The 113,060-nt window shown below is 72.2% G+C and carries 102 protein-coding genes and 1 tRNA gene (2 of these 103 running past the window's edge); 59 read left to right on the plus strand and 44 right to left on the minus strand.

The genetic code is table 11. From position 1 onward, the window contains the following. Positions 1-171: the 3' portion of a DNA mismatch repair protein Vsr gene (locus ACQ1X7_RS02990; RefSeq protein ID WP_432476661.1), read on the plus strand. It extends 99 nt beyond the left edge of the window; only the last 171 of its 270 coding nucleotides appear in the window; the start codon falls outside the window, past its left edge; its stop codon occupies positions 169-171. An 89-nt stretch (positions 172-260) separates the two neighbouring features. On the opposite strand, the gene ACQ1X7_RS02995 is transcribed toward ACQ1X7_RS02990, so the two are convergent. Together ACQ1X7_RS02995 and ACQ1X7_RS03000 are read right to left on the minus strand one after the other, a co-directional pair. Then, entirely contained in the window at positions 261-1,010 is a 750-nt protein-coding gene (locus ACQ1X7_RS02995; RefSeq protein WP_432476662.1) for an AlbA family DNA-binding domain-containing protein, read from the minus strand. Beyond that, positions 1,010-2,926: a GmrSD restriction endonuclease domain-containing protein gene (locus tag ACQ1X7_RS03000; protein ID WP_432476663.1), complete on the minus strand. Its 1,917-nt coding sequence runs from the start codon at positions 2,924-2,926 to the stop codon at positions 1,010-1,012. The genes ACQ1X7_RS02995 and ACQ1X7_RS03000 overlap by 1 nt, the downstream gene beginning before the upstream one ends. A 478-nt stretch (positions 2,927-3,404) precedes the next feature. Between ACQ1X7_RS03000 and ACQ1X7_RS03005 the strand changes: the two genes are divergently transcribed. Beyond that, positions 3,405-3,641, plus strand: coding sequence for a hypothetical protein (locus tag ACQ1X7_RS03005; protein ID WP_432476664.1), 237 nt, complete (start codon positions 3,405-3,407; stop codon positions 3,639-3,641). Positions 3,642-3,766: 125 nt separating this feature from the next. Beyond that, complete coding sequence (locus ACQ1X7_RS03010; protein WP_432476665.1) at positions 3,767-4,552, plus strand: thermonuclease family protein; 786 nt, start codon at positions 3,767-3,769, stop codon at positions 4,550-4,552. A gap of 125 nt (positions 4,553-4,677) precedes the next feature. Here the strand turns inward: ACQ1X7_RS03010 and ACQ1X7_RS03015 are convergent, their stop codons facing one another. After that, positions 4,678-5,310, minus strand: coding sequence for a fasciclin domain-containing protein (locus tag ACQ1X7_RS03015; protein ID WP_432476666.1), 633 nt, complete (start codon positions 5,308-5,310; stop codon positions 4,678-4,680). 135 nt (positions 5,311-5,445) lie between these two features. Between ACQ1X7_RS03015 and ACQ1X7_RS03020 the strand changes: the two genes are divergently transcribed. Together ACQ1X7_RS03020 and ACQ1X7_RS03025 are read left to right on the plus strand one after the other, a co-directional pair. After that, positions 5,446-6,315 (plus strand): DICT sensory domain-containing protein, encoded by an 870-nt coding sequence (locus tag ACQ1X7_RS03020; protein WP_432476667.1) that lies wholly within the window; start codon positions 5,446-5,448, stop codon positions 6,313-6,315. Positions 6,316-6,421: 106 nt separating this feature from the next. Then, complete coding sequence (locus ACQ1X7_RS03025) at positions 6,422-7,063, plus strand: methyltransferase domain-containing protein (protein ID WP_432476668.1); 642 nt, start codon at positions 6,422-6,424, stop codon at positions 7,061-7,063. A 4-nt stretch (positions 7,064-7,067) separates the two neighbouring features. Here ACQ1X7_RS03025 and ACQ1X7_RS03030 read toward each other — a convergent pair whose 3' ends face one another. Then, the gene (locus tag ACQ1X7_RS03030; RefSeq protein WP_432476669.1) at positions 7,068-7,490 is read right to left on the minus strand and encodes a hypothetical protein; all 423 of its coding nucleotides are present in this window, start codon (positions 7,488-7,490) and stop codon (positions 7,068-7,070) included. 180 nt (positions 7,491-7,670) lie between these two features. Here ACQ1X7_RS03030 and ACQ1X7_RS03035 point away from each other — a divergent pair, with 180 nt between their 5' ends. Continuing rightward, the gene (locus ACQ1X7_RS03035) at positions 7,671-8,948 is read left to right on the plus strand and encodes a DUF222 domain-containing protein (protein ID WP_432476670.1); all 1,278 of its coding nucleotides are present in this window, start codon (positions 7,671-7,673) and stop codon (positions 8,946-8,948) included. A gap of 20 nt (positions 8,949-8,968) precedes the next feature. Here the strand turns inward: ACQ1X7_RS03035 and ACQ1X7_RS03040 are convergent, their stop codons facing one another. Continuing rightward, positions 8,969-9,436, minus strand: coding sequence for a MarR family winged helix-turn-helix transcriptional regulator (locus ACQ1X7_RS03040; RefSeq protein ID WP_432476671.1), 468 nt, complete (start codon positions 9,434-9,436; stop codon positions 8,969-8,971). Between the two features lie 75 nt (positions 9,437-9,511). On the opposite strand from ACQ1X7_RS03040, the gene ACQ1X7_RS03045 reads away from it, so the two are divergent. Then, positions 9,512-9,904 (plus strand): DoxX family protein, encoded by a 393-nt coding sequence (locus ACQ1X7_RS03045; protein WP_432476672.1) that lies wholly within the window; start codon positions 9,512-9,514, stop codon positions 9,902-9,904. Between the two features lie 99 nt (positions 9,905-10,003). Beyond that, positions 10,004-11,662, plus strand: coding sequence for an alkaline phosphatase family protein (locus ACQ1X7_RS03050; protein WP_432476673.1), 1,659 nt, complete (start codon positions 10,004-10,006; stop codon positions 11,660-11,662). On the opposite strand, the gene ACQ1X7_RS03055 is transcribed toward ACQ1X7_RS03050, so the two are convergent. Then, positions 11,641-12,222, minus strand: coding sequence for a hypothetical protein (locus tag ACQ1X7_RS03055; RefSeq protein WP_432476674.1), 582 nt, complete (start codon positions 12,220-12,222; stop codon positions 11,641-11,643). The genes ACQ1X7_RS03050 and ACQ1X7_RS03055 overlap by 22 nt on opposite strands. Positions 12,223-12,274: 52 nt before the next feature. On the opposite strand from ACQ1X7_RS03055, the gene ACQ1X7_RS03060 reads away from it, so the two are divergent. Next, positions 12,275-13,138: a hypothetical protein gene (locus ACQ1X7_RS03060; protein WP_432476675.1), complete on the plus strand. Its 864-nt coding sequence runs from the start codon at positions 12,275-12,277 to the stop codon at positions 13,136-13,138. A 9-nt stretch (positions 13,139-13,147) separates the two neighbouring features. Here ACQ1X7_RS03060 and ACQ1X7_RS03065 read toward each other — a convergent pair whose 3' ends face one another. The 3 genes from ACQ1X7_RS03065 to ACQ1X7_RS03075 form a co-directional block, all read right to left on the minus strand. Next, complete coding sequence (locus ACQ1X7_RS03065; RefSeq protein WP_432476676.1) at positions 13,148-13,699, minus strand: Uma2 family endonuclease; 552 nt, start codon at positions 13,697-13,699, stop codon at positions 13,148-13,150. Positions 13,700-13,778: 79 nt separating this feature from the next. After that, on the minus strand, positions 13,779-14,705 hold the full coding sequence (gene murQ / locus ACQ1X7_RS03070; RefSeq protein WP_432476677.1) for an N-acetylmuramic acid 6-phosphate etherase: 927 nt from the start codon (positions 14,703-14,705) through the stop codon (positions 13,779-13,781). Then, entirely contained in the window at positions 14,702-15,586 is an 885-nt protein-coding gene (locus ACQ1X7_RS03075) for a MurR/RpiR family transcriptional regulator (protein ID WP_432476678.1), read from the minus strand. Before ACQ1X7_RS03075 ends, murQ begins: the two co-directional genes overlap by 4 nt. Positions 15,587-15,656: 70 nt before the next feature. On the opposite strand from ACQ1X7_RS03075, the gene ACQ1X7_RS03080 reads away from it, so the two are divergent. Then, positions 15,657-16,592: an N-acetylglucosamine kinase gene (locus ACQ1X7_RS03080; RefSeq protein ID WP_432476679.1), complete on the plus strand. Its 936-nt coding sequence runs from the start codon at positions 15,657-15,659 to the stop codon at positions 16,590-16,592. Between the two features lie 89 nt (positions 16,593-16,681). On the opposite strand, the gene ACQ1X7_RS03085 is transcribed toward ACQ1X7_RS03080, so the two are convergent. From ACQ1X7_RS03085 to ACQ1X7_RS03095, 3 genes are read right to left on the minus strand one after another with little or no spacing between them, the layout of a single operon-like run. Next, the gene (locus ACQ1X7_RS03085) at positions 16,682-18,418 is read right to left on the minus strand and encodes a serine hydrolase (protein ID WP_432476680.1); all 1,737 of its coding nucleotides are present in this window, start codon (positions 18,416-18,418) and stop codon (positions 16,682-16,684) included. Next, positions 18,415-19,719, minus strand: a complete 1,305-nt coding sequence (locus ACQ1X7_RS03090; protein WP_432476681.1) for an exo-beta-N-acetylmuramidase NamZ family protein — start codon at positions 19,717-19,719, stop codon at positions 18,415-18,417. Before ACQ1X7_RS03090 ends, ACQ1X7_RS03085 begins: the two co-directional genes overlap by 4 nt. Before the next feature lies 1 nt (position 19,720). Next, positions 19,721-21,529: a glycoside hydrolase family 3 protein gene (locus ACQ1X7_RS03095; RefSeq protein WP_432476682.1), complete on the minus strand. Its 1,809-nt coding sequence runs from the start codon at positions 21,527-21,529 to the stop codon at positions 19,721-19,723. 169 nt (positions 21,530-21,698) lie between these two features. Here ACQ1X7_RS03095 and ACQ1X7_RS03100 point away from each other — a divergent pair, with 169 nt between their 5' ends. The 7 genes from ACQ1X7_RS03100 to ACQ1X7_RS03130 all read left to right on the plus strand — a co-directional run bounded on the left by ACQ1X7_RS03100 (position 21,699) and on the right by ACQ1X7_RS03130 (position 26,730). Continuing rightward, complete coding sequence (locus ACQ1X7_RS03100) at positions 21,699-21,881, plus strand: DUF1918 domain-containing protein (protein WP_432476683.1); 183 nt, start codon at positions 21,699-21,701, stop codon at positions 21,879-21,881. A gap of 34 nt (positions 21,882-21,915) precedes the next feature. Further along, positions 21,916-22,608: an NERD domain-containing protein gene (locus ACQ1X7_RS03105; RefSeq protein WP_432476684.1), complete on the plus strand. Its 693-nt coding sequence runs from the start codon at positions 21,916-21,918 to the stop codon at positions 22,606-22,608. Positions 22,609-22,727: 119 nt separating this feature from the next. Then, on the plus strand, positions 22,728-23,849 hold the full coding sequence (locus tag ACQ1X7_RS03110; protein ID WP_432476685.1) for a DUF222 domain-containing protein: 1,122 nt from the start codon (positions 22,728-22,730) through the stop codon (positions 23,847-23,849). A gap of 50 nt (positions 23,850-23,899) precedes the next feature. Continuing rightward, positions 23,900-24,184, plus strand: coding sequence for a transposase (locus tag ACQ1X7_RS03115; protein WP_432476686.1), 285 nt, complete (start codon positions 23,900-23,902; stop codon positions 24,182-24,184). 258 nt (positions 24,185-24,442) lie between these two features. Then, complete coding sequence (locus ACQ1X7_RS03120) at positions 24,443-25,066, plus strand: IS3 family transposase (RefSeq protein ID WP_432476687.1); 624 nt, start codon at positions 24,443-24,445, stop codon at positions 25,064-25,066. A gap of 238 nt (positions 25,067-25,304) precedes the next feature. After that, positions 25,305-25,799 carry a DUF6318 family protein gene (locus ACQ1X7_RS03125; protein ID WP_432476688.1) on the plus strand — a complete coding sequence of 165 codons (495 nt, stop codon included), beginning with the start codon at positions 25,305-25,307 and terminating at the stop codon, positions 25,797-25,799. Positions 25,800-25,905: 106 nt separating this feature from the next. Next, positions 25,906-26,730 carry a hypothetical protein gene (locus ACQ1X7_RS03130; protein WP_432476689.1) on the plus strand — a complete coding sequence of 275 codons (825 nt, stop codon included), beginning with the start codon at positions 25,906-25,908 and terminating at the stop codon, positions 26,728-26,730. On the opposite strand, the gene ACQ1X7_RS03135 is transcribed toward ACQ1X7_RS03130, so the two are convergent. Together ACQ1X7_RS03135 and ACQ1X7_RS03140 are read right to left on the minus strand one after the other, a co-directional pair. Next, on the minus strand, positions 26,700-27,506 hold the full coding sequence (locus tag ACQ1X7_RS03135) for a response regulator transcription factor (protein ID WP_432476690.1): 807 nt from the start codon (positions 27,504-27,506) through the stop codon (positions 26,700-26,702). The genes ACQ1X7_RS03130 and ACQ1X7_RS03135 overlap by 31 nt on opposite strands. A 114-nt stretch (positions 27,507-27,620) precedes the next feature. Beyond that, on the minus strand, positions 27,621-28,733 hold the full coding sequence (locus ACQ1X7_RS03140; protein ID WP_432476691.1) for a glycoside hydrolase family 15 protein: 1,113 nt from the start codon (positions 28,731-28,733) through the stop codon (positions 27,621-27,623). Between the two features lie 77 nt (positions 28,734-28,810). Between ACQ1X7_RS03140 and ACQ1X7_RS03145 the strand changes: the two genes are divergently transcribed. From ACQ1X7_RS03145 to ACQ1X7_RS03170, 6 genes are read left to right on the plus strand one after another with little or no spacing between them, the layout of a single operon-like run. Next, a complete protein-coding gene (locus tag ACQ1X7_RS03145) occupies positions 28,811-29,821 on the plus strand; it encodes a LacI family DNA-binding transcriptional regulator (RefSeq protein ID WP_432476692.1) in 1,011 nt (336 codons plus the stop codon). Further along, positions 29,818-31,095, plus strand: a complete 1,278-nt coding sequence (locus tag ACQ1X7_RS03150) for a sugar ABC transporter substrate-binding protein (protein WP_432476693.1) — start codon at positions 29,818-29,820, stop codon at positions 31,093-31,095. Before ACQ1X7_RS03145 ends, ACQ1X7_RS03150 begins: the two co-directional genes overlap by 4 nt. 1 nt (position 31,096) lies before the next feature. Beyond that, the gene (locus ACQ1X7_RS03155; RefSeq protein ID WP_432476694.1) at positions 31,097-32,053 is read left to right on the plus strand and encodes a carbohydrate ABC transporter permease; all 957 of its coding nucleotides are present in this window, start codon (positions 31,097-31,099) and stop codon (positions 32,051-32,053) included. 3 nt (positions 32,054-32,056) lie between these two features. After that, positions 32,057-32,956 (plus strand): carbohydrate ABC transporter permease, encoded by a 900-nt coding sequence (locus ACQ1X7_RS03160; protein ID WP_432476695.1) that lies wholly within the window; start codon positions 32,057-32,059, stop codon positions 32,954-32,956. A 34-nt stretch (positions 32,957-32,990) separates the two neighbouring features. Next, positions 32,991-34,580 carry a glucoamylase family protein gene (locus ACQ1X7_RS03165; RefSeq protein WP_432476696.1) on the plus strand — a complete coding sequence of 530 codons (1,590 nt, stop codon included), beginning with the start codon at positions 32,991-32,993 and terminating at the stop codon, positions 34,578-34,580. Positions 34,581-34,623: 43 nt separating this feature from the next. Next, positions 34,624-36,486, plus strand: a complete 1,863-nt coding sequence (locus tag ACQ1X7_RS03170) for a GH39 family glycosyl hydrolase (RefSeq protein WP_432476697.1) — start codon at positions 34,624-34,626, stop codon at positions 36,484-36,486. Between the two features lie 104 nt (positions 36,487-36,590). On the opposite strand, the gene ACQ1X7_RS03175 is transcribed toward ACQ1X7_RS03170, so the two are convergent. Continuing rightward, a complete protein-coding gene (locus ACQ1X7_RS03175; RefSeq protein ID WP_432476698.1) occupies positions 36,591-37,286 on the minus strand; it encodes a TIGR02206 family membrane protein in 696 nt (231 codons plus the stop codon). A gap of 79 nt (positions 37,287-37,365) precedes the next feature. Here ACQ1X7_RS03175 and ACQ1X7_RS03180 point away from each other — a divergent pair, with 79 nt between their 5' ends. Continuing rightward, positions 37,366-38,607: an FAD-dependent oxidoreductase gene (locus tag ACQ1X7_RS03180; protein ID WP_432476699.1), complete on the plus strand. Its 1,242-nt coding sequence runs from the start codon at positions 37,366-37,368 to the stop codon at positions 38,605-38,607. A gap of 3 nt (positions 38,608-38,610) precedes the next feature. On the opposite strand, the gene ACQ1X7_RS03185 is transcribed toward ACQ1X7_RS03180, so the two are convergent. Further along, a complete protein-coding gene (locus ACQ1X7_RS03185) occupies positions 38,611-38,988 on the minus strand; it encodes an SRPBCC family protein (RefSeq protein WP_432476700.1) in 378 nt (125 codons plus the stop codon). Positions 38,989-39,029: 41 nt separating this feature from the next. Here ACQ1X7_RS03185 and ACQ1X7_RS03190 point away from each other — a divergent pair, with 41 nt between their 5' ends. The 3 genes from ACQ1X7_RS03190 to ACQ1X7_RS03200 are packed head-to-tail and all read left to right on the plus strand — an operon-like array spanning position 39,030 to position 41,518. Further along, positions 39,030-39,530, plus strand: coding sequence for a mycothiol transferase (locus tag ACQ1X7_RS03190; protein ID WP_432476701.1), 501 nt, complete (start codon positions 39,030-39,032; stop codon positions 39,528-39,530). A 54-nt stretch (positions 39,531-39,584) separates the two neighbouring features. Continuing rightward, positions 39,585-40,013 (plus strand): SRPBCC family protein, encoded by a 429-nt coding sequence (locus ACQ1X7_RS03195; protein WP_432476702.1) that lies wholly within the window; start codon positions 39,585-39,587, stop codon positions 40,011-40,013. Between the two features lie 2 nt (positions 40,014-40,015). Then, positions 40,016-41,518, plus strand: a complete 1,503-nt coding sequence (locus tag ACQ1X7_RS03200) for a cryptochrome/photolyase family protein (RefSeq protein WP_432476703.1) — start codon at positions 40,016-40,018, stop codon at positions 41,516-41,518. Between the two features lies 1 nt (position 41,519). Here the strand turns inward: ACQ1X7_RS03200 and ACQ1X7_RS03205 are convergent, their stop codons facing one another. Beyond that, on the minus strand, positions 41,520-42,290 hold the full coding sequence (locus ACQ1X7_RS03205; protein ID WP_432476704.1) for a matrixin family metalloprotease: 771 nt from the start codon (positions 42,288-42,290) through the stop codon (positions 41,520-41,522). 132 nt (positions 42,291-42,422) lie between these two features. Here ACQ1X7_RS03205 and ACQ1X7_RS03210 point away from each other — a divergent pair, with 132 nt between their 5' ends. Next, positions 42,423-42,881, plus strand: a complete 459-nt coding sequence (locus tag ACQ1X7_RS03210; protein WP_432476705.1) for a hypothetical protein — start codon at positions 42,423-42,425, stop codon at positions 42,879-42,881. Between the two features lie 6 nt (positions 42,882-42,887). On the opposite strand, the gene ACQ1X7_RS03215 is transcribed toward ACQ1X7_RS03210, so the two are convergent. Further along, complete coding sequence (locus tag ACQ1X7_RS03215) at positions 42,888-43,301, minus strand: DUF2237 family protein (RefSeq protein WP_432476706.1); 414 nt, start codon at positions 43,299-43,301, stop codon at positions 42,888-42,890. Next, positions 43,298-44,488, minus strand: coding sequence for a glycogen synthase (gene glgA, locus ACQ1X7_RS03220; protein ID WP_432476707.1), 1,191 nt, complete (start codon positions 44,486-44,488; stop codon positions 43,298-43,300). Before glgA ends, ACQ1X7_RS03215 begins: the two co-directional genes overlap by 4 nt. Between glgA and ACQ1X7_RS03225 the strand changes: the two genes are divergently transcribed. Together ACQ1X7_RS03225 and glgC are read left to right on the plus strand one after the other, a co-directional pair. Next, complete coding sequence (locus ACQ1X7_RS03225; protein WP_432476708.1) at positions 44,487-45,140, plus strand: hypothetical protein; 654 nt, start codon at positions 44,487-44,489, stop codon at positions 45,138-45,140. The genes glgA and ACQ1X7_RS03225 overlap by 2 nt on opposite strands. A gap of 9 nt (positions 45,141-45,149) precedes the next feature. Then, positions 45,150-46,397: a glucose-1-phosphate adenylyltransferase gene (glgC, locus tag ACQ1X7_RS03230; RefSeq protein ID WP_432476709.1), complete on the plus strand. Its 1,248-nt coding sequence runs from the start codon at positions 45,150-45,152 to the stop codon at positions 46,395-46,397. A 220-nt stretch (positions 46,398-46,617) separates the two neighbouring features. Here glgC and ACQ1X7_RS03235 read toward each other — a convergent pair whose 3' ends face one another. Together ACQ1X7_RS03235 and ACQ1X7_RS03240 are read right to left on the minus strand one after the other, a co-directional pair. Continuing rightward, positions 46,618-47,184 (minus strand): mismatch-specific DNA-glycosylase, encoded by a 567-nt coding sequence (locus ACQ1X7_RS03235; RefSeq protein WP_432476710.1) that lies wholly within the window; start codon positions 47,182-47,184, stop codon positions 46,618-46,620. A gap of 8 nt (positions 47,185-47,192) precedes the next feature. Further along, positions 47,193-48,425 (minus strand): phosphodiester glycosidase family protein, encoded by a 1,233-nt coding sequence (locus ACQ1X7_RS03240; RefSeq protein WP_432476711.1) that lies wholly within the window; start codon positions 48,423-48,425, stop codon positions 47,193-47,195. 69 nt (positions 48,426-48,494) lie between these two features. On the opposite strand from ACQ1X7_RS03240, the gene ACQ1X7_RS03245 reads away from it, so the two are divergent. Beyond that, a complete protein-coding gene (locus tag ACQ1X7_RS03245; RefSeq protein WP_432476712.1) occupies positions 48,495-49,658 on the plus strand; it encodes a site-specific DNA-methyltransferase in 1,164 nt (387 codons plus the stop codon). A gap of 137 nt (positions 49,659-49,795) precedes the next feature. Here the strand turns inward: ACQ1X7_RS03245 and ACQ1X7_RS03250 are convergent, their stop codons facing one another. Next, positions 49,796-51,202 carry a WS/DGAT/MGAT family O-acyltransferase gene (locus ACQ1X7_RS03250; RefSeq protein WP_432476713.1) on the minus strand — a complete coding sequence of 469 codons (1,407 nt, stop codon included), beginning with the start codon at positions 51,200-51,202 and terminating at the stop codon, positions 49,796-49,798. A gap of 153 nt (positions 51,203-51,355) precedes the next feature. On the opposite strand from ACQ1X7_RS03250, the gene ACQ1X7_RS03255 reads away from it, so the two are divergent. From ACQ1X7_RS03255 to ACQ1X7_RS03270, 4 genes are all read left to right on the plus strand, one after another. After that, positions 51,356-52,000: an HNH endonuclease family protein gene (locus ACQ1X7_RS03255; protein WP_432476714.1), complete on the plus strand. Its 645-nt coding sequence runs from the start codon at positions 51,356-51,358 to the stop codon at positions 51,998-52,000. A gap of 142 nt (positions 52,001-52,142) precedes the next feature. After that, positions 52,143-52,463 carry a hypothetical protein gene (locus tag ACQ1X7_RS03260; protein WP_432476715.1) on the plus strand — a complete coding sequence of 107 codons (321 nt, stop codon included), beginning with the start codon at positions 52,143-52,145 and terminating at the stop codon, positions 52,461-52,463. Between the two features lie 47 nt (positions 52,464-52,510). Further along, entirely contained in the window at positions 52,511-53,611 is a 1,101-nt protein-coding gene (locus ACQ1X7_RS03265; protein WP_432476716.1) for an FUSC family protein, read from the plus strand. Beyond that, positions 53,608-54,687 carry a DNA polymerase IV gene (locus ACQ1X7_RS03270; protein WP_432476717.1) on the plus strand — a complete coding sequence of 360 codons (1,080 nt, stop codon included), beginning with the start codon at positions 53,608-53,610 and terminating at the stop codon, positions 54,685-54,687. Before ACQ1X7_RS03265 ends, ACQ1X7_RS03270 begins: the two co-directional genes overlap by 4 nt. On the opposite strand, the gene ACQ1X7_RS03275 is transcribed toward ACQ1X7_RS03270, so the two are convergent. Genes ACQ1X7_RS03275 through ACQ1X7_RS03285 form a run of 3 tightly spaced genes read right to left on the minus strand, consistent with a single transcriptional unit; the run spans position 54,681 to position 57,575 of the window. Then, a complete protein-coding gene (locus ACQ1X7_RS03275) occupies positions 54,681-55,181 on the minus strand; it encodes a DUF402 domain-containing protein (RefSeq protein ID WP_432476718.1) in 501 nt (166 codons plus the stop codon). The genes ACQ1X7_RS03270 and ACQ1X7_RS03275 overlap by 7 nt on opposite strands. Positions 55,182-55,240: 59 nt before the next feature. Next, on the minus strand, positions 55,241-56,077 hold the full coding sequence (locus ACQ1X7_RS03280; protein ID WP_432476719.1) for an SDR family NAD(P)-dependent oxidoreductase: 837 nt from the start codon (positions 56,075-56,077) through the stop codon (positions 55,241-55,243). A 4-nt stretch (positions 56,078-56,081) separates the two neighbouring features. Next, positions 56,082-57,575: a flavin-containing monooxygenase gene (locus ACQ1X7_RS03285; protein ID WP_432476720.1), complete on the minus strand. Its 1,494-nt coding sequence runs from the start codon at positions 57,573-57,575 to the stop codon at positions 56,082-56,084. Positions 57,576-57,624: 49 nt separating this feature from the next. Here ACQ1X7_RS03285 and ACQ1X7_RS03290 point away from each other — a divergent pair, with 49 nt between their 5' ends. The 4 genes from ACQ1X7_RS03290 (at position 57,625) to ACQ1X7_RS03305 (ending at position 64,612) form a co-directional block, all read left to right on the plus strand. Beyond that, positions 57,625-58,236: a TetR/AcrR family transcriptional regulator gene (locus ACQ1X7_RS03290; RefSeq protein WP_432476721.1), complete on the plus strand. Its 612-nt coding sequence runs from the start codon at positions 57,625-57,627 to the stop codon at positions 58,234-58,236. A gap of 168 nt (positions 58,237-58,404) precedes the next feature. Then, complete coding sequence (gene hrpA / locus ACQ1X7_RS03295) at positions 58,405-62,229, plus strand: ATP-dependent RNA helicase HrpA (protein WP_432477017.1); 3,825 nt, start codon at positions 58,405-58,407, stop codon at positions 62,227-62,229. 18 nt (positions 62,230-62,247) lie between these two features. Further along, positions 62,248-62,844 (plus strand): hypothetical protein, encoded by a 597-nt coding sequence (locus ACQ1X7_RS03300; RefSeq protein WP_432476722.1) that lies wholly within the window; start codon positions 62,248-62,250, stop codon positions 62,842-62,844. Between the two features lie 442 nt (positions 62,845-63,286). Continuing rightward, positions 63,287-64,612, plus strand: coding sequence for an ABC transporter substrate-binding protein (locus tag ACQ1X7_RS03305; protein ID WP_432476723.1), 1,326 nt, complete (start codon positions 63,287-63,289; stop codon positions 64,610-64,612). Between the two features lie 6 nt (positions 64,613-64,618). Here the strand turns inward: ACQ1X7_RS03305 and ACQ1X7_RS03310 are convergent, their stop codons facing one another. After that, complete coding sequence (locus ACQ1X7_RS03310) at positions 64,619-65,905, minus strand: HRDC domain-containing protein (protein ID WP_432476724.1); 1,287 nt, start codon at positions 65,903-65,905, stop codon at positions 64,619-64,621. A 5-nt stretch (positions 65,906-65,910) separates the two neighbouring features. Then, positions 65,911-66,525, minus strand: a complete 615-nt coding sequence (locus tag ACQ1X7_RS03315; RefSeq protein WP_432476725.1) for a DUF3000 domain-containing protein — start codon at positions 66,523-66,525, stop codon at positions 65,911-65,913. A 71-nt stretch (positions 66,526-66,596) separates the two neighbouring features. Between ACQ1X7_RS03315 and hemE the strand changes: the two genes are divergently transcribed. Next, complete coding sequence (gene hemE, locus ACQ1X7_RS03320) at positions 66,597-67,631, plus strand: uroporphyrinogen decarboxylase (RefSeq protein WP_432476726.1); 1,035 nt, start codon at positions 66,597-66,599, stop codon at positions 67,629-67,631. A 1-nt stretch (position 67,632) separates the two neighbouring features. Here hemE and ACQ1X7_RS03325 read toward each other — a convergent pair whose 3' ends face one another. From ACQ1X7_RS03325 to ACQ1X7_RS03335, 3 genes are read right to left on the minus strand one after another with little or no spacing between them, the layout of a single operon-like run. Beyond that, complete coding sequence (locus ACQ1X7_RS03325) at positions 67,633-68,838, minus strand: NAD(P)/FAD-dependent oxidoreductase (RefSeq protein ID WP_432476727.1); 1,206 nt, start codon at positions 68,836-68,838, stop codon at positions 67,633-67,635. Next, positions 68,835-70,103 (minus strand): flavin-containing monooxygenase, encoded by a 1,269-nt coding sequence (locus ACQ1X7_RS03330; RefSeq protein ID WP_432476728.1) that lies wholly within the window; start codon positions 70,101-70,103, stop codon positions 68,835-68,837. The genes ACQ1X7_RS03325 and ACQ1X7_RS03330 overlap by 4 nt, the downstream gene beginning before the upstream one ends. Positions 70,104-70,162: 59 nt before the next feature. Then, the gene (locus tag ACQ1X7_RS03335; RefSeq protein ID WP_432476729.1) at positions 70,163-70,735 is read right to left on the minus strand and encodes an OsmC family protein; all 573 of its coding nucleotides are present in this window, start codon (positions 70,733-70,735) and stop codon (positions 70,163-70,165) included. 195 nt (positions 70,736-70,930) lie between these two features. Between ACQ1X7_RS03335 and ACQ1X7_RS03340 the strand changes: the two genes are divergently transcribed. Both ACQ1X7_RS03340 and ACQ1X7_RS03345 read left to right on the plus strand, forming a co-directional pair. Beyond that, entirely contained in the window at positions 70,931-73,822 is a 2,892-nt protein-coding gene (locus ACQ1X7_RS03340) for an ATP-binding protein (RefSeq protein ID WP_432476730.1), read from the plus strand. A 19-nt stretch (positions 73,823-73,841) separates the two neighbouring features. Next, positions 73,842-74,255, plus strand: a complete 414-nt coding sequence (locus ACQ1X7_RS03345; RefSeq protein ID WP_432476731.1) for a MaoC family dehydratase — start codon at positions 73,842-73,844, stop codon at positions 74,253-74,255. Position 74,256: 1 nt separating this feature from the next. Here ACQ1X7_RS03345 and ACQ1X7_RS03350 read toward each other — a convergent pair whose 3' ends face one another. Both ACQ1X7_RS03350 and ACQ1X7_RS03355 read right to left on the minus strand, forming a co-directional pair. Next, the gene (locus ACQ1X7_RS03350; RefSeq protein WP_432476732.1) at positions 74,257-75,027 is read right to left on the minus strand and encodes an NYN domain-containing protein; all 771 of its coding nucleotides are present in this window, start codon (positions 75,025-75,027) and stop codon (positions 74,257-74,259) included. Between the two features lie 23 nt (positions 75,028-75,050). Then, positions 75,051-76,022, minus strand: coding sequence for a DUF4349 domain-containing protein (locus ACQ1X7_RS03355; protein WP_432476733.1), 972 nt, complete (start codon positions 76,020-76,022; stop codon positions 75,051-75,053). Positions 76,023-76,069: 47 nt separating this feature from the next. On the opposite strand from ACQ1X7_RS03355, the gene hemG reads away from it, so the two are divergent. Together hemG and hemQ are read left to right on the plus strand one after the other, a co-directional pair. Continuing rightward, the gene (gene hemG / locus ACQ1X7_RS03360; RefSeq protein ID WP_432476734.1) at positions 76,070-77,425 is read left to right on the plus strand and encodes a protoporphyrinogen oxidase; all 1,356 of its coding nucleotides are present in this window, start codon (positions 76,070-76,072) and stop codon (positions 77,423-77,425) included. Further along, positions 77,422-78,150 (plus strand): hydrogen peroxide-dependent heme synthase, encoded by a 729-nt coding sequence (gene hemQ, locus ACQ1X7_RS03365; RefSeq protein WP_432476735.1) that lies wholly within the window; start codon positions 77,422-77,424, stop codon positions 78,148-78,150. Before hemG ends, hemQ begins: the two co-directional genes overlap by 4 nt. A 162-nt stretch (positions 78,151-78,312) precedes the next feature. On the opposite strand, the gene msrB is transcribed toward hemQ, so the two are convergent. Then, entirely contained in the window at positions 78,313-78,714 is a 402-nt protein-coding gene (gene msrB, locus ACQ1X7_RS03370; protein WP_432476736.1) for a peptide-methionine (R)-S-oxide reductase MsrB, read from the minus strand. A 19-nt stretch (positions 78,715-78,733) separates the two neighbouring features. Here msrB and ACQ1X7_RS03375 point away from each other — a divergent pair, with 19 nt between their 5' ends. Beyond that, entirely contained in the window at positions 78,734-79,816 is a 1,083-nt protein-coding gene (locus ACQ1X7_RS03375) for a DNA polymerase domain-containing protein (RefSeq protein WP_432476737.1), read from the plus strand. Positions 79,817-80,369: 553 nt separating this feature from the next. Here ACQ1X7_RS03375 and ACQ1X7_RS03380 read toward each other — a convergent pair. Together ACQ1X7_RS03380 and ACQ1X7_RS03385 are read right to left on the minus strand one after the other, a co-directional pair. Next, complete coding sequence (locus ACQ1X7_RS03380) at positions 80,370-80,906, minus strand: hypothetical protein (RefSeq protein WP_432476738.1); 537 nt, start codon at positions 80,904-80,906, stop codon at positions 80,370-80,372. Next, complete coding sequence (locus ACQ1X7_RS03385; RefSeq protein WP_432476739.1) at positions 80,903-81,985, minus strand: ATP-dependent DNA ligase; 1,083 nt, start codon at positions 81,983-81,985, stop codon at positions 80,903-80,905. The genes ACQ1X7_RS03380 and ACQ1X7_RS03385 overlap by 4 nt, the downstream gene beginning before the upstream one ends. A gap of 544 nt (positions 81,986-82,529) precedes the next feature. Here ACQ1X7_RS03385 and ACQ1X7_RS03390 point away from each other — a divergent pair. Then, positions 82,530-82,608 (plus strand) — tRNA-Gln (locus tag ACQ1X7_RS03390). Positions 82,609-82,625: 17 nt separating this feature from the next. Here ACQ1X7_RS03390 and ACQ1X7_RS03395 read toward each other — a convergent pair. Then, positions 82,626-83,375, minus strand: a complete 750-nt coding sequence (locus ACQ1X7_RS03395; RefSeq protein ID WP_432476740.1) for an FkbM family methyltransferase — start codon at positions 83,373-83,375, stop codon at positions 82,626-82,628. Between the two features lie 132 nt (positions 83,376-83,507). On the opposite strand from ACQ1X7_RS03395, the gene glmU reads away from it, so the two are divergent. Together glmU and ACQ1X7_RS03405 are read left to right on the plus strand one after the other, a co-directional pair. Next, positions 83,508-84,992, plus strand: coding sequence for a bifunctional UDP-N-acetylglucosamine diphosphorylase/glucosamine-1-phosphate N-acetyltransferase GlmU (glmU, locus tag ACQ1X7_RS03400; protein ID WP_432476741.1), 1,485 nt, complete (start codon positions 83,508-83,510; stop codon positions 84,990-84,992). Between the two features lie 42 nt (positions 84,993-85,034). After that, positions 85,035-86,006 carry a ribose-phosphate diphosphokinase gene (locus tag ACQ1X7_RS03405; protein ID WP_432476742.1) on the plus strand — a complete coding sequence of 324 codons (972 nt, stop codon included), beginning with the start codon at positions 85,035-85,037 and terminating at the stop codon, positions 86,004-86,006. Between the two features lie 172 nt (positions 86,007-86,178). Here the strand turns inward: ACQ1X7_RS03405 and pepN are convergent, their stop codons facing one another. Then, positions 86,179-88,587: an aminopeptidase N gene (gene pepN, locus ACQ1X7_RS03410; protein WP_432476743.1), complete on the minus strand. Its 2,409-nt coding sequence runs from the start codon at positions 88,585-88,587 to the stop codon at positions 86,179-86,181. A 219-nt stretch (positions 88,588-88,806) separates the two neighbouring features. Here pepN and ACQ1X7_RS03415 point away from each other — a divergent pair, with 219 nt between their 5' ends. The 6 genes from ACQ1X7_RS03415 to ACQ1X7_RS03440 all read left to right on the plus strand — a co-directional run bounded on the left by ACQ1X7_RS03415 (position 88,807) and on the right by ACQ1X7_RS03440 (position 99,324). Continuing rightward, a complete protein-coding gene (locus ACQ1X7_RS03415; RefSeq protein WP_432476744.1) occupies positions 88,807-89,508 on the plus strand; it encodes a 50S ribosomal protein L25/general stress protein Ctc in 702 nt (233 codons plus the stop codon). 266 nt (positions 89,509-89,774) lie between these two features. Then, positions 89,775-92,237 carry a malectin domain-containing carbohydrate-binding protein gene (locus ACQ1X7_RS03420; RefSeq protein ID WP_432476745.1) on the plus strand — a complete coding sequence of 821 codons (2,463 nt, stop codon included), beginning with the start codon at positions 89,775-89,777 and terminating at the stop codon, positions 92,235-92,237. 293 nt (positions 92,238-92,530) lie between these two features. After that, complete coding sequence (locus ACQ1X7_RS03425) at positions 92,531-94,501, plus strand: hypothetical protein (RefSeq protein ID WP_432476746.1); 1,971 nt, start codon at positions 92,531-92,533, stop codon at positions 94,499-94,501. A gap of 194 nt (positions 94,502-94,695) precedes the next feature. Further along, positions 94,696-97,191, plus strand: a complete 2,496-nt coding sequence (locus ACQ1X7_RS03430; RefSeq protein WP_432476747.1) for a malectin domain-containing carbohydrate-binding protein — start codon at positions 94,696-94,698, stop codon at positions 97,189-97,191. A gap of 96 nt (positions 97,192-97,287) precedes the next feature. Continuing rightward, positions 97,288-98,208: a sulfotransferase domain-containing protein gene (locus ACQ1X7_RS03435; RefSeq protein WP_432476748.1), complete on the plus strand. Its 921-nt coding sequence runs from the start codon at positions 97,288-97,290 to the stop codon at positions 98,206-98,208. 24 nt (positions 98,209-98,232) lie between these two features. Beyond that, complete coding sequence (locus ACQ1X7_RS03440) at positions 98,233-99,324, plus strand: glycosyltransferase (RefSeq protein WP_432476749.1); 1,092 nt, start codon at positions 98,233-98,235, stop codon at positions 99,322-99,324. 38 nt (positions 99,325-99,362) lie between these two features. Here ACQ1X7_RS03440 and ACQ1X7_RS03445 read toward each other — a convergent pair whose 3' ends face one another. The 3 genes from ACQ1X7_RS03445 to ACQ1X7_RS03455 form a co-directional block, all read right to left on the minus strand. Then, positions 99,363-100,514, minus strand: a complete 1,152-nt coding sequence (locus tag ACQ1X7_RS03445) for a glycosyltransferase family 4 protein (protein ID WP_432476750.1) — start codon at positions 100,512-100,514, stop codon at positions 99,363-99,365. A gap of 17 nt (positions 100,515-100,531) precedes the next feature. After that, positions 100,532-101,473 carry a sulfotransferase family protein gene (locus tag ACQ1X7_RS03450; RefSeq protein ID WP_432476751.1) on the minus strand — a complete coding sequence of 314 codons (942 nt, stop codon included), beginning with the start codon at positions 101,471-101,473 and terminating at the stop codon, positions 100,532-100,534. Positions 101,474-101,593: 120 nt separating this feature from the next. Then, on the minus strand, positions 101,594-102,844 hold the full coding sequence (locus ACQ1X7_RS03455; RefSeq protein WP_432476752.1) for a hypothetical protein: 1,251 nt from the start codon (positions 102,842-102,844) through the stop codon (positions 101,594-101,596). Positions 102,845-103,188: 344 nt separating this feature from the next. Here ACQ1X7_RS03455 and ACQ1X7_RS03460 point away from each other — a divergent pair, with 344 nt between their 5' ends. After that, on the plus strand, positions 103,189-103,902 hold the full coding sequence (locus ACQ1X7_RS03460; protein WP_432476753.1) for a hypothetical protein: 714 nt from the start codon (positions 103,189-103,191) through the stop codon (positions 103,900-103,902). Between the two features lies 1 nt (position 103,903). Further along, positions 103,904-104,512 (plus strand): hypothetical protein, encoded by a 609-nt coding sequence (locus ACQ1X7_RS03465; protein WP_432476754.1) that lies wholly within the window; start codon positions 103,904-103,906, stop codon positions 104,510-104,512. Here the strand turns inward: ACQ1X7_RS03465 and ACQ1X7_RS03470 are convergent. Further along, positions 104,492-106,126, minus strand: coding sequence for a polysaccharide biosynthesis tyrosine autokinase (locus tag ACQ1X7_RS03470; RefSeq protein ID WP_432476755.1), 1,635 nt, complete (start codon positions 106,124-106,126; stop codon positions 104,492-104,494). The two genes, ACQ1X7_RS03465 and ACQ1X7_RS03470, sit on opposite strands and share 21 nt — an antisense overlap. Positions 106,127-106,212: 86 nt before the next feature. Between ACQ1X7_RS03470 and ACQ1X7_RS03475 the strand changes: the two genes are divergently transcribed. After that, the gene (locus ACQ1X7_RS03475; protein ID WP_432476756.1) at positions 106,213-107,526 is read left to right on the plus strand and encodes a lipopolysaccharide biosynthesis protein; all 1,314 of its coding nucleotides are present in this window, start codon (positions 106,213-106,215) and stop codon (positions 107,524-107,526) included. A gap of 7 nt (positions 107,527-107,533) precedes the next feature. Next, a complete protein-coding gene (locus ACQ1X7_RS03480) occupies positions 107,534-108,910 on the plus strand; it encodes a hypothetical protein (protein ID WP_432476757.1) in 1,377 nt (458 codons plus the stop codon). 23 nt (positions 108,911-108,933) lie between these two features. Here the strand turns inward: ACQ1X7_RS03480 and ACQ1X7_RS03485 are convergent, their stop codons facing one another. The 3 genes from ACQ1X7_RS03485 to ACQ1X7_RS03495 form a co-directional block, all read right to left on the minus strand. Then, on the minus strand, positions 108,934-110,238 hold the full coding sequence (locus ACQ1X7_RS03485; RefSeq protein ID WP_432476758.1) for an exopolysaccharide biosynthesis polyprenyl glycosylphosphotransferase: 1,305 nt from the start codon (positions 110,236-110,238) through the stop codon (positions 108,934-108,936). Between the two features lie 273 nt (positions 110,239-110,511). Then, positions 110,512-111,198 carry a LuxR C-terminal-related transcriptional regulator gene (locus ACQ1X7_RS03490; protein ID WP_432476759.1) on the minus strand — a complete coding sequence of 229 codons (687 nt, stop codon included), beginning with the start codon at positions 111,196-111,198 and terminating at the stop codon, positions 110,512-110,514. Further along, positions 111,170-112,570 (minus strand): ATP-binding protein, encoded by a 1,401-nt coding sequence (locus ACQ1X7_RS03495; protein ID WP_432476760.1) that lies wholly within the window; start codon positions 112,568-112,570, stop codon positions 111,170-111,172. Before ACQ1X7_RS03495 ends, ACQ1X7_RS03490 begins: the two co-directional genes overlap by 29 nt. A gap of 398 nt (positions 112,571-112,968) precedes the next feature. Here ACQ1X7_RS03495 and ACQ1X7_RS03500 point away from each other — a divergent pair, with 398 nt between their 5' ends. Further along, positions 112,969-113,060, plus strand: the beginning of a protein-coding gene (locus ACQ1X7_RS03500) for a hypothetical protein (protein WP_432476761.1). 334 nt of this gene lie beyond the right edge of the window; 92 of the gene's 426 nt are visible here — the first part of the coding sequence; its start codon is at positions 112,969-112,971; its stop codon lies beyond the right edge, outside the window.

Here is a 113,060-nt window from a genome sequence, read left to right on the forward strand (position 1 = left end):
TCTACCAAGATTCAGGGAAACATCGCGAGGGACCGGGACACGGACGCGAAGTTGGAGGCGGGAGGCTGGACGGTTATCCGAGCCTGGGAGCACGAGAGGCCGGAGCTGGTCGCAGACTGGGTAGCATGCGTTGTCAGATCTACGAGTCAAGGCCCTTCGCGAGGAAAGTGACGACGGGTCGCGGGGACTAGGGCTACGTCAACTGGTTGCGTGCACGCGGGTCGTCACCGTGACGGATAGTCGAGAACGCGGGCGCCGTCTCAGCCAACCGAGTTGGATACACCATAATGTTCAGCGAACTCTGTCAGGGACAAGCTCACGGAGCTTGGACCGCGCCGGACAAAGAACTCGAAACTTGTATCCTTGCGGCGCTTCACGAAGGTCGGCCGTGGAGTCGCTCGAACGGAAACGTGGAAGATTGGTTTGCCCGAAATCGACAACATGTCGTACTCAAGGAACCGCCTTACTCCGCCTGGAGTCAGGAACCTGTTGTCCACGAGCATCTCCCACTGGAGTTGCCACTTGTCGGCATCCCACGACTTAGCTTGGAAGTCTCGTTCAATCCCGTCGCTGATTCCGTGTTTGTCGGAGACCCCAATTAGCAGTTCCCCGCCCTTACCGTTCATAAATGCCGCTATGGTCTTCAGGGATTCCCCCGGAAGATCCGCGTTCTCTGCCAGAACGCCTGTCTTGCGCAAGCGTCGCATGTCTGCGTAAAGGCTCTCCTTGAACTCAACGCCCTGAGACTCGCCTGCCTCAAGCGCGACCTGGGCCCTGGTTCTGCGCTCCTCGGCTGAAGTCGGGCGACGAAGGACCCGAGGGGTGGACAATTCGCCCGTGCCGGGCTCAGGGACCAACTCGAGCCCCAATGACGAGAAGTAGTCGACAACTTCGCCAATTCCTGAGAGCAGCCTGTTCGGGGGAATACCCCGCAATTCCACTAATTCTGCAAGGGTGGTCTCCGCCCCTCCAGCGGCGGCGCGAAAAGCGAGGGAATCCAGAAGGTCCATCAATAGCTAACTACGCAGCGTTGTGTGAGGTCCTCAGCGATTAGTTGAGCGCGGCGATTCCAGAAGGCCCCGGGGTTAGGCGACAGCCCAGTCAAGGCGTCAAACGCGACTTTGTCGATAAAATGCGAGAGGAGGCGCTCGCGTGCATTGTCGAACGTGATTCCCGCTGTAACCAGTGCCTGGCCAGGGGTCTTCGCTCTCCATTCGGAGTTGCTCTTCGACGTTAAAGGTGTCATGTTTGCAATCGATCGTACGTAATCGTAGCCAGCCGTGCTCGGCTCCAGTACGTCGCTCAGCGATCCGTGCTTATTGTTCGCGCACCAGGCGCGGGGATATACATGGTGCAACTCAACTTTGGCCTGCGAGGGATACGTGATGGAGTCGCCTGGATTCAGAAGGTCAACCGTTGGTCGCGTCAGGACAGGTAGTGCTAGAGCCTTGCCCATCGCTCCGGGTGCGCGCGAGTGCATCAGGCGCTCCTTGACATCTTCGGATGTGGGTGCCCCCTGGATATGCAGATTCAGTTGCTGCGTAGCCCAGGTAGCCCACTCGTTGGCATTCCTGCCCTTGCGCTCGAACAGTATGTCTTTTAGCCAGCGCAGGTCGGCCGCGCTCTGTGTAAGGAAGCCTTGGTCATATCGGCTCGTGAGTGCGGTCCGCCAGAAGAAGGCACGGAAGAGCGCGTCGAGGTCATCTATTGTCCACTGGCCAGAGTGACGTGGATCGATGTCCATGTACCACCGCAGCGAAGCATAAATGGCCATTGTAACGGGGTATGGACAGTCTTGGAGATCGAAGCGGCCGCCGCACACGGCGTCTTGGTATCCGCCAATGTATGAGGCCAGAGCATCCCTTCGAGCGATTGCTTCTTTCCAGAATGCGGTTGGAGTCGCAAGGAGGTCGCCGGCCTTCACGGAGGTGATTACCGGAGCCTTGGCTCGGCGCCCGACTTTGCGAGGCTCCGGCTTAGCGGAGTCCAACCCCAAGTAGCAAGCCGTAACTGTCTGAGCAATGAGCTCTGGCCGCTTGTTGCGCGATGCCCAGCCAGCCGCGCCGTCTAGACTACCCAGATCATCGATCCAATCACGTAGTTGAACTGGATCCAGGTCATCTACTGTGTCGGCGTATAACCAACTGTGGAGCAAATCAACCGTCGAGACTCTGGTGCCGGTGGTGTTAAGTGTCTCGAATATCTCGCAGATTTCGCCAAGCGAATAGTCCGCCGGGACGATGTAAACAGCCAAGACGGTAGAATTGATGCCCGTAAATGCAGACTGTAGAACGTCGTTACGACGGGCCAGTTCATCTGTGGAGGGGAGTTCGCCGCCAGGGTAATTGGTGGGATCGGTCAGAGCCTGGAGGTAGTTCATCCACTGAGCCAACAGTCCATCTTTATGGGTGGTAGCCAACGGAAACAGTCCCGCAGCCACACAAGATGCCGTCGACGTCAGGCCCTTGCTCGTGATGTCCTTGTTGCTGAAATACGCAACTCGAGCTGTGATGTCCACATCTTTGACATCCAGGAACCAACCGCCGTTGAAGCGCCGCAGCCCGCTACTTGCGCGCAGCCCTCCGAAAACCATCGCGAGTGCGGTGCATCGTTGACGTCCGTCGAGAACGCCATAGAACTTGCTCGGGCGGTCCGACTCATCTGAGTTGAGCGAAACCTTGACCTGGTCGCCGGCCTTGGTGTCGGGAATGGACACGGGCTCGAGTTCCAGGTCACTGTCGTCGGGCTGCTCCCAGAGTGTGGCCATCCCGATAGGCCTTGCCTCAATCACAGAGAGAGCGAGCGCCGTGACGTCTGCCTCTGACCACACGAAATCACGTTGGAAGGTAGGGACCAGCCAGGCGTTCGACCTGATGCGATCCAACACGCCGGCGATCCCGACAGACTCAACGGTGAGAGAAGGCACGGCTGTCTACCCTTCGCTTGAGGTGATGGACGCAGGCGCGTGAACCGAGACGTTATAGGAAAGGGAAAGTGATCGGAAGCAGGCTCCGGTAGTGGGTGGCAGCCCCTTGCATGGCACGGGCCCAGAGATATGTGTGGGCCCGAGCGTAGGAATCCTGAGCCGGTTCGCGCGAGTTAGGTGGCGTTGACAGCATTCAGTTGAAGCCCTGATTAGGTGCGTATGCACCACTGCCATCCGGGTGTCGAGCCCACGCGGACCGCCTGCGCCAGCGACGTCTCAGCCTGCCTGTCGTGCGGATTGAGCACGGGGGGACCGCGTGCCCCTGAAGGTGTCGCGGCACGCGATTGGTGACCCGACCGAGGTCGGGCCGCGATAGGGGCGTCGGAACCCGGCGCCGACGCCCGAGCCACGACCACACCGACTGGGTCGACGAGCCTCGGACCTACACGACTAGGCCGGGACGGTCGAGGACGGCAGCGTGCTGCGGGTGCGCGACGGCCAGGAGGTGGTGTGGGTGGTGCTCGCCGCCGCCGATCCGGTCGCGGTCTATCCCGAGGTCACCACCGCGGTGTCCGACCTGGTGGCGCGGGCGGACCTCTCGAAGCGGGTGACGCCCGAGCAGCACGACGCAGCCACGGCGCGCAGACGTGCTCGCCGTGCGGCCGGCAGGGTTGCTGCGCGCGTGCGCCGTCGGCGCGGCGGAGCCCCCGACTGACCTGACGCGAGGGGAGGAGTCGAGCGGGCCCGAGTTCGGCCATTCTCGAGTCAGGCGGCCGTCGCCGACCTACGGTTCCCTCAACGTCGGGGCGGTCCGCCCCGGCCCGGACTGCGGGGAGCGACGTGCGCAAGCTCGTGTGGGCGGCGATCGCCGTGGTGGCCGTGCTCTGGATGCTCGGCAACGCCGGCGAGGAGCCCTCGTCGGAGGCGGCCGACTCGCAGACCGGTCAGCGCGCGGACCGCGGCGCCGACTCGACGCCCGAACAGTCGCGCGACAGGGACGTGCCGGGGCAGGGCAAGGCGCGGGCCAAGAAGGCGCGTGCACAGCAGTCCGACCCGAAGCCCGAGCCGTCGAGCGCGGCGCGCACCTGGCTGGTCACCCGCGTCATCGACGGGGACACCATCGAGCTCGGCAACGGCGCCGACGTACGCCTCGTCGGGATCGACACCCCCGAGCGGGGCGAGTGCGGCTACGACGCGGCCACCGCCGGCATGACACGCCTGGTGCTCGGCAGGCAGGTGCGGCTGACGAGGTCGGACGAGGACACGGATGCCTACGGCCGCTGGCTGCGGTACGTCGACGTCGGCCCGGTCGACGCCGGGCTGCGGCAGATCAAGAACGGACTGGCCATCGCGCGCTACGACTCACGCGACGGCTACGGCTACCACCGCCGCGAGCCCGTCTACATCCGTGCCGACCGGGGCCACCGGAACCTGTCCTGCCCGACGCCCGCTCCCGTGGCCCGCCCGACGAAGCCCGCCGGCGGCGCGTGCGCACCCGGCTACTCACCCTGCGTGCCGCCGTACCCGCCTGACGTCGACTGCGCCGACGTGGGCGGTCCGGTCCGGGTGACCGGCACCGACCCCCACGGACTCGACGCCGACGGCGACGGCGTGGCCTGCGAGTAGGGGCCGTGGGAGGTTGCTCGCGGCCGTCAGCTCCGTGGCAGTGGAGAGACCGTCACGGGCCGGCCGCCGGGTGACGCGGCGACGAGCCACGACACCCGGCGGCGGGATGGCGCCGGGGGGCCGGGTCAGAGGTCGACGGGACGCAGCACGGCCGAGACGCCGTGGGCGATCTGCCGGTTGCCCTTGTTGATGTTCTTGGCGGGGCGGAGGACGAAGGCGTTCTTGTCGTTGCGGTCCTTGTCGACCAGGTAGACCAGACCCTTCTTCTTGCGGTAGTCGACCTCGAGCCGCTTGCCGTTCGCGGTCTCCAGCTTGGCCCCGCCGGCCTTCGTGGCCGACCGGTAGTCGATGGGCGCACCCGGGACGACGTGGTAGAGCAGGATGCTCTCGATCGTGTCCACGCCCACGGTGGACAGGGTGTCGTACGCCGAGGCCTCGTCGTCCGGCTTGCTGCCGGTGATGTCCTCGACCAGCCGACGGAAGGCGCGGTCGGTGGGAGCGAAGGCGGTCAGCCTGACCGAGCCGTCGGCGAGGACCGCCACCGCGCTGTTGGGCTTGGCGGCGATCACGTCGTTGACGGCCTGGTCGAGGATGTCGAAGTCCGTCCAGGTCTCGTCGAACTCCAGGCCGTCGGCGGCCAGGACCTCGGCGAGGCTGGTCTGGCCCAGGCCGTCGGCCTGGGCGGGGGCGGCGGTCAGCGACGCCGCGGCGACAACAGCGACGGCCAGCGAGGAGGCGGTGGCGGTGAGCTTGCGCATGGTGTGTCTCCTGGTGGGTGAGAGGTGAGGCCATGGACAGTACCTAAACAAGAATCTAAACACAATATTGAGGTATGCTCTTCTCTCGTGACGCCCTTCGCGGAGAACCGAGGCGGACTGGCAGCATCTGATGACGTGGCCACGCCCCCGGACGACACCCTGCTGACCATCGGTGAGCTGGCCGAGCACACCGGGCTCTCGACCCAGCTGCTGCGGACCTGGGAGACCCGGTTCGGGTTCCCCGAGCCGACCCGTCTTCCCAGCGGTCACCGCCGCTACACCGGGGCGGACGTCCGCGCCGTACGCCGGGTGCTCGAGGAGCGCGACCGCGGCACGCGGCTCGAGCAGGCCATCGGGGTCGCGCGGCGCGCCGAGGATGCCACCCACACGGGTTCGGTCTACGCGTCGCTGAGCCTGCGGCACCCCGAGCTGACGTCGTACGTGGTCAGGAAGGACACCCTGCTCGCCCTGTCCTGGGCGATCGAGGACGAGGCGACGGCCCAGGCGGCCCGTGGGGTGCTGGTCGGGACCTTCCAGCGCGGTCGCTACTTCGGGCAGTCCGCCGCGCGCTGGCGTGACCTGGCGCGCACCGCTCGCGGCGCCCTGGTGATGGCGGACTTCCCGGAGCACGACGACGACGCGCGCCCGGCCCAGGTCGCGCTGGGCGTGGACTCGCCACTGCTGCGGGAGTGGATCGTGGTCCACGACGCTCCCACCTTCGCCGCCGCCCTGGTGGCGTGGGAGCTGCCAGGGCAGGGCGACGTCCGCGAGGCCGACCGGCAGTTCGAGGCGCTGTGGACCGTCGAGGGCCGGATCGTCCGGGATGTCGCCGTCATCTGCGCCGAGGCGGCCGTCGCGGAGGGCTCGGGGGCCGCCCGGGACCTCCTGCGACTGCTCGAGGAGTCCGCGACCCCGCCCGCCACGTCGCAGCGGAGCGCCACCGCCGTGTTCAACCGGATGGTGGCCTACACCGACGGAACGACGCTGCGGACGCGCACTCGTTGAGTGCGACGGTCGCGACGGCATGCACCCTTCCTCGGTGCGCGGTCGTGTCACGGACGTGAGGTGGTCGGGGATCGACCACGCGCGGTCGAGGGCTCAGACTGTCCACATGGCCGGCTGCTGCGACCCGCGGGGGTACGACGAGGTGTTCGGCGACGGCTTTGCCCGTCACGTGGCGAGCAGGTACCGCCGTCGTGGTCTCGACCGGACGGCGAGGCGGCTGGTCGACTTCCTGGCGGAGGACGACCTGTCCGGAGCCAGCGTGCTGGAGATCGGCGGCGGCGTCGGCGAGATCGGGGTGGAGCTGCTGCGCCGGGGAGCGGCCAGGGCCACCACCCTCGAGCTGTCGCAGGCGTACGACGACCCGGCGCGACGGCTGGCGGAGGAGGCGGGCGTCGCCGACCGGGTCCACCGTGCGGTCGTCGACATCGCGACGTCGCCGGACGACGTCGAGCCGGCCGACCTGGTGGTGCTGCACCGGGTCGTGTGCTGCTACCCCGACCACGAGCGGCTGTTGGGGGCGGCCGCCGACCACTGTCGCCGCCGCCTGGCGTTCAGCCACCCGCCCCGCAACCCGGTCAGTCGCGGCGTGTTCGCGATGGAGAACGCACTGTTCCGCCTGCGGGGCAGGGAGTTCCGCGCGTACGTGCACCGGCCGCAGGCCATGGCGGAGGTGGTGACCCGGCGGGGGATGCGGCGCGAGCTGGCGCACGCGGGGACGATCTGGCAGGTCCAGGGACTGACCCGCTGACCGCTCACGCAGCGCTGTCGGGGAGGGCCTCGTCCATCGGTACGGGCACCAGATCGGTGTTGCAGGCGCGGTGGACGACGTCGACAGGGACGTCGCCGAGCCGGCCGACGTCGTAGAGGGCGCGGGCCCAGGCGCGGTCACGGGTGGTGAGCCCGCCGGGGCCGGGTCGGCTGCGGAGGAAGGCGACGCGGCCGCCGGGCGCGAACTCCGAGCACAGCTCGCCGACGAGGGCGGTGAAGCCGGCCAGCTCGTCGCCGGACGGCGGGGTGGTGGCGTCGTCGATCTGGGTGAGCTGCGGGAACGGCTGGTCGTCGCGGTCGATCAGCATCAGCCAGATCGTCTCGCGGGAGAAGCCGAGCGGGCCCATCAGGTGACGCCAGGTGTCCTCGAGGTCCTGCTGGGTGCGGATGGTGGGTCGGAAGGTCATGGGTCGACCCTGACCCGGATCGTCGCGCGGCGCGAACGGTTCTCCACAGGGGTGGGGAGAGAGCGGCCGATCGGGCTGGCGTGGCGCCACGTTCCGTCCACAGCCGGGCTTCGCGCCGGCCTCTCCACAGGCATCGAACGTACGCTCGAACCGGGCGTCGATCCTTCTACCGTGTGGGGCATGAGCCAGGAGCCGGTCCCGCTGCTGCATCCGTTCGAGCGGTGCGCGTCGCGGATCGGTGCTGCGCTCGACGAGGTCGCGGGTAGCTCGCCGGTCTACCTGTCGACGGAGGCCAAGCGGGAGGTGCTGGTCGGGCTCTCGCGTGACATCGCGCGTCTGGAGGCCCTGCGGCTGGCGGTGGTGGCCGCCTCGGGAGATGTCGCCGAGCAGGACGCGGCGCGCTCGGCGGGCGCCTGGGTGGCCGCGCAGGCCCGACTGGAGCGTCCCGAGGGAGTGCGTCTGCAACGGCTGGCCGAGGCCCTCGACGGGCGCTACACCGTCGTGGCGATGGCGTTCTCGGACGGCGAGCTGTCGCGCCCGCAGACCGAGGCGATCACGGCGGCGCTGGACGCCCTGCCCGTCGACGTCGAGCGCGAGCTCCGGCTCGAGGCCGAACGGCACCTGGTCGCCCGCGCGGCCGAGTTCGGCCCGCGCGAGCTGCGGGTGCTGGGGGGCCGGATCCTCGACGTCGTCGCACCGGAGGTGGCCGAGGAGCACGAACGCCGGGCGCTCGTGCGGGAGGAGCAGCGGGCGCGTCGGCGGATGCGGGTCACCACCCGGGAGCTCGGCGACGGGCTCACCCGGATCACCGCGGACCTGCCCACCCTGCACGCCGACCTGCTGACGACCCAGCTGCACGCCTTCGCCTCGCCTCGACGTGACCACCTCGTCGACGACCGGGACGACGTGGTGGCGCGGCGCGATCCCGAGTCCGGGGAACGAATCCCTTACAGCCGGCTGCTGGCCCAGGCCTTCTGCAGCCTGCTCGAGCGACTGCCGCGGAACGTCGTCCCCGACCACGGTGGCGACGGGGCGACGCTGGTGGTCACCATCGACGAGCGCAAGCTGGCCGACGACCTCGGCGTGGCCCGGCTCTCCACGGGGCACGGGATCAGCGTGGGCGAGGCCCGGCGGCTCGCCTGCACGGCCGGGATCGTGCCGATGGTGCTCAGCGGGGGGTCGCAGCCCCTCGACGTCGGCCGCAAGAAACGCTTCCACACCCCCGCGATGCGCAAGGCGCTCGCCGTCCGTGACCGGGAGTGCCGGGCGAGCGGGTGTGAGGCGCCCGCAGCCTGGTGCGAGGCACACCACGTGATCCCGTGGGCGGAGTCGCGGGGGCCGACCAGCGTCGAGGACGGCCTCCTCCTGTGCGGATTCCACCACCACCGAGCCCACGACCACCGCTACCACGTCAGTCGGGCGGCGGGCGGTGACGTGCGCTTCCATCGCCGGACGTGAGCGGCGCGCCGCTGCCGTGGTCAGCAGGAGTCGGGATCGATCGCCCGGTTGATGCGGTCGCAGATGCGGTTGAGCTGGGCCACCTGGGCGGCGGTGAGGGGGTCGAGGACGAGGCGGCGTACCTCCTCGACGTGGGAGGGCGCGGTGGCGACGACCTTCTCCCAGCCGGCGTCGGTGAGGTGGGCGATCGTGGAGCGCCCGTCGGCGGGGTCGGGGCAGCGCTCGACCCAACCACGGGCCTCGAGCCGGCCGACGACCTGGGAGAGGCGGGAGAGCGAGCCGTCCGCGAACGACGCGAGCGTGCCCATCCGGAGCCGGCGGTCGTCCTGCTCGGAGAGTGCGGCGAGGACGCCGTACTCGAAGTGGGTGAGGCCGGCGTCGCGGCGGAGCTGGCTGTCGAGGGCGGCGGGCAGGCGGACGAGCAGCCGGGCCAGCTGGATCCACGACTCCTGCTCGTCGGCGTCGAGCCAGCGGGTCGTGTCGTCCATGGGCGCATCGTAGCCGGGGAATTACTTCACGCATGAAGTGGTTGCGGCACACATCAACACTTCACGCTTGAAGCAATGTGGGAGGTCGTCATGAACGTGTTCCTGTGGATCGTCGCCTCGGTGCTGGCGCTGGCGTTCCTGTTCGCCGGGATCACCAAGCTGGTCCGGCCGAAGGAGCAGCTCGCCGCGCAAATGGGGTGGGTGGAGGACTTCAGCCAGGGGACGATCCGGCTGATCGGGGCGCTCGAGGTGCTGGCCGCGGTCGGCCTCGTCGTCGCGCCGCTGCTCGGGATCGCGCCGGTGCTCGCGCCGCTCGCTGCGCTCGGTCTGGTGCTGCTGATGGTCGGGGCGATCATCACTCACGCCCGGCGCCACGAGGTGCCGATGGTCGTGGTCAACCTGGTGCTGCTGGGGCTGGCCGTGGTGGTGGCCGTCGGGCGGTTCGGGCCGGAGCAGTTCGCCGCCTGACGAGGGTCGCACCACGGGTGCGGCCGATCGGACCTTCCCCTCCGACGGCGCGCGGGTCTAGGTTCCGTCGGAAGAGCAACACCGGGGGAGGGACCCACCGTGAACCGTCGCGCCCGTTCCGTCCTGGCTGCGCTGGCCGCAGCCGCCACCACCGTCGCGGGAGTCCAGGCCGCGCTGACCGCACCAGCCGAGGCCGGCGGCAAGGGTGATGCGGACGGGCCGGACAAGGTGGTCATCATCATGGTCGACTCGCTGTCCAAGGAGATCGTCCGGAAGTACGACATGGACCACGTCCAGGCCATGATGCGGCAGGGCGTCGACGCGCGCCGCTCGTACCTCGGCCACCTCGGCTCGGTCACCGTGGTCACGCACAACGTGGTGACCACCGGCGTGCTGCCGAAGCACATGGGGTGGACCGACGAGGGCTACCGCGACGTCGACGGCGTGCTCTCCGGCCTCGGCCTCGGCGACGACGAGAGCGACCTGTGGATCACCAGCAACTGGGGCAGCCAGGAGATGTTCGCGGTGCAGGAGCACGCCGGACACCCCAAGCTCGCCGACTACCTGCACGCCGCCGACCCGGACTCGAAGGTGTTCACGATCAGCCCCAAGACGTACGCCGCATGGGGGCTCGGCGGCTCGGGGTCGGACTCGATCATCACCTTCGGCAGCAGCACCACCTGCCCCGGCCTGCCGGGGTCGTGGCGCGAGCCAGGCGGCATCAACCCACCGTCGTACATCACCGAGACCTGCGGCCGGTACTACGTGCCGACCGGCTCGGCGCTGCGCTACGACACGATGGAGCCGCCGGCCAGCCTGTACCCGCTGGACGGCGACCGCTACACGACCGGCAAGGACCCCGACCACCAGGGCGGGGACGTCTGGGCGGCGGACGCCGCGATCGACGTGATGCAGAACGAGCCCGACTGGAGCGGGATCTTCGTGACCCTGCCGGGCGTCGACAAGGCCGCGCACATGTGGGGCGGCGTCGACGACGACGGCGGCACCGACCCGATGACGCACATGGACTTCGCCACTGAGGTCGCCGACGAGCAGGTCGGCAAGATCCTCGAGGAGCTGGAGACCAGCGGCGAGCTCGACGACACGCTGGTCGTGCTCACCTCCGATCACGGGTCGGTGGCCGGCCGGAACTTCTACGGCGAATACGAGCCGGAGGCCAACTACGGCTTCTACAACTGGTACTACGGCGACGTCGAGAACGACGTCTACCTCGACCCGCAGGAGGCGCTGCAGCCGCTCGTCGACACCGGGAATGTCGGCCTCAGCTACAGCGACTCGATGTTGCGGGCATGGCTCACCGAGCAGACGCCGGCGAAGGTGGCCGAGGCCGCGACGGTGATGGCCGGGCTGCCTGCGGTCACGGCGGTGTTCACCCGCGACGGCGACCACTACGACCGGGTGACGCCGGTGCGCTGGGACCGGATGACCGAGCCGGGGGAGCGTGCCTGGTTCCGCCGGCACGCGCAGGAGCTGGTCGACACCGAGGCGGCCGAGTACGGGCCGGACGTGATCGCGACGCTGCCCGACCACACGACGTACTCCGTCGCGGGTGACCACGGCGGCATCCAGAAGGCGACCCAGCAGGTGCCGATCGTCTTCGCGGGCGCCGGGCTGTCCCGGCGCGACCTGCGGGCGCCGGTGCGGTCGGTCGACATCATGCCGACGGTGCTGCGCCACCTGGGCATCCCGGCGACCAGTCCGATGGACGGGATCGACTACCGGCTGCCGACCCGCTGACCGCGAGCCGCGCCGGTGAGGAGCGCGGCACCCATGCCGGCCAGGGCGAGGTCGCGTACGCCGGCCGCCACCACGCCTGCCCACCCGGGCAGGCCGAAGGTCACCGCGGCGACGCCGAGCACGAACGCCCAGCCGGTCCACGGCGGCAGCACGCCGGCGCGGGCGACCCGGTAGCCGAAGGCCAGGCCACCGAGGAGCATCAGTGCGCCGTGCACGGTCATCCAGAGGCCGAGGGCGTCGCCGAGCTGGTCGAAGTCGGCGGTGTCCCGGACCAGCGCGTAGACGACGGTGCCGGTGAAGTACGCGAACGCGTACGCGTACACGAGGGCGCCGGCGAGGCCGAGGGGGCCGAGCGGCGGCCACTGCACCACGGCCAGGCCCACGACGACGACCGGGACGGCCGCCTCGGCGACCAGGGTCAGCCACAGCTGCCCGCTCGAGAAGCCACCCTGGGCGACCTCGATGACGTCGGAGACCAGGTAGAGGACCGAGGAGACGACGGCGGTCCACCCCAGCAGACGTATGAGGGTGGGGTGAGGCGACGAGGCGGCCTCGGTCACGTCGTGATGCTACTGCGGGTCGTTCCGTGGTGGCCGGTGCGAGGATGGGCGGGTGGAGGACCCGCACGCACTGCTGCGTCGCCTCAAGCTCGGGCGCGAAGAGTACTGCCAGCGTCTGCTGACGATGCTGATCCTCGACGCGGACTACCCGCGGTGGAACGCGCGGAGCACGCCGTCGCCCGCCGGCCTGCAGTTCCTCCGGGCGCTCGACGAGCTGTCGTTCGGTGCGGCCGACGTACCGGACGACGTCGAGTTCGTCGACGAGCTGGACCTGCCGCGCCGCCACGACGACGAACCGGGCTGTGCGCCGGACTACGGCGTGCTGATGCCGGGCCGGCTGTGGGTCATCGAGCTGAAGACCGAGCGGGGGAGCCACCGGTACGGGCAGGTGGAGAGCTATTTCGAGCTCGCTCACCACCACTTCCCGGACAAGCAGATCGACCTCACCTACGTGATCCCGGGGATGTCGGCGGTGGCGGCGGGCGCGCCGGAGGGGAGCCGGCTGGCCCAGGTGACGTGGGAGCAGGTGATGCCGCTGGTCGACGGCGTGTGGCGGGAGGCCACCGGCTCGACCCGCGACCTGTACGACGCCCTCGCCGAGGCCGTGGCGAGCATCGGGACATCGTGGACGATGTGGCGCGAGCGGACCCTCAACGACCTGACGGCGAAGGCCGCGCGGCTGGCCCGGCTCACCGCACGTGACGGCCAGCAGCGCGCACTCGACCACGCGGCCGGTTCACTGGGCGAGCTGCAGGAGCTGCGGCTCGCGGTGCGGGACGAGTTCCAGCGCCCCGGCAGTCCGCTCCGCTCGGTCACGCCGTGGCTGTGGGACGCGTCGACGTCCGGCGGCCAGCCGCTGACCGCCGCGGGTCGCTCCCACGGCTACGAGCTGAGGTTCTCCCGGGAGGGCCGGTAGTCGACGGCCTCACCTCGCCAGCTGCGACGGGACCACGTCGACGTCGAACGGCTGGGCGGCCGTGAAGGCCCCGTCGCCCGCCACGTGCGCCACCTCGGCGTACCTGCCCTCGCGCAGCTCCCAGGCGGTGATCTCGAGGTCGTCGGGGTCGACGACCCAGTAGGCCGGGCAGCCGGCCGCCTCGTAGCGGGCCCGCTTGAGCGAGAGGTCGACGTGCCGGGTGCTGGACGAGAGGATCTCGACGGCGAGCAGCAGCGTGGGCAGGGACTGGGTCCCCGCGTCGAAGACGTCGCGTCGCACGACGAGCAGGTCGGGCTGCAGCACCGTGTCGTCGGCGAGGCGGACGTCGGTGGGGGCCGCCAGGACCAGCAGCTCGTCCGGGCAGTGCCGGGCGAGCAGGACGTGGAGCCGGCCGGAGACCAGCTGGTGCCGCAGGCTCGGGCTCGGCGTCACGACGAGCGAGCCGTCGATGAGCTCGTAGCGGTGCCCGTCATCGGGCACCGCGGCCAGGTCGTCGGCCGTCAGCGGTCGGCCGCGCGGCAGCGTCGTCACGGATCCCATGGTGCCTCCTGTCGTCCACGAGGGTCCACGGAAGCGCGTGGTGGTCGACCGGGCAACCGGTTCTCCACAGGCAGCGGAGCTAGCCGTGCGGGGAACCGTCGAGGTGCAGCAGCGCCGTACGGACGACGCCGCCGGAGGCGTCGAGGGCGGAGCGGGCGGCGGCCGCGTCGACGTCGCCGAGCAGCCGGACGAGCGCGAGCTTGAGGTCGCCGTCGGAGTCGGCGAGCACGCCGGCGCAGGTGTCGACGTCGTGGCCGCTGGCCTCGGCCAGGATGCCGACCATCCGGCCGTGCAGCTTGGCGTTGCGGGCGGTGACGCCGGCCATCAGGTTGGAGTAGGTGTAGCCGAGCCGGACCATCACGGCGGTCGAGAACGCGTTGAGCACCAGCTTCTGGGCGGTCCCCGCCTTCATCCGCGTCGATCCGGCGAGCACCTCGGGGCCGGTGTCGACGCACACGTGGACGTCGGCGACCGCAGCGATCTCGGCGGCCGGGTTGGAGCTGACCAGCACCGTGGGCGCGCCGATCCGGCGGGCCTCGCCCAGCGCACCGGCGACGTACGGCGTCCGGCCGCTCGCCGCGAGACCGATCACGACGTCGCCCGAGGTGAGCACGGACGCCTCGGCGGCCCCGGACTCGGCGTCGTCCTCGACGTCCTCCACGGCGGCGTCGAGCGCCGCGGCGCCGCCGGCGTGGTGGGCGACCACCAGGTCGGGGGAGAGCCCGAAGGTGGGCGGCAGCTCCGCGGCGTCCATGGCCGCGATCCGCCCCGACGTCCCGGCGCCGAAGTAGTGGACCGACCCGCCCGCGCGCATCGCGTCGACGGCCAGGTCGACCGCCGCGCCGAGCTGGGGCAGTGCCGCCGCGACGGCGGGGGCGACCCGGGCGTCCTCGTCGTTGATCAGCCGCAGCAGGTCGAGGGTGGGGAGCAGGTCGAGGTCGCGGGAGCCGGGGTGCCGCTGCTCGGTCGGCGCCTGGACCGGCACCGGCCTGCGCGCCGGGATCACCGGCCCGCCTTGCGGCCCACGCGCCGGTCGGCGACGGCGTCGTGGGTGAGCTCGAGGGCGCGCTGGCTGGACTCGTAGGTGCGTTGCGCGAGGCCCACGAACACGCAGTCGACGACGGTGAGCTGGGCCAGCCGGCTGGCGGTGGCGCCCGACCGGAACGTCGTCTCGCGGGCGGCGGTCGTCAGCACGTGGTCGCCGAGCGCGGCCAGCGGGGAGCGCGGGAAGTTGGTGACCGCGACGGTGGTGGCGCCGGTTCCGCGGGCGAGCTGCAGCGCGTCGATGGTGTCCTGGGTCGCGCCGGAGTGGGAGATCGCGACGGCGACGTCGCCGGGCGTGAGCAGCGCGGCACTCGTCAGGGCGATGTGGGGGTCGGTCCACGCGAACGCGACGCGGCCGATCCGGTGCAGCTTCTGCTGGAAGTCCAGCGCGACGAAGCCGCTGGCGCCGACGCCGTACACGTCGACCCGGGGAGCCGTGACCAGCGCCTCGATCACCGCGTGGAGGGCGTCGAGGTCGAGCTGTTCGGCGGTCTCCTCGACCGCCCGGGCGTCGGCGAAGGCGATCTTGCCGACCACCTTGTCGAGATCGTCGTCGGCGACGATGTCGCCGGCGAGGTCGCGGGCGTCGCCGGCGCCGCTGCGCCCCTGCTCGGCGGCCAGCGCCAGCCGCAGGCCGGGGTAGCCGGTGAACCCGACCGCCCGGCAGAACCGGATCACCGTGGTCTCCGACGTCGCGCACTCGTGGGCGAGCGAGGTGATCGTGGACGCCGCGGCGGCGGCCGGGTCGGCCAGTACCCGCTCCGCGACCCGGCGCTCGGCGGGCGCCAGCGACGGCAGCAGCGCCCGGATCCGGACGGTGGTGCGGAGCTCGGTGTCAGCCATGTTGAAAAGTTACCTTCGATCGTGCGTGGATGTCAGCATCCCACGACGGAGGGGTCGTTACGGTGACGTCGTGGAGCTGGTGATCGGGGTCGACGCAGGCGGTACGTCGACCCGCTGCCTGGTCGCGGACACCGACGGCACCCCGCTCGGCACCGGTGCGGCAGCCGGCCTCAACCAGCACTCCAGCGGCGGTGATCCGGTCGCCCAGCTCGCACACGCCGTCGCCGGAGCGCTCGACGGGCACGACCCCGCTGACGTCGTGGCCGGTGCCCTCGGCGTGGCCGGCGCCGGGGCGGCCGGCGTCGACGTGGTCCGGGCGCACGCGGCCGACGCGTGGCGCCGGGTCGGGATCGCCGGTGAGCCACAGGTCGTGACCGACCTGCTGACGGCGTTCGCGGCGGGCTCGCCTGCGGCGACAGGGACCGTGCTGGTCGCCGGCACCGGAGCCGGCGCGGCGGCGATCGTCGACCGACACGTGGCGCGGCAGGCGGACGGCGCCGGCTGGCTGCTCGGTGACGTCGGCTCTGCGGTGTGGCTGGCCCGCGAGGCACTGGTCGCCGTCGTGGCCGCCCTCGACGGTCGCGGACCCACCACGGCCCTCACCGAGCCGCTGCTCGGACGACTGCTCGGCCGCCCCGCGCCGTACGACGTCCAGGACGTCATCGCGCGTGCGTACGCCGTCCCACCCGCCGCGCTCGGCACGCTCGCGCCGGTGGTGACCGACCTCGCGGCCGCCGACCCGGTGGCGGGCGAGATCGTTGCGCGCGGCGTGGCCGGGCTGCTGGCCTCGCTCGACGCGGTGCGTGCTGACGGACCGGTCGTGCTCGCCGGCGCCCTGCTCACCCACGACGGACCGGTGCGCGACGGCGTGGTCGCCGGGCTCGCCGAACGGGTGCTGGGCGCCCCGAGCAGTGCCCAGCACCCGGCGGCGGGCGCGGCCTGGCTGGCCCTGGTCTCGCGCGGCGTGACCGACGAGAGGGTGCATACGACTCTCTGCGCTCACTGACTCAGGTCTCGACACGCCGGTCGCGACCTCGTTCCTCGGTCGCGCGGCTCGCTCGACCACCATCAGCGGATTCGCTGGCGCGCATCCGCTCAACTCCTCGACGGGGTGAAGCCGTCGCCGGTGAGCTCGTCGTCGCGCACCAGGCGGCGGTCGACCCGGACCGCGTCGACGTACACCCCGCGGCCCTGGATGGCCGCGTCGCTGGTGTAGCGCCACCGCACCCGGACCGAGTCCGCGGCCGGCAGGGTGGCGAACGCGGGGCGCCACTCCCGTCCGCCGGAGCCGGACAGGGTGCCGTCGGTGGTGACCGCCTCGTCGCGGTCGCGGATCGTGAACGGCAGCGGCGACCACGAGGAGCCGCCGTCGGTCGACGCCTCCAGGGTGAGCACGTCGTACTCGGCCTCGGTGTCGTACCAGAGCCCGAACGACAGCACCTGGCCTGCGACCTCGTCGGTGGTGAGCGAGACGGTGCGCGCGTCACCGACGCCGGAGAACCACGACGTCCGGCCCTGGAGCGGCCGGACCGCGATCGCCCGGGCCAGGTCGCGCGCCACCGCGCGGCGGGCCGGGTTGTTGCTGCCCCAGTCGCGCGACGGGTGGACCCGGTTGGTCAGCAGCACCACGAACGAGTCGGACAGCGGGTCCATCACGACCGACGTCCCGGTGAAGCCGGTGTGGCCGAAGGTGACCGGTGACGACAGGCCGTCCATGTACCAGCGCTGGTCGAGCTCGAAGCCGAGGCCGTGGGAGTCGCCGGGGAACTCGGTGTTCTCGTTCACCAGCATCGCCCGCACCGTGTCGGGCTCGAGGATCTGCGCCCGGCCGTAGCGGCCGCCGTTGAGCAGCGTGCGCGCGAGCACCGCGAGGTCGCGGGCGGTGGAGAACAGCCCGGCATGACCGGCGACGCCGCCGAGCGACCAGGCGTTCTCGTCGTGCACCTCGCCGCGGATCATCGGCCGCCCCGCCCACGGCTGCGCCTCCGTCGCCGCGATCCGGTGGACCAGCCGCGCCGGCGGGTTGTACATCGTGTCCTTCATGTGCAGCGGCCGGGTGATGCCGTCGGAGATCACCTCGTCGAGCGGCTCGCCGGTCACCTCCTCGACGAGGAGGCCGAGGGTGATCAGGCCGAGGTCGGAGTAGACGTACTCCTCCCCGGGAGGGGCGGTCGGCTCGACGGCCAGCACCGCCGCGAACCGTTCCTCCGGCGTGTCGTAGCGGCTGTAGAGCGGCAGCCAGGCCGGCAGCCCGCCGGTGTGGGTGAGCAGGTCGCGGACCGTCACCTCGCCCTTGCCGTTCTCGGCGAACGCCGGGAGGTACGTCGCCACCGGCTCGTCGAGGTCGACCCGGCCGGCCTCGACCTGCTGCATCACCGCGATCGTGGTGAACGTCTTGGTGACCGAGGCCAGGTCGAAGATCGTGTCGCGCCGCATCGGCACCTGCTGGTCGGCGGGCAGCTCGGTCTCCGCGTCGGCGTACCGCACGGCCTTGCCGGCGGCGTCGTGCACCGGGACCACGCCGTGCCGCGACGCGAGCACCACGCCGCCGGCGTACAGCGGCCGGGTCGGCGACGGCTCGAGGTAGGACCGCAGGTCGGCCGACATCTGCCGCAGCGGCTCGGCCAGCAACCGCGCCTGGGCGGGCGAGCCGGTGCGCAGCCGGTGGTGCGGGAAGCGGAGGTCGTCGGGGGAGACGTCGCTCGCCGTCGCCGAGACCCGGACCCGCTTGGTCTCGTCGGGTTGGGCGACGCGGCTGCCCGCGGCCGTCCCGACGGGGGCGGTGCCCACCGCCAGCGCGATCGCGACCATCCCGACCGCCGCCGCCCTCACGACCTGCCCTGCCGGTAGAGCAGGTGGCGGGCCCGGAGCCGGCGGAAGTCGGCCAGGTCGGCCTGCCAGACCGCCACCACCTCGTCGACGTCCGCGCCGGCGTCGATCGCCAGCCGCACGTCCTCGTTGCCGGAGAGCCGGTCGATCCAGTACGGCGCCGCCGACTCGCGCCACGCGAACTCGGGGTAGAGGTCTCGCGCCGTCACGATCATCGCGATCGCCGTCGGGATCGCCTCGAAGTCGTCGCGGTCGGTGACGTGCAGCTGGACGCCGGAGCAGGGCGTGTTGAGGTGCTTGGAGATGAACGGCGTGAAGTAGGCCTCGCGGAAGTCGACGCCGGGCAGGTCGCGCTCGTTGAGCGCGTCGGCCCACCGGTGGTCGGCGTACGGCGCCCCGATCAGCTCGAACGGCCGGGTCGTCCCGCGGCCCTCCGAGAGGTTGGTGGCCTCGAACAGGCAGGTGCCCGGGTAGACGACCGCCGTCTCGACGCGCGGCATGTTCGGCGACGGCATCACCCACGGCTGGCCGGTCTGCTCGGCGTACAGGTCGCGGCGCCAGCCCCTCATCCTCGACACGTCGAGGTCGACGGGCCCGTCGGCGTTCTCGTCGTCGGGCAGGAACTCGGCGTTGAACAGCCCGGCGAGCTCGCCCACGGTCATGCCGTGCTGCTGGCTGATCGGCTTGCGGCCGACGAAGGTCGCGTGCTCGGGGTGGAGCACCGGCCCGTACGCCGCCGTCGCGCCGATCGGGTTGGGCCGGTCGAGGACGACGAAGCGGACGCCCGCCAGCGAGGCGGCGACCATGCAGTCGTACATCGACCAGATGTAGGTGTAGAACCGCGCGCCGACGTCCTGGATGTCGAACATCACCGTCTCGACCTCGGCCTGCCGGAAGTACTCGGCGACCTCCGCCGGCGTCTTCGTGTAGGTGTCGTAGACGGGGATGCCGGTACGCGGGTCGGGCCCGCCGGGCTCGGAGCCACCGGCCTGGGCGCTGCCGCGGAAGCCGTGCTCGGGCCCGAACGCGGCCACCAGGTCGACCCGGTCGTCGCCGGCCATCACGTCGACCTCGTGGCGCAGGTCGCGTACGACGCCGGTCGGGTTGGAGATCAGTCCGACCCGCTGCCCGGACACCATCCGGTAGCCGTCGCGGGCGAGGGTGTCGAAGCCCGTGAGCACCCGGCCCCGGTGACGGCCGCCGGCCGCAGCCGACGTCGGCGCTGCGGTCGCCAGCGACCCGGCCGCCCCTGCGGTGAGGGCGGCGGTGCTCAGCAGGCTGCGGCGGGGGACGGCGTACGTCATCTCAGTACTCCAGTCCGTGGCCGTAGGGGTAGAGCGCCCGCTGCGAGTTCTTCCGGGGGATGGTCACCGGGAGCCGACCGGTGGGGTCGAGCTCGCCGACCAGCACCCGGACCAGGGAGTCCAGCGCGGCCGCGGTGTAGGAGTACGTCGCGAGGTAGGCGTCGACCTTCTTGAACTGGTTGACGTCGTAGGCGTCGCGGACCCCGACGGCCACCACCGGCGTGCGGGTCCTCTTGAGCCGGTTGACCAGGTGGGCCTGGCCCTGCTGGGTCTCCAGCCCGGCGCGGTTGGTGGTGACGACGACGAGGTCGTGCTGCTTCGCCTGCCGGGCGACGTCGCGGGTGGTGGCCTCGTCCGGGTTGGTGCCGGTCTCGACCACGGTGGTGTCGTAGCCGCGCTCGACCAGCTTGTCGGCGACGGTCTGGGTGGTGCTCACGCCCCACCCGGTGACCAGCACGTCGTCGCGGCCCGGGGACGCGGCCGGGAGCGGCAGCAGGTCGCGGTGGTTGCGGACCAGCGTGGTGGTGCGGTCGGTGATCGACTGCAGTGTGGCCAGGTGGTCGGGGGTGCCGACGTGGGCCGGGACCTGGGCCGGGTCGACGTGGGGGTCGTCGGTGATGCCGAGGTCGTGCTTGAGGGTGAGGATCCGGCGTACGGAGGTGTCGATGCGCTCCTCGGTCAGCTCGCCGGACTCGACCGCGTCGAGCACGGCGTTGTAGGCGACGTCGAACTCCGGCGGCATCAGCAGCATGTCGACGCCCGCCTTGAGGGCCAGGACCGGGACCCGGTCGTTGCCGTAGGTCGCGCTGGCGCCGGCCATGTCGAGGGCGTCGGTGATGACGACGCCGTCGTACCCGAGCTCCTCGCGGAGGATGCCGGTCATGATCGGCTCGGACAGCGTGGCCGGGTCGCCGGACGGGTCGAGCGCCGGCACCGAGATGTGGGCGCTCATGATCGCCGGTACGCCGGCGTCGATCGCGGCCTGGAACGGCGGCCGGTCGAGCTGCTCCCACTCCTCGCGGGTGTGGTCGATGACCGGCAGCCCGGTGTGGCTGTCGGTGGCCGTGTCGCCGTGGCCGGGGAAGTGCTTGGCCGCGCCGGCGACGCCGGCGGAGGTGTAGCCGCGGGTCTGTGCGGCGGTCATCGTGGCGGCGAGGCGGGGGTTCTCACTGAAGGAGCGGACGCCGATGACCGGGTTGGCCGGGTTGACGTTGACGTCGGCGACCGGCGCGAAGTTCCAGTTGATGCCCATGGCGCTGAGCTCGTCGCCGTTGATCGCGGCGGCGGTCTGGGCGTCGGAGGCGCTGCGGCCCGCGCCGAGGGCCATGTTGCCCGGCAGCTGGGTGGCCGGCGGGCCGATCCGGGCGACGATGCCGCCCTCCTGGTCGATGCCGACCAGGGACGGGACGCCGGAGGGCTGGGCCAGCGCGGCGTCCTGGATGCCGTTGGAGAGCCGCGCGATCTGGTCGGGGTTCTGGACGCTGTTGGTCCAGGCGAAGTAGATGATGCCGCCGACCTGGTACTTGTCGATCAGCTCCTGGGCGTTGTCGACGCCGTAGAGCTCCTGGTTGGCCGCCACGTCCGCCGGGTCCTGGGTGTCGGCGGTGGTGCCGTAGGCGTGGGTCATGAACAGCTGGCCCACCTTCTCCTCGAGGGTCATCGAGGCGAGCGTGGTCTCGACCCAGTCGTCCTCCGGTGCCGCTTGCGCTTCCGGCGTACTGACGGCGAACGTCGACAGGACGAGCGCGGCCACGGCGAGGATCACCCCCGCGATCGTGCGGCGCGACGAGTCCAGCATCCCGAGCTGCATGGGTTCCTCCAGCAGAGTGTGTGAGTCGCCGTAGATCAGTTACGGCGAACCTTCATGCGCCGTGAGTTTCCTACCAACCGGTCCTCAGGTCAATGCTTCTTCGCCCCTGTTCGGTCTTGCCCCGCCCCGCGTGCAGGAGCATCGTGGTCCTGACGGGAGGTGAGGACCGATGCAGGCGACAGTGGGTGACCGGCTCGTGGTGGAGAGCAACAAGGTCGGCTCGCCGCGACGCGAGGGCGAGATCATCGAGGTGAGAGGACCGGACGGCGAACCGCCGTACCTCGTGCGCTGGAGCGACGGCCACGAGGGGCTGAGCTATCCCGGCCCCGACGCGCACATCAGCCAGGGCTGACCGGTCTGGTCGTCGACGATGAGGTCGATGGCGGGTGGTCGACGGGCTGAGGACGTCCGGGTGGACGGTGCTGCACGACGTGCCGTGGCCGGGCCGGCAGCGTGCGAACATCGACCACGTGGTCGTCGGGCCCGGCGGTGTCTTCGTGGTCGACGCGAAGAACTGGTCTGGACGCATCGAGGTGCGGGACGGGCGGCTGCGCCAGAACGGCTACTCCCGCCACGAGGCGCTGGACGGCGTCGCTCGGGCCACGGTTGCCGTGATGCAGCTCCATCCGCGCGTCGCCACCCACGGCGTGCTGTGCCTCGTCGACGACGAGCCGCGTCGCGAGGACGCCCAAGGCGTCGTGGTCTGCTCGAGCGCGTCCCTGCTCGACGTCCTCTGGTCCGCGCCCGCCGTGCTGGCGCCGGATCAGGTCGCGGCCGTGTCGCTGGAGCTGACGGAGAAGCTCCGGTCGGAAGCGTCGTTCGAGGCGCTCCCTCGTCGGCGCCGCGGTTCCACCCGGCGGACGGTCCACAGTGGCTCGTCGCGGCGATCGCTGGTGGGCCTGCTCGTCGGCGTGGTGCTGATCGCCGGTGTCGCCACCGGCACGTTCTCGAAGGCGGCCGAGCTCGTCAGCGGTTTCGTCGCCAACGTGGTGGTCGATGCCGACACCCACTCGACGCCGTCGCCGAAGCAGAAGGGTGACCAGGAGCGGAAGCAGCGGGGGCAGCGCGAGCAGAAGTAGGTGCGCTGGTAGGCGTTCCGTGAGCCACTTTTCGCGCACAGGCTGGCTTCGAGCGGCAAGATCCACAGGGCTCGAACACGTGCTCGATCCTGGACCTCGGCGCGCCTAGCGTTTCCGGTGTGAGCCAGGCAGCCGTTCCCCTCGAGCACCCGCTGGAGCGGTGTGCCGCCGCGGTGGGCGCAGCCATCGATGCCGCGTCCGGGAGCCAGCCGCACTTCCTCTCCACGGCCGCCAAGCGTGACGTCCTGCTCGGCCTGTCGCGCCAGATCGCGCGACTCGAGGGGCTGCGAATGGCGGTGCTCGCCGCGGCAGGAGACGTGGCCGAGGCGGACGCGGCCCGCAGCACCGGCGCCTGGCTGGCGGTCGGGGCGGGGCTGGAGCGCCCCGAGGGGCGCCGGCTCGAGCGGCTCGCCGCGTCACTAGAGGGCCGCTACTCCGCGCTGCGCGAGGCGCTGCTCGATGGAGACGTGTCCCGCGCCCAGGCCGAGTCCATCGCCGCGGCGCTCGACGAGCTGCCCTCCGACGTCGAGTCGAGCGTGCGGGCGGAGGCGGAGCGCCACCTGGTGGCGAGGGCTGCCGAGTTCGGGCCGCGGGAGCTCAGGACCCTGGGGCGGCGGGTCCTCGACGTCGTCGCTCCCGAGGTGGCTGACGAGCACGAACGCCGGGCGCTGGAGGCTGCGGAGCGACGGGCCCACCGGCGGATGCGCGTCGTGCGCCGCGCGCTCGGTGACGGCCTGGTCCGGATCACCGCGGACCTCCCGATCCTCCACGCCGACCTGCTCTCGACGCAGCTGCACGCCTACGCCTCACCTCGCCGGGATCATCTGGAGGGCGCCGATCGTCGCGACCCCGACACCGGCGAGCGAATCCCGTATCCCCGCCTGCTGGCCCAGGCCTTCTGCAGCCTCCTCGAACGGCTGCCGACGCAGGACCTGCCGAGGCAGGGCGGATCGGCGGCGTCGCTCGTGGTCACCATCGACCACGACCGGCTCTGCGCTGACCTCGGCGCTGCTCGACTGGCGAGCGGCCACGCGCTCAGCGTGGGTGAGGCGCGGCGGCTGGCCTGCAACGCTGGCATCCTGCCGATGGTGCTCGGCGGTGCCTCGCAGCCGCTCGACGTCGGTCGCGCCAAGCGGTTCCACACGCCGGCCATGCGGACGGCGATGGCGGTGCGCGATCGCGAGTGCCGAGCCACCGGCTGCGACATCCCGGCCGCCTGGTGCGAGGTGGACTTCCCCTGATTGAGCGGACACCGTCACAGTGGCGTTGGGGCCACGGGAGAGGTGTCTCGATGGGCGAGTATTCGCAGGAGTTCAAGGACCAGATCGTCGAGCTTCATCGCCAGGGTCGGAGCTTCAGCGACTTGGCGCGGGAGTTCAATCTTGCTGCCACGTCGATCTCGAACTGGGTGAGGGCAGCAGAGCGGCGTGAGGCCGCGCGGCCTGCTCGAGGAGCGCCGGCGGAGTCCGACCAGGACAAGATCCGGCGGCTGGAGAAGGAGCTGGCGCGTACGCGCGAGGAGCTCGACATCTTGGGAAAAGCGCTGGCCTTCTTCGCACGTCGCGCGGACCAGTAGACGTCTACGCCTACATCCGTGCGGAGAAGGCTGCCGATCCCGAGGCGAAGATCAGCGTGTTGTGCCGGGTGCTGGGCGTGTCCCGGTCTGGCTACTACGCCTGGCTCCACGTGCTGGAGCATCCCTCGCCACGAACCCAGCGGGACCGGGAGTTGATCGAGGAGATCCAGCGGATCCACGCCAGCTTCAGCTACTACGGGTCACCCAGGGTCCACCAGGAACTGCTGCGGCGCGACTTCACGGTCGGCAGATCACCGGGTGGCTCGGCTGATGCGCCTGCACGGGATCGCGGCCGCCAGATGCCGGATCAAGTCACGAGCCCGGGCGGCACCACCCAGACGTCGCCCGGAAGTGGTCGACCTGGTCCGCCGTCGGTTCACCGTGCCGGTCCCCAACCGGCTGTGGTTCACCGACCTCACCCAGGTCCGGACCGGGCAAGGATGGCTCTGGGCGGCCGTGGTGATCGATGCCTACAACCGCGAGGTCATCAGCTGGGCCACCGCGGCCCGGGACACCCCAGGCACGGTCCTGATCGCGCTCAACGACGCCGTCAAGACACGGCGCCCCGCTGCGGGCTGTGTGATCCACTCCGACCGGGGCTACCAATTCACCGCCTGGGACTGGCTGAACACCGCACGATCAGCCCGACTCCAGGTATCGATCGGCGAGCGCAAGAGCTGCTACGACAACGCGGTGATCGAGTCGTGGTTCGCCTCGTTCAAGAACGAAGAGATCTACCCCAAGGGCAATCCCTTCACCCGTTCCGAAGCACGAGCACGCATGTTCAACTACATCTGGCAGTACAACAACCACCGGCTGCACTCATCCCTGGGCTATCGATCACCCAAGGACTACGCAGCACAATCAAGTACCTGTCCGTGAAACCGGGGCAAGTCCAAGGCCCACCACGTGGTGCCGTGGGCGCAGGCGAACGGTCCGACGAGCGTCGACGACGGCCTGTTGCTGTGCGGCTACCACCATCACCGGGCGCACGACCGCCGATACGACCTGACCCGGCTGGGCAACGGCGACGTGCGGTTCCACCGGCGGACGTAGGTCGACCTCGGTTGTCCACAGGTGTCCGGTCGCCTCTGGCGAGTCCGCGCGGAGTCTGTCTAGGTTGGAGCTGTTCTCGGGAGGTGTGATGCGGGGGATCCTCGCCGCTGGTGTGGTGATCGCCGTGACGGCGCTCGCCGGCTGCACCGACGACCCCGAGCCCAGGTTCGAGGAACCCTCCGAGTCGCCTTCGGCCTCCGAGTCCACCTCGGCCGCGGCCGACCCCCAGCCGTGGGAGGAGAAGTCCAAGGCTGGTGCGGTGGCATTCGCGCGGCACTGGATTGACGTCTTCAACGAGGCTCAGGCCACTGGTGAGACAAGTGCGCTAAAGGCTCTGAGCGCGGAGGCCTGCAAGAGTTGCCAGGGGTACATCGGGCAACTGGATGCGCTGTACGCCGATGGTGGTCATCTCGAGACCAGCGGCTGGAAGTCGTTGACGTGGGATCTCCACCAGGCGAGGTGGGGTCCTCCGTTGAGATACCTATGCGCGTCAATCGGACAGCGCAGAAGGTGGTTTCCGGCAACGGGAACGTCGAGCGATTTGACGGTGGCGGGGTAAGGACCTTCTCGGCTGACGTTCGGTGGACGAACGACCAATGGGTCATGCAAACGTTGGACGTCCTCTGATGATTCGTGTTCTTGCTGCATCGCTTCTCGTCGCCTTGATGTCCGCGCCCGCGTGGGCCGATCCCAGCGGCCACGCCGGAGGCAATTGGTTCGGAGTTAGCGACACCAGCTCGACGGCGGGTTCGGTCGACGAACCTGTCGTTGACCCGGCGTCGGGCCCCTCGGAGGGTGACGCGATTCAAGTCCACTACACCGAGCGACTGGCCTGCGGAGATACCGACGGCAACTTGAGGGTTGATGCCTACGGTTGCGATACCACGCTGATGCGATGCGGAGTCGGTGATCGAGGGTTCGTCTACTACACGACAGCGCACTACCCAGGGGGCAGAAGTCTCGCCGCCGGCTCTGGGTGCTATATCCCAGCGTCCGAGTCGGCCACCCTTCCAACTCGAACGACACCTCGCATCACGCCGGCGCTCGTGCTGCGCGCGTTCGAGCGCGTGCCGTTGCCGGAGTCGGAGGTCGTGGTGCAGCCGCCGGGGGGCCAGACGCTGGTGGGGCTGGAGACGATCTTCTCGACGGAGGCGGAGCGATTCACCGAGACCGTGACCCTGCTGGGGCGCAGCGTGGAGCTCGACATCAGGCCGTCGTCGTACCGGTGGACCCACGGTGACAGCACGGAGCAGACGACCGACTGGCCGGGGGCGAGGTGGACGCGCGGGGGTTCGGGGTACATCACCCACGTCTACGACGACACGGCGCGGCTGAGCACGAGCGTCGACACGACCTGGTCGGCGCGCTACCGGGTCGGGAACGGCGGCTGGCAGGACGTGCCGGGGACCGTGACGATCGAGGGAGAGGCGACACCGCTGCGAGTGCGGTCGGCGTCCCCTCACCTCGTGGGGGCCTCCGACCGCGGCTGAGGGAGGAGCTCGACGGACGGCGGGACGGAGGGGAGCAGTCCTGCCTCGTGGGCGACGCGGGACGCCATCAGCCGGTCGGCGACGCCGAGCTTGCGGTAGATGTTGCGCAGGTGCGTGTGCACCGTGCGCGGCGAGATCGAGAGCCGGTGCCCGATCGCGCTCGCCGTCAGCCCGCGGTCGAGCAGGGCGAGGATCGCCAGCTCGCGGCCGGTGAGGCCCAGGTCGCAGGTGACGGCAGCGCCGCTCAGGTGCAGCACCTCGGACTGCCGGGCGAGGAGGGCCAGCAGCGGCTGCAGTCGCCTGGCCAGCAGCAGGGCCTCGTCGGAGAAGTCGGCGCCGGTGCGTGAGATCACGAAGGCCTGCAGCCTTCCGTGCCCCGTGCCGCACGGGATCGCGAGCTGCTCGTCCCGCCCGTACGGCCGCAGGTACTCGATCACCGCCTGCCGTCCCGACCGTGTCACCATGTCGTCCGGCACCCGTGAGGTCGTCATGGCGGTCCGGGCCCCGGTCAGCAGGTGGTAGCGGAACAGCGGGTGCTCATGGGCATGACTGATCCAGTGACCGACCAGCTCGGCGTCCGGGAAACCCGGCGGAGCGTCGAGGATCTCGAGCTCGTAGCGTTCGCCCGGGCCGAACGCGTTCCAGCCCACCGACTCGTCGAACGACTCCGCGAACAGCCGCATCAGCAGGCGGTGCGGGAACTCCGGGCTCGGGCGGCGGACCAGCTCGGTCACCACGTCGAGCCACGGCGTGAAGCGACACTCCAGCGATGTCATGAACGTGACCCCCGTTCCGTCGGCGTACGCCGACCACCGGGAGAGCCCCCTGACCCGGGTTGCCGCCCGGCCCTTCGAGGTTACGCGCGGTACGCCGAGTCGACCACCCGATTGTCAGCCGACGGTGGTGCAGGCGGCGGCCAGGAACATGCCGTGCGACCACAGGAGCGGGTGGGCCGGCGGACCCCACCGCTCCAGCCACTCGTCGAGCACGTCGGGCGCGAGGAGCGGCGGCAGCTGCTCCGGCAGCAGCAGGTGGTGGTCGGCGCTCGTCGCGACCCAGTCGAGCAGCTCGGCCGCGCGCTGCGGTGCGCCCGATCGCGACCAGTGGATCGCGAGCAGCGAGGCGAGCACCGGCCATTGTCCACCGCCGTAGAAGGTGTCGGCCTCGTAGCGGTGCACCCCGCCGTCGACCAGCCGCTCCTCCACCTCGGAGACCGTCGCCGTCACCAGTGGGTCGTCGAGCGGCAGCACGTCGTACAGCGCCGCGACCGAGACGAGGGAGGCGTCGACGTCGGCGCCGTCGAGCCACTTGACCAGGTGGCCGTCGCGGGTGCCGCGGGTGCGGATCAGGTCGACGGCACGGTCCGCCACCTCGACGGCGGAGAGCGTCAGGTCGCGCGGCAGTGGTGTGAGCCGGACGGCGGCGAACAGACCGGCGGCGACGCCGGCGAGGGTCGCGACGTGGGTGTGGTCCCGGTTCTCCTCCCACCAGTCGCGGCAGGTGGCGAGGCCGGTGGCGACGAGGTAGCGCACGGCGGTCTCGATCGCCGCGGCGTACACATGGGCGCTCGCGCCGGTCCGGGCGAGGTGCCGCTCGAGCGCCCACAGCCAGGTGCCGTAGCCGTCGACCTGGAAGTTCCACCAGTCGTCGACCTGGCGGGTGCCGTCGAGCCGGTAGCGGGCGGGCAGGTAGTCGGCGTCGTCGGGACGCTCGCTGGCCTCGAGCATCGCCAGCACCCGGTCCACGGCGGGTCGTTCCCGCTCCAGGACGGCCGCGCACCACGCGTGGAAGGCGTCGGCCTCCGCCTGCAGCCCGGCCGCGGACGCGCCCTCGGCGATGAACGAGCCGTCGCGGAACCACGAGTATCCGTACGGGGCGAACGCGGGCGAGGCGGGCCAGGCGCCGCGCGCGTCCTGGTGCTCGCGGAGCAGGTCGACCGATCGCCGGGCCAGGGGCTCCCAGCGTTCCGGGAGGCGGGTGAGGGGGTTGACAGCAGTGCGCACGTCCGCCACGTTAAACCCTTGTAACCGTTTTCAGAAACCGGTTACAGGCAGTTTTCGACAGAGGGACAGGAGCCCCGGTGCCGAGCACGATCCGCGACGTCGCCCGCCACGCGGGCGTCTCCATCGCGACCGTCTCGCGCGTGATGCGCGCCTCCGGTGACGTCCGGCCCGACACCCGGGACCGCGTGATGGCTGCCGCCGCGGAGCTGCGCTACACGCCCAGCCAGCTCGGGCGCCAGCTCGCCGAGCGCCGCTACGCCGCCAACGGGATCGTGTTCCCCGACCTCTCCGGCCCCTACTACGCCGAGGTCGTCCTCGGCTACGAGGCGGTCGCCGCCGAGCTGCGCCGCTCGGTGCTGATCCTGGCGACACACGGTCGGGAGCACCCCGAGGTCGCGGTGCGCGAGATGGCCGGCCGCTGCGACGGACTGGTCGTCCTGCAGCGCACGGTGCCGGACCAGGTCGTCGAGGAGCTGGCCGCCGACGGCGCCCGCGTCGTCCTGGTCGCCCGGCCCCCGATCGACACCGACTCCGTCGGCATCGACTCGGTCAGCGCCGAGAACCGCGGGGCCGCCGTCGAGCTCGCCGAGCACCTGCTCGGGCAGGGCTGCCGCCGGATCGCCTTCGTCGGTGACCCCGACGTCTCGCCCGACGTCCAGGAGCGCTGGCGCGGCGTCCAGGACGCCGTCCGCGAGAGCAGCAGCGATGCCGAGGTGGAGCTGATCCCCGTCGACGCGCTCACCGAGGAGGTGGGCCAGCGGGTCGCCGCCGAGGCGGTCCGCAGCGGCGAGCTCCCCGACGCCTACGTCTGCGCCAACGACGAGCTCGCCCTCGGCCTGCTCGCCGAGCTCCGGCGCGCCGACGTCGACGTGCCCGGCCGGGTCTGCGTGACCGGCTGGGACGACGTCATGGCCGCGCGGTACGCCGGCCTCACCACCGTCCGCCAGCCGATGCGCGAGCTCGGTGCCACGGCGGCGCGACTGCTCGACGAGCTGATCACGGGCAGCCGCACCCACCCCCGACACGAGGTCCTCCCGACGGAGCTCGTCGTCCGCACCACCACCCACCCCCGAAAGGTTGCACCATGAGAAGGACCACCACCTCCATCGCGCTGCTGGCCGCAGCGAGCCTGGCCCTGACGGCCTGCGGCCGGGAGGAGGGCGGCGCAGGAGCCGAGGCCCAGAGCGAGGAGATCTCAGGCGGCGAGGCCACCGGCACCCTCGAGGTCTGGGCGATGGGCACCGAGGGTGAGGTGCTCCAGGACTTCAGCGCGGCCTTCGAGGAGGCCAACCCGGACGTGACGGTCAAGGTCACCGCGGTGCCGTGGGACTCCGCCCACGACAAGCTCGCCGGCGCGATCGCCAGCGGCGAGACCCCGGACGTCAGCCTGGTCGGCACCACGTGGATGGGCGAGTTCGCCGAGGCCGGCGGGCTGATGCCGACCCCGGAGGGGCTGGTCGAGGAGGGCGACTTCTTCCCCGGTGCCTGGGAGTCCACGGAGGTGGGCGGCACGTCGTACGGCGTCCCGTGGTACGTCGAGACCCGGGTGCTCTACTACCGCACCGACCTGGCCGAGAAGGCCGGCTGGGACGAGGCGCCCCAGACCTGGGACGAGCTGAAGACCTTTGCGCAGGACATGGAGAGCAAGGGCGACGCCGAGTACGGCCTCAGCCTGCAGCCCGGCCAGACCGGCTCCTGGCAGACGATGATGCCGTTCGCCTGGTCCAACGACGCGAGCCTCACCAACGAGGACGGCACCGAGTACACGATCGACAGCCCCGAGATGGCCGAGGCCCTCGAGTACTACACGTCGTACTTCAAGGAGGAGCTGAGCCCCAGCCGGCTGCTCGACCCGGGTGAGCTCGAGACCGGCTTCGCCAAGGGCACCTACGGATCGTTCGTCTCCGGCCCGTGGCACACCGGGCTGGTGGAGGACCAGGGCGTCACGCCCGACCAGTACGCCGTTGCTCCCATGCCCGGCCCCGACGGTGCTCCCGGCAGCTCCTTCGTCGGCGGCGGCGACCTCGTGGTGTTCAAGGACTCCGACAACGCCGACAGCGCGTGGAAGTACGTGCAGTGGCTGAGCGAGCCCGAGACCCAGCAGGCGTTCTACGACGAGGTGGGCGACCTCCCGGCCGTGCAGTCCGCCTGGGAGACCGGCGAGCTCGCCGAGGACGAGCAGCTCCAGGTCTTCGGCACCCAGCTCGAGACCGCTGTGTCGCCGCCGGCCGTCCCGACCTGGGAGCAGGTCGCGGCCGCAATCGACACCATCACCGAGCAGGCCTCGAAGGGCGACCTCCCCGCGGACGAGGCCGTGAAGCAGATGCAGTCGGAGGCCTCGTCGATCGGCACCGGACTCTGAGATGAGCACCCGCACCACCCCTGTCCCGGCGACGGTCCCGAAGCCGTCGCCGGGACGGGGGACACCATCGCGGCACGTCAACCCGGCTCGACGCCAGCAGGCGATCGCGGCGTGGGTCCTGGCGCTGCCGTTCGTCGCCCTGTTCCTGGTGTTCACCGCCGGGCCGGTGCTCGCCAGCCTCGGCATGAGCTTCACCGACATGCGCAGCACCGACATCCGCTCGCCGCTCGCCGTGGAGTTCGTCGGCCTCCAGAACTACGCGGACCTGCTCGCCGACCCGATCTTCCGCAAGGTCACCGTCAACACCCTCCTCTACCTCCTGCTGGGGGTGCCGCTGACCATGGCGGTGGCGCTGGCGGTCGCGGTGGGGCTGAACCACCTCACCCGCGCCAAGGGCTTCTTCCGGGTCGCCTTCTACCTCCCGGTCGTGACCAGCATCGTCGCCGTCTCGGTGGTCTGGAAGTTCCTGCTGCGTGACGACGGCGGACTGCTCAACACCGTGATCGGATGGTTCGGTGTCGACGGCCCGGGCTGGCTCGACTCGACCACCACGGCCCTGCCGACGCTGGTCGTCATGGCGGTCTGGCGCAACTTCGGCACGCTCATGGTGATCTTCCTCGCTGCCCTCCAGGGCGTTCCGCGCGAGCTGCTGGAGGCCGCCGAGAGCGACGGCGCCACGGCGTGGTCGCGGTTCCGCTACATCACGCTGCCGCAGCTGCGGCCGGTGCTGCTGTTCGGTGCCGTGATCACCAGCATCGGCTACCTCCAGTTCTTCGAGGAGGCGTTCGTGATGACTGAGGGCGGCCCGCTGGACTCCACCAAGTCGATCACCTACTACACCTACGACCAGTGGGGCTTCGGCAACTACGCCGTGGGCTCCGCGGCGGCGTACCTGCTCTTCATCGCCATCGTCGTACTGACCTGGGTGCAGTTCCGGCTGCTGCGCGAGAGGGACTGACCGATGAGCCAGACCTTGGAACCGACCCCCACCGCTGCGGCCGCCCCGAGCGGTCGGCCGCAGAAGCCGCCGAAGTCCCGCGAGGGCAACCTCCGCACGCCGCCCTGGTTGTACGCCGTGATGGCGGGTGGGCTGGTGCTGGTCGTGCTGCCCTTCGTGTGGATGGTGATCTCCTCGTTCAAGCCCGAGCGGGAGGTGATGACCGTCCCGCCGACCTGGTGGCCGGAGACGGTGACCACCGAGAACTACGAGCAGCTGTTCCAGCTGTTGGACTTCCCCACCTACTTCACCAACTCGGCGGTCGTGGCGCTGGCCGTCGCGCTGGGCAACGTGGTCTTCTGCTCGATGCTCGGCTACGCGCTGGCCAAGCTGGACTTCCCGGGCAAGAAGGTCCTGTTCGCCCTGGTGCTGGGAACGTTGATGGTGCCGGGTGTCGTCACCTTCATCCCGCTGTTCGTACTCACCACCAACATCGGGCTCGCCAACTCGCTGCCCGGCATGATCCTGCCGTTCCTGGCCGGCCCGTTCGGGGTCTTCCTGATGCGGCAGTTCATCCTCGGGCTCCCCGACGAGCTGATCCAGGCCGCCCGGGTCGACGGCGCGGGGGAGCTGCGGATCTTCTTCTCGGTGATCCTCCCGCTCTGCGGCCCGGCGATGGCGACGCTCGGGGTGCTCACCTTCCTCACCTCGTGGAACAACTTCCTCTGGCCGCTGGTGATCGCCACGTCGGAGGACAAGTACACGCTCCCGGTCGCCCTCGCGCTCCACGCGGTCGGCCAGAACGCCACCAAGTACGGCCTGCTGCTCGCCGGCTCGGTCGTCGTCGTGCTCCCGGTCCTCGTCGTCTTCCTGGTCCTGCAGCGCCGGATCATCCAGGGCGTCGCGATGACCGGCATCAAGTAACCCCCCCAACCCTCTCGGGAGAGGACACATCACCATGCGCATCCCACGCACCCTGCTGGCGGCCGTCTCGGCCGGCGCGCTCGCGCTGGCCGCCGTCCCCGCTGCTTCGAGCTCGGAGGCCGAGGTGCGAGGAGCGCCGGCGACGAGCCTCGACACCACCTCGAACCCCGGTGAGAGGCGCGTCCTCGGGAAGTACGCCCGGGACACCTGGCGCTCCTTCGAGGCGATGACCGTGCCGCGGACCGGCCTGCCGGCCGACAACATCGCCGGCAACCTCCGGGCCGGCACGCGCAGCGGATTCACCTCGCCGACCAACATCGGGGCCTACCTCTGGAGCACCGTCGCCGCCCGCGACATCGGGCTGATCGGCCCGCGCGAGGCCCGCCACCGGATGGCGCGGACCATCGCGACCGTCGGGAAGCTCGAGAAGCACGAGCCGAGCGGCCAGTTCTACAACTGGTACGACCCGCGCACCCTGGAGAAGCTGCGCACCTGGCCCGAGAACGGCAACGAGGTGCAGCCCTTCATGTCCAGCGTCGACAACGGCTGGCTCGCCACCGGGCTGCTGCTCGCGGCCCGGGCCGAGCCCCGCGTCGCCGCGGCGGCCGACGCGATCCGCGAGGACATGGACTTCGGCTGCTACTACAACGAGGCCGAGGGCCAGGGCGGTCAGATCCGCGGTGGGTTCTGGGACGAGGACTTCGGCGACCCGGTGCGCGTCAAGGGTGACTACTGCGGCATGGGCGAGGACGTCTGGTACACCGGCCACCACTACGGCGCGTTCAACACCGAGCCGCGGATGGCGTCGTACCTCGGCATCGCCGGCGGACAGATCCCGCAGAAGCACTACTTCGGCACCTTCCGCACCTTCCCGGGTGACACCTGCGACTGGTCGTGGACCGAGGCGCAGCCGACCGGTGAGTGGCGGACCTACGAGGGCGTCGAGGTCTACGAGGGCGCGCTCGACTACCGCGGGATGAAGGTCGTCCCGACCTGGGGCGGCTCGATGTTCGAGGCGCTGATGGTGCCGCTGTTCGTCCCCGAGGAGACCTGGGGCGCCCGGTCGTGGGGCGTCAACCACCCGCTCAACGTCCGGGGCCAGATCGAGCACGGCCTGCAGGAGACCGACTACGGCTACTGGGGCTTCAGCCCGTCCAACAACCCCGCGGGCGGCTACCGCGAGTACGGCGTCGACGCGCTCGGCCTCGACGGCGCCGGCTACACCTCCGACCAGGAGCGGACCGACTGGGACCAGCCCTGGGAGGAGTGCGACCGCGAGGGCGAGCCGGCCCCGACCGCCGAGGAGTACGGCGACGGCGTGGTCACCCCGCACGCCTCGTTCCTGGCGCTCCGCTACGCGCCCGGGGCCGCCCTGCGCAACCTGGAGAACATCCGCGACGACTTCCGCGCCTACGGCAAGGGCGGGTTCTACGACGCCGTCGCCGTGGAGAGCGGCCAGGTCAGCCGGCGCTACCTGTCGCTCGACCAGGGCATGGTCATGGCCGCGCTCGGCAACGCCCTCGCCGGTGACGACATGCGCGACTACGTCGTCCCCGGTGGTCTTACCGAGAAGGTCAAGCCGCTGATGGAGCAGGAGGTCTTCTCATCCGCTCCGCGAGGGTGACCGTCACCCAGCCCCACCGATCCCCCCGAACCGAGGAGACCTCGTGACCACCGACGCACGCACCGACTGGGAGAACCGGATCGGCATCCGCAGCGGCTCCACCGACGACGGGGCCTTTCGCGGCGAGGCCCCGGAGCTCCGGCCACCCGGTGGGCTCGCCGCGGTCGCGGGCGGCGCCCAGGTGACCCTCGACTGGAGCCCGGTCCCGGGAGCCATCGGCTACCAAGTGCACGCGGCGACCTCGCCCGACGGGCCGTTCGAGCCGCTCGACCACGCCGGTCGCGACGTGCTCGCCGTGCCCCACCCGCCGTACGTCGACACCACCGGCACCCCGGGCGAGGAGCGCTGGTACGCCGTCACCTCGCTGTCCGACGTCGGCGTCGAGGGGCCGTCGAGCGACCCGGTGCCGTGCACCTCCCTCGACGCCGCGACCGGACCGGTGACCGTGTCGGTCGACACCGGCTCCGACGTCGGCGAGCTCCCGCGGCCGTGGCGACCCATGATCGGCAGCGAGCACCTCAGCCACGCGCTGTCGGCGGACACCACGGCCGGTCACCCGATCGGCGAGGAGCTGTCGAGCGCACTCGCGGCCGCCCACGAGGAGCTCGGCGTGACCCACGTCCGGGCCCACGGGATCTTCTGCGACGACGTGGCGGTCTACCGCGAGCCCGACGGACCCGACGGCGCGCCGGTCCACGACTTCGCCGGCGTCGACCGGGTCTACGACCACATCCGCGCGATCGGGCTCTACCCCGTCGTCGAGATCTCCTTCATGCCGCACGACCTGGCGAGCGACCCGACCAGGACCGTCTTCGAGTACGGCGCCATCGTCTCGCCGCCCAGGGACTGGGAGCGGTGGTACGACCTGGTGCGCGACTTCACGGCCCACCTGCTCGAGCGCTACGGCGACGAGGTCGTGGAGAAGTGGTCGTTCGAGGTCTGGAACGAGGCCAACCTCGAGGTGTTCTGGTCCGGGACGCCGGAGGAGTTCCTCACCCTGTACGACGTGACCGCGCGGGCGGTGCGCGACGTCGACGACCGGCTGGTGGTCGGCGGTCCCTCGTCCGCGGCCGCGGGCTGGTGCGAGGAGCTGCTCGCCCACGCCGGCCGGTCGGGAGCCCCCGTCGACTTCCTGTCGACCCACACCTACGGCTCGCCGCCGCTGGACTTCCGGCCGATGCTGGAGCGTCACGGCCGGTCCGGCACGCCGATCTGGTGGACCGAGTGGGGCGTCACGCCGACCCACTTCAACGAGGTGTCGGACGCGGTCTTCTCGGGCACCTTCCTCGCGCGCGGCATGAAGTCGGCGATGGGCCGGATCGAGGCGCTGTCCTACTGGGTCGTGTCCGACCACTTCGAGGAGCTCGGCCGGCCGCCGTCCCTGCTGCACGGCGGGTTCGGGCTGCGCACCGTCGGCGAGCTCCGCAAGCCGCGCTGGTGGGCGCTGGCGATGCTGGAGCGGCTGGGGTCGCGACGCCTGGCGCTCACCTGCACCGGCGACGGCGGCGGCTCGCTCGTCGAGGCCGTGGCCAGCCGCGGGGACGACGGCGAGCTCGCCGTGATGGTCTGGAACCTCACCCTCGACCAGACCAGGGCGGCCGGGTCCGGGCCGCTCGCCCGGGAGGTGCACGTGGAGCTGCGCGGGCTGGCCCCCGGCACGACGTACGACCTCACGCACCTGCGGGTCGACGAGGAGCACTCGAACGTCGCGTCGACGTGGGGCCGGATCCGGCAGGAGGGCCAGGACTGGCCGAGCGACGAGCAGTGGGCCACCCTTCGCGAGGCCGACCGGCTCGAGGAGCTGGAACCTGTGGCCGCCGTGACCGCCGACGCCGACGGCGTCGTCGCGGTGACGACCACGCTCCCCATGCCGTCGATGTCGCAGCTGCTGCTCAGGGCGCGGTGAGCGCTGGGGGCTGTCGGTTTCCCCGCCTGAGCGGGGAAACCGTCACTTGGCGGAGGTAACTTCCTCCGCCAGGCGCCAGTTTCCCCGCCTGGGCGGGGAAACCGTCACCCCCGACGGCTCCTGACCCACGGCCAGGTGGCGAGCGCCCAGACACCGGCCACGATCGCGATCTCGGCGAGGACGTACCAGGGCCACGGACCGAGCAGGTCGAGGGCCGTGGCGGCCGCGGGCTTCCGGTTGAGGAACCCGTAGTTCGAGCCCAGCGCGACGTTGAGGACGAAGACGGACACCGCCCAGACGGCGGTGGTGGCCACGGCGAACCGGTAGGTCCGCCAGTCGGGCACCACCCCGCGCCCGAAGGCGAGGTAGCAGGCGGCCCACACGGTGCCGATGTGCATGCCCCAGAACAGCAGGAAGACCGGGTCGGGGAAGCCGCTGGCGAGGTCGGGGGTGGCGATCGCCTGGGTGGTCAGGAACAGGCCCCAGTAGTAGGTGAGCCCGGCCGCCCACCAGCGGTGGGTCCACAGCGCGTACGCCGACGCCAGTGACGCCAGGTCGCACAGCTGGACCGGCAGCGTCTTGTCCGGGTTCCAGAGGTCCGGGGTGAAGTAGAGGACCTGCAGCGGCAGCGTCGTCGCCAGCACCGCGACCGCGAGCACCTTGCCGAGCCGGTCGCCGGGGTCCCGGTCGCGGAGCCGACGACCGACCACGACGAGCACGACCGCGCCGACCAGCAGCACCAGCACGGCGACGCCGTGGGAGGCGCCGTACGGCGTGAACTCGGCGGTCGTCGGTCGCACGACCCCATGATGACCGCCCCCGCTGCCGCTCGCGTGCGCACGCGCACTCAGCCGTGGGCGGCTCGACTAGGTTGGCGTCATGCCGCTGCCCGGGTCCGCCGACGTCGTCGTGGTCGGTGCCGGACTGGCCGGGCTCGCTGCCGCCGTACGGCTCCAGGACGCAGGGCTGGACGCCGTCGTGGTGGAGGTGGCCGACGCCGTCGGCGGCCGGGTCCGGACCGACGTGGTCGACGGCTTCCGGCTCGACCGCGGCTTCCAGCTGCTCAACCCGGCCTACCCGGAGGCCGAGCGGCTGCTGGACCTCGACGCGCTCGACCTCCGCGCGTTCGACGCCGGGCTCGCCGTACGCCGCGACGGGCGCACCCACGTCCTGGGCGACCCGCTCCGGATGCCCTCGACCCTTCCCGTCGACCTGACCGCGCCCGTGGGGTCGGTGCGCGCCAAGGGCGCCTTCGGCACCTGGGTGGCCGGGCTCGGGATGGGGTCCCCGGACACGATCCGCGAGCGCCCCGACCGGTCGCTGATGGAGGAGCTGCGTGCCCGCGGGCTCGACGGCGCGCTCACCGACAGGGTGCTGCGGCCGTTCCTCTCCGGCGTGCTGGGCGAGGACGAGCTCGCGTCCTCGCAGCGGATGGCGTCGATGCTCCTGCGCGCGTTCGCCCGCGGGAACCCCTCGGTGCCCGCAGCCGGCATGCAGGCGATGCCCGACCAGCTCGCCGACCGGCTGGCACACGGCACGCTCCACCTCCGGGTCCGCGCCGCGGGCCCGGTGCGCGGCTCCGGCGTCGACACCGACGCCGGCCGGGTCGACGCCCGGGCGGTCGTCGTCGCGACCGACCCGGTGATGGCCTTCGAGCTCGGCGCGGTGCCGGCGACCCCGATGCGGTCGCTGACGACGTGGTGGTTCGCCGCGCCCGAGCCGCCGACCGACCGGCCGCTGCTCCACGTCGACGGCGACGGCGGCGGACCGCTGGCCAACACCGTGGTGATGACCGACGCGGCGCCGACGTACGGCCCGGGCGACGGGCAGGCCCTGGTCGCCGCCACCGCCGTGGGCAGCCACCGTGACCTGGCTGAGGTCGCCCGGGCGCACGCCGGCCGGCTGTACGGCGTCGACCCGTCCCGCTGGGAGCTGATCCGTACCGACGTGATCGACGGCGCCCTGCCCGCGCACCCGCCCGGCCAGCCGCTCGCCCGCAGGGTCGACCTCGGCGACGGGCTCTTCGTCGCCGGCGACCACCGGGACACGCCGTCGATCCAGGGAGCCCTGGTCTCGGGTCGCCGGGCCGCCGACGCCGTCGTCCGGCGGCTGCGGGGTTGACGATCAGGTGACCAGGCGGCGCAGCGCGATCCGCGCGAGCGGGGCGTAGGGCAGCGCCACCGGAGCGGGGACGTCGATGCCGACCCAGGCCCGGCTGCCGACGTCGAGCGCGTCGACACCGTGCTCCATCACGACCGACGCCGGACCGAGGCCGACCCGCCACGTCCAGCGCCGCTCGTCCGGCTGCACGTCGAGCACCGTGAACGGCACCCGCAGCAGGAACGGGCCCCGCACCCAGCCGCGGTCGCCCGCCGCCACCGGGTCGCCCGTCCCGGACGCGCCGCTGACCTGGGGCGCCCACGTCGGCCACTGCGAGGAGTGGCTGTAGCGGCGCCACACCTCCTCGGGCGCGGCGGGTCCCTCGGCGTCGACGACCAGCACGGCGCCCAGCGTGCCACGCCCGGGCGTCGTACCGTCGGGGCATGGACCTCGCCGAGCTGCTCACCGACCACTTCGACCGCATCCGCCAGCTGTACGGCGACCTCGCGAGGGATCTCGACGAGGACGCGCTCGCCCACCGACCGGAGGGCACCGGCAACTCCATCGGGTGGCTGCTGTGGCACGTCGCACGGCTGCAGGACGACCACGTCGCCCACCTCGCGGGCACGCCGCAGAAGTGGCGTGACTGGCAGGAGCGGCTGGGGCTCGCCAACGGCGAGGAGGACATGGGCTACGGCCACACCAGCGAGCAGGTCGACGCGATCCGGATCGCCGAGCCGCTGCTGCTCATCGCCTACCACGCCGACGTCCACGAGATGACCACCGCCTACCTCGCCGGGGTCGACGCCGCCGAGCTCGACCGGGTCGTCGACACCCGGTGGGACCCGCCGGTGACGGCCGGGGTGCGGCTGGTCAGCCTGATCGGCGACTGCCTCCAGCACCTCGGGCAGGTCGGCTACGTGCGGGGGCTGCTCGGGCGCTAGCCGGTCCGACCGTCGGCGGGGGCTGCTCAGGCGCCGCTGGCTAGTGTCGGGAGCATGCAGATCCAGCGCACCGTCGAGACCCCGGCCGCCGCGGACGCGGTGTTCGACTACCTCAGCGACTTCACCCGGACGACGGAGTGGGACCCGGGGACCATCTCGACCGTGCGGGTCGAGGGCGGCGGCGGGGTCGGCACCGTCTACGACAACGTCTCGGAGTTCAACGGCAACCGGACCGAGCTGCGCTACACGGTCACCGACCACGTCCCGCACAGCCTGGTCCGGCTGCGCGGCGAGAACAAGACGGTCACGGCCGTCGACACGATGGAGATCGTGGCGGTCGGTTCCGGCGCCAAGGTCACCTACACGGCCGACTTCACCTTCAAGGGCCTCGCCAGGCTGGTCACGCCGTTCCTCGGCCGGGCGTTCCGCAAGCTGGGCGACGAGGCCGAGTCCGGCCTCCGTGAGGCGCTGGCCCGCCTCTGACCGTGGCCTCCACCCTGCGCTGGCTCTTCGGCGACCAGCTCGGGCCGCACTTCACCCACGACCACCGCGGCCCGGTCCTGCTGGTGGAGTCGCGCGCCGTCCTCGCGCGACGCCGGTTCCACCGGGCGAAGGCGCACCTGGTGCTCTCGGCCATGCGACACCGCGCGGCCGAGCTGGGGGACAAGGTCACCTACGTCCGCACCGAGGGCGGGTACGGCGACGCCGTCCGGTCGCACGCCCGCGGTCGCCCCCTCGAGGTCGTCCACCCCACGTCGTACGCCGCGCTGGGGCTCGTGGAGCGACTGGCCGCCGAGCTCGACGTGACCGTCCTCGACCCGCGCGGGTTCGCGACGCCGCGCGAGGACTTCGAGAGGTGGGCCAGCGGTCGGGGCGAGCAGCGGCTGCTGATGGAGGACTTCTACCGGCGGGCCCGTCGCGCGCACGGCGTGCTGATGGACGGCTCCGGACCGGCCGGCGGTCGGTGGAACTTCGACCACGACAACCGGGAGCCGCCGCCCCGTGGGGCCGACACGCTCGGCGTCCCGGAGCCCTGGTGGCCCGAGGAGGACGAGATCGACGAGGAGGTCCGCGCCGACCTCGACCGCTGGGAGCGCGAGGGGAGCGTGTCCTTCCTCGGGACGGACGGCCCGCGCCGGTTCCCGGCGACCCGGCGCCAGGCGCTGGCGGCGCTCGACCGCTTCGTCGAGCACCGGCTGCCCCACTTCGGGGCGCACGAGGACGCGGTCCTCGAGGGGGACCCGTGGATGGCCCACTCGCTGGTGTCCGCGCCGCTCAACCTCGGTCTCCTCGACCCGCTCGAGGTGGCCCGGAGGGCCGAGGAGGCCTACCTCGCCGGTGCCGCCCCGATCGCGTCGGTCGAGGGCTTCGTGCGGCAGGTGATCGGCTGGCGCGACTACGTGTGGCACCTCTACTGGCACCTGGGTCCCGGCTACCGGCGCCGCAACGAGCTGTCCGCGACCGAACGGCTCCCGAGGTGGTTCGCCGACCTGGACGGCTCGGCCACCGGCGCCCGCTGCCTGTCGCACACGCTGGCCCAGGTGGCGACGTACGGCTGGGTGCACCACATCCCGCGCCTGATGGTGCTCGGGTCCTACGCGATGCAGCGCGGCTGGTCGCCGGCCCAGGTGACCGACTGGTTCCACCGGGCGTTCGTCGACGGCTACGACTGGGTGATGGTGCCCAACGTGGTCGGGATGTCGCAGCACGCGGACGGCGGCGTGATGGCCACCAAGCCCTACAGCTCCGGTGGCGCGTACGTCGACCGGATGTCCGACCACTGCGGGTCGTGCCGGTTCGACCCCAAGGTCCGGGTGGGGGAGGACGCCTGCCCGTTCACGGCCGGCTACTGGTGGTTCCTCGACCGGCATCGCGAGCGGCTGGCCGGCAACCACCGGATGGCGCGGGCGGTGCAGGGGCTCGACCGGCTGTCGGACCTGCCCGCGCTGGTGGCGCAGGAGGAGGCGCGCGGCAACCGCGCGCCGTGACTCAGCGGCAGGGGATGGAGCCCAGGCGGGCCATGCCCTCCAGGTCGCCGGGTCCGTACTCGGTCACGCCGACGTTCGACTCGTACATCAGCTCGGCGGGGTCCGACACGTGGTCGAGGCCGACGACGTGACCGAACTCGTGGTCGACGATCGCCTGCAGGTTCTCGCGCTCCGGGCCGTCGCTCGGGCCGTCGAACACGTCGGTGTCGAGCGCGATGGACCCGGTGACGAAGTAGTCGCGGCCGAGGGAGTCGCGCGAGGCCACGCTCCCGCCCAGCCCGGCCACGTCACCGGCGAGGCCGCCGATCTCCTCCTCGTCCGCGAACCCGACGACCACCGGCTGGGCGGTGCCTCCGAACGGCCCGGCCCGGCGCGGGTCGAACGGCCGCTCGGTGGTGTTGCCGACGTCGACGAACCTCAGCCCGGTGGCCCACTCGGTGTGGGCGACCGCGGTGTCGATGAGCTCCTCCCAGTCCGAGGGCCCGCCGCCCGGGTTGACGGCGTACTCCACGGGCCGACAGGGGTCGTAGCCGACCGGGGCGTCCGAGCCGCGCTGGGTGAGCAGGAACTCGAAGGACCCCTCGCCGGCCGTGAACTCCGGCGCGCTGCCGTAGCGGTCGGGCCCCAGCCCGAGGAGCCGCCGGACGGTGGCCATCTCGTCACCCGGACCGACCAGCACGACCCCCGACAGCAGCAGCGTGGTGATGACGATCCCGACCAGCGCGGGGGACGACGTACGCCGCGGCTCGCGGCGGGGCGGGACATCGGGCACCGACCGATTATCGGCCATCGGGGCGGGCCGCGGTGGAACGGCCGGTTTCGGCCGCGGTGCCCGACCGGTCGTGGTTGACTACGGCTCGGCCGGCGCTCGGAGCCGGATCTCGGAGAGACATGGGGGCACGTGGTGGGGAACAAGTGGTCGAGCGCGGTCGTGGCCGCGGTGATGGTGGCCGGACTCGGGGCGGCGGCGTCGCCGGCGCAGGCCGGGGACTGGACGCCGGGCCAGAAGTGCGTCGAGTACGCCAACGGCATCGAGAAGTGTGCCGGGATGATGGAGTACGAGGGACCGGTGGCCCTGGCCTGGGCCTGGGTGAAGGACACCGACGGGACCCGACTCCGGGTCCGGACGCGGGTGAACGAGATGCAGTGGCAGACCGACGACGGCTGGCGAGTCGTCGCCCGGCGCGCCATGCGCCGCGGGTTCTGGCCCGACGCCCAGGGGATCGACCGCTCGAAGGAGTGCGGCCAGATGCCCAGGGGCACCTACCGCAGCCGGGCCAAGATCGAGTGGCGGCGTCCGGGCGGCCGGGTCCACACGACGTGGATCACCAGCTACGGCGTCCGCAAGGGCGAGGTCTGCTGAGCCCGCTCAGCCGAGGCCGCTGAGGTCGTCGGGCACGTCGACCGACTGCTCGGTCAGCACCTCGATCGGGATCAGCTCGAGCGCCCGGGCGTGGGTCGAGGCCAGCACCACGGGTGCGGCGACGCCGGCCTGGTAGGACTGCCACCACCGGCCCGCCACGACGCACCAGCGGTCGCCCGGCCGCAGGCCCGGGAACTGCCACTCGGGCCGCGGCGTGGTCAGGTCGTTGCCGACCGAGGCCTGGTGGGCGAGGAACTCCTCGGTCATCACCGCACAGACCGCGTGCACGCCGGGGTCGGTCGGGCCGCAGGTGCAGCTCCCGTCCCGGTAGAAGCCGGTGACGGGTTCGGCGCTGCACGGCTCCAGCGGCTCCCCGAGGACGTTGCGCTGCGTCGCCGGGTCGGGGACTTCCGCGGTCACGACGTCACCTCGTCGTACACCCCCACGGTCCGCCCGGCGATGGCCGCCCAGCTGAAGGAGTCGCGCGCCCGTTCCCGGCCGGCCCGACCCATCGCTGCCGCCCGGTCGGGATCGGTCACCAGCGAGGTCAGCGCCTCGGCGAACGCGGCGACGTACTCCTCGGGGTGGAGCGGCGTGCCGGTGCCGTCGTCGGCCTGCTCGATGGGGACGAGCAGCCCGGTGTCGCCGTCGACGACGACCTCCGGGATGCCGCCGGTGGCGGTCGCGACGACGGCGGTCTCGCACGCCATCGCCTCGAGGTTGACGATGCCGAGCGGCTCGTAGACCGACGGGCAGGCGAAGACCGTCGCCGCCGTCAGCAGCGTCACCACGTCGCGGCGCGGCAGCATCTCGCGGATCCACACCACGCCCGAGCGGTCGCGCGCCAGCGACGCGGCGAGGCGCTCGACCTCGGCCTCGATCTCGGGGGTGTCCGGCGCCCCGGCGCACAGCACGATCTGCACCTCGGGCGGCAGCGCGGCACACGCGCGGAGGAACAGCGGCAGCCCCTTCTGGCGGGTGATCCGCCCGACGAAGACGACGCTGGGCCGGTCGGGGTCGACGCCGAGCTCGCGCACCCGGCCGGGGTCGACGACGGGTGCCCAGTCGTCGGTGTCGATCCCGTTGTGGACCACGTGGACCTTGGCGGGGTCGAGCGCGGGGTAGCAGCGCAGCACGTCGTCGCGCATCGCCGCGGACACCGCGACGACCGCGGAGGCACCGAGGTAGGCGGTCCGCTCCGCCCACGACGAGACGGCGTAGCCGCCGCCGAGCTGCTCGGCCTTCCACGGCCGCAGCGGCTCCAGCGAGTGCGCGGTCACCACGTGCGGCACGTCGTGGAGCAGCCCGGCCAGGTGGCCGGCCATGTTGGCGTACCAGGTGTGGGAGTGGACGACGTCGGCGCCGGCACAGTCGTCGGCGATGGCCAGGTCGACCCCGAGGGTGCGCAGCGCGGCGTTCGCGCCGGCCAGCTCCGCCGGCTCGGCGTACGACGTCGTGAGCGGCTCGTCGCGGGGCGCCCCGAACGCGTGCACGCGGGTCTCCAGCCCCCCGCGCGCCCGCAGGGCCCGCACCAGCTCCGCCACGTGGACCCCGGCCCCGCCGTAGACTTCCGGCGGGTACTCCTTGCTGAGGACGTCGACGCGCATGGTGGGACGCTACCGCTACCTGGCGGTCGCCACGGTCGTCCTCGTGGCCGCCCAGACCGGGTGTGAAGCCGGGGCGGGGCCGCGAGGGCCGAGCGACCAGAGACCTGCGTCCGAGACCGGTCTCGGCACTGCCCAGCCGTCGGGCGCGGTGGCGCCGCCGGACGCCGTTCCCCCGGAGCTGCAGGGGACCTGGTCGCTCGACGTCTACTGTGCCGTCCCCGGCGGCACCCGCGAGGGGCGCGGGTTCGGGAGGATCGCCGAGCGGCCCGCTCGCTCCGAGGGACGCCGGGCGGGGCCCACGACCATGACGCTGACGTTGTACCCGGAGTACTTCGAGCTGTCCTGGCCGCGACCTGACGGGACCTGGCAGGTCGGGTGGTCGGGCGCGGCGACAGTGAGGCAGAAGTCGCTCTACCTCGACTACCGGTACCCCGACGGCATCCGGGACTCCTTCGCCTGGTCGGCCCGCGGCCGCCGGCTGTCCCTCCGCTATCCCGCCGCCGGCCGGATGAACGGCCCGGCGGGTGGGCCGACCCCGGTCGCCCGCTTCTCCCTGCCCTCGACCGCCGTCGACTGTCCGCCGGACCGTCCGGGGGTCGCTGCGGTGACGCAGACGAAACGCCCACTGCACGGCCGGGGCCGCAGCGGCTAGCGTGCCGTCATGAGCCGCGACTCGAGGAAGAAGGTGCTCGCGATCGTGCTCGCGGGCGGCGAGGGCAAGCGGCTGATGCCGCTGACGGCCGACCGCGCCAAGCCAGCGGTGCCGTACGCCGGCATCTACCGGCTGATCGACTTCGCGCTGTCCAACGTCGTCAACTCGGGCTACCTGCAGGTGGTCGTGCTGACGCAGTACAAGTCGCACAGCCTGGACCGGCACATCAGCCAGACCTGGCGGATGTCGACGATGCTCGGCAACTACGTCACGCCGGTGCCGGCGCAGCAGCGGGTCGGCAAGCGGTGGTACCTCGGCAGCGCCGACGCGATCTTCCAGAGCCTCAACCTGATCCACGACGAGCGGCCCGACATCATCGTCGTGGTCGGCGCAGACCACGTCTACCGGATGGACTTCAGCCAGATGGTCGAGCAGCACGTCGACTCGGGCGCCGCCTGCACGGTGGCGGCGATCCGGCAGCCGATCGGGCTGGCCGACCAGTTCGGCGTCATCGACGTACGGCCCGACGACCCGCGGCACATCCGGGAGTTCCTGGAGAAGCCGACCGACCCGGTCGGGCTCCCCGACAGCCCGCAGGAGGTGCTGGCCTCGATGGGCAACTACGTCTTCGACGCCGACGCGCTGGTCGAGGCGGTCACCCGCGACGCCGACCTCGACGACAGCGCCCACGACATGGGGGGCGACATCGTCCCCGCCTTCGTCCGCCGCGAGCAGGCCGGCGTCTACGACTTCAAGGACAACGAGGTCGCCGGCTCGACCGAGCGCGACCGCGGCTACTGGCGCGACGTCGGGACCATGGGCTCCTACTACGCAGCCCACATGGACGTCGTCAGCCCGCTGCCGGTGTTCAACCTCTACAACTTCCGCTGGCCCATCTACACCTCCTACGGCCCGCAGCCCCCGATGAAGGTGGTGCAGGGGGAGGGTGGCCGGCCGGCCACCGTCGGCGAGTCGGTGCTCTCGCCCGGCGGGGTGATCACCGGCGGCACCGTCGACCGCTCGGTGCTCTCCCCGGAGGTGCGGGTCGAGAGCGGCGCGGAGGTGACCGACAGCGTGCTGCTCCACGGGGTCCGGGTCGGCGAGGGCGCGGTGGTGCGCAACGCGATCCTCGACAAGTACGTCGAGGTGCCGCCCGGTGCGGAGATCGGTGTCGACCCCGAGGCCGACCGGGCCCGCGGCTTCATCGTCCAGGACGGCCTCACCGTGCTCGGCAAGTACGAACGCTTCCCGGACTGAGGGGCCGACGCCCTGCATCGGTGCCGGGGTTTCGAGGCTCAGGCCTTGACGGCCTTCGCACCTCAACCTCCGAAGGGAGCGGAGTCGTGCTCCGGAGGTTGAGGTGCGAGGCGCGCCAGCGCCGAGCCTCGAAACCCCGAACGAGCCGTGTCGTGCTCCGGAGGTTGAGGTGCGAGGCGCGCCAGCGCCGAGCCTCGAAACCCCGGGAGGTGTGCGGGGCCTAGAGGACGCCGGCGGCTCGCGCGGCGTCGCCGTACGCCACGGCCAGCGAGGCGACGGTCTCGTGGGCGTTGAGCCCGCTTGGGTTGGGCACCACCCACAGTTTGCTGCCCGCCAGCAGTTCGGGCTGGCGGCCCGGCACCGCCCGCCGTACGCCGAACGCGGCCCGGTAGGCAGTGATCCCGGCGACCGCGACGACCCGCGGGCGCACCCGCGCCACCAGCTCGACGAGTGCAGCCCCGCCCTCCCGGAGCTCGGCGTCGGACAGCTCGGCGGCGCGGGCCGTCGCGCGCCGGACCAGGTTGGTGATGCCGATGCCGCGCGCGACCAGGTGGGCCCGGTCGTCGTCGGTCATCCCCGCGGCGGGGTCGATCCGCCGGTCCACGATCCCCGCCTCCGCGAGTGCCGGGTAGAACCGGTTGACCGGGTGCGCGAAGTGCGTCTGCGTCGCCGCCGTCCAGAGCCCGGGGTTGATGCCGACGAACAGCAGCCGGCACCCGGGACCGAGCAGGTCCGGGACCTCGGCGTCCCGGAACGACTCGAGCTGGGCCTTCGTGAACCTCGGCACCGGTCGGGCTACCGGGCGAGGACGGCGATGCCGTCGGGGATCGGGCGCTGCGAGCCGTCGGAGGGGGAGTTCAGGACCCGCAGCGCCTTCCGGCCGCGTCCGAGTCCCGCCACCGTGGTGGACCCGCCGCCGTCGAGGTTGAGCGCGGCCTCGGCACCGAGTCGCCGCATCAGCCGGGCCAGCTCGACGAGGGTCAGCCCGCGGCTGAAGCTCTGCCGGCCGTCGACGGCGACCAGCAGCACCCGGTCGGAGTCGCGGTCGATGCCGACGGCGGTCCGGGGGTGCAGGTAGACGTCGTCGCGGGCGGCGATCCGGCCGTGGCGCAGCAGCACGGTCTCGCCGCTGATCGCGAACGTGAAGCGATCGGGGATCGAGGCGGTCACGGTCGCCTTCGAGCCGACGCGCAGCTCGGCGAGCTGGTCGGCGCCCGGCCCCCGGCCGACCAGGACGCTCCCGGTGATCGCCTCGCCGGAGGTGAGCCGCGACGACCGCGACACGACTCGCCCGTCCTCCACGTGCACCGCCCGGACCCGACGGCGCTGGCCGTCGGTGATGGAGTAGCCCGACGTGGAGCCCCAGTCGCGGGTGTAGAGCCCGACCTTCCCCTCCCGCACCCGCGGCGAGTTCACGTTGGTGACCTCGATCTCGGGGTGCTCCTCGATGCCGGCGCGCATCGTCACCGGCCCGATCCGCAGCCCGCCGGTCCTGCTCGTGGTGAAAGCGTTCTTCCACGTGTACTTCGCCGCGTGCAGGAAGCCGCGCTGCCGGTCGCGGCCCACCCCGAGCGGCGCCCCGGTGTCGTCGATGTCGAAGAAGCCGCCGTTGACGCCGGCCACCGCGTCGTCGCGCCGCAGCAGCCGGGTCAGGCGCCCGCGTCGCGGGACCTTCGCCAGCGACGCGTAGTCGAGCCGGACCCCCCGGACGGAGGGGCGGACGGACACGACGTGGACCCGGTAGCGACCACGCCGGTCGCTCTGCTCGAAACGGCGGTAGCGGACGCCCGGCGCGATCCGCCACGACCGCGCCCGGGAGGTCTGCACCCGCGGGGAGACCCCGGGTAGCAGGTCCTCGGCGATCTCGCCGGGCAGTCCGTCCGAGGTCTGCCGGGGCTGGTCCTCCTCGCCGGCAGCGAGCTCGCCGCGGGCGTCGGGGGAGCGGGGCGCCGGGTCGTCCGGGAGCAGCCCGACGCTGGTGGCGACCAGGGCGAGCGCGACGAGGGCCAGACCGGTCCGGGTACGCACGCGCACACGATAGGTCGGTCAGGGCGCTGCGTCCGGGAGATGCGGTCCCGTGTTGGCTAGCCTGCTGGCGTGCCGCGGCCGTGGAACGTGTTCGTCGAGGGCGACAACCTCGACGTGCTGTCCCGGCTGGGGGCCGGGTCGGTCGACCTGATCACCATCGACCCGCCGTACAACACCGGCAACGGCTTCGCCTACACCGACCGATGGGGCCGCCACGAGGCCTGGCTGGCGATGATGCGGCCGCGGCTGGTCGCCGCGCGCGAGGTGCTCCGGGAGACCGGGGCGATCTTCGTCAGCATCGACGACCACGAGGTGGCCCACCTGCGGCTGCTCATGGACGAGGTGTACGGCGAGCGCAACTTCCTCGCCCAGGTGGTCGTCAACCTCAACCCCAAGGGCCGCCAGCTCGGCGGGGGGTTCGCGACCAGTCACGAGTACCTCCTCGTGTACGCCCGGGACGCCGCGCAGTGCGTGCTCGACGCGACCACGACCGAGACCGTCGACCCCGCCGACTTCCCGCTGACCGCCGACGACGGCCGCCGCTACCGGCACCTCCCGCTGCGCAACACCAACAAGAAGTTCAACCCGGCGACCGCCCGGACCCTCCACTTCGCGGTCCACGGCGACCCGGCGTCGGGCCGGGTCTCCACCGCGCCGTTCACCGGGTCGGTCGAGGTGCTCCCCGTCTTCGGTGACGGCTCCCCCGCGGTCTGGCGCTGGTCGCGGCCGCGGATCGACGAGCGGCCGGGCGACCTGGTCTGCCGGGTGGTCGCCGGACGGCTGGGCGAGCGGGTCGACGTGTTCCAGAAGGACTGGCTCTCACCCGACCGCCGCAAGAAGCTGCGCACCATCTGGCTCGCCGAGGAGATCGGCTCGACCGACACCGCCGTCGCCGAGCTCAAGGCGCTGGTGGGACAGGTCTTCGAGTCGCCGAAGCCCACCGGCCTGACCCGCCGGATCCTCCAGACGATGCCCGACGACGTGACGGTCCTCGACTTCTTCGCCGGCAGCGGAACGACCGGGCACGCGGTGGCCCTCGCCAACGCCGAGGACGGCGGGCGGCGTACCTGCCTCTCGGTCAACTCCGCCGAACCCACCCGCCCCGGCTCCCACGCCCACCGCGCCGGCCTGCTCACCGTCGCCGACATCACCCGCGCCCGGCTGCGCGCCGTCGCCGAGACGGTGGGGGGCGGGTTCCGGGAGGCCACCCGTGCCCCAGGTTGGGACGCATGACTCACCCCCTTCGAAGGGAGAGCTGCGCTCCGCTTCGCCATGCGAGGTCAACGTCTTCGGCCTCGCGCGGCTCACCCAGCAGGCCCGGCAGGTCTCGCGGATGCTGGTCCGCGCCGACGGCCGACCGGTCCGGTCGATCACACCCCTGCCGCCTTCTCGAGGTCCTTCAGCTCGTCGTCGAGGTGGGTCAGCAGCCGCTGCAGGTGGGGCACCGTCCGCCGGCAGCCGGTGAGGCCGAAGCACATCAGCCCGTCGTAGGACGAGCAGGTGATGTTGAGCGCCATCCCGTTGATCGGGATCGACAGCGGGTAGACGCCGAGGAGCCGGGCGCCGTTCCAGTAGTGGGTGGTGCGCGGCCCGGGCACGTTGCTGATGATCACGTTGTACGGCGGCCGCACGAGGCCCTGCATCCGCAGCAGCGGCGTCAGGATGGCCGGGGCCTGCCCGAGCGCGCTCATGGCGAGGACCTGGGTCGGGGTCATCGACGACAGCGCGCGCTTCCCGTCGACCATCGAGCGGTGGACGGCGTGCAGCCGGTCGCCCGGGTCGGGCCGCTCGGTCCCCATCTGGACCATGACCGCGCCCACGGCGTTCCCGCCCTCGACCGAGGCGAGGTGGGACTCCTTGGCCTTCAACCCGACCGGCACCATCGCGACCAGGCTCTGCTCGGGCAGCGCCTCCTGCTCGAGCAGGTAGGTCCGGAGCGCGCCCGAGCACATCGCGATCACGACGTCGTTGATCGTGGTGCCGGTCGCCTTGCCGATCGCCCGGAGCCGCTCGATCGGCCAGTCCTGCGCGGCGAACCGGCGCGACCCGGTGATCTTCTGGTTGAACATCGTGCGCGGCGCGTACAGGGACAGCGGCGAGGTCTCGTTGCGCACCGACTTCCCGAGCGTCCGCAGCAGTGCCCCGGGCAGCCCCGCGGCCTCGGCGGTGATCCCGAGTGCGCTCCGCAGCGCCGCGATCGGGACGTCCTCGAGCCGGCGCTCGGCGTCGTCGCGCTCCCGGGACGCCTTCGAGCGCTCGGGCAGCACGCCCCAGGGCGCCGGCATGCCGCGCTGGTCGGGGTCGGTGGAGAGCACGCTGGCGAGCAGCCGCATCGCGCTGACGCCGTCGACGAGCGCGTGGTGGGTCTTGGTGTACATCGCCACCCGGCCGTCGCGCAGCCCCTCGATGACGGTGGCCTCCCACAGCGGCCGCTCCCAGGCCAGCCGGGTGCTGTGCAGCCGTGAGCACAGTTCGAGCAGCTCGCGGACCCGCCCCGGCTTGGGGAGCGCGCTGTGGCGGACGTGGTGCTCGATGTCGAACTGGTCGTCGGGCTTCCACACCAGCTGGCCCGCGGTCCGGACCGAGCGGTGGGGGTGCTTGAGGAACAGGGGCGCGACCTCGTCGACGTCGCGCATCCCCTCAACCATCTCTCGGACGTAGTCCTTGCCGGCCCCGTCGGGCATCCGGAACAGCTGGAGGCCACCCACGTGCATCGGCATGTTGCGGTTCTCGGCGAGCAGGAACGCGGTCGACGTCGGGTCGATGGGGGTGGCCACGCTGTCCTCCTGCCGCTGCGTCGATCGGAACTCGGGCCCGATCCTCGCCGTTCACCGACCCGTCGACAAGTGATGGCGGCGGGTCCTTGCGCCCGCGCCGCGAGGGGTCGAGGCTTCGGCTCGGACCACCACCATCCTTTCTCGGGAGCCCACATGATGCGTCGTTGTCTCACCCTGCTCGCCCTCGTCCTGGCCGGGGTGCTCGGCCTGCCCGCCGCGGCGTACGCCGACAGCTACTCCGCGCCGCTGACCACCGCCATCGAGGACCTCACCGTCACCGGGGAGGTCCGGACCGGCTACTCACGCGACCTCTTCCCGCACTGGACCGACGCCGACGGCGACGGCTGCAGCACCCGCGACGAGGTGCTGATCGCCGAGGCCGACGATCCGGTGTCGGTCGGTTCTGGGTGCTCGCTGTCCGGCGGCCGCTGGTTCTCCTACTACGACCGGGTCTCGTGGACCGACCCGGCCGACGTCGACATCGACCACATGGTGCCGCTCGCGGAGGCGTGGGACTCCGGCGCCCGCACCTGGACGACCGCGACCCGGCAGGCGTTCGCCAACGACCTGGGCGACCACCGCACGCTCGTCGGCGTCACCGACAACGTCAACCAGGCCAAGGGCGACCAGGACCCCTCGACCTGGATGCCGCAGTACGACCGGTGCCGCTACCTCGGCGAGTGGGTGGCGGTGAAGCACCGCTGGCGGCTGAGCGTCGACTCGACCGAGCTGTCGGCGCTGCGCTCGTTGTCCGGGTCGTGCAGCACCACCACGATCACGGTCATGCGCGCCGACTGAGCACGCCACCTGCGGTCCCCAGCCGGTGCCTCCTGACCGTCCTCCACAGCCCGGGCCCGTGTCGCGCCGGACCGTCGGCGTGGCTCCCTAGCGTCCTCGGCGTGCCGGGACAGGCCCGGTGCACGACGAGGGGAGACACGAGATGAAGCGGATGTGGGTCGCGCTGGCCGCGGGCCTGGCGGTGCTGGGGTCGGCGGTGGGGGTGAGCGCCTCGGCCGGTGCGGCCGACCGGCCCGACCCCGAGACCATCGTCCGGGTGACCGGCGACGCCGCCACCGGCTTCGGCGTCCAGCGGCTCGACGGGTCGGCGGTCTTCCCGCCGACCGACTCCGAGGCGCGGGCCGAGTGCACCGAGTACGACCGGCGTTGGCAGCGGGCGCGGTGCTTCACCGAGGTGCGGGTCTGGTACCGGGACCTCGCCGAGCTGCGGCGCTCGCTGAGGTGGGCGCGCTCGCAGCAGTAGGCCGCGGGCCGCGGGGCCGCGGGCGCCCGCTCTGGCAGGATCGGAGCATGGAGGTCGCGCCGCTGGACCGGCTCTGGACGCGGGGACGCACCTCCACGGCCGAGCGGGTCCAGCGGCTGCGGTCGAAGTCGTGGCAGATCGCGCAGTGTGCCGTCGCGGCCGGTGTCGCGTGGTTCGTCGCCGCCGACGTGTTCGGGCACCCGACGCCGTTCTTCGCGCCGATCGCGGCCGTGGTCAGCCTCGGGACGTCGTACGGCCAGCGGCTGCGGCGGGTCGCCGAGGTGACCCTGGGCGTGGCGGTCGGGGTGCTGGTCGCCGACCTGCTCGTCATCTGGATCGGCAGCGGCGCCTGGCAGCTCACGCTGATCGTCGCGCTGGCGATGACGGCCGCGTTCCTGCTCGACGGCGGCCAGCTGCTGGTCACCCAGGCCGCGGTGCAGTCGATCGTGGTGGCGACCCTGCTGCCGCAGGCCGAGGCCGGGTTCGTGCGGTGGACCGACGCACTGATCGGTGGTGCGGTGGCCCTCGTCGCGGCCACCGTGGTGCCGGCCGCCCCGCTGCGCCGCCCCCGGGAGCAGGCGGCGGTGGTGGTCCGCAAGATCGGCCGGCTGCTGCGGGCGGCGGCCGACGTGATGGTCGACGGCCAGGTCGAGCCGGCCCTCGACCTGCTCGCCGACGCCCGGTCGACCGACTACCTCATCCGCGAGCTGCAGGTCGCCGCCGACGAGGGCCTCGCGGTCGTCGCGTCGTCGCCGTTGCGGGTGCGGCACCGGCCCGGCGTACGGCGGATGGCCGAGCTGGTCGACCCGCTCGACCGCGCCCTGCGCTCCACCAGGGTGCTGGTGCGCCACACGGCCGTCGCGGCCTACCACCGCCGACCGGTGCCCCACTCCTACGCCGTGCTGGCCCGGGAGCTGGCCGAGGCGGTCGACGAGGTGGCCGAGGAGCTGAACGCCGACCGGATGGCGGTGGCCGCACGGCCCTCCCTGCTGGCGGTCGGCTTCGCCACCGGTCAGGTGGAGCGCTCGGAGATCCTGGCCGCCGAGGTTGTGCTGGCCCAGATCCGCAGCGTGGTCGCCGACTTCCTGCTGCTCACGGGGATGGACCCCCTCGACGCCACCGAGGCCCTGCCTCCACCGCCGGCATGAGCGGCGCGGCGGGCCCGCGGTGGGTGCTGCACGTCGACCTCGACCAGTTCCTGGCCGCGGTGGAGGTGCTGCGGCACCCCGAGCTCGCGGGACACCCGGTCGTGGTCGGGGGGCGCGGGGTGGTGACCGAGCGTGCGGTGGTGTCGACCGCGTCGTACGAGGCGCGCGCGTTCGGCATCCGCTCGGGGATGCCGCTGCGCACCGCCCACAAGAAGTGCCCGGACGCGGTGTTCCTGCCGGTCGACTTCCCGGTCTACGAGGCGGCCTCGGCCGAGGTGATGGCGACGCTGCGCTCGCTGGAGTGGGGCGGTGCCCCGGTGGTGCTCGAGGTGCTGGGCTGGGACGAGGCCTTCCTCGGTGCCGGGGCGGGCCACGGCGACCTGGGGGACCCGCGCGGGTTCGCCGACGCGGTGCGCGCGAGGGTGCTCGAAGCGACCCGGCTTCACCTCTCGGTCGGCATCGGCAACAACAAGCTGCAGGCCAAGATCGCGACCGACTTCGGCAAGCCGCGCGGGGTGTTCACGATCACCGACGAGACCTGGTTCGACCAGATGGGCCACCGTCCGACCCGGGCGCTGTGGGGAGTGGGCGCCAAGATCGCCGGTCGGTTGTCGCGCCTCGGCATCGAGACCGTCCGGGAGCTCGCGGCCTCCGACCCCCACGCGCTCGTGGGCGAGTTCGGGCCGACCATGGGGCCGTGGTTCCACCGCCTCGGGCGGGGCGTCGACTCCAGCCCGGTCGACGCGACGCCCTGGGTGCCGCGCGCCCACGGCCACGAGGAGACCTTCCAGACCGACCTCGAGTGGGGCGAGGTGCCGGACGCGGTCCGCGCGCTGACCGCTCGGGCCCTGGAGTCGATCGACCGGGAGGGCCGGCCGGCGGCGCGGGTGTTCCTCAAGATCCGCTACCGGAACTTCTTCACCCTGACCCGGTCCCGCAAGCTGTCCGAGCCCACCCGCGACCTGGACGTGCTCGGCGACGTCGCGGTGGGCCTGCTCGACAAGGTCGAGCAGGACAAGCCGGTGCGGCTCCTCGGCGTCCGCCTGGAGATGGTGCCGCCCGAGGGCGGCTACTGAGCCGCGAGGCCGGGTACCAGCGCCAGCCACTCGCGGTGGCTGCCGTCGAACGGCGCCTCGCCGGCCCGGACCGCCGCCTCGACCCGCCGGCACGACACCAGCGCCTGCTCGACGACGTCGTCCGGATAGCCGAACCGGACCCGGTGGTCGGCGAACTCGTCCTCGTCGTCGATCCACACCCGCCCCGTCCGGCCCTGCACGACGTCGAGGTCCAGGTCGACCGAGTGCAGCGTCGTACCGTCCCAGACCGGCGGGGTCGCCACGTCGACGTACAGCCGGAAGTCGCTGCCGGGGCCGTGGAACGTCGCGAGCCAGCCACGCTCGGGCAGCGAGTCGGCCGGCACCAGCCCGACCTGGTGGTTGGGCATCGTGACGTCGGCGCCGGGCCGAGTGAACCGCGAGCCCGCCGGGAAGCCGATCCAGTCGCCGTGGTCGTCGCCGCCGAGGTAGTGGCCCTCGAAGACCCAGTGCGGGCGGTCCGGCCACTTGCTCATCCGGCACCGCACCCGCGTCCCCCGGTCGAACCTCACGAGGCAGGTCTACCAGCCGGGCGTCAGACGATCCCGGAAGGCTTCACCTTCCGGCTCACCCGGGCGACGAGGTCCTGGTAGCGCGAGCCGCTCAGCCGCGCGAAGTGGTGGAGGGCGTGGGCGTCGAGACCGACCAGGCAGCGGGCCCGGTCCTTCAGCACGGCGTCGACGATGATCTCGGCGGCCCGCTCAGGCGTCATCTTCGCCAGCTTCTCGTCGAAGAACCTCGCCGTGGCGTCGTGGTCCTCCTCGGGCGAGGTGCGGGCGTTGCGGGCGATGGCGGTCTTGACGCCGCCGGGATGGACCGCGGTGACCCCGACCCGGTGGCCGGCGACCAGCATCTCCTCGCGGACCGCCTCGGTCATGCCGCGCACGGCGTACTTGGTGGCGTTGTACATCGACTGGCCCGGCATCGAGATCAGCCCGAACAGCGAGGACATGTTGACCAGGTGGCCGTCGCCGGACGCGATCAGGTGGGGCAGGAACTCCTTGGTGCCGTGGAGGACTCCCCAGAAGTTCACGCCGACGATCCACTCGATGTCGTCGTAGTCCAGCGAGGTCAGGTCGCCGGCCAGCGCCACCCCGGCGTTGTTGACCACGACGTTGACCCGGCCGAAGTGGGCGGCCACCTCGGCGGCGTACGTCGCGACGCCGGTGCGGTCGGCCACGTCGAGGGTCGCGGCGTGGACCTCCCGGGCACCGGCGTCCTTCGCCAGGCCGACGGTCCCGGCCAAACCCGCCTCGTCGACGTCGGACAGCGCGAGCAGCGAGCCCCGCCGCGCGCACGCGACGGCCAGCGCCCGGCCGATCCCGGAGCCGGCGCCGGTGATCACGACCACCTTGTCGTCGAGGGTCCTCATGCGCTCACCCTCCCACCCTGGCGACCTCGCGGGCCGGGGCCACCTCGTAGGCGCCGGCGTCGAACCGCGAGAGCCGCCGCCGCATCGTGACCGTCGTCCGCGGCCAGAGCGTCGTGCTGCGGCCGTGCTCGTCGAGGTACCAGCTCGCGCAACCGCCGGTCTGCCACACGGTCCGGCCCATCCGCCGCTGCAGCGCGGCGTTCCAGGCGCGCTGCGCCTCGGCCCGCGGCTCGACCTCGGCCCACCCGTGCGCCCGCATCGTGCGCAGGGCGTCGCGGATGTAGGCGACCTGACTCTCGATGACGAACACCATCGAGGAGTGCCCGAGGCCCGTGTTGGGTCCGACGATCGAGAAGTAGTTGGGGAAGCCGTGGACCGTGGTGCCCCGGTACGCCGCCATCCCGGACCCGGCCCACGTGTCGGCAAGGGTCCTCCCGTCGCGCCCCGTGACGTGCCGGGCGATCGGCGGGTCGGTGGTGTGGAAGCCGGTCGCCACCACGATCACGTCGACCGGGCGCTCGGTCCCGTCGGCGGTCACCACGGCGTCACCGGTGACCTTGACGATCGGGTCGGTGACCAGGTCGACGTCGTCGCGGTCGAGGGCGGGGTAGTAGCTGTTGGACTGCAGGATCCGCTTGCAGCCCATCCGGAAGTCGGGCGTGACCCTGGCGCGCAGCTCGGGGTCGCGGATCTCGCGGGCGATGTGGCGGCGGGCGAGCCGCTCCACGGGCGCGAAGAGGCGCGGCTCGACCGTGAAGCCCGCGACCCAGGTCTCCCGGCCCCAGTAGATGCCGGAGCGGTAGAGCTTCTGGAGCAGCGGGAAGCGGCGGAAGAGCCGGCGCTCGACCGAGGAGTAGGCCCGCTCGTGACGGGGGAGCACCCAGGGGGCGGTGCGCTGGTAGACGTCGAGGTGCCTCGTGGCCCCCGCGAGCTCCGGGACGATCTGGATCGCGGACGCGCCGGTGCCGATGACGGCGACGCGCTTGCCCGTCAGGTCGGCGTCGTGGTCCCAGCGGGCGGAGTGGAACACCTCGCCCTGGAAGGAGCCGATGCCGTCGATGTCCGGGAGCCGTGGCTCGACCAGGGCTCCGGCCCCGCTGATCAGGGTGCGGGAGACGACGGTCCCGGTGCTGGTCCTGGTCACCCAGCGCTGCCGGTCGTCGTCCCACCGTGCGTCGAGCACGTCGGTGGCGAACCGGAAGCGGTCGAGGACCTCGGCGTCCCGGGCGACCCGTTGCAGGTAGGCGTGGATCTCGGGCTGGGGCGAGAACGAGCGGGTCCAGTCCGGGTTGCGGGCGAACGAGAAGGAGTAGAGCTGGCTCGGGACGTCGCAGGCGGCGCCGGGGTAGGTGTTGTCACGCCAGGTCCCGCCGACGTCGTGCGCGCGCTCGACGACGAGGAAGTCGCGCTCACCGGCCTCGTCGAGCTTGATGGCGGTGCACAGCCCGGCGAAGCCGGCGCCGACGACCAGGTGGTCCACGTGCTGCTCCACGCCCATGCGGCCGAACGTAGTGGCGCTATTGAACGAGTGTCAATAGAGTGGGGGCGTGACGACCGGCACAGCACCCACGGGGAGCGCCCGCACCCGGCTCAGCCCGGACCAGCGGCGCACCCAGCTGCTCGACCTCGGCGTGGCGCTGCTCGCCACCCGCAGCCTCGACGACCTGACGATCGACCTGCTGGCCGAGCAGGCCGGGATCTCGCGGGGGCTGCTCTACCACTACTTCGGCGGCAAGCGCGCCTTCCAGGAGGCCGTCGTCCGCCGCGCCGTCGACGACCTCGTCGCCCAGACCGCGCCTCCGGCCGGGGGCGAGCCGCTGGACCGGCTGCTGGCGTCGATGGGGGCGTACGTCGACTACGTCACCGACAACTACCAGGGCTACGCCTCGATCGTGCGTGCCGCCCAGAGTGGCAACGAGTCGCTGCGCCGACTGCACGAGGAGGCGCGGCAGGTGCTCACCGACCGGATCTTCACCGACGACGCCCAGGGCGAGGCCGTTCCCGACACGCCGGCCACCCGGCTCGCGGTGCGCGGCTGGTCGGCGATGACCGAGGAGCTGGTGCTCTCGTGGGCCGCCGACCCCGGCCCCGTCTCCCGTGACGACCTGCTCCGGGCGGTCACCGACTCGCTGCCCGCACTCGTCGACCTGCTGCGCTGACGTTCACGAGGGCTTCGAGTAGCCGACCCCGACCACCGTCGAGTTGGGCCTCCCTCGGTGTTGGGCCGGGCCTCCCTCGCACCACGACTCCGAGGGAAGCCCAACTCGAGCGCGAGGGAGGCCCAACTCGACAACCGGTGGGGTGGGAGGATCGGGCGCGTTGTGGAGCTGACGATCACCTACCCGCCCGAGCTGCCGGTCACCCAGCGGCGCGACGACATCGCCGCGGCCATCCGGGACCACCAGGTGGTCGTCGTGGCCGGCGAGACGGGGTCCGGCAAGACCACCCAGCTCCCCAAGATCTGCCTCGACCTCGGCCGGGGTACCGGCGGGCGGCTGATCGGCCACACCCAGCCCCGCCGGATCGCGGCCCGATCGGTCGCCGAGCGGATCGCCAGCGAGCTCGGCACCGAGCTCGCGGAGCTGGTCGGCTACCAGGTGCGCTTCACCGACAAGACGTCGCCGGCCGGCCGGGTGAAGCTGATGACCGACGGCATCCTGCTGGCCGAGCTGCAGCGCGACCGGCAGCTGCGGAAGTACGACACGATCATCCTCGACGAGGCCCACGAGCGGAGTCTCAACATCGACTTCCTGCTCGGCTACCTCAAGCGGCTGCTGCCCCGCCGGCCGGACCTCAAGCTGGTCATCACCTCGGCCACCATCGACGTCGACCGCTTCGCGCGGCACTTCGACGCCCCGATCGTCGAGGTCTCCGGCCGCACCTACCCGGTCGAGGTCCGCTACCGCCCCCTGATCGAGCTGCCCGCCCTTCGAGACGGTCGCAGCGCGACCTCCTCAGGAACCGAGATCGACGACGAGGGCGAGCCGGTCCAGCGCGACCAGACCGAGGCGATCCGGGACGCGGTCAAGGAGCTGGCCGCCGAGGGGCCGGGAGACGTGCTGGTCTTCCTGCCCGGCGAGCGGGAGATCCGCGACACCGCCGACGAGCTCGCCGACCTGCCGGGCACCGAGATCGTGCCGCTGTACTCGCGGCTCTCCGCCGCCGAGCAGCACAAGGTGTTCAGCAGCCACCCGATGTCGGTACGCCGCGTCGTGCTCGCCACCAACGTCGCCGAGACCTCGCTCACCGTCCCCGGGATCCGCTACGTCGTCGACACCGGCGTGGCCCGGATCAGCCGCTACTCCTCCCGCACCAAGGTCCAGCGGCTTCCGGTCGAGCCGATCAGCCAGGCCTCGGCCCGACAGCGCTCCGGCCGGTGCGGCCGGGTCGAGGCCGGCATCGCGATCCGGCTCTACTCCCAGGAGGACTTCGAGGGTCGGCCGGAGTTCACCGACCCCGAGATCCTCCGCACCAACCTCGCCAGCGTGATCCTGCAGATGACCTCGCTCGGCCTCGGCGACATCGCCCGGTTCCCGTTCGTCGAGCCGCCGGACCGGCGGCACGTGTCCGCCGGGGTCCAACTGCTCGAGGAGCTCGACGCGCTGCGGGAGGGTCGGCTGACCCGGGTCGGCAAGCGCCTCGCCCGGCTCCCGATCGACCCACGGCTGGGCCGGATGATCCTCGAGGCCGAACGGCTCGGCTGCGTCCGCGACGTGCTGGTCGTCGCGGCGGCCCTCTCGCTCCAGGACCCCCGCGAGCGCCCTGCCGAGCAGCGGCCGCAGGCCGACCAGCTGCACGCCCGGTTCCGGCACGAGACGTCGGACTTCCTCACCTGGCTCAACCTGTGGCAGTACCTCCGCGAGCAGCAGCGCACGCTCTCGTCGTCGGCGTTCCGCCGGATGTGTCGTCGGGAGTACCTCAACTACCTGCGGGTGCGCGAGTGGCAGGACTTCGAGTCCCAGCTGCGCACCGTGTGCCGCGAGCTGCGCGTCGACCTGGGCGGTGTCGAGGCTCGCTCCGCTCGCACCTCAACCACCGCCCCTGGCACGCAGAACGCTGACCGGGACGAGGACGGCATCCACCAAGCGCTGCTCGCCGGGCTGCTCTCCCACGTCGGGATGCTCGAGGAGCGGGACCGGCGGGACTCTGCTGGACGTCGAGGCGGCCCGCGGGAGTACCTCGGCGCTCGCGGCACGCGGTTCGCGATCTTCCCCGGCAGCGGGCTGAAGGGGAAGAACCCGCAGTTCCTCATGGCCGGCGAGCTCGTCGAGACCGGCCGCCTCTGGGCGCGCCAGAACGCCGCGATCAAGCCGGAGTGGGCCGAGCGGATCGGCGCCCACCTGGTCAAGCGCAGCTACTCCGAGCCGCACTGGTCGAAGAAGCGGGCCGCCGTCATGGCCCGCGAGCGGGTGACCCTGTACGGCGTCCCGCTAGTGGCCGACCGGGCCTTGCAGTACGGCCGGATCGACGCCGTGCTCTCCCGCGAGCTCTTCATCCGGCACGCCCTGGTCTACGGCGAGTGGCACACCAGGCAGCGCTTCCTGGCCGACAACCGACGACTGCTCGAGGAGGCCGAGCAGCTCGAGCACCGCGCCCGCCGCCGCGACCTCGTGGTCGACGAGCACACCCTCTTCGACTTCTACGACGCCCGGATCCCCGTCGGGATCGTCAGCGGGGCCCACTTCGACCAGTGGTGGAAGACCGAGCGGAGGGAGCGGCCGGACCTGCTGACCTTCGACCCGGAGATGCTCACCCACGACGCCGCCGCCGAGGTGAGCGAGGACGACTACCCCGAGCAGTGGCACTCCGCCGGCCCCGGCGGGGCGGGACTGACCTTCCCGATCAGCTACCACTTCGAGCCGGGGGCGGCCGACGACGGGATCACCATCGACGTCCCCGTCGCCACCCTCAACCAGGTCGCGGCCGACGACTTCTCCTGGAACGTCCCCGGGCTGCGCCACGAGCTGGTCACCGGCCTGCTGCGCAGCCTCCCCAAGCAGCTGCGGGTCAGCTTCGTCCCGGCGCCCAACACCGCGCGGGAGTTCCTGGCGGCCGTGCCGCCGGGGGAGGAGCCGCTGCTCGACGCACTGGAGCGCCACCTGCGGGCCACCACCGGGGTCGCGGTGCCCCGCGACGCGTGGGACTGGGCGAAGGTGCCCGAGCACCTGCGTCCCACCTACCGCGTGGTGGACGAGGGAGGTCGTGAGCAGGCCCGGGGCAAGGACCTCGAGCAGCTCAAGGAGCCGTTGCGCGGCGAGTTCGCCGACGCGATGGCCGAGGTGGCCGCCGACACCACCGCCACCGGCCAACGGGCCTGGACGTTCGGGAGCGTCCCGGTCGAGCAGACCTGGCAGCGGGCGGGCCACGACGTGCGCGGCTTCCCCGCGCTCGACGACGAGGGCACGACCGTCGGACTGCGAGTCTGCGGGTCCGCCGCGGAGGCGGCCGCCCGGCACCGCGCGGGAGTGGCCCGGCTGCTGCTGCTCGCCCTCCCGCGCCCCGACCTGCTCGCCGGGCTGGACAACAACACCTTGCTCGGCCTGGCCGGGTCGCCGTACCCCACCGTCGCCGACCTGGTCGACGACGTCCGCCGGGGCGTGGTGCTGGCGGCCGTGGACGCTGGACCGGAGGTCCGCGACGAGGCGGCGTACGACGCGCTCCTCGCGGGGCTGCGGGCGAGCCTCGAACCGCGGATGCGGGAGCTGCTGGCCCTGGTCGTCGACGTGCTCGGACGGTGGCGGGCCACCGACAAGTCGCTCGCCGGTCGCGCCGACCTGGCGGTCCTGGCCTCGCTCACCGACATGCGCGACCAGCTCGGCCGCCTGGTCCACCGTGGCTTCGTGGGGGAGGCGGGGCCCGACCGGCTGCGGCGCTACCCGGTCTACCTGGCCGCCCTCGACCAGCGCCGCGCCCGGCTCGACGACCAGCCCGCCCGCGACCGCCAGCTGCTGGCCCAGGTGGCCGACCTGCAGGCGTCGTACCTCCACCAGGTGGAGGCGCTCGCCGAGGGGCGTCCGCCGTCGGCCGCGCTGCGCGAGGTGCGGTGGTTGCTGGAGGAGTACCGGGTCTCGCTCTGGGCCCAGCAGCTCGGCACGGCGCAGAAGGTCAGCGACCAGCGCGTCCGCAAGGCGTTGGCCGCCGCGGCAGGGTGAGGAAGTTACGCTGACGCGGTGAGCGAGCGCGCACACCACCGCCCGACGGCGCCGGGCAACCACTTCTTCGAGGCGATCTCCTCCGGCGTCGACCCCGCCGAGCTGCAGGAGGCCGCCGACCGGGCCGCGACGCTGCTCGTCCGCGGGGCGCACGACAGCGGTGACGACGCCGTCGCCGAGCGCCTGCTCCACCTCGCCGACACCGAGGGCATCGAGACGATCGCCGAGGTGTGGTCGGCCTCCGCGGGCGACTCGCTGGCCGGCTGCCTGTGGCGGCTGTTCCTGCTGCGGTCCTGGGTGTACGCCGACCCCGCCGGCGTCGCCCACCAGTTCGAGGCCGGCCGGGCCGCCGCACCGGTGGCGCGCGTGGTGGCCGGTGTCGCCGACCCGCCCGGACCCGACGAGCTCAAGGCGATGATCGACCAGGTGCTGCGCGGGATCGCCCGGGGCGACTTCGCCGACGTGCTGTTCCGCGCCTCCGCCTTCGCGCGGGTCGTCGCCACCGGCCGGGCCGGGCTGCCGACCACCAGCGAGCAGGAGGTCGCCCGGATGCTGGCGCTCGCCGAGCAGCTGGAGGCGGCGGGCCACCTCGAGCTCGCCCACGGCCTGGCCTGACCGGCGCAGGACCGGTCTCCACAGGGGCGCCGCTCTTTTCGCCCCGGCCCACCCACCAACCCTTATGCTGGTCGGAGTGTGCCGGGCCGCGGCAGCCCCGGGTCCCAACTGAAGCCGCTGCGAGCGGCCACGCGCCGTGAGGCGCTCCCGGTCCGGCACACTCCGAGCCCCTGACCACAGGCGAAGCCTGTGGTCAGCGAGGGCGAGGAGGTTGCCCTTCGAGGCGCTCGCTTCGCTCGCTCCTCAGGAAACAACTCGCGTCGGCTCAGACCCGAGCGCCGCGAGGGGCTGAGCGACGCGTCTCGAAACCCCGAGAGAGACGCAGGGCGTCCCCACGGGATCCCACGGACTGGCCGCCGACGTTGCCTTACGCCTCGGTAGGCTGGGCCGACGTACTCGATCGGGGAGGTCCTGCTTGCGACGGCGCGCGGTGGTCGGAGCCATGCTCGCTGCGCTCGCACTGGCCGCCTGCGAGGCGGACGTGGGTCCCACCCCGGAGGCCGAGACCACACCACCGACGGCGACCGACCGGACCCTCGAGTTCGGGGTGTTCGGCAGCGAGGAGGAGCTCGACGCCTACGCCTCGCTCGTCGACGTCTACAACGTGCTCTACGACGGCGCCGAGATGACGATGACCGGCTACAACAGCCGCGAAGAGCTGATGGGGGAGATCCGCGAGACCGGCGAGGTGCCCGACGTCTTCCTGACCGAGCAGCGGGACCTGGCGTGGCTGCGCGAGAAGCAGCTGCTGCAGCCGGTCGACTCGATGCTGATCGAGCGGGGCGTCGACTTCGGCGACCTCTACTCGCGCGGCTCGATCCTCGCCTACAGCGCGGACTCCCGGCTGCAGTGCATGCCGGTCGGGATCTCGCCGATGGTGATCTACTACAACACCGAGCTCATCGACTTCGAGGCGATGCGGCTGCGTGGGCTCCCCGCGCCCGAGGAGGGCCTGAGCTGGAACTACGAGCAGTTCGTGGCCGCCGCGGAGTTCGCGAGCCGCCCGAAGCGGGGCACCCGTGGCATCCACGTCGACCCGAGCCTGACCGGGCTGGCCCCGTTCATCTACGCCGGCGGCGGCGAGGTGTTCGACGACGTGGAGGCACCCACCTCGCTCGCCTTCTCCGACGACTCCTCGCAGGCCGCGCTCGGCACCGTGCTGCAGGTCCTCCGTGACCCTCGCCTGACGCTGAGCCAGAAGCAGCTGTCGAAGCGTTCGGCGATGGAGTGGTTCGAGCGTGGCAAGCTCGGCATGATCCCGGGGTTCCGGGAGCAGGTGCCGATGCTGCGCCAGGTCCCGGACCTGGAGTTCGACGTCATCCCGATCCCCGCCATCGAGCGCAACGCCACGATCGGGAACTTCTCCGGCATGTGTGTCTCCGCCGACACCGGGAACCTCACGGCTGCCGCCGACTTCCTGGTCCACATGAACTCGCCCGTCTCGATCCGGCGCGTGGCCTCGACGGGGCACCTGGTGCCGGCCAACCTCGAGGTCGCGCTCTCCCAGGACTTCCTGCAGCCCGGCCGGGATCCGCTGCACGCGCAGGTCTTCACCAACAGCGTCCGCTCGATCGTGTTGCCCCCGCTCCTCGACAACTGGGCCGACCTCGAGGACGCCGTCCACAGCAGCATCATGACCCTGTTCGTGGCGCCGGTGATCACCGACCTGGAGGCGCTGACGCTGCGCATCGACGAGCAGTCGCAGACCGTGCTGGGACCCGAGGAGGAGGAGCCGTCGGAGTCGTCGCCCACGAGCGAGTCGCCGTAGGGCGGCTCAGGCCGGGTCGGAGTCGTCCGGCGGGGCCTCGTCGGCGGTGATGATCGCCTCGACCAGCAGGGGCACCGTCAGCTCCCGCTGCCAGGGCCGCGCGCCGTACCGCTCGAGCTGCCGGTCGGCCGCCGCCGCCAGCGCCTCGGGGTCGCGGGTCGCGGGCGGCGCCCAGAGCAGCCGGCGCAGGTGGTCGGGGGTGAGCAGGTTCTCGGCGGGGACGGCGAGCTCACCGGACAGCGCGGACACGGCGTCCCGGGCGAGGGTGAGCCGGCGGGCGGCCACCGGGTCCTTCTCGGCCCAGGCGCGCGGCACGGGCGGACCGTCGCCGCGGGGCGAGCGGGTCGGCAGCTCCTCCTCGGGCATCTCGGCCACCTCGCGGAGCACCTCCACCCACCGGGCGGCGTAGCGGGCCGCCCCGCGACCGTGGAAGCCCTGGGTGCGGAGCAGCGACCGGCGGTCGCCGGGCATCGCGGTGGCGGCGGCGACGATCGCGGAGTCCGGCAGGATTCGGCCGGGGGTGACGTCCCGCTCGCGGGCGATCTCGTCACGCGTCTCCCACAGGGCGCGGACGGCGCCCAGCGCGCGGCGCCCGCGGACCCGGTGCACGCCGGAGGTACGGCGCCACGGGTCGACCCGGGGGACCGGCTCGAACCCGCGCACCCACTCGAACTCCTGCCGGGCCCAGTCGTCCTTGCCGGACTCGGCCAGCTCGGAGCCCAGCAGCTCACGCAGCTCGGCCAGCACCTCGACGTCGAGCGCGGCGTACTCGAGCCACGGTCGGGGCAGCGGCCGGGTCGACCAGTCGACCGCGGAGTGCTCCTTGGCGAGCCGCTGGCCCAGCAGCGTCTCGACCAGGGTGGCCAGGCCCACCCGGGGGTACCCGAGCAACCGACCGGCGAGCTCGGTGTCGAACAGGGTGGTGGGCACCAGGCCCACCTCGGCGAGGCACGGCAGGTCCTGGGTGGCCGCGTGGACGATCCACTCGGTGCCGTCGAGGACCTCCTGGAGGGGCGCGAGCGTCGACAGTCCGATCGGGTCCACCAGGTGGGTGCCGGAGCCCTCGCGGCGAAGCTGGATCAGGTAGGCCCGCGAGGAGTAGCGGTAGCCCGAGGCGCGCTCGGCGTCGATGGCGACGGGACCGGTCCCTGCCGCCACCGCGGCACTGGTCTCCCGCAGACCCGCGTCGGTGTCGACGACGTCGGGCAGCGGCTCGCGCAGCCGCAGCATCGGTGCCGGCGCGACAGGCTCCTCGGGAGGCTCCTGCTCGCTCTTCTCGCCGGGGGGGTCCATGCTCCTCAGCGTCCCGGCCCCCGCTGACCCCGTCGGCTGGGCATGGCGGTGACCCCGTCGGGCACCGGCGGCAGGCCGGCTGCGGTGCAGAGCAGCTCGCCCCACGCCTCGACGTGGTCGCGCAGCGCTCCCGGGTCCTGCGGCGTCCACGACGCGCGGATCTCGATCTGGGCGGTGCCACCCTCGTCGGACATCCCGCCGAAGCTGTCGGTCGCGACCCGGGTCACCGTCCCGGACGCCGCGGTGTGCTCCGCGCCGTGGGCCTCGAGCGCCTCGACCAGCCAGGTCCACCCGACGCCGGGCAGCAACGGGTCGGTGATCATGTCGGTCTCGATCTCGGCGCGCGCGTAGGCCACGCACCGGAACGTGCCGTCCCACGCGTCGTTGCCGTCGGGGTCGTGGAGCAGGATGATCCGGCCGGTGCCGACGTCGGTGTCGTCGACGGTGACGTCGGCGCTGAGCGCGAACGAGTACGGGGCGATCCGCTGGGGTGCGGGCATCTCCTCGCAGAACACCTCGGGGCGCAGGGCGGCCTCGCGCATGCTCTCGACCGCCGCCCGGAACTCGGGCGGTGTCTCGCCCGCGCCCGTCCCGGGGCGCGTCTCCTGACGGACGACCACGTGCTCACAGTAGGCCGGAGGCCGTGGCCCCGATGAGGGAACACGCCGGTTGACCTGCGAGGCTTCGCCCCATGGACGCGGTCGCCGACAGCCTGCTGGTGCGGGCCGCGCGTGGCGAGGACGTGGAACGACCGCCGGTCTGGTTCATGCGGCAGGCCGGGCGTTCGCTCCCGGAGTACCTGCGGGTGCGCGAGGGCGTCACCATGCTGGACGCCTGCAGCGACCCCGCCCTGGTCACCGAGATCACCCTCCAGCCGGTCCGGCGGTACGGCGTCGACGCAGCCATCTTCTTCTCCGACATCGTGCTCCCGCTCCGGGCCGTGGGAGTCGACCTCGACATCCAGCCGGGCGTCGGGCCGGTGATCGCCTCGCCCGTGCGGACCCTCGCCGACGTCGACGCGATCCCCGACCTGGAGCCCGGACACGTCCCCTTCGTCACCGAAGCGGTCCGGGCCCTGGTCGGCGAGCTCGGTGGCACCCCGCTGATCGGGTTCGCGGGCGCTCCGTTCACGGTGGCGTCGTACCTGGTCGAGGGCGGGCCCTCGAAGGACCACGCGCGCACCAAGGCGATGATGTTCGGCGCTCCCGAGGTGTGGGACGCCCTGATGCGCAAGATCGCGGGCATCGCCGCGGCCTACCTGGAGGTGCAGGTGGCGGCCGGTGCGGCCGCGGTCCAGCTCTTCGACTCCTGGGCAGGGGCGCTGACCCCGGTCGACTACGCCACCCACGTGATGCCCCACTCCTCGGCGGTGCTCGAGCGGGCCGGTCGGCTCGGCGTCCCCCGGATCCACTTCGGCACCGGGACCTCCGACCTGCTGACCCTGATGGGGGAGGCGGGCGCCGACGTGGTCGGTGTCGACTGGCGCACCCCTCTCGGCGAGGCGATCGGCAGGGTCGGCGAGCGGGCCGTCCAGGGCAACCTCGACCCGGCGCTGGTCTTCGCACCGACCGAGGTGATGCTGGAGCGCGCTGCCGAGGTCATCGAGGCGGGTCGCTACGCGCGGGGCCACGTGTTCAACCTGGGCCACGGCGTGATCCCGTCGACGGACCCCGACCAGCTCGCCCGGCTCACCGAGTTCGTGCAGACCTGGTCGCCGCGCGACTGAGTCAGGTCGCGCCGACCGCCAGCAGCCCCGACTCGGCGGACGAGGGCAGCGCGGCGAGCAGCTCCACCTCCGCAGCCATGGCGGCGCTGAGCCGGCGGAGCAGGTGCCGGACGTCGGCGACCTCCCAGGAGTACGACGCGATCTCGTCGGTCACCTCGAACAGGTCCCGTGACACCAGGTCCCGGACCCGGTGGTACGCGGTGAGCGCAGCGGCCTCGCCCCGGTCGTCGGAGAGGGCCTCCAGCAGCGCGCCGGAGGCCAGCTCGGCGTCGCGCAGCGCGTCGGTGATGCCGTGGGTGCCGATCGGGTCCTGGTAGTGCCCGGCGTCCCCCACGAGCACCCAGCCGGGACCCCAGGGCTGCCGGGCGAAGCCGGGGGTGCCGGCCCAGCCGTGGTGGTGCCCGACCCGCGTGGCGCGGGCCACCGGCTCACGGAGGTCGGGCGCCGCCAACCCCACGAGCTGGTCGATGACCGCGTCCGAGGACCTCCCGAGGCGGAGGGTCCGCATCCGCTGCGGCGACGTGGCGACGAAGACGCAGTGGCCGTCGCCGTTGGTGGGGATCAGGCCGGCGGCGGCACCGTTCCCGTACGCCCAGTGGTAGCCGTCCAGCCCGAGGCCCCGGAGGTAGGTGTACCGGACCGCGCTGGCGTGGCGTCCCCGGTCGAGCAGCTGCGCTCCGGCGGCCGCGGCGACCGGGGACCGCACGCCGTCGGCGCCGACGACGTACCGGGCGCGCAGCGAGGTCCCGGTACCGGTGCGGTCGACCGCGCGGACCCCGGTGACGCGGCCGTCGGGGTCGTGCAGCAACCCGATGACGCGCGATCCGTGCCGGACGTCGGCGCCGGCGTCCGCGGCGGCGTCGACCAGGATCTGGTCGAGCAGGTGCCGCCGCGGGGCGTAGAGCGCGTCCACCCCGGCGCGCGAGCTGATCGACAGCCGCAACGGCTCCTGACCGGCGAAGTGGAAGGTGGTGCTCCGCACCGGTGGCGTCCCGGCCGCGACGACGCGGTCCAGCAGGCCCCAGCGCGAGAGCTGGAGCACTCCTGCGCGCATCAGGCCGTGCGTCGACAGGGTGTCGGTCCCGTGGTCGCCGCGCTCCAGCAGCTGCACCCGCGCTCCCGCCCGGGCGAGCAGCAGCGCCGTCGAGGCGCCGGCCACCCGGCCACCCACCACGATCACGTCGTGCGGTGCCTGCCGGCTGCTCATCGGAGCTCCAGGGCCCGGAGCGCGACGCAGTCGTCGGCGCAGATCGCCGCCACCACGTCGCGGGCGTCGTGGCGAGCCCCGTCGAGGGTGCCCGCGTCGCGTCGGTGCTGGAAGCGCTGGCCGACGACGTACAGCCCGGGGGCGGCGGTGGCGCCGCGGTGCTGGCGGATCACGCCGTGGTCGTCGGTGACGGGCACCTTCAGCCAGGGACGGTGGGGCACGTAGCCGGTGGCGAGCACCACGGTGCCGATGCCCGCCGCGCGCAGGTCGATCCGCTCGCGCGTCTCGGGGACGTGCACCGGGCGGGGCCGGTCGGCCGGCGCCACCTCGGCGGCCAGGTGCTGCTGCTCGACGTGCCGGTCGACGGTGTCGAGGAAGCGGCCCAGGCGTCGTTCCGACTGCTCGACGGTGGTGGCGAGATCGGCGGCGAACGTCGCCACGTGTCCGGCGAAGGACCGCAACCGTCCGGTCACCTCGACACCGACGGCCTGCAGGGTCGAGAGGTCGACCACGTCGCCCCGCGGGTCGTCCGGCTCCCGGCCGGCCAGCTGGAGCGACGGCTCACGCCGGGCTGCGGCGGGGTCGTGGACGGTGTCGATGGTGCTGGCCAGACGACCGGTGTCCTCCAGCCACCAGTGGATGTCCATGCCGCGGTAGTGGCGAGGCATCCGGGAGTGGCTCCCGACGGAGAGCACGACGCGACGTCCCGCCCTGGCCAGCTCGTCGGCGATCTGGACGCCCGACGCCGAGGCCCCCACGACCAGGACGCCGCCCGGCCGCAGCTGAGCGGGGTTCCGATAGCTCAGCGCCGTCACCAGGTCGATGTCCGGGTCGAGCTCGTGGGCCGTGGCGGGAACCCGGGGCCGACCGGTCGGACCGGTCGCGACCACGACGTTGCGGGCCAGCCAGGTCGCCGAGTCGGCCACCACCCGGAAGCCGGAGTCGGCAGGCGCGACCTCGAACACCTCCCGCCCGAGCTCGAGAGGTGCACCGGACGCGGCGGCGTACCGCTCCAGGTGGCCGACCAGCTCGCCGGTCGGCATGAAGCCCTCCTGGTCGGGGCCGGTGTAGCGCCAGCCCGGCAGCCGGGTCATCCAGCGCGGGGACAACAGCCGCAGGGAGTCCCAGCGCTCGCTGCGCCAGGCCTCGGCGACCCGGCCCCGGTCGACCACGACGTGGTCGCGGCGGGCCTGACCGAGGAGGTGGCTCACGGCCAGCCCGGCATGGCCGGCGCCGATCACCAGGGTGTCGATGGTGGTGCTCATCATGGTTCCTTCCGGGCTGCTCCGGGATCGCCGTCAGCTGCCCGATCGCGAGGTACGGGTCACCCCGTGACGACCTCGATCTGGACGGGTGTGGGGTTGGTCAGGGCGTCGTAGACCGCCGAGCGGCGGCGCGACTGCTCGACGATCGCCCGCAGGGTCTCGTCGTCGGCGTCGCCCTCGACGTGGAGGGTGACGGTGATCTGGCCGTAGCCGTTGCGGACGTGGTCGGACAGGCCGAGGATCCCGAGCAGGTCGATGTCTCCGGTCACCGTGGAGCTGACCCGGGTCAGGGTGACGCCACGCGCCGAGGCGATGTTGGCGATGCCGGCCGTGAGGCAGGCGGCGACGGCGTGCAACAGGTACTCCACGGGGGTCGGTCCGCGGTCGGTGCCGACCAGGACGGCGGGGTGGTCGCTCTCGACGACCGTGACCTGCTCGTGCGCCATCTCCTGCTTGGCGCCGAAGAAGTCGTCGTACACCGACCGGCTGTGGGTGCCGCTCTGCCACTGGTTGCGGACGCGGAACTGGAACGCCGCGATCTCCGGGTCGTTCTTCACCGCGTCGAGGGTGCCGAAGAGGGTGGGGACGTCGACGCCGTTGCGAGGCTGCGCCGCGCTGGTCGTGAGGGACATGCTGATCTCCTTCTGCGGTGACGCCGGTCTCTCCGGCGCCAGGTCGATGGGTTGGCCGCAGCCGTGCGCGCTCATGACGCCGCCTGTGCCGTGTGCATGGATCCAGCGTGGGGCGGGGCGCGCCGACGGTCATCGGGTGAACTCCCGACGAGCCCAGGAGAGGCGGTGCGCGGGAATCGGTGGGACGCTGGGCGGATGGGAGGGACCGGGGAGCTGGTGCGGCCCTCGATGCACGGGCGGGGCGGGCCGCTCGACGCCGCCGCCCGCCGGGTCGCCGCGGTCGGCGACGGCGAGGGGCAGCTGCTGCTGGTCACCGGGGAGGCGGGGATCGGCAAGACCCGGTTCCTGCAGGCCCTGCGGGACCTGGCCACCGAGCAGGGTTTCGTCACCTGGAGCGCCGCCGCGTTCCCCGAGGACGTCGAGTTCTCGGCCGGCCTGCTGCTCGATCTCGGGCACTCGCTGGCGCGTTCGGACCGGGCCGAGATCTCGGTGCTCGGGCGGGACCTGGTCGACGGGCTCGAGGCGGTTCCTCCGCCCGCCGCCGGGTCCGGGGACGCGCACCGTCGGCGCCGCCTGCTCGTGCTCGACGCCGTCGACCGGCTGACCCGCCTGACCGACGAGGGGCCGGTGCTGCTCGCCCTGGAGGACCTGCACTGGTGCGACGAGCTGAGCCTGGACGTGATCACCCACCTGGCCCGCCGGGTCCGGTCCCGGCCGCTGCTCGTGGTCGGGACGGTCCGCACCGACGAGCTGCTCCCGGACCTGCCCGTGCGCGCGTGGCGCTCCCGCCTGCTGCTGCAGCGGATGGCAGAAGAGGTGCCCCTGTCGCGGCTGAGCGGCTCCGAGACCACCCGGATGGTGGCCGAGATGCTGCCGGCCCAGGACGCGTCACCGGCGCTCGTCGAGCTGGTCCAACGGCGCTCCGGCGGCGTGCCCCTCCACGTCGAGGAGCTCGTGAAGGCCCTGGTGCACGGCCACCTGTCGGCGGATCCGTCGTACGTGCCGGAGACGCTCGCCGAGGCGGTCGACCAGAGGTTCGGGATGCTGTCGGCCCCGGCGCAGGAGGTCGGCGTCACGGCTGCGGTGGTACGTCGCAGCTTCGACCTCGACGTGATCGCCTCGCTGGCCCAGCAGCCGGAGCCGGACGTGGCACACGCCTTCGACGAGCTGGTCGAGCGCCAGTTCCTGCAGCAGGAGCCGGGCGGCTGGTACGGCTTCCGGCACGCCCTGATCCGGGACGCCGTCGAGCGGGCCGCGCCCCTGGCCACGCGCCGCACCCTGCACGCCCGGGTGGCCGAGCTCGCCCGCCGACGTCCCGAGCTCGGTGGGGACGGGTACCGGTCGGTGCACCACGAGGCCGCCGGCCAGCTGCCGGAGGCGTCGGCCGCCGCAGGGTCGGCCGCCGAACGCGCCAGCGCGCTGTCGGCCCACCACGAGGCCCTCGAGCTGCTCGACCGGGCGATCCGGTGCCTCCGCGACGACGATCCGAGCCGGTTGGTGCCCCTGCTGGAGCGTCGGGCCGCCGAGGCGGCCGCCACGGACCACAACGCCCGGGCCGCCGAGGACTACGAGAGGGCGCGGGCGGCCCACCTGGCGCAGGGTGACCGCGTCGCGGCCGCCGCGCTGCTGCCCCCGCTGGTCGCCGCCCGGCACCTGCTGGGGGACCCCCTGCCCGTGCGCGTGGCGCTGCTGGACGCCGGGATCGCCGATCTCGCCGAGCCTGTTGACGACGCCGCGGACGACGCCCGCCGGGAGCAGGTGCGGGCGGCGTTGCTGGCCGCCAAGGCGGCGGCGTACCTGGTCGACGACCGGCTGGACGAGTCCATCACCGCCGGCGAGGCGGCCCTCGCCCTGGACGGCGACCTCGAGGAACAGGTCCGGCTCAACACGGCGGCCACGCTCGGCTGCGTCCTGGTCTTCGCCGGCCGGATGGACGAGGGCTGGGACCGGCTCGAGCGTGCGGCCCGGGAGGCTCGCGAGCTGCGGCTGGAGTGGGAGACCGCCCGCGCCTACCGGATGCTCGGGTCGGCGGCCTCGACCCTGGTGGAGTACGACCGGGCGGAGTACTGGCTCGCCGAGGGCATCGACTACGCGGCCCGCACCGAGCAGGCCAACCACCGGAGCTACATGACCAGCCACCAGGCCCACGTCGCGTGGTGCCGCGGCCGGTGGGACGAGGCCGACGAGCTGGCCCGGCAGGGGCTCACCGACGAGCTGGGAGGGATCACCACCCGGATCGTCGCCCAGCACGTCACGGGCTTCGTGGCCCTGGGCCGCGGCGACCTCGCGGGGGCGGCCGCCGTGCTGGAGGAGGCGCGCGTCGCGGGGACCGAGATGGGCGAGCTCCAGCGCTTCTCGCCGGCCCTGTGGGGGCTCGCCGAGTGCCGGCTTCTCGCGGGGGACGCCCAGCAGGCCGTGGAGCTGTCCGAGGCCGGGTACCAGGCCTCCCACGAGGTGGCCGACGCCGCCAACCTCTTCCCCTTCCTGGTCACCGGGACGAGGGCCCGGCTGGCGCTGCCGGACCCGGCGGCAGCCCAGGACTGGGCCGACCGGGTGGGCGCCGACCTGGAGGCCCGGGGAGTCCCCGGCACCCTCCCGGCCCTCGACCACGCGGCCGGCCTGCTGCACCTCGCCGCCGGCCGGACCGGCAAGGCGCGGGAGCGGCTGAGCGCCGCCCACGAGGCGTGGACGGCCCGGGGCCGCTGGTGGGAGGGCCAGTGGTGTGCTCTCGACCTCGCGCGCTGCGCGCTGGCCTCCAACCGCCGGACCGAGGCGAGCGGGCTCGTCGAGGCGGTGCGAGCAGCGGCCCAGGGCCAGGCGGCGACGGTGCTGCTCGACGCCTGCGAGCAGGTCGCGTCGCGGCTCGACGAGCACGACGCCGTTCCGGCCTGGGCGCCGCTGACGCTCCGCGAGTTCGAGGTCGCCAAGCTCGTGGCCCGGGGGCTCACCAACCGCGAGATCGCCGAGGAGCTGCGGGTCACGGTGCGGACGGCGGGGTCCCACCTGGAGCACATCGGCGCCAAGCTCGGGACCAGTCGGCGCACCGAGATCGCGACCTGGGTGGCCTCGCTGGACCGACCGACGTGAAGGACGGAAGGAGAGACGCGTGCGCAGGACGTGGATACCGGGCGACACCGCCAGCCTGACCCGCGTGGTCGGCGCGGAGGACATCGAGCTGTTCACCGCGATCAGCGGGGACCGCAACCCGCTGCACTACGACGAGCAGGCGGCGCGGGCCTCCCGGTTCGGGGAGATCGTGGTGCAGGGAGGGATCACCAGCGCGATCCTCAATGCCGTGGTGGCCGAGGAGCTGCCGGGGCCCGGCACCGTCTTCCTGAACGTCAACTGGGACTTCAAGGCCCCCGTCCGTCCCGGTGACACGATCCGGGGCGAGGTGGAGGTCGTCGAGGCGCGTGAGGACAAGCCGATCACCGTGCTGAGGACGCGGGTCGTCCGCCAGGACGACACGGTGGTGCTGGACGGCACGGCCGTCTGCTACACGATGGAGCTCGGCCCCTGAGTCAGGCCTTCTTCGCGACCTTCTTGGTCGCCTTCTTCGCGGCCGCCTTCTTGGTCGCCTTGCGCTTGAGGCCGACCTCGAGGTGGTTGCCGACCTTCCGGGTCTCCAAGTAGGGCTGGTCGTCCACGAGCGCGCTGAGCTTGGTGTGGCCGAAGGTCCGGGGGTCCCACGAAGGATGGCTCCGGGCGAGGTGGTTGCCGAGCGCGCCGAGGGGCGCCCACCCGTCGTCGTCGGCGGCGGCGTTGACCGCCTTGGTCAGCACGCTCTGGAGGTTGAGCTGGGCTGCCGCGTCATCGGTCCCGTCGTCCTCCTCGTCACCGTTCGTGTCGGTGCCCAGCACCTCGAGCATGATGAACCGGTCGCACGCGTTCTGAAGCGACACCGGGGTCTTCTTCTGGCCGAGCCCGTAGACGGTCCGCCCGGACTCGCGCAGCCGCAGCGCCAGGCTGGTGAAGTCGCTGTCGCTGGTCACGATCGCGAACGCCTCGACGTTGCCGGCGTACAGCAGGTCCATCGCGTCGATGATGAGCGCGGAGTCGGTGGAGTTCTTGCCCGTCGTGAAGGCGTTCTGGTGCATCGCCCGGATCGCACGGGCGTTGAGCTCGCGGGTCCAGCCCTGCAGCCGGGACGAGGAGAAGTCGCCGTAGGCCCGCTTGATCGTCGGGGTGCCGTACTTGGCGAGCTCGTCGAGGATCGCCTCGGCGTACTTGGGGGAGGTGTTGTCGGCGTCGATGAGGACGGCGATCCGTACGCCGCTGAGGTCGGTGTCCACGCGTCCACCCTAGGCGCGGCGGCTCAGCCCTCCGGTGCCGGTGCCGGGCGGCGCAGTGGGTGGCGAGCGAACCAGCGGCGGACCAGCACCACGACCGGGACGCCGAGCAGCACGCCGACGACCGCGAACGGAAGCAGCGCGCCGCCGACCGTCGCCAGGCCGGCGCCGAGGGCGCTCAGCGCGTGCCAGCCGCTCTTCAGGCCGCCGACGAACGCGATGTCGTCGTCCTGGGGTGCCGCCGCTGCCTGCGCGGGCGTGGGCTCCAGGTAGACGGTGATGGTGGAGTACGTCGTCTGGTCCTCGAGCCAGGCGAGCTGGCCCTTGAGCGAGTCGAGCTCGGCCTGCCGGCGGCTCAGCTGGGCCTCGATCACGACGATGTCGCGGATGTCCTCCGCGCGGCTGAACAGCACCTCGACCCGGGCCAGGCTCTGCTCCTGGGCGCGGATCCGGGCGCGGGTGTCGATCACCTCGCCCGTGACGTCCTCGGCCTTGCGGGTCGACGCGGTGACCTCGCCGAGCTCGGCGAGGTCGGTCATCGCCGCGTCGAAGTCCTGGCTCGGGACCCGCAACACCACGCGGGAGAGCCGGACCTCGCCCTCGGAGGTGGCCGTGGTCTTCTCGTCGGCGATCGACCCGTCGTGGGCGTCGACCACCTTGTCGAGGTCGAACCGGGCCGTGGCGACGTCGTCGCTCTGCACGGTCATGGTGCCGGTCTGGATGACAGCGGGCTGGGCCGGGCCGCCGGGTTCCGGTGCCTCGGCCGCCCGGTCGACGAGCGCCGACTCGTCGAGGTTGCCGGTCGCCTCCCTGGCCACGCCGTCCTCCCCACCGTCGGCGTCGAACGCGGCTCCCGGCGCCTCCTCGCGGGCCTCGCTGGCGGCCGGCTCGCTGTCCATGGCCTCGTCACCCCCGCCGGAGGAGCAGCCGGCGAGGCCGAGCCCGGCCGCGAGCAGGAGGGCGGGGCCCAGGGACCGGCGGCGAGTCGAGGTCTTCATGGGGCTCGGACGACCGGGACCCGGGAGCGGTTCCCTACCCTGACCCGGTGAGCAGTGGACGGGGCCGGGTCGTGGTGGTCGGAGGCGGGGTCGCGGGCCTGGCGGCCGCGCACCGGCTGGCCGGCGACCACGACGTGCTGGTGCTCGAGGCCTCCACCGTCGTGGGCGGAAAGCTGCGGAGCGCCACCGTCGGCGGGGTCCCTGTCGACGTGGGGGCCGAGGCGATGCTGCACCGCCGCCCCGAGGGCTCCGACCTGGCCCGCGAGCTGGGGCTGGAGGTGGTCCACCCGGCCAGCACCTCGTCGTCGGTCTGGAGCCGGGGCGAGCTCCACCCGCTGCCGCGCACGATGATGGGAGTTCCGCTCGACGTCGACGACCTGGCCGCCTCCGGGGTGCTCGACGACCGGGCGGTGGAGGTGGTCCGGCGTGAGCCGGGGCTGCCGCCGGCCGACCTGACCCGGGACCGGTCGGTCGCCTCGCTGGTGGGGGAGCGGTTCGGGCCGGAGGTGGTCGACCGGCTGGTCGAGCCGCTGCTGGGCGGGGTGTACGCCGGCCACGCGGCGTCCCTGTCGGTCCGAGCGACCACGCCGCAGCTGGTCGCGCTGGCCGGACGGGGCTCCCTCCTCGAGGCCGCGGCCGCGCTGCCGGTGCCGGACGCGCCGGTCTTCGCTGGCCTCCCCGGCGGGATGACCACGCTGCCCGCGGCGCTGGCCGCGCGCCGCGACGTCGAGATCCGCACCTCGGCGACCGTCCGGCACCTGGAGCGGGTCGCCGGGGGCTACCGCCTCACCGTCGGCCCCGCACACGCCCCGGAGCGGGTGACCGCCGACCGGGTCGTGCTGGCCTGCCCGGCGGCGCCGGCCTCCCGGCTGCTCGGCGACGTCGCGCCCGTGGCGGCCCGCGAGCTGGCGGCGATCGAGTACGCCTCGATGGCGATCGTCACCCATGCCTTCCGGGCCGACGACCTCGGCGACCTGGCGGCGACGCGGACCTCGGGCTTCCTGGTCCCACCGGTCGAGGGCCGGGCGATCAAAGCGGCGACGTACTCGTTCGCCAAGTGGGACTGGGTCCGGCAGGCCGGGGACGGCCTGCTGGTGCTGCGGACCTCGGTCGGGCGGCACCGCGAGGAGGCCGCCCTGCACCGGACCGATGCCGCGCTGGTCAGCGACTCGCTGGCCGAGCTCGCCGCGCTCGCGGGCATCACCGCCCGGCCGGTCGACAGCCACGTTCAGCGGTGGGGCGGCGCACTTCCCCAGTACGCCGTCGGGCACCTCGACCGGGTCGCCCGGATCCGAGCCGACGTGGCCCGGGTGCCCGGGCTGTCGGTCTGCGGGGCGGCGTACGACGGCGTCGGCATCCCGGCGGTCATCGCCTCGGCCGTCCACGCGACAATGGAGGCATGAGCAGCACGACGGAAGCAGAGTCCCCGCGTCCGCGGAGGGGCGCCCGGCTCAAGGAGCTCAACGAGACCATCCGCTACACGATGTGGTCGGTGTTCCGGCTCGAGACCCCGCTCGGCGACGCCGACCGCGCGGCCGAGGCGGCCGACCTGGAGGCCCTGCTCGAGGTGCTCGCCGAGGGCGACGTCGTGGTCCGCGGGGTCTACGACGTCTCCGGGATGCGGGCCGACGCCGACGTCATGGTGTGGTGGCACGCCGCGTCCAGCGAGGAGCTCCAGGACGCCTACAACGCGTTCCGGCGTACCCAGTTCGGACGCCGACTGGCGCCCGTCTGGTCCCAGATGGCGCTGCACCGCCCCGCGGAGTTCAACAAGAGCCACGTCCCGGCGTTCCTCGACGACGAGGAGCCGAAGCGGCACGTGTGCGTCTACCCGTTCGTGCGGTCCTACGAGTGGTACCTGCTCGAGGAGTCCGAGCGGCGGGGCATGCTCGCCGAGCACGGCCAGATGGCGCGCGGCTACCCCGACGTCCGGGCCAACACGGTGGCCAGCTTCGCCCTCGGGGACTACGAGTGGATGCTGGCCTTCGAGGCCGACGAGCTGCACCGGATCGTCGACCTGATGCGCCACCTGCGCGCCTCCACGGCCCGTCGGCACGTGCGCGAGGAGGTGCCGTTCTTCACCGGCGCCCGCACCACCGTCGGCGACCTGCTGGCCCGACTGCCCTGACCCGGGACGCGTCAGCGCACCGGGTCGTCGGTGTTGAGCAGCGACCGGGACGGAGCCCGCGAGGTCGCGACGGAGAGTGTCGAAACCCGGTGAGGGAGCTGGGGCGGTGCGTCCAGCGGCTTCGAGGCTCAGGCTGGCGGCCTTCGCGCCTCGACCTCCGCCTCAGCCGTCGACGGGCTCGAGGGTGAGGCTGATCGAGTTGATGCAGTAGCGGTCGCCGGTCGGGGTGCCGTATCCGTCGGGGAAGACGTGGCCGAGGTGGGAGCCGCAGCTGGCGCAGCGGACCTCGACCCGCTTCATGCCGAGGGTGTTGTCCTCGAGGTACTCGATGGTGTCCGTGATCGGCTGGTAGAAGCTCGGCCAGCCACAGCCGGAGTGGAACTTGGTGTCGGACTCGAACAGCTTGGCCTGGCAGGCCTTGCAGCGGTAGACGCCGGTGGTCTCGGTGTCGGTGTACTCACCGGTGAACGCCCGCTCGGTGCCGGCCTCGCGCAGTACGCGGTACTCGTCGTCGCTGAGCTGCTCCCGCCACTCGGCGTCCGACTTCTCCACCTGGTAGCTCATGCTCGCTAGCGTAGCCACCATGGCGAAGACCACCGCGGCGATGGTGCGGGCCGGCGACCGCGAGGTGCGGGTCTCCTCGCCGGACCGGGTCATCTACGAGTCGACCGAGCGGACGCCCGAGGTCACCAAGCTGATGGTCGCGGAGTACTTCGCCTCGGTCGAGGACGGCCTGATGCGGGCGCTGCGCGACCGGCCGACCGCACTGGAGCGGTGGCCCTCCGGCGTACGGCCGGGCATGAAGCTGGCGACCGGGCCCCAGGACCGCGACGCGGAGGCGTTCTACCAGAAGCGGGTGCCCAAGGGGGCTCCCGACTACCTCGAGTCGGTCGCGATCACCTTCCCGTCCGGGAGGACGGCCGAGGAGATCTGCCCGACCGAGATCGCGGTGCCGGTGTGGTGCGCGCACATGGGCACGCTCACCTTCCACCCGTGGCCGGTACGCCGCGCCGACGTCGACCGTCCCGACGAGCTGCGGATCGACCTCGACCCGCAGCCGGGCACGACGTTCTCCGACGCGGTCCGGGTGGCCGGCGTCGCGCGCGAGCTGCTCGAGGAGCTCGGGCTGACCGGCTGGCCCAAGACCAGCGGCAACCGCGGGGTCCACGTCTATGTCCGGATCCGCCCGGAGTGGGAGTTCACCGACGTCCGGCACGCCGCCATCGGCTTCGGCCGCGAGCTGGCGCGGCGCGACGACCAGGTCACGGTCGACTGGTGGAAGGAGGAGCGCGGCGAGCGGATCTTCGTCGACTACAACCAGAACAACCGCGACCGCACCATCGCCTCGGCGTACTCGCTGCGGCCGGTCCCGGGCGCCCCGGTCTCGACCCCGATGACCTGGGAGGAGCTCGCCGGCGTCACCGATCCCCGCGACTTCCACGTGTTCTCGGTGCCCGAGCGCGTGGCCGAGGGTGACCCGTGGCGCGGCATCGACGACGTCGCGCACGACCTCGAGCCGTTGCTGGACCTGTGGCGCGAGCAGGGCGAGGTCGAGCTGAACTACCCGCCTGACTACCCGAAGATGCCGGGGGAGCCGCCGCGGGTGCAGCCGAGCCGCAAGGTCGCCGAGCACTGGGACGAGCACGGGAACTGGATCGGCGACTGACCCACCCGCCGAGAAGGGCCCCAGAACGAGGACGGGCCCGCCTGGTAGTCCAGACGGGTCCTCCCCGAAACGGCATCCGTGGGCGGGTGCCGTGCCCTGCGGCTTCTTGTCACCCCCCGTGGCAAGACGCCTCATTGTTTTGTCGGTGATTCCGAAACCCCCCGGTTCGGGAACACCAGCCCCGCGGCGAGGGCCCCCCAGCCCGGTCGCGAGATGTCAGAGACGGAGATCTGACCTGATGAACGCTAGGAGGGTGGCTCCCAAATGACACCCACGTGTCGCCCACGTGTCGTCCACACTTCGGTAACAGCGCGCCAGAACGGTGCGCGCACGGGGTAACGGGACGAAATGGAGGGCCCGTCGACCTCGGCCGACGGGCCCCCGAACCCGTGTCCGGTGACGTTTGCCCCCCAGCGTCGGTCACCGGTTGCGCGGCCTTCACCCCCCGGATCGGGCCGCCGTCAGTCCCACGGGTCTGACTGGTCCTACGGTACCGGGCGGGGTGGTGCCGCACACCTACGGGGTCGCACCGGGTGGGTAACAGATCGCCGGGTCAGAACCCGCTGACGCCCTCGCCGCCACCTGCCTGCTCGTCGAAGGTCTCGTGCTCGAGGAGGTGCAGGACCGGGACGCCGATCTTGCGCCGGGCGCGTGAGGTCCAGTCGACGTGGAAGAACTCCGCCACTACGTGGGGCCGGGTCAGGATGATCGCCTCGCGGCCGTCGACGGCCTCGACGCAGCGCGCCAGGGCATCGACCGGCGGCTCGGTCACGACCGTCCCGTGCACGAGCGCGCCGTCGGCCTTCAGCGCTTCGAGGCAGATGCTGAGGTCGTGGTCGGAGCGGTCCTGGCAGTCCTTGCGGACGGCCTCGATGTCGACGTCGCTCATCACCATCGCGGGGGAGGAGATCACCTCTCCGGCCGCCAGCGAGCCCATCGCCGACTCGATCCGGGCTGCGGCGTCCTCGAGCGGCAGCAGGACGTGGTAGACGACCTGCTCGTCGTCGATGCCCTCGTGCAGCGAGTGCACCTGGTGGGCGTCGGCAGCCGTCAGCGCCTTCTCGACGAGAAGCACGACGTCGTAGGTCATGACGCACCTCCACTCAGGATTCTACCCAGTTCGTAGCCCACCGGCTCCTCCAGCTGCTCGTATCCGCAGGACTCCGGATCCCGGTCGGTCCGCCACCTCTTGAAGTGGGCGGTGTGCCGGAACCGGCGTCCCTCCATGTGGTCGTACTTGACCTCCAGCACCCGCTCCGGCCGGAGCGGCACGAAGGACAGGTCCTTGCCCTGGCTCCACCGGCTCTGGGTCCCGGGGACCCGGCCGGGGTTGGCGACGAGGAACTCGGTCCACTCACCCCACGGGTGCTCCCCGAGGGGACACACGAGGGGCTGCAGCTCCTCGATGAGCTCGGCCCGGCGCTTCTCGGTGAAGCTCGCGCTGACGCCGATGTGCTGCAGCTTCCCGCCGTCGTACAGGCCGAGCAGCAGGCTGCCGAGGAGCGGCCGCTCGGGCGTCGATGTCTTGTGCTCGCGGTAGCCGGCGAGCACGACGTCGGCGGTCCGCTCGTGCTTGATCTTGAGCATGGTGCGGGCGTTGGGCTGGTACGTCGCGGCCAGCGGCTTGGCGATCACACCGTCGAGCCCGGCTCCCTCGAACTGCTCGAACCACTCCTCGGCCTCGGCCGGGTCGGTGGTGGTGCGGGTGAGGTGGCACGGGCCGTCGAGGCCGACGAGCGACTGCTCCATCGCGGCGCGACGCTCGGAGAACGGCCGGTCGGCGTACGCCTCGTCGCCGAGGGCCAGCAGGTCGAAGGCGACGTACCCGGCCGGTGTCTCCTCCGCCAGCAACCGGACCCGGGAGTCGGCCGGGTGGATCCGCTCCTGCAGCACCTCGAACTCCAGCCGGCTGCCGACGGCCACGAACAGCTCGCCGTCGAGGACGCAGCGCTCGGGCAGCTGCTCACGCGCGGCGGCGACGATCTCCGGGAAGTAGCGCGTGAGCGGCTTGGTGTTGCGGCTGGTGAGCTCGACCTCGTCGCCGTCCTTGAACACCAGGCACCGGAACCCGTCCCACTTCGGCTCGAAGCTCCACCCCTCCTCGCGGGGCACACCCTTGACCGACTTGGCGAGCATCGGCCGGACGGGCGGCATCACGGGCAGGTCCACGGGCACGAGGCTAGTGGAGCCGTGGCCCGGATCCGGAACAGCAACCGCCGGCGGAGGTTGAGGTGCGAGCGGAGCGAGCCTCGAAACCGCGGGAGCAGTCCGGGGCGACGACCACGGTGGTTCCGGCCCTGGGCGGCGCCGTCGGAGGTTGAGGTGCGAGCGGAGCGAGCCTCGAAACCGCGGGAGCAGTGTGGGGCGACGACCACGGTGGTCCCGGCCTTGGGTGGGTGCGAGCGGAGCGAGCCTCGAAACCGCGGGAGCAGTCCGGGGCGACGACCACGGTGGTTCCGGTCCTGGGCGGGTGCGGGGGTTTCGAGGCTCGGGCCTTGCGGCCCTCGCACCTCAACCTCCGGAGCCGGGCGCCGCCGACGGGTGCGGGTATCGAGGCTCGGGCCTGGCGGCCCTTGCACCTCGACCTCCGGAGCCGGGCGCCGCCCGACGGTGGTTGAGGAGGGCGCTCTGCGCCCGTCTCGAAACCACCACGGGCACGACGTACCGGGCGTGGGTGCTGCCGCGCGGGGCGGGCCCTAGCCTTGGGGACCTATCCCCGGTTGGTCTGCCGGTAGGGCCCGCCTGACTTTGAATCAGGACTAGCGACGTAGGTTCGACTCCTACCCGGGGAGCATGGCCCGCGCCCGGCTCACCGTTGGCCGCGGGACTGCCGGACGAGCTCGGCCACGTCGGGGGCGAGGGTGGCCGCGGCGTAGACGGCGTCCCCCTGGAGCAGGCCCACGGCCTCGTAGCCCAGCCCCGAGACGTACTCCCGGCAGTTCTCCTTGTTGTCCTCGATCACGATCACCGGTGACTGCGAGCGGATGGCCTCCTCGGCCCCCTGCAGGATCGGCAGCTCGAACCCCTCCGTGTCGAGCTGGATCAGGGTCAGGTCGTCGATCCCGAGCTGGTCGATGGTCAGCACCGCCGTCGGCTGGGTCACGAACTGGTCCTCGGTCTCCCCGGTCACGATGCGGGCGGCTCCGCCCAGGTGCCTCTGCCGGTCGGCGCGCGCCACGCCGACCTGCGAGACGCCCGCTGCCGGCCCGAGCCCGCAGTGGAGCAGCCGGACGTTGTCGAGGCCGTTGGACTCCACCACGGCCTGGGCGAGGAGGTAGTTCTCGATCACGGGCTCGAAGGCGTGGACGGTGCCGGGTGTCTTGCGTGAGAACGACGGCAGCATGTCGCCGAAGAACGCACCCGCGTGCACCATGCTCCCGGGCCGGTGCTCCATCAGCCGGCCCACGAACCGGTGCAACGCCCGGGCGACCTTCCGCTTGCCGAGCACCCGCTGGGCCACGGGCCGGTGCCGCGCGTAGTCCGGCACGTAGTACTCGGCCTGGTGGAAGCGAACGACCGTGGTGTCCATGCCGTAGATCAGTCGCTTCTCGGCGTCCATCACCCTCCTCGCGTTCGCGCCAGCCAACCAGACGGGGGTGCCTGGCGCCACAGGAGGTGCTCGCGAGCGGCGCGGGGAGGAGCCGGAGCGAGGCCTGCGCGGGCCCCGGGCACGGCGACTAGGGTGGCCGGCATGCCCGACGACGTGACCGTGATCGTGCTGGCCGCCGGCGGCGGGACCCGCATGAAGTCCAAGGTCCCGAAGGTCCTGCACGAGGTCTGCGGCCGCAGCATGATCGGCCACGTCCTCGCCGCCGTGCAGTCGACGAGCCCGCGGCAGGTGGTGACCGTCGTCGGCCACCAGCGCCACCAGGTCGGGCCGCACGTGCAGGCGCTGCTGCCCGAGTGCGTGCTCGCCGTCCAGGAGACCCAGCTCGGCACCGGTCACGCCGTACGGATCGCGGTCGAGGCGCTCAGCGCACCCCCGAGCGGCACGGTCGTGGTCGCGTACGGCGACACCCCGTTGCTGGAGGGAGACAGCCTCCGGGCGTTCGTCGCCGAGCACGAGGCCGCACAGCGGGCGGTGAGCATCCTCAGCGGGGTCGTCCCGGAGCCGTTCGGCTACGGCAGGGTCCTGCGTGACGGCAGCGGCGAGGTCCGCGGCATCGTCGAGGAGAAGGACGCCACCCCGGAGCAGCGGGAGATCCGTGAGATCAACAGCGGGATCCTGGCCTTCGACGCCGAGTTCCTCATCGGCGCCCTCCCGCGGATCGGCAACGACAACGCCAAGGGCGAGTACTACCTCACCGACACGGTGGGGCTGGCCCAGGAGGACGGCCTGGTGGTCGGTGCGTGGCCGATCGACGACGTCGCGCAGACCGAGGGCGCCAACGACCGGGCCCAGCTGGCCGAGCTCGGGCGCGAGATGAACCGACGGACGGTCACCCGCTGGATGCGCGACGGCGTCACGGTGATGGACCCCGCGACCACCTGGGTCGACACCGACGTGGTCCTCGCGCCCGACGTGACGATCCTGCCCGGCACCCAGCTCCTGGGCGCCACCGCCGTGGACGAGGACTCCGTCATCGGCCCGGACACCACGCTCAAGGACTGCGAGGTCGGCAAGGGCGCCCGGGTCGTCCGGACCCACGGCGAGCTGGCGGTGGTCGGCGAGGGCGCCACCGTCGGGCCCTTCTCCTACCTGCGTCCCGGGACCCGGCTGGGTGCGGGCGGCAAGATCGGTGCCTTCGTGGAGACCAAGAACGCCGAGATCGGCGAGGGCTCCAAGGTGCCGCACCTGTCGTACGTCGGCGACGCCACCATCGGCCGGGACACCAACATCGGCGCCGGGACGATCTTCGCCAACTACGACGGCCGGCGGAAGCACCGCACCACGGTCGGCGACGGGGCGAAGACGGGTTCCAACAACACCTTCGTGGCGCCGGTGTCGATCGGCGACGGGGCGATGACCGGCGGCGGCACGGTGGTCCGGGAGGACGTGCCGCCCGGGGCGCTCGCCGTGTCCGCCGGCCCGCAGCGGACCCTCGAGGGCCACGCCGAGCGGAGGGCCGCGCAGGCGGCGGACGAGGGGAGCCCGGAGGACCGCGAAACGGCCGGTGAACACTCGGCGGACCCGGGCTTGGGAAGCCGGCCCCCGGTGGGTCACAATCCTGATTGAATCCCCCGTCCGGCGAACCAGGAGCCCCACGACGTGACCGGAATGAAGCGGACCACCGAGAAGAACCTGATGGTCTTCAGCGGCCGGGCCCATCCCGAGCTCGCGGAGGAGGTGGCCGCGCAGCTCGGCACCGGGCTGGTGCCGACGTCGGCGTACGAGTTCGCGAACAGTGAGATCTACGTCCGGTTCGAGGAGTCCGTCCGGGGCTGCGACGCCTTCGTGATCCAGAGCCACACCGCTCCGATCAATGAGTGGATCATGGAGCACCTGATCATGGTCGACGCGCTGAAGCGGGCCTCGGCCAAGCGGATCACGGTCGTGGTCCCGTTCTACGGCTACGCGCGGCAGGACAAGAAGCACCGCGGCCGCGAGCCGATCTCGGCCCGACTGATGGCCGACCTGTTCAAGACCGCAGGGGCCGACCGGCTGATCGCGGTCGACCTCCACACCGCCCAGATCCAGGGCTTCTTCGACGGGCCGGTCGACCACCTGATGGCGCTGCCGATCCTGGCCGACCACGTCAAGGCGAAGTACGGCCACGAGAAGCTCGCCGTCGTCTCCCCGGACGCCGGCCGGATCAAGGTCGCCGAGCAGTGGTCGCACCGGCTGGGAGGCGCCCCGCTGGCGTTCATCCACAAGACCCGCGACATCCTGCGTCCCAACGAGGCCGTCGCCAACCGCGTCGTCGGCAAGGTCGACGGCCGGATCTGCGTCCTCGTCGACGACATGATCGACACCGGCGGCACGATCGTGAAGGCGGCCGAGGCGCTGATGGACGACGGTGCCGCGGGTGTGGTCATCGTCGCGACCCACGCGATCCTGTCCGACCCGGCCGTCGACCGGCTCAAGAACTCCCCCGCGACGGAGGTGATCGTCACCAACACGTTGCCGATCCCCTCCGAGCGTCAGTTCGACAAGCTGACCGTCATGTCGATCGCCCCGCTCATCAGCCGCGCCATCCGCGAGGTCTTCGAGGACGGGTCGGTCACGAGCATGTTCGACGGCCAGGCGTAGGGCTCGCGGCGGGCCTGTCGGTTTCCCCGCTCAGGCGGGGAAACTGGTACCTGGCGGCCGAAGTTTCCCCCTCCAGGTGCAGGTTTCCCCGCTCAGGCGGGGAAACCGACGCTGCCCACGCCGTCCGTCCACCCCCAGGTCGGACGGTCGCCATCGCCCGACCGTACGTCGGTCAGCGGCCGCGCGCGGCGAGCAGGTCGTCGAGGGTGTCCTCCCAGCCGCGCCGCAGCACCGTGGGCACCTCGCCGGCGAGTGCGTGCTCCAGTGCCGTGACGTGCTCGTCGAGCAGCGGGACGGCGGGGAACGCGCGGGCGACCAGGTGCGAGAACGCCTGGCCGCGGGTGGCCGCCAGCGCGAGCAGCTCGCTCAGGTAGGGCTCGACGTAGGGGTGGACGAGCGCGGTCTGCTCGGCGTTCCAGAAGCCGGCGGCGGTTGCGGTGAACTCACGGTTGGAGAGCACGGGCTCGGCAGTCAGCTTCTCCCACGTCACCGCCTTGGCGTCCGGCGTCGGCAGCGCAGCGAGCGCCGTCGCGGCGCCGAGGACGCCGGTGATGGTGCCGTCGGAGAGTCGTTCGTCGGTGATCTCGTCGACGCCGATCTCGCCCAGCGCGGCCAGCCGGTGGATCGCGGTCCAGCGCAGGTCCGGTTCGACCGGCATTCCGGTGTGGGTCCGTCGGTCGAGCAGCCACCGTTGGAGCAGCACCGGGTCGGGCGTGGTCCGGGCCAGGCCCAGCGTCAGCGACACCGCCACCGGTCGGTCGGGCTCCGAGGCGAGGCCGGTCTCGCAGGCCGCCGCCACCTGGGCCACCGCGTCGGCGACCTCGTCGGGCGCGAGGTGGCGGGGGACCAGGGTCCCGAGGGACCACGCCAGCACCCCCTCGACGATCCCGACCCGCCGCTCCCGCGGCAGGTGGCGGGTGAGCAGGCCCAGGAACTCCTCGGGCCGGAGGTCGCCGCAGCGGACCATGTCGAAGGCCGTGCTCCACACGATCGCCCGGGTGCTGTCGTCGGGCACCGACGCCAGGTCGCCCGCGAGCACCTCCCACGACAGCTCGTCGAGCCGCAGCCGGGCGAAGGTCTCGCCTCCGGCGTTGGGCACGACGACCGCCGCCGCGGGCAGCCGCACCGGTTCCGCGCCGAGGTCGACCAGGCGGACCTCGGACGGCGCGAGGGTCTCGTCGTACGTCACGACGGAGAACCGGTGCGGCCGGGATCCCTCCCTGGTCAGGGTGACGCCGTCGGGGTCACGGATGGCCCGGATCGTGTCGAACCCGGTCGTCCGGAGCCACGACTCCACCCAGGCGGTCACGTCGCGGTCGGTGGCCGCGTCGAGGGCCGCGACGAAGTCGGCCAGGGTGGTGTTGCCGAACCGGTGCCGCGCGAAGTAGCCGTCGACCCCGGCGCGGAAGTCGTCGTCGCCGAGCCAGGTCACCAGCTGTCGCAGCGCGGAGTTGCCCTTGGCGTAGGAGATCGCGTCGAAGTTGTTGAGCGCGGCGTCGACGTCGGGCACCTCCTCGGCCAGCGGTGCGATCGGGTGGGTGGACCGGCGCTCGTCGGCGACGTAGGCGTTGACCTTGCGGCCGATCGAGAAGTCGACGAAGTTCCCGTGGAAGCCGGCTGCCTCGTCGGCCACCCGGAAGCCCATGTAGTCGGCGAAGGACTCCTGCAGCCAGGTGTCCTCCCACCAGGTCATCGTCGCCAGGTCGCCGAACCACATGTGGGCCATCTCGTGGGCGATCACGGTGGCCCGACGCCGGCGCTCGCCGTCGGTGGGGGTGCCGACCGGGAGGATCTCGTCGCGGTAGGTGACGCAGCCCGGGGTCTCGAGCGCGCCCCAGTTCTGGCCGGGGACGAACGCCTGGTCGTAGGAGTCGAACGCGTACGGCTCGGCGAACGTCGTCGCGTAGTGGTCGAAGCACGCCTCGGTGACCGTGCGCAGCTCGGTGAGGTCCCGGTCCAGCTGGCCCGCCAGCGACGCGCGCGCGTGCCAGCCGAAGGGCAGGCCGGCGTGCTCCCACGTGCGGGAGTGCCAGGGGCCGGCACAGACGACGAACATCGGCAGCGGGATGGGTGGCGTCGTGGCGAACTCCCAGCTCCCGCCCTCCTGCCGGACGACGCGCCCGTTCCCCAGCACCGTCCAGCCCTCCGGGGCGGTGACGGTCATCGACACCGGCGCCTTGAGGTCGTTCTGGTCGAAGCACGGGAACACCCGGTGGCAGATGTCCATGCCGACGTACGCCGACACGTAGGTCTCGCCGTCGGCCGGGTCGGTGAAGGTGTGCATGCCGTCGCCGTCGGTCACGTACGGAACCCGTGCCTCGACGGTGACGACGTTGGTCGGCCCGAGGTCGTCGAGCGCGATCCGGCGGCCGTCGTACGACGTGGCCGGAAGTCCGTCGACCAGCACCTCCCGGGCGTCGGCCAGCTCCAGGAAGGTGCCCGCACCGGGCTGGGCGCACGCAAAGGACACCTCCGCCCGCACGCCGAAGGTCTCCCGGTCGGTCAGGTCGAGGTGCAGCCGGTAGGAGACGTCCGAGAGCAGGGCGGCCCGGGTCCGCGCCTCCGCGAGGGTCAGCGACATGCCAGCGACCCTAGACAGGTCGACCGGCCCGGTGCCTCCCGGCCCCGGACGGCGATTGGCCCACCGGCCACCCGCTCGCCTAGGATCGTCGGGTTGCCTCGGCGAGGGACCCGCTCCGGCGGATCCGTGATCGACAGGGCCGGCTCCACCGCCGCGCTGTCGCGCGGCGTCTCTCGTCCCGGGCCCCGACGACAGACGAGAACGAGGAGCACGACCGACATGGCCGCCGAGAAGATCACCGCCGAGCAGCGCACCGAGTTCGGCAAGGGTGCCGCCCGCCGCATCCGCCGCGACGACAAGGTCCCCGCGGTGCTCTACACCCACGGCGACAAGCCGCTGCACCTGACGCTGCCGGGCCACGACACGATGCTCGCGCTCAAGCACGGCGGCGCCAACGCCCTGCTCGAGATCGACATCGAGGGCAAGACCCAGCTCGGCCTGACCAAGCAGGTGCAGATCGACCCGATCACCCGCCACATCGAGCACGTCGACTTCGTGCTGGTGAAGAAGGGCGAGAAGGTCACCGTCGACGTCCCGATCCACGTGGTCGGCGACGCCGCCCCGGAGACCCTGGTCGTGACCGAGAGCGCCGTGGTGTCGGTCGAGGCCGAGGCCACCCACATCCCCGAGTACTTCGAGGTCTCCGTCGAGGGCGCCGAGGTCGGCACCCAGATCCACGCCCAGGACCTCGAGCTGCCCTCGGGCACGACCCTGCTGGCCGACGAGGAGCTGCTGATCGTCAACGTGACCCAGCAGATGTCCGAGGAGGCCCTGGAGGCCGAGCTCGAGGAGGCCGAGGCCGAGGCCGGCATCGAGCGCGAGGAGCACGAGGAGGAGGCCGAGGCCGCCGCCGAGGGCGAGGACACCGCGGCCGGCGACGCCGAGGGATCCGCCGACGAGAGCCGCTCCGAGGACGCCTGACGCCCCCACCCACCACGCGCTGGCCCGGTCCGTCACGGACCGGGCCAGCGGCATCTCCCGGCCCGCAAATCAGTCGGGAACTTCACCAAGGTTGGGCAGGCACCCCTCCCCGTCCTCGGCTGAGACTGTGCTCGCTGCGAGCGACCCCGGGCCTCCGGTGGCGGTTGCGGCGAGGCGTGGGGCCACGCCGTCGGCCGGGCGCAGAGTGCGCCGGGAAGCAAGGGGGGCTCGAGATGCACTGGTCCACGAGGTTCGGAGCAGGGCTGGTGGCAGCCGCGCTCGTCACTTCTCTCTCACCTGTGTACGCAGGCGTCCAGCACGACCGGGTCGCCGCGACCAACCCGGCCGACTGGGTGCCGGTCGTCGAGGACGGCGCGGGTGTCTACGGGATCGCCACGGTCGGCAACACGACCGTGGCCGGCGGCAGCTTCACCCAGGTGCGTCAGCGCAACGGCACCGTGCTCACCCGCAACAACATCTTCGCCTTCAACTCCAGCGGCACCGTCAGCACCACGTTCCAGCCCAACGTCGCGCTGAAGGTCTGGGACGTGATCCCGGCCGGCGACGGCGTGAGCGTGTACGTCGGTGGGCAGTTCAACAACGTCAACGGGGCCGGCGCCACGGGGAAGGTCGCCCGGATCAACGTGAACACCGGCCAGGTCATGTCGACCTTCCGGTCGCCGGGCTTCGACAACATCGTGACCGACCTGCACCTGGCCAACGGCCGGCTCTACGTGGGCGGCTACTTCAAGACCGTCGGCGGGCAGCCGCGCACCGGCCTGGTCGCGCTCAACCCCACCACCGGGGCCGTGACCAACCACCTCGACCAGGTGACCTTCGCCGACGTCTTCCACGACTCCTCGAGCGCCTCGATCCCGACCGGCAACCGCGGCGTCGGCGTGGAGCGGTTCTCGATGACGCCGGACGGGTCGCGGCTGGTGGCGATCGGAAACTTCCGCACCGTCGGCGGCCAGTCGCGCGTGCAGGTGGCGATGCTCGACACGAGCGGGGCCCAGGCCACCGTGACCGACTGGCAGACCAGTCGGTTCGCGTCGGGCTGCCACCCCAACTTCCCGACGTACACCATGGGCCTGGACATCTCGCCCGACGGGAAGTACTTCGTGGTCGGCACCGGCGGTGCGTTCTCCGGTGGGGTCAGCTCCGGCACCCTGTGCGACTCGGTCTCCCGGTGGGAGATCGACCGCTCCGGTCCCGACCAGCAGCCGACCTGGGTCGACTACATCGGGGGCGACAGCGTCACCGCCGTGGAGATCACGGGCTCGGCGGTCTACGCCGGCGGCCACTTCCGGTGGGCCAACACCCCCTACACCGGGGACTCTGCCGGGCCCGGCTCCGTCGGCCGCAAGGGGATGGCCGCGTTCGACCCGCGCAACGGCCTGCCGTTCATGTTCAACGCCGGCAAGCTGCCGCTGCGCTGGGGTGTCAACCGGTTCACCTCCACCGGCGCGGGCCTCTGGGTCGCCCACGACGGCGACAGCCTGGGCAACGAGATCACCGGGCGGATGGGCCTGATGCCGCTCACGGGCGGCAAGGTGCTGCCGGACGACGACACCGGCTCGCTCCCGGGCAACGCCTACCTCGCGGGCAGCCAGGCCGCGCCGACCGGTCCCAGCCCGGTGCTCTACCGGGTCAACGCCGGCGGACCCGCGCTGCCCTCGAACGACGCCTACGACGACTGGGCCGCGGACGACGGGTGGGACTCGCCGCTGCGGACCAACGGCAGCAACAGCGCGGGCTGGGGCCAGGGCTTCAGCAGGACGCCCGAGGTCCCCGCGAGCACGCCGACGCAGGTGTTCAACGACGAGCGCTGGGACCCCAACGGTGACCCGAAGATGGAGTGGAACTTCCCGGCGGAGGCCGGCCTGCCGCTCCAGGTCCGGATCTACTTCGCCAACGGGTACGACGGCACCAGCCAGGTCGGCCAGCGCGTGTTCGACGTCGCCCTGGACGGGTCGACCGTCCTCGACGACTACGACATCGTCGCCGACACCGGCGCCCACTCGCGGGGCACCATGAAGGCGTTCGACATCACCAGCGACGGCAACGTGGACATCGACTTCTCCCACGTGGTCGAGAACCCGCTGGTCAGCGCGATCGAGATCATCCGGACCGACGTCACGCCGCCGCCCGACGGTGTCGACGACGTCTTCCGTACCGCCCTCACCGAGTCGGCGGCGACCTCGACCACCCAGGTGGCGGACGGCGGGATCGACTGGAGCAGCTCACGGGGCTCGTTCATGGCCGACGGCCGGCTCTACACCGGCTGGGCCGACGGGACGTTCACCTGGCGACCGTTCAACGGGACCACGTTCGGGACCGTGAGGAACATCGACCTGAACGACCTGACGGCGTTCGCGGGAGAGCTCCCGGGCATCCGGGGCATGTGGTTCGACCGGACCAACGGCCGGATGTACTTCACCATCCGGGGCCAGAACCAGCTCTACTACCGGTACTTCACGCCGGAGAGCACGGTCGTCGGTGCGGTGCGGTTCACCGCCCCGGACACCGGGACGGGCATCGACTGGAGCAGGGTCAACGGCGGGTTCCTCGCCAACGGCAAGCTCTACTACAGCAACAGGACCGACGGCGCGCTGCGCTCGGTGCAGTGGCAGGACGGCAACGTCGCCGGGGCCAGCACCGTGATCAGCGGACCGACGGTGGACGGCCGGAACTGGGGGAGCGGAACCCTCTTCCTCCACGCGCCGTGACCTGAGACTCCCGGCCGGTGCCGCGGCAACCCCACATGCTGCTGCACCGGACCGGGCCCATCCATCCGCCTGCTCACCCGGCTCCCCTGGCGCCGGGTGAGCTCGCGCTTGCGGGCAGTGCGGCCGTAGCCGGCATCGCCGGGCAATATCACCAACCTTGGGCAGGCAGCCGTGCTGGTTGCCGCGCAGACTGTGAATTTGTCGCGAGAGACGACGACACCCGGCGTGATCGCGGCATGGCGTGGGGGCAACGCCGTCGGGCGCACGAGCGCCCCGGGAACTGGGGGTTCCGCATGCAGTGGTCACAGAAGTTCGGCCTCGGAGCGGTGGCGGCGTTGCTGTTGTGCACCATGTCGCCCGTGTTCGCGGGTGTCCAGCACGACCGGGTGGTCTCGACCAACCCGTCGGACTCCGTGCCGATGGTGCTCGACGGGGCTGGGGTGTTCGGCATCGCGACGGTCGGCGGCACGACCGTCGCCGGCGGCAGCTTCACCCAGGTGCGTCAGCGCAACGGCACGACGCTGAACCGCACGAACATCTTCGCCTTCGACTCGGCAGGAGCGGTCAGCACCACGTTCCAGCCGAACATCGCCCTGCGGGTCTGGGACATCATCCCGGCCGGTGACGGCGTGAGCGTCTACATCGGGGGCCAGTTCAACAACGTCAACGGCGCCGGCGGGACCAGCCGCGTGGCACGGGTCAACGTGAACACCGGCCAGGTCATGTCCACGTTCCGCTCGCCCGGGTTCGACAACATCGTGACCGACCTGGAGCTGGCCAACGGCCGGCTCTACGTCGGCGGCTACTTCAAGAACGCCGGCGGCCAGCCGCACGTCGGCCTCGTGGCGCTCAACCCCACGACCGGCGCCCTGACCGACCACCTGGACCCGATCACCTTCACCGACGTCTACCGGGACAGCCCGAACGCCATGATCCCCACCGGCAACCGGGGTGTGGGCGTCGAGAAGTTCTCGATGACTCCGGACGGCTCCCGGCTCGTCGCGATCGGCAACTTCCGCACCGTCTCGGGCCAGTCGCGCGTCCAGGTGGCGATGATCAACACCAGCGGTGCGCAGGCCGCGCTCACCGACTGGTCGACCACCCGGTTCTCCCCGGCCTGTCACCAGAACTTCCCGACCTACACCCTGGCCATCGACTTCTCGCCGGACGGGCAGTACTTCGTGATCGGCACCGGCGGCGCGTTCTTCGGCGGCGCCGCGACCGGGGTGCTCTGCGACACCAACACCCGCTGGGAGACGAATCGGTCCGGTCCCAACCAGGAGCCGACCTGGGTCAACTACCTCGCGGGTGACACCACCAACGCCATCCATGCCACCGGCTCGGCGGTCTACATCGGTGGCCACTTCCGCTGGGTCAACAGCGCGTTCGTCGGCGACAGACGTGGTCCGGGGTCGGTGGACCGCAAGGGCATGGCCGCGCTCGACCCGCGCAACGGCCTGCCGCTGAACTGGATCGCCGGCAAGCTGCCGCTGCGCTGGGGCGTCATGCGCTTCGTCTCCACGGCCGAGGGCCTCTGGGTGGCCCACGACGGTGACACCCTGGGCAACGAGACCACGGGGCGGATGGGCCTGCTGCCACGGGCCAGCGGCCGGCTGCTGCCGGCCGACAACACCGGCTCGCTGCCCGGCAACGCCTACCTGGGCGGGGCGCAGGGCAACGACAACCTCTTCCGCACCAGCCTCACCGGGACGTCGGCGACGTCGACCACCCAGGTGAACAACGGTGGGGTCGACTGGAGCAGCGCCCGGGGCGCGTTCATGACCGACGGCCGGCTGTACACCGGTTGGGCGGACGGCACGCTCACCCGGCGGTCCTTCAACGGGACCACCCTCGGAGCCCCGACCACGGTCGACCTGCACGACCTGACGGCGTTCTCCGCCGACCTCGCGAACATCCGCGGGATGTGGTTCGACCGGGTCACCGGCCGGATGTACTACACGATCGGCGGCCAGAACCAGCTGTACTACCGGTACTTCACGCCGGACAGCAGCACGGTCGGCGGCGTGCGGTTCACCGTTCCGAACACCGGCACCGGCATCGACTGGGGCAGGGTCACCGGAGGCTTCCTGGCCAACGGCAGGCTCTACTACGGCAGCAACATCGACGGCGCGCTGCGGTCGGTGCAGTGGCAGGACAACGGCCCCTCGGGCGGCCTTCCCACCGGTGCCAGCACGGTGATCAGTGGGCCGGCCGTCGACGGCCGCAACTGGGGGAGCGGCACCCTCTTCCTCCAGGCGCCGTGACCTGAGGAGCCTGCCTGGGCCGGCGCCGAGGTCGTCGAGCAATATCACCAACCTTGGGCAGGCACCGTCGGTGCTTGCCGCGCAGACTATGGGTTGCTGCGAGAGGCGTCGGCACTCGGCGTGATTGCGGCGAGGCGTGGGGGCAACGCCGTCCGTCGGGCGCACGAGCGCCCCGGGAACTGGGGGGTTCCGAGATGCAGTGGTCCAGGAAGTTCGGTGTCGGAGCGGTGGCGGCGTTGTTGCTGTGCACCATGTCGCCCGTGTTCGCCGGTGTCCAGCACGACCGGGTGGCGTCGACCAACCCGTCCGACTCGGTGCCGTTCGTCCTGGACGGGGCCGGTGTCTTCGGGACCGCCACGGTCGGCAACACGACCGTGGCCGGCGGCAGCTTCACCCAGGTGCGCCAGCGCAACGGCACCACCCTGGGCCGCACCAACATCTTCGCGTTCAACTCCAGCGGCACCGTCAGCACCACGTTCCAGCCCAACATCGCCACCCGCGTCTGGGACGTGATCCCGGCCGGTGACGGCCAGACCGTCTACGTCGGGGGACAGTTCACCAACGTCAGCGGCGTGGGAGCGACCAACCGGGTCGCCCGGATCAACGTCAACACCGGTCAGGTCGTCGCGACGTTCGACTCACCGGGCTTCGACAACATCGTCACCGACCTGCACCTGGCCAACGGCCGGCTGTACGTCGGCGGCTACTTCAAGACCGCCGGCGGGCAGCCGCACGTCGGTCTGGTGGCCCTCAACCCGACGACCGGGGCGCTGACCGACCACCTCGACCAGGTGACCTTCACCGACGTCTTCCGCGACACCACGACCGCCTCGATCCCCACGGGCAACCGGGGCGTCGGCGTGGAGCGCTTCGCGATGACCCCGGACGGGTCCCGGCTGGTGGCGATCGGCAACTTCCGCAACGTGTCGGGCCAGTCGCGGGTCCAGGTGGCGATGCTCGACACCAGCGGCGCACAGGCGTCGGTGACCGACTGGTCGACCAACCGGTACTCGACCACCTGCCACCAGAACTTCCCGACGTACACCCTCGGCCTGGACGTCTCGCCGGACGGGCAGTACTTCGTGATCGGCACCGGCGGCGCCTTCAACGGTGGGGTCAACTCCGGCACCCTGTGCGACACGATCGCGCGCTGGGAGATGAACCGCTCCGGGCCCAACCAGCAGCCGACCTGGGTCGACTACATGGGTGGCGACACGACCAGCGCCGTCCACGTCACCGGTGCTGCGGTCTTCATCGGCGGCCACTTCCGGTGGGCGAACAGCCCGTTCGTCGGTGACGCGGTTGGTCCCGGGGCCGTGGGCCGCAAGGGCATGGCGGCGCTGGACCCGCGCAACGGGCTGCCGTTCATGTTCAACGCCGGCAAGCTGCCCCTGAAGTGGGGCGTGAACCGCTTCGAGTCCGTGGCTGACGGACTCTGGGTCGGCCACGACGGCGACACGCTCGGCAACGAGACGACCGGGCGGATGGGCTTCCTGCCGCTCACCGGCGGCAAGGTGCTGCCGCCCGACAACACCGGCTCGCTCCCGGGCAACGCCTACACCGTCGGCACCACGAACGTGCCGACCGGGCCGAGCCCGTACCTGTACCGGGTCAACACCGGTGGACCGGCCATCCCGTCGAGCGACGGGTACGCCGACTGGTCCGCCGACCAGGCAGGGTCCAACCCGCTGCGCACCAGCGGCAGCAACGCGTCGACCTGGACCCAGGCCTTCACCCGGACGGCTGCCGTGCCGGCGTCCACCCCGACCGAGGTCTTCAGCGACGAGCGGTGGGACCCGAACGGTGACCCGAGGATGGAGTGGAACTTCCCGGTCGACCCGGGTCTGCCGCTCCAGGTCCGGTTGTACTTCGCCAACGGGTACAGCGGCACCAGCCAGGTCGGCCAGCGGGTCTTCGACGTCGCCGTGGACGGCACGACGGTCCTGGACAACTACGACATCGTGGCCGACGCCGGCGCCCACTCGCGCGGCACGATGCGGGCGTTCGACATCACCAGCGACGGCAACGTGGACATCGACTTCTCCCACGTCGTCGAGAACCCGCTCGTCAGCGCGATCGAGATCGTCCGCACCGACATCACGCCGGTCGACAACAGCACCGACGACGTCTTCCGCACCGCCCTCACCGAGAGCGCGGCGACGTCCACCACCCAGGTGCCCAACGGTGGGGTCGACTGGAGCAGCGCCCGCGGCTCGTTCATGGCCGACGGCCGGCTCTACACCGGCTGGGCGGACGGCACGTTCACCTGGCGGCCGTTCAACGGGACCACGTTCGGGACCGTGAGGAACATCAACCTCTACGGCCTGACCGCCTTCTCCTCCGAGCTCGGGGCGATCCGCGGCATGTGGTTCGACGGGACGACCGGTCGGATGTACTTCACGCTCCGGGGCCAGAACCAGCTCTACTACCGGTACTTCACGCCGGAGAGCACGGTCGTCGGTGCGGTGCGGTTCACGGCGCCGAACACCGGGTCCGGGATCGACTGGAGCAGGGTGACCGGTGGCTTCCTGGCCAACGGCAAACTCTACTACGCCAGCAACAGCGACGGCAACCTGCGCTCGGTGCAGTGGCAGGACGGCAACGTCGCCGGAGCCAGCACGGTGATCAGCGGACCGACCGTGGACGGTCGGAACTGGGGGAGCGGAAGCCTCTTCCTCCACGCACCGTGACCTGACTCCCGGCCGGTGCGGCGGTAACCCCACATGCTGCCGCACCGGTCCGGGGTCCACCCGTTCTCCTCATCCGACGTCGTGGAAGGACGCCGCATGTCCCAGAACTACGCCCCCGTCCGTGGGGTGGAGATGCCCCGGCCCGTCCGGGCCGTCCGACGAGCCACTCCGAGGCCGGCGCAGCTCGCCGTGAAGTCGGCCGTGCGGTTGTACGGGTCCCGGACCGGAGCCAGGCGGCCCCTCCCGGACTACCTCATCATCGGGGCCAAGAAGGGCGGCACCTCCTCGCTGACGAACTGGCTGATCCAGCACCCGGACAACCTGCGCATGTTCCCGTCCTTCCAGCCGCTGAAGAGCGCCCACTTCTTCGACATCAGCTTCCACGAGGGCGTCGACTGGTATCGGGGGCACTTCCCCACCGAGGGAGTGCGGGCCCGGCACCCGGGAGCCGTGGTGGGCGAGGCCAGTCCCTACTACATGTTCCACCCGGCGGCCGCGGAGCGGGCGCGGTCGGTCGTGCCGGACGCCAAGATCATCGCGGTCCTGCGCAACCCCGTCAGCCGCGCCTACTCCAACTACTGGGACCGGGTGGCGGCCGGGACCGAGACCCTGCCGACCTTCGAGGCCGCCCTCGAGGCCGAGCCCGACCGGTTGGCGACCGTCGACCACGACCGGTTGCGCACCGACCCGACGTACTACTCCCTCGAGCACGACCAGTTCACCTACCTGGCCCGCGGCCGGTACGTCGAGCACCTCCCGGTCTGGCTGGACACCTATCCCGCCGACCAGGTGCTGGTGCTGCGCGCCGAGGACATGTACGCCGACCCGGCCGGGGAGTTCCTCCGGGTCCAGCGGTTCCTCGGCCTGCGGGAGTGCCCCGAGGTCGACCTCAAGACCTACAACGAGCGGTCGAAGCCGCCGATCGATCCCGGGACCAAGGCCCGGCTCGCCGAGTACTACCGGCCGTACAACGAGGCGCTCTACGAGCGGCTCGGCCGGGACCTGGGCTGGAACTGACCGAGGGAAACGGGGGGAATCACCATGAGGGTCAGCGTCGCGCACGACTACTGCACGCAGCGAGGGGGAGCTGAGCGGGTCGCGCTCACACTCCTGGAGGCGTTCCCGGGATCGGAGCTCCTCACCTCGCTCCACGAGCCGGACAGCACCTTCTCCGGCTTCGGGGACCACCACGTGCGCACCTCGCACCTGCAGCGCTACGGCGCGCTGCGGCAGGACCCGCGACGCGCCTTCCCGCTGCTCGCGGGGGCCTGGGACCGGATGGTGGTCGACGACGTCTCCGCGGTCGTGTGCAGCAGCTCCGGCTGGTCCCACGGCGTCCGGATCGCGCCCGGCGTTCGCAAGGTCGTCTACTGCCACAACCCTGCGCGCTGGCTCTACCAGGCCGACGACTACTTCCACGACCGCTCGCGCCACGTCCGGCTCGCCGCGCGGTCGCTCTCACCCCGACTGCGTCGGTGGGACCGGAGGGCGGCCGAGACGGCCGACCTCTACATCGCCAACTCGACGACCGTCGCGGGACGGATCAAGGCGGTCTACGGGATCGACGCGGTCGTGGTGAACCCGCCGAGCGCCCTGGACCCGGCGGACCCGCAGGAGGCCGTGGAGGGGATCGAGCCGGGGTTCCTGCTGAGCGTCGGCCGTGGGCGCGGCTACAAGCACATCGACGTCGTCGCCGAGGCGGTCAGCCGGTACGGAAAGGCCCGCCTCGTGGTCGTCGGGGGCTACGACGGGGTCGAGGCGCTCCCGCACGTCACCCGGCTCGAGGACATCACCGACGCCGAGCTGCGCTGGCTGTACGCCAACGCGGCCGCGGTCGTCTCGCTGTCCCACGAGGACTTCGGGCTGACCCCGGTGGAGGGCTTCGGGTTCGGCACGCCCGCCGTCCTGCTGCGCGGCGGCGGCTTCCTCGACTCCATGGTCGAGGGCGTGACCGGGGTGTTCGCCGAGGCGCCGACCGGTACGGCGTTCATCGAGGCGCTCGAGCAGCTGCCCGGCTCCTACGACCCGGTGCGGATCAGGCGGCACGCCCTGAACTACACGACGAGCACCTTCCAGCACACGATCGCCGGGCTGCTCGCCGGCGAACGCGTCCAGGTCCGCATCGCCTCCTGACCCTCGGCGCGTCCCTGCACCGGGCTGCTCCCGCTCGGTCAGGACGACGCGGTGATGTGCTCCATCACGGTGAGCGCCTGCGTCTCCCAGGAGAAGCCGGCGGCCCGGGCGAGGCCGGCGGTCTGGAGCTCGCTCCAGTGGGCCTCGTCGTCGACCAGCCGACGCACCTGGCCCACCATCGACGCCACGTCGGTCGGGTCGCAGTAGGCCACCGCGTCGCCACACCGCTCCCGCAGGCTCGGGATGTCGGCCGCGACGACGGGGCAGCCGAACCGCATCGCCTCCACCGGCGGCAGCGGGGAGGCCTCGTAGTGGGAGGGGAACAGGAACACGCTGGCGCGGCGGTACTCGGCCTCGATCAGGTCCGGGTCGTTGACCTGGCCCAGGAAGTGGATCCGGTCGGCGAGCTCGGCCGGCACGCTCACGCCGGACGCCTCGAAGGAGGCACCGGTCGCGCCGACGAAGACGAAGTCGAGGTCGGTGGTGCGCACCAGCTCCACGGCGGCACGGGTCAGGCCCTCGGCGTTCTTGCGGCGCGTGAGCGAGCCGACGTACAGGCAACGGCGGTCGCGGACCGCGCGCGTGGGCACCTCGTCGTGCCCGGGTGACCGGCTGGCCCGGCCTGAGCCGGGTCGGGCGCGGTCTGCGCCCTCGCCGCCGCCGTTCTGGACGGCCACCAGGCGGTCCGGGCCGATCAGGCGCGGGTGCTGCTGCAGGATGGCCAGACGTTCGCTCAGGGACACCGTGAACACCCGTCGGGAGCGGCTCAGCACGAGCGGGATCATGGTGCGGTACAGCGCCCGGAAGCTGCGGCTGTAGGCCTGCGGGAAGTACGCGTAGGACAGGTCGTGGACCATCGTGTGCACGGGTGCGCGACCGGCCAGCAAGAGCGCCAGCGGCGCCAGGTTGCCCAGGCAGAGGAGCGGGTCGGAGCCGACCAGGCGCGGCAGCTCGAGCTGCTCCCACGCGTGGGAGGAGAGGCGGCCGGCCCGCCGGAGCTCGATGGCCTTGAAGTCCGGGTTCGTGACGAGGGTGCCGCGGGCCGGTGCCCACACCACCACCTCGAGGCCGGGGAACCGACCCGCGTCGAGCAGGGCGTCGAGGGCGTGGACGAACTCGATCGCGACGCGCTGCACCCCGGTCACGTCCTGCAGAAGGAAGCGACCGTCGATGGCGAGGCGGGCGGGCACCCCGCGCGACCCGGGCCTCACGGGACGCGCGAGCCGCGGGGCGCGGCGAGCCAGTCGGGACGGCCGGTCTGCGCCGGCAGCACGAGGGCGAGTCGGGCGAGGTCCTCGGCGAAGGTGGGGGCGAGGGCCCGCCGCACCTCGTCGGGAACGGCGTCCCGGCGCAGCATCCGGGTCTTCACCGCCTCCCGGAACCGCCAGGTGGTCAGCATCCGTCCCGCCCGGCGCAGGGCCTCCTGGCCCTGGGCGCGCCACATCGCCTCCTGCAGGCGCCGGTAGCGGGGGGTCCCCGACGCGTTCACCCGTGGGACGTCGTCACCGAGACCCGCGAGCAGCGGCAGGCCCAGGAACCCGAGCACCTCCGCGAACGTGGCCGCGTAGTCCCGCTCCAGGTCGTCGTGGAACCACACGCCGAGGTGGCCCGGACGGAGGCTCTGCCGCAGCGTCTCGAGGGCGTCGGCGTACCGGCTCATCGCGGTGTAGTGCCACAGGTGGTGCCAGTGGTCCGCGCGCCTGCGGGGCTCGTCGGCGACGGCGGCGAGGAAGTCGGACTCCGGCTCACGGCCCTGGGCCCGCAGGTACTGGAAGCTGGACCAGGCGCGCGCGACGGGGTCCCGCAGCAGGACGACGACCCGCGCGTCCGGGTTGATCCGGAGCAGCTCCGGGACCGCCCGCTGGTGGTAGTAGAGGGTCGAGACCGACCCCTCGCCGAGGGCGAGGTGGCGCGAGTCGGTCGGGAAGAGGGCGCGGTACGCCGCCTCGTCGGTGACGGCCGCCAGGTTGATCGACTCCTGGTCACCCGGGCCCCGGAACTCGGGGCGGCTCCCGTGCAGGGCCAGGTAGTGCGGTTCCTTGGGGCTGGTCACGAAGACGTCGGGGTGCTCTCGCAACCCCTCCACGAGGCCGGTCGTGCCAGCCCGCCCGGCACCGGCCACCACGAAGGTGGGCACGCCACTGGCCATCCGTCCCCCTCACGGTCGCGCCACCCCACCACGCGTTGCATGGCCGCCACGGCTGTCGTGTGGAGTCCAGCCTCGCGAGCGCGCGCGGGACCGTCATCACCGAAATGGGGGAGCAGGACCTCAGCCCGGGGCGCTGCCTAGACCAGCCACCCGCCGGCGGAGCAGGTCCCGCCCCCACCCGCGGCGCTGCTGGTCCGCCTGCGGGGTGCCCTGACGGTCGAGCAGGAACCGCAGGTTGACGTCCAGGAGGTAGGCGGCGACGACCAGGTCCCGCGCCTCCGGCCCCAGGCCGACGTGCCGTTCCAGCCCGTCGGCGGCCAGGGTCAGCCACCTGGCCTCCGCCGTGGGCCCGGTACCGCTCGCGACGCGCAGCTCCTGGGCGAGGTAGTGGACGAGGTCGAAGCCCACCGGCACGTCCTCGCCGAAGTGCTCCCAGTCCCAGAGGAGCACGCGTGACCCGGCGCGCGCCATGTTCCACGGGGTCCAGTCGCCGTGGGCAGGACCCAGCCGGACGGGCAGCTGCCCGGAGGCCTGTGCGAGCCGATCCACGTGCGACCGGAGCTCGGCGGTCGTCGTCGGGTTGGCGAGCTCGTCGAGCTGGAGCAGCACCCGGGACCACCACGCGCTCCCCGCGAGGGTCGAGGTGCGGGCCCCTCCCGACTCCGCCAGCTCTCGCATCGCCGCGACCGGAGGCCCGTCGTCGACGACCGGGCGTGGTGGCAGCAGCGGCGTGACCAGCAGCACCTCGAGGTCGCGCCAGGCCTCGTGGTGGACCACCCGGGAGTGGACCACGTGCGTCAGGTCGAGCTCGGCGACCCGGGCCAGCGCGGCCGCCTCGGCGGTCACGGACGAGCGCCCGCGCTCGTCGATCCCGACCTTGCCGAAGGCCCTCGTGGCGCCGTCCGCGTCGAACAGCCGCACCACCAGGCTGCGGGCGTGCTCCCAGCTCCCCAACCGGATGGCGACCTCGCAGTCGGCGCCGACCATCTGGACGAGCGCGGACACCAGCGACCCGTCGGCAGGGTCCGGGACCCGTAGCCGGCGTACGGGCAGGCGGTGGGCCGCGCCGGTCCGGTGGAGAGCCGCGAGGATCCGGGCCGCTGCTCCCCGGACGCCGGAGTCGTTGGGTCCGACCAGCGCGGCGGCGGTCGTCGGCCCTCGTGCGGGCAGCAGCCACCGCGGGGTCGTGAATCGGGGGAGGACCATCCAGTCCGAGGTGCGGTCCGGCGCGTGCGGACGGCGCGTCACCGCGACGGCGTCGCTGCCCCACACCACGCCCGCGGTCTCGACCAGCACCGTGGGGGGTCCGGGGCGCGAGCCGCCCCGGACGCCGATCGGCGCGGGACGCAGCCCACGTGGCCTCGACGCCATCGATGCACCCCCCACCAAACGTCCGGTTCCGTTGTCGCACCCCGGCTCAACGGGCAGACTAGGGGACGGGCGCCGGACGTGGTCACGAATCCCGTGGTCTGCTGCCGGTGCTCCCTCGCCACTGGGCTCCAGCGCGCGAGGTCGGGGGGCTGGAGATGGGGGAACTGGTGCGGCGTACCCGCGACGCGAGCGTGCTCGCACTGCTCGTGGCCCTGACCGCGGGCTGTCAGGGTCTGGCGCCGTCGTCGTCCCCCGAAGGACTTCCGCTGAACGCCTCGCCGTCGCCTTCCTCCTCCGACCCCGGCGCCGGTCCGGCCACGTGTCCCCGCCCGGGGGAGTGGACGATGGAGGACCCGAGGATCACCGAGTCGAGCGGGCTCGCGCGGAGCACGGTCCATCCCGGGGTCCTCTACACGCACAACGACCGGGGTGGCGCGCCGTCGGTCTTCGCCGTCGACGGCAGCGGCACCCGGGCCGTGCTGCGGCTCGACGTCGCCGCCACCGACTGGGAGGACATCGCGACCACGTCCGACGGGATGATCTGGGTGGCCGACACGGGCGACAACGACGGGGTGCGCGAGTCGGTCCAGCTGCACGTCGCCGAGGAGCCGGACACCCTGGTCAGCTCGACGCTGTCCGCCACGACCTACGACCTGCGCTATCCCGACGGTCCCCACGACGCGGAGGCCCTGCTGGTGGACCCGGCGGACGACCGCGTCTACCTCGTCACCAAGGACGAGGAGGAGGGAAGGGTCTACCAGGCTCCCGAGGAGCTCGACCCCGAGGGTGTCAACGAGCTGCGCCGCGTGGGGACGGCGCCGGCCAACGTCACCGGCGGCGACTTCTCCCCCGACGGCCGGCTGGTCGCCCTGCGCAACCAGGGCAAGGCGTACTTCGCGACCGAGCCCGGCGGAGCCACCACGGAGCTCACCCTGCCGTCGCAGCCCCAGGGGGAGTCGATCACGTTCACCAGCGACGGGCTGTTCGTGCTCGTGGGGAGCGAGGGCGTCGACAGCACTATCCGGTGCATGCCGACGCCCCGTGGGATCGAGGACTGACGTGGCGACGAAGCGGCAGTCGCCCCGCGAGACGCTGCTCGTGGTGTGCCGCGCGAACCTGATCCGGAGCCCGATCGCTGCGGGGCTGCTCCGCCGACACCTCACCGACGCCGGCCTGGCCCACGTGCGCGTCCGGTCGGCCGGGGTACAGCCGGGGTCGGATGCCGTGTCGATCGAGGACGTCGCGCGGATCGCGGAGGAGCGAGGGGTGGACCTCACACACCACCGGCCTGCCGCGGTCACGGCCGAGCTCGCGGCCCGCGCCTCAATCGTCCTGACCATGACCGAGGGGCAGCGGGCGCGGGTCACCCGGCTCGAACCGGGCGTCACCCCCCGGACCTTCACGCTGGTCGAGCTGGTCCGGCTGACCAGCACCCCCGACTTCGCTCCCGCGCCGACCTGTGACGACCTGGCCCGACGGGCCCACCTCCTCCGGCCGCTGGTGGCACCAGCCCCGGCGCCCGAGGACGTGCCGGACCCCCTCGGCAAGGGCAGGCGCTACCTGCAGGCCGTGGTCGACGACCTGGGTCGCCTCTGCGAACAGGTCGCCGCCCTGGTGGCGGCGTCCCCGCCGGTGACGACCGACCCCTCAGCGCCCACCGGTCCCTGAGGCCTCCGGCGTCCGGGCCTCCGACGGAGCCGGCCCGGGCTCGGGCTCGAGCGCCGGACGCGCGCGGCGACGGTAGCCGTAGCCGCGCGTGGAGTCGCCGATCCCGTTGTAGACCAGCCCCACGGAGCGCACGGTGACGTGCCGCAAGGACTCCCTGACCGCCACCAGCTGACGGCGTCGGGAGACCCGCTCGCGGGTCACCACGATGACCATGTCGCTGTGGGTGGCGAGCTCGAGGGTGTCGGCTCCCGTCAGGAGGGGCGGACTGTCGATCACGACCAGGTCGGCCCTGGCGGTGAGCTCGCGGAGCAGGAGCTCCATCCGCGGCGAGCTCAGCAGGGCGACCGGGTCGGGTGCCGACGTACCGGCGGGGAGGAAGGACAGGTTCTCCACCCCGACGTCGACGAGGTAGCGGGACGCCTCCGCGCCCTGCTCGATCAGCAGGTCGGAGAGTCCCGGAGGATCACCGAGTCCGAAGCGGAGTGCGCACGACGCGCGGCGGAGGTCGCCGTCGACCAGGACCACGTTCAGCCCCAGCCGGGCCGCGGCGACCGCCAGGTTGCAGCTGGTGACGGTCTTGCCCTCACCCTCCTGCCCCGACGTGAGGAGCACGAGCGCTCCGTCGTCCTTGGTGAGGGTGGCGAGCATGAAGCGCATGTTGACGCCGAGCCGCTGGTACTCCTCGCTCGCCGGCGACTGGGGGTCGAGCAGGGTGACCAGCCGGTCGCGGTAGGCCCGCTCGGGCCACTGGGGGACCCGGCCGAGGACGACGGCGTCGAGGGCCTGGCGCACGGCCGTCTCCTCGTGGACGACGTCGTCGAGCCGGTCACGGAGGAGGGCTGCCCCGACGCCCAGCACCAGGCCGACGAGCGTGCCGAGGATCAGGTTGAGCAGGGTCTGCGGCGAGATCGGGTCGTCGGGCACCTCGGCGGTGCGCAGCAGCCGTCCCCCGGACGCCGCGGTGGTGAGCGACTCGGTGAGCGCCGTGGTCTGGGTGTCGATCTGGGTGAGGCTGTTGAGCAGGGTGCGCTTCTCCAGCTGCAGCTCGAGCTGTTGACCGGAGCCTTGTGCGAGCAACGTGTTGACCTCGGCGAGCCGTGCCTCGATCTCGGCCTGCTCCTCGGCGAGCCGGTCGCGGGCCTGGTCGTAGCTGCCGACGGAGTCCTGCTCGCGGAACTGCAGGTACGACGTCGCCACGAGGTTGGCGGTCTCCGCCGCGCGCTCGGGATCGGCGTCCTGCGCGGTGATCCGCAGGATCCGGCTGGTCCCGACCGCCTGCACCGTCACGACCTCGGACAGGTCGGGCGTGGAGGACATGCCGAGGCGCTGCTGCACCAGGCGGGCCACGGGCAACGAGGTGACGACCTCGGTCTGGGTCGCCACCTCCTCGGCGTCGATGGTGGCCCCGGTGGCCGCCTCCATCTCGGCTGCGGTGGGCTCGAGCAGCACGTCGGAGGAGGCGATGTAGAGCGGGGTCGCGGCGAGCGAGTAGGCCAGCGCCAGCCCGACGCACACCACCACCACGAGCGTGAGGGAGCGCCAGCGCCTTCGCAGCACGCGCGCGTAGTCGCGCAGACCCAGTCGGTCTGGTGCGACAGCAACGTCTTCGGTCATCAGCGAACCGCCCCCAGGATCCCCCCGTTTGGTGCAGTCTAGGCGGAGTGAGCCGATCGCGTGGGGGAACGCCCGTAAGTGGGGCGATGGTGTGGTTCGCCGCCTCGTACGCCGGCGCCGTGCTCGGCTTCCTCGGGGTGAACGCGGCCGCGGGTCGCTGGCTGGGGCCCGACGACTTCGGCTTCTTCATCGGGACGCTCGCCGCAGCGGGGCTCTTGAGCCAGCTCGGCCTCGTGGGGTCGCACCGCTCCGGACTGCGCGAGGTGGCGCGGCTGCGGGACGTCGACGACCCGGAGGCGATGGCCGTGCTCCGCAACGGGGTCCGCGCCGTGAGCCTCACGACGCTGCCCCTCGCGGCCCTCGCCGGGGCGGCCGGCGTGTGGTTCGCCGCCGACGACGCCGGCACCCCGACCCGGGTCGCCCTCGCGGTGGCCCTGCTGCTGCTGGTCGTCCTCGGCGGGCAGCAGCAGCTGTGGGCCAACTACGTCCGCGGCCTGGGGCACGTCAGGTTCGCGAGCATGCTGGAGGGCCGCTCCGGTGGGGCCCTCGTGGCCGGGCTCCAGGCGGCCTGCGTGTTCGTCGCCTGGTGGGCCGCTCCGCAGTGGGGACTGGCCGGCGCGCTGCTCGCCGTCGCCGTCGGGTTCGTCGTCCCGGTGGTCTCGGCGCGGGCCGTGGTCCGGCGCCGGTGGCGCGGCCTGTCCGGACCCGAGCCACGGCTGTGGCGCGACCTGCGGCTGACCGTCCGGCGAGACTGGCGTTTCCTCAGCGCCCAGGTGGCGACGTTCCTCAACCTCAGCACGGAGATCTGGATCGCGGGCCTCCTGCTCACCCCGGTGGACACCTCCATGTTCTCCGCCGGCCAGCGGCTGGCGCTGCTCCTCGTGCTGCCCCTGACGGCGCTGCAGGTGGTCCTCGCGCCCGTCGTCGCCCGGGCCGCGGCTGCCCACCTCGACGACAACTCCCTGGAACGGCTGCTGCGCACGGGAGCGACCGTCGCCACGGCGCTCTCGGTGACGCTGGCGCTGCCCCTCTTCGTGGCCCCCGGCCCGGTGATCGAGCTGGTCTACGGGCCGGGCTTCTCCGCGGCCGTTCCGGTCCTGGTGCTGGTGTCCCTGGGCTCGCTGGGCAACGTGGCGACCGGGATGGCGGGCACCACCCTGTCGATGCTGGGGCGCGAGGACGTCGCGGCCAAGGTCCAGTGGCAGGGCGCCGTCCTGCGGTGGGTGGTCGGCGTCCCGGCCGCGCTGACGTTCGGTCTGCCCGGTCTGACGGTCTCGGCCTTGATCGTCTCGGCATTTGTGTTCACAGTGATGTGGTGGCGGACGCGACGGGCCGTCGGGGTCGCCACGCACGTGACGCTTCGTCCTGAGCTCTCGCTCCTGCGCAGGACACCGGGCTAGGGGGGACATGGAGCTCACACTGGCCATCGTCCTGGCCGCGATCCTCTACTTCAGCCTCCTCGTCACGTGCGCGGTGTGGTTCTCCCGCGGGCCGACCGACCTGGTGCTGTTGTTCGTCCTCGTGTTCTGCCTCTTCTACGGCTTCCGTCCGCTGCTGTTCATCCTGGGCCTTGACGTGCCCTACCCCACGGAGCTGTTCTTCCCCGAGGAGCTGCCCCACCTCCTGACCCGGACCCTCCTCGCCCTGACCCTCTACGTCTTCGCAGCGGTCGTCGGGATCGCGGCCGTGACCCGCTCGGGGACCCGCGGCTGGGCGCCGTTCATGACCGACCGCGAGACCGACCTGCGGCGCGCGCTCACGGTGACCCTCGTGCTCACCGGGATCAGTGCGCTGGTCTCGGCGTACCTGATGGCGCGGTACGGCGGGTTCGGCGGCGTGATCGTGGCGAGCAAGTACGACAAGGCCCTCGCCGGTCTCTACGCACTGCGGTCGGTCTCCGGCATCGGGGCGATCGTGGCGGTGACGACGTTCATCGACATGCGCCGGCAGGGCGCCCCGTCGCGTTTGCTCACCTGGGGCACCCTGGTGTGCGCCTTCGCCAACGCCTTCTTCGTGTTCATGTGGGGCAGCCGGGGCGTGCTGATCGTCGTCGCCGCCACCCTGGTCCTCGGGCTCCAGTCGAACCGGCAGCGCAGGCCGCACGCACCCCGGGAGCGGGTCCTGGTCAGGCTCCTGGTGGCGGTGGTCCTGGTCATCGTCGCGGCCAGCGGCCTGCGGCTCGCCCGGGACACCCTCAGCCACGGCGAGGTGCAGGAGAACTACGCCGCGTCCAGCGCGTGGCGACAGGCCTCCGTGGGCACCAACTCGATCTACTTCGACGCCGCGATGCTGTCCTTCCGGGACTGGCCCTCCCGCTACCCGCTCCGTCGGGGGGAGGACTTCTACAACGGCGCCGTGGGCGTGGTCCCGCGGGTGATCTGGCGTGACAAGCCCGAGGCCATCCCGCCCGGCAAGTGGTTCCGGCAGGTCTACGAGCCGCGGAAGCTCAACGGCTGGCCGATGGGCTCCGCGGGCGTGTGGTACCTGAACTTCGGCTGGTGGGGGCTGCCCCTGGGGGGCCTGATCTCCGGCCTGGTCATCGGCATGCTCGCCGCGGCCCAGCGCCGGAAGCCCCGGACCGGGTTCAACAGCGGGGTCGCCGTGATCACGGCCGTGTTCGTGCTGCCCCTGGGCTGGGACAACCAGGTGCTGATGAAGTTCGTCATCTGGCTCGGACCGATGTGGCTGCTGTCGTACTACCTCGCTCCCCGGATCCGCACCCGCGCCGGGCCGTCGAGCAGGCCCGCCTCGGCGCAGGGCGGGGTGCCAGCCGCCCCACCGTGAGGTCGAGCCCGGTCGATCCGGGCTCAGTAGGCGCCGCGGTGGCCCAGGACCGCGCCGACGGTCCGGCGCAGGATCGAGACGTCGAGCCCGAGCGACCAGTTGTCGACGTACTGCAGGTCGAGCCGGACCGACTCCTCCCACGAGAGGTCCGACCGACCCGAGACCTGCCACAGGCCGGTCAACCCCGGCTTCACGGCCAGCCTCCGGCGCGGGTCGTCGTCGTAGCGCTCCACCTCGGTCGGCAGGGCCGGCCGGGGACCCACGAGGGACATCTGGCCGGCGACCACGTTCCACAGCTGCGGGAGCTCGTCCACGGAGTAGCGCCGCAGCACGTGGCCCACGCGGGTGATGCGCGGGTCGTCGCGGAGCTTGAACAGGCACCCGTCGGAGTCGTTGTGGCCCTCGAGGACGGCGGTGTCATCGGGCGCCGAGGTGGTCATCGTGCGGAACTTGTACATCGTGAAGGCCCGACCGCCGCGACCCACGCGCTGCTGCCGGAAGATCGCCGGACCGGACGTGTCGCGGCGTACCGCCACGGCCACGGTCAGCAGGACCGGGAGCAGCACGAGCAGGGCGGTCGCGGCGACGATGCGCTCGGTCACGTCCTTGAGCAGGCGCCGGGGGCCACCGGCCGGCGCCGGGCGCACCTGCAGCGCGCCCAGACCGCCGGACTGCACGCCCGTGAGCCGGACGGGCGCCACGTCGAGGAGACCGGTGCCGAGGTAGAAGGTGGTGCGGGTCTGGGCGGCCTGCCACTGGAGGCGGCGCAGCTGTACGGCGGTGAGGTCGGGACCCGGTAGCACGAGCAGGCTGTCGGCGGCGTACTCGGCGGCCAGGCCGGCCGCCCGCTCGACACCGACGTGGACCGGAAGGTCGGCGAAGGTGTCCGCGTGCTCGGTCAGGCATACAGCGGCCAGGTGGACCGGCCGCTCGGAACGTTGCAGCTCGGCGATCGCGTCCTCGACCTCGGACGGGTGGCCCACGATGACGACCCGCGGTGCCCGCACCTTGACCTGCGCCGTGGCGGACACGAGACCACCGAGTGTGAGCGCGACCGTGGCCGGCACCAGCTCGGCCGGTGCCAGTCCGGGGACCAGGAGCGCGTGGCCGACCCACAGGGTCAGCCCGAGGAGGGCCCCGCTGCGCAGGACCCGCTGACGTCGGGCGTGCAGGTCACTGCCGAACGGCCCGTCGCGGTAGCAGCCCGACGCCGCCAGGACAGCGGGCCAGGCGAGGACCAGCGCGAGCATGACCACCGGGCTCAGGGCCACCCCCAGCAGCTGGACGACCACGAGGCCGGCAACGGCACACACCACGTCGAGCGTCACGGTGGCCAGTCGGCCGGCTCGAAGCCCCGGCACCCCTCGTGCCGTGCTGATGTGGCCGCTGCGGGTGTCGTCCGTGACCCGGGGCTGGGGGGTATCCCGCGGGTCGACGACGAGCTCACCGACAGCGGGCGCAGACAATGTCATCTGGCAATCCCCCCCGCGCCTACGTCATCGCTACAGGAAGCCTAGGAACGGGTCGAGCCGGGCCGCATGCCGCATTTGGGTCAAACAGGCGTCACGTGCCGTTCGCGCGCGGGTCGCCCCACGGCCACCTCAGGAGGAGGCCTGGGCCACCTGGTTCGCCAGGCCGACCGCGGCGAGCTGCGAGGAGACCTCGAACTTGCCCAGGATCGACTTCACCTGGGTCCGGACCGTCGCCTCGGACACGACACTGTCGCGAGCGATCTCCCGGACGGTGCGCCCCTGCTGCATCTGACCCAGGACGGCGCGCTCGCGCGGGGTCAGCCGTGCGAGCAGCTCGCGCTTGGCCTCGATCTCCTCGCGGTGCCGCCGCCAGTGCTGCACCAGCGTCGACACCTCCTCGGAGGTCATCACCGGAAGTCCCTGGTCGAGCCTGCGCACGGTGGCGAGGGTCTCCCGCAGGGGCCGTGACTTCGAGATCACCTTGCGGGCGCCGAGCCGGATGCACCCGCCCCACCGCCCGAGGTCCCCGGAGGCCGTGATCACCACGACGTTGGCGCCGGCCCGGGACAGCGGCTCGATGAGCGCAGCGCCGTCGCCGAAGCGGCCCAGGTCCAGGTCCAGCAACGCGATCCGCGGGTTGGCGCGCAGCGCGGTTGCGCGGACCGTCGCGAGGGACCCGCCCTCCTCCGGGAGCGGGAGCCGACGGACGGCGTACCCCTGGTGGGAGAGCGTCAGCTCGAGGGACTCGGCGAACAGCGCGTGGTCCTCGATGATGATGACGCCGCGGTTAGGGCGCGGTGCGGGGGTGCCGGTCATGGTTCTCCTCTGGCGCGTGGGCCGCTGGAAGTCGGATCGTGAAGGTCGTGCCGTTTCCCGGGGGCGCAGTCACGGTGAGCGACCCGCCTTGCTCGGACACCAGCCGTCGAGCGACGTACAGGCCGATGCCCTGACCGGTGGACGCGTCGCCGCTGACCCCCCAGTCGAAGATCTGGTGGCGCAGCCGGGCAGGGATGCCGGGCCCGGTGTCGGTGACCGAGATCAGTACGTCGTCACCGTCCCGCGCGACGCCGAGGTGGCTGACCTGGCCCCGGGCGTGCTTGGCGGCGTTCTCGAGCAGGATGTTGACGGCCTCGGCCACGTCGTCCGGGCGGGCGTGCACACACTGTCCGGAGGCGTGCCACCGGACGTCGTGCCCGCGCGCCCGGTGTGCCTCCAGCACCGGGTCGAGGGTCTCGTCGAGGTCAACGTCGGCCGGGTCGGACACCGACCGGTCCTCCATCAGGCGCTGCATCCTGGCCATCTCGGAGCGCACCGTGCGCTGCAACCGGACCCGGGTGGCCTCGTCGAGCTCGCCGTCGAGGTCGTGCAGCAGCTGGGACGCCGTGCTGATGCCGGCGAGGGTGGCGCGCACCTCGTGCAGCCGGGCTCGATCGTCGCGACCGGCGTGCTCGACCTTCTCCAGGCGGCGGGTGAGCGAGCCGACGTGGCGGCGCGTGCGGCGCAGCTCCCGGTGCAGCAGCGCGGAGGCGATCATGACCACGATCAGGCCGGCGGCCAGGTGCGCGCATCCTGCCACCAGGGCCACCAGGTCGGAGTCGCTGACGGGAGCGCTGCCGACGACCCCGATCGCGAGCAGGAAGGCGACGCCGCCGACGGTGAGTCGGGCCCAGTGCGGCAGGGTCTCCAGCTGAACGGCCACGAGGGCCGACACCAGATAGGTCGACGCCACCGCGGCGGCCACGAGCCCCAGTGCCCACGTCGGCAGCCCGAGCGGACCCATGCCCCACATCAGGGCGAGCTGGAGCGCCACCGCGAGACCAGCGGTCGACAGCCCGAGCACCAGGGGGTCGGCGCGGAGCGGGACCCGGTGGGCCGCGGCCACCATGCCGACCAGGACCAGCGCGGCGACCAGCTGGGTGAGCCCGAGCCAGCCCGGGCGCGCCACGACGTCCGGGTGGTCGGAGACCCTCATCGCGACGGTCACGATGGACTGGGCCGCGAGGTAGGCGGGAGCCGCGATCAGCCACGCCGGCTCCGGCCGGTCGGCGTCGCGCCACCACATGTAGAGGACCAGGGCCCCGAGCAAGGTGAGGACGCCGCCCACGGAGCGGGTGAGCGTGGCGGCCGAGGCCAGGCTTCGACCCTCGGGTGCCACTACCAGCGCCAACACGAGCGCGACCAGCAGCACCGATCCGACGAGCGTGAGCGCGCGGCTGGACCTGCCCCACGAACCACTTTTCCGCACGCGCCATCGCCCCCACAGGCCCGGCCGACGCACGCGTCCCCCCGGACGCGCCCCCCGACGCAATTCCCCCCGGAGCCACCCCTCGCGACTCCTGCCCATGGCCCCACTCCCGGCCCCGAGGCCACGGGCCGGACCATGGCGAAGGACACATTGTGTCCTGACCGCGAGTATCGCCACATACCCCAAATTGGGGCAAGAGGCGGGCTAGACACGCCGAGGACATCCCCAATTGCGTGCACCTTTCCCTCCCGTTCACCCGGAACGAATACGGAGTCGGGCACAGTGGGCAGCGGCCCCTCGGCTCCCCGAGCCGGAGCGGAGCCGTGCGGAGAGGGGGTGCGATGCGCGTCGGCGGAAGGTCTGCCACGGCGGTCGACGAGAGCCTGCGCGAGGTCGGGACGGTGCAGGTCTTCTCCCGGTTCGACCTCGTCGC

This window comes from Nocardioides sp. GXQ0305, assembly GCF_050880345.1.
In the GTDB taxonomy this organism is placed as follows: domain Bacteria; phylum Actinomycetota; class Actinomycetes; order Propionibacteriales; family Nocardioidaceae; genus Nocardioides.

Excerpts from the sequence above, each read along its gene's own strand:
- ACQ1X7_RS03405 (WP_432476742.1), top strand. The coding sequence starts at position 85,035 with ATGAAGCGGACCACCGAGAAGAACCTGATGGTCTTCAGCGGCCGGGCC.
- ACQ1X7_RS03160 (WP_432476695.1), top strand. The coding sequence starts at position 32,057 with ATGAGCCAGACCTTGGAACCGACCCCCACCGCTGCGGCCGCCCCGAGC.
- ACQ1X7_RS03285 (WP_432476720.1), bottom strand. The coding sequence starts at position 57,575 with ATGGGCGTGGAGCAGCACGTGGACCACCTGGTCGTCGGCGCCGGCTTC.
- ACQ1X7_RS03035 (WP_432476670.1), top strand. The coding sequence starts at position 7,671 with ATGAGCCAGGAGCCGGTCCCGCTGCTGCATCCGTTCGAGCGGTGCGCG.
- ACQ1X7_RS03450 (WP_432476751.1), bottom strand. The coding sequence starts at position 101,473 with ATGGCCAGTGGCGTGCCCACCTTCGTGGTGGCCGGTGCCGGGCGGGCT.
- ACQ1X7_RS03025 (WP_432476668.1), top strand. The coding sequence starts at position 6,422 with ATGGCCGGCTGCTGCGACCCGCGGGGGTACGACGAGGTGTTCGGCGAC.
- ACQ1X7_RS03280 (WP_432476719.1), bottom strand. The coding sequence starts at position 56,077 with ATGAGGACCCTCGACGACAAGGTGGTCGTGATCACCGGCGCCGGCTCC.
- ACQ1X7_RS03395 (WP_432476740.1), bottom strand. The coding sequence starts at position 83,375 with ATGGACGCCGAGAAGCGACTGATCTACGGCATGGACACCACGGTCGTT.
- ACQ1X7_RS03040 (WP_432476671.1), bottom strand. The coding sequence starts at position 9,436 with ATGGACGACACGACCCGCTGGCTCGACGCCGACGAGCAGGAGTCGTGG.
- ACQ1X7_RS03475 (WP_432476756.1), top strand. The coding sequence starts at position 106,213 with ATGGTGTGGTTCGCCGCCTCGTACGCCGGCGCCGTGCTCGGCTTCCTC.
- ACQ1X7_RS03135 (WP_432476690.1), bottom strand. The coding sequence starts at position 27,506 with ATGACATCGCTGGAGTGTCGCTTCACGCCGTGGCTCGACGTGGTGACC.
- msrB (WP_432476736.1), bottom strand. The coding sequence starts at position 78,714 with ATGAGCTACCAGGTGGAGAAGTCGGACGCCGAGTGGCGGGAGCAGCTC.
- ACQ1X7_RS03165 (WP_432476696.1), top strand. The coding sequence starts at position 32,991 with ATGCGCATCCCACGCACCCTGCTGGCGGCCGTCTCGGCCGGCGCGCTC.
- ACQ1X7_RS03415 (WP_432476744.1), top strand. The coding sequence starts at position 88,807 with ATGGCCGCCGAGAAGATCACCGCCGAGCAGCGCACCGAGTTCGGCAAG.
- ACQ1X7_RS02995 (WP_432476662.1), bottom strand. The coding sequence starts at position 1,010 with ATGGACCTTCTGGATTCCCTCGCTTTTCGCGCCGCCGCTGGAGGGGCG.
- ACQ1X7_RS03030 (WP_432476669.1), bottom strand. The coding sequence starts at position 7,490 with ATGACCTTCCGACCCACCATCCGCACCCAGCAGGACCTCGAGGACACC.
- ACQ1X7_RS03325 (WP_432476727.1), bottom strand. The coding sequence starts at position 68,838 with ATGAGCAGCCGGCAGGCACCGCACGACGTGATCGTGGTGGGTGGCCGG.
- ACQ1X7_RS03480 (WP_432476757.1), top strand. The coding sequence starts at position 107,534 with ATGGAGCTCACACTGGCCATCGTCCTGGCCGCGATCCTCTACTTCAGC.
- ACQ1X7_RS03260 (WP_432476715.1), top strand. The coding sequence starts at position 52,143 with ATGAAGCGGATGTGGGTCGCGCTGGCCGCGGGCCTGGCGGTGCTGGGG.
- ACQ1X7_RS03425 (WP_432476746.1), top strand. The coding sequence starts at position 92,531 with ATGCAGTGGTCACAGAAGTTCGGCCTCGGAGCGGTGGCGGCGTTGCTG.
- ACQ1X7_RS03130 (WP_432476689.1), top strand. The coding sequence starts at position 25,906 with ATGTCCGCGCCCGCGTGGGCCGATCCCAGCGGCCACGCCGGAGGCAAT.
- ACQ1X7_RS03310 (WP_432476724.1), bottom strand. The coding sequence starts at position 65,905 with ATGGACCCCCCCGGCGAGAAGAGCGAGCAGGAGCCTCCCGAGGAGCCT.
- ACQ1X7_RS03490 (WP_432476759.1), bottom strand. The coding sequence starts at position 111,198 with ATGACCGGCACCCCCGCACCGCGCCCTAACCGCGGCGTCATCATCATC.
- ACQ1X7_RS03330 (WP_432476728.1), bottom strand. The coding sequence starts at position 70,103 with ATGAGCACCACCATCGACACCCTGGTGATCGGCGCCGGCCATGCCGGG.
- ACQ1X7_RS03270 (WP_432476717.1), top strand. The coding sequence starts at position 53,608 with ATGAGCGGCGCGGCGGGCCCGCGGTGGGTGCTGCACGTCGACCTCGAC.
- ACQ1X7_RS03335 (WP_432476729.1), bottom strand. The coding sequence starts at position 70,735 with ATGTCCCTCACGACCAGCGCGGCGCAGCCTCGCAACGGCGTCGACGTC.
- ACQ1X7_RS03255 (WP_432476714.1), top strand. The coding sequence starts at position 51,356 with ATGATGCGTCGTTGTCTCACCCTGCTCGCCCTCGTCCTGGCCGGGGTG.
- ACQ1X7_RS03180 (WP_432476699.1), top strand. The coding sequence starts at position 37,366 with ATGCCGCTGCCCGGGTCCGCCGACGTCGTCGTGGTCGGTGCCGGACTG.
- ACQ1X7_RS03100 (WP_432476683.1), top strand. The coding sequence starts at position 21,699 with ATGCAGGCGACAGTGGGTGACCGGCTCGTGGTGGAGAGCAACAAGGTC.
- ACQ1X7_RS03455 (WP_432476752.1), bottom strand. The coding sequence starts at position 102,844 with ATGGCGTCGAGGCCACGTGGGCTGCGTCCCGCGCCGATCGGCGTCCGG.
- ACQ1X7_RS03195 (WP_432476702.1), top strand. The coding sequence starts at position 39,585 with ATGCAGATCCAGCGCACCGTCGAGACCCCGGCCGCCGCGGACGCGGTG.
- ACQ1X7_RS03470 (WP_432476755.1), bottom strand. The coding sequence starts at position 106,126 with ATGACCGAAGACGTTGCTGTCGCACCAGACCGACTGGGTCTGCGCGAC.
- ACQ1X7_RS03045 (WP_432476672.1), top strand. The coding sequence starts at position 9,512 with ATGTGGGAGGTCGTCATGAACGTGTTCCTGTGGATCGTCGCCTCGGTG.
- ACQ1X7_RS03115 (WP_432476686.1), top strand. The coding sequence starts at position 23,900 with ATGGGCGAGTATTCGCAGGAGTTCAAGGACCAGATCGTCGAGCTTCAT.
- ACQ1X7_RS03150 (WP_432476693.1), top strand. The coding sequence starts at position 29,818 with ATGAGAAGGACCACCACCTCCATCGCGCTGCTGGCCGCAGCGAGCCTG.
- ACQ1X7_RS03155 (WP_432476694.1), top strand. The coding sequence starts at position 31,097 with ATGAGCACCCGCACCACCCCTGTCCCGGCGACGGTCCCGAAGCCGTCG.
- ACQ1X7_RS03190 (WP_432476701.1), top strand. The coding sequence starts at position 39,030 with ATGGACCTCGCCGAGCTGCTCACCGACCACTTCGACCGCATCCGCCAG.
- glgA (WP_432476707.1), bottom strand. The coding sequence starts at position 44,488 with ATGCGCGTCGACGTCCTCAGCAAGGAGTACCCGCCGGAAGTCTACGGC.
- ACQ1X7_RS03095 (WP_432476682.1), bottom strand. The coding sequence starts at position 21,529 with ATGCAGCTCGGGATGCTGGACTCGTCGCGCCGCACGATCGCGGGGGTG.
- ACQ1X7_RS03225 (WP_432476708.1), top strand. The coding sequence starts at position 44,487 with ATGGTGGGACGCTACCGCTACCTGGCGGTCGCCACGGTCGTCCTCGTG.
- ACQ1X7_RS03440 (WP_432476749.1), top strand. The coding sequence starts at position 98,233 with ATGAGGGTCAGCGTCGCGCACGACTACTGCACGCAGCGAGGGGGAGCT.
- ACQ1X7_RS03380 (WP_432476738.1), bottom strand. The coding sequence starts at position 80,906 with ATGACCTACGACGTCGTGCTTCTCGTCGAGAAGGCGCTGACGGCTGCC.
- ACQ1X7_RS03090 (WP_432476681.1), bottom strand. The coding sequence starts at position 19,719 with ATGACGTACGCCGTCCCCCGCCGCAGCCTGCTGAGCACCGCCGCCCTC.
- ACQ1X7_RS03075 (WP_432476678.1), bottom strand. The coding sequence starts at position 15,586 with ATGGCTGACACCGAGCTCCGCACCACCGTCCGGATCCGGGCGCTGCTG.
- glgC (WP_432476709.1), top strand. The coding sequence starts at position 45,150 with ATGAGCCGCGACTCGAGGAAGAAGGTGCTCGCGATCGTGCTCGCGGGC.
- ACQ1X7_RS03355 (WP_432476733.1), bottom strand. The coding sequence starts at position 76,022 with ATGAAGACCTCGACTCGCCGCCGGTCCCTGGGCCCCGCCCTCCTGCTC.
- ACQ1X7_RS03375 (WP_432476737.1), top strand. The coding sequence starts at position 78,734 with ATGGCGAAGACCACCGCGGCGATGGTGCGGGCCGGCGACCGCGAGGTG.
- ACQ1X7_RS03430 (WP_432476747.1), top strand. The coding sequence starts at position 94,696 with ATGCAGTGGTCCAGGAAGTTCGGTGTCGGAGCGGTGGCGGCGTTGTTG.
- ACQ1X7_RS03340 (WP_432476730.1), top strand. The coding sequence starts at position 70,931 with ATGGGAGGGACCGGGGAGCTGGTGCGGCCCTCGATGCACGGGCGGGGC.
- ACQ1X7_RS03460 (WP_432476753.1), top strand. The coding sequence starts at position 103,189 with ATGGAGGACCCGAGGATCACCGAGTCGAGCGGGCTCGCGCGGAGCACG.
- ACQ1X7_RS03065 (WP_432476676.1), bottom strand. The coding sequence starts at position 13,699 with ATGGGATCCGTGACGACGCTGCCGCGCGGCCGACCGCTGACGGCCGAC.
- ACQ1X7_RS03275 (WP_432476718.1), bottom strand. The coding sequence starts at position 55,181 with ATGAGCAAGTGGCCGGACCGCCCGCACTGGGTCTTCGAGGGCCACTAC.
- pepN (WP_432476743.1), bottom strand. The coding sequence starts at position 88,587 with ATGTCGCTGACCCTCGCGGAGGCGCGGACCCGGGCCGCCCTGCTCTCG.
- ACQ1X7_RS03305 (WP_432476723.1), top strand. The coding sequence starts at position 63,287 with ATGCTCGCTGCGCTCGCACTGGCCGCCTGCGAGGCGGACGTGGGTCCC.
- ACQ1X7_RS03015 (WP_432476666.1), bottom strand. The coding sequence starts at position 5,310 with ATGCGCAAGCTCACCGCCACCGCCTCCTCGCTGGCCGTCGCTGTTGTC.
- ACQ1X7_RS03435 (WP_432476748.1), top strand. The coding sequence starts at position 97,288 with ATGTCCCAGAACTACGCCCCCGTCCGTGGGGTGGAGATGCCCCGGCCC.
- glmU (WP_432476741.1), top strand. The coding sequence starts at position 83,508 with ATGCCCGACGACGTGACCGTGATCGTGCTGGCCGCCGGCGGCGGGACC.
- ACQ1X7_RS03265 (WP_432476716.1), top strand. The coding sequence starts at position 52,511 with ATGGAGGTCGCGCCGCTGGACCGGCTCTGGACGCGGGGACGCACCTCC.
- hemE (WP_432476726.1), top strand. The coding sequence starts at position 66,597 with ATGGACGCGGTCGCCGACAGCCTGCTGGTGCGGGCCGCGCGTGGCGAG.
- hemQ (WP_432476735.1), top strand. The coding sequence starts at position 77,422 with ATGAGCAGCACGACGGAAGCAGAGTCCCCGCGTCCGCGGAGGGGCGCC.